The following is a 113295-nucleotide window of genomic DNA, read 5'->3' as shown; positions in this document are numbered from 1 at the left end:
CGTCAAGAGCCGTGAGGAGATCCCCGACTTTTCCGACCGCCAGGACGAGATCGGCAATCTGTCGATCGCCATACGCGACATGACCAACGCGCTCTACGCCCGGATCGAGGCGATCGAAAGCTTCGCGGCCGATGTCTCGCACGAGCTGAAAAACCCGCTGACGTCGCTGCGCAGCGCGGTGGAGACCTTGCCGCTGGCCAAGAACGACGATTCGCGCGGCCGGCTGATGGATATCATCCAGCACGATGTCAGGCGGCTGGACCGGCTCATCACCGATATTTCCGACGCATCGCGCCTGGACGCGGAACTCGCGCGTGAAGATGCGGGAACGGTCGATTTGAAGAAATTCATCACCGATCTGGTCGCCGTTTCGCGCGAAGCGACGCGCAACAAGAAGGCGGTCGAGATCGAGTTCAAGGCCGCCAAACTGCCGCAGGGCGTCAAAGGCTATGTCGTCGTCGGCCATGATCTGCGCATCGGCCAGGTCATCACCAATTTGATCGAGAACGCCCGTTCCTTCGTTCCCGAGGATCATGGCCACATCAGCCTGTCGCTGGCGCGTGCCGGCAAGTTCAACATCGTCACCGTCGACGACAATGGCCCCGGCATCCGCGCCGACAACATCGACCGCATCTTCGAACGCTTCTACACGGACCGGCCGGCCGGCGAGGCGTTCGGCCAGAATTCGGGCCTTGGCCTGTCGATATCCAGGCAGATCGTCGAGGCCCATGGCGGCACGCTCACCGCCGAGAACATCCCCGGCACCAAACCCGGCGAGATCAAGGGCGCGCGTTTTGTGGTGACGTTGCCGGCCGAAGGCTGAGAGCATGAATTCCAACCATGCCTGGTCCAGCCGTGCAGCCTGAAAACATTCACGCGACAATGGTTTTGATCGGCGAGCGCGGCATTCTCATCACCGGAGCCTCCGGCTCGGGCAAGACGGCGCTGGCGCTGGCGCTCATAGATCATTGTCGCCAGCGCGGATCGTTCGCGCGGCTCGTCGGTGACGATCAGCTCTTTGTCGAGGCGCATGCCGGGCGGCTTCTGTGCCGCGCTCCCGCCGCCATAGAAGGCCTCGTCGAGGTGCCTGGGCTCGGCCCCCGGCCTCTGCCATTCGAGCCGGCAGGCCTCGTCGACCTGCATGTCCACCTGGTGCCGGCCGATGAAGCGCCGCGCTTCCAGGAGGATGCCGCTAGCAGCATCGTGGGTTGTCTGGTGCCACAGGTCGATGTGGTCGAACGCAATATCCCGGCGGCCTTACCGGTCGTGATGGCGCGGCTGTCGATCGCGCCTTTTCTATGATCCGCTCCGGGTTTTTTGCTGCAATGCGTCAAAATGGCATGCGCCTGCGCAATTTTGGGCTTGTCAACGGGCCGCGCGTCGACAAGATAGCGCTCCCGCCGCCTGGATTGGCTGGCGAGCATAAAATGCGCCTGTGAAGCGGCGATGACGGGAGCCACCAAAGAATGATCGGACTCGTGCTTGTAACGCACGGTCAACTGGCCACCGAGTTCCGACATGCCGTCGAACATGTCGTCGGGCCACAAGACAATTTCGAAACCGTGGCGATCGGTGCCGACGACGATATGGAGCAGCGTCGGCGCGACATTGTCGACGCGGTTGCCCGTGTCGACACCGGGGCGGGCGTCATCGTGCTGACCGACATGTTCGGCGGCACGCCCTCCAATCTTGCCATCTCGGTGATGGAGTCCGGCCGCACCGAGGTGATCGCCGGCATGAATCTGCCGATGCTGATCAAGCTCTCCTCGATCCGCAAGGGCGACAACATGGCGGCCGCCCTTGATGAGGCCCAGGCCGCCGGTCGCAAATACATCAATGTTGCCAGCCAGCTCCTGAGCAGCAAATGACCGCGCTGTCCCCGGAAAAAGATCAGATAGTCCGGGATTTTCCCATCATCAACCAGCGCGGCCTTCATGCGCGCGCTTCGGCGAAGTTCGTCCAGCTGGCCAGCGGCTTCGATGCCTCGGTGCATGTCGAGAAGGATGGCGTCAAGGTTGGCGGCACCTCGATCATGGGCCTGATGATGCTGGCGGCAAGCCCCGGCTATTCGATCCGCGTCACCGCCAGCGGGCCGGAGGCCCAGCAGGTCATCGACGCCCTGGAGCAACTGGTGGCGTCCCGCTTCGGCGAGGAATGCTGATCTGGTAGAGCGCGATATGCGTCCGAGAGACATGCAGGGATAAAGATTTCTTTATATCCCATTGTCGTCCTTGCTCCGATCTGCTAGTCAGGCCGGCAATTCGCGCCCTTGGACGCGCCGACCGGCGCGGGCGTGTCCGCAACAAATTCGCAAGCACAACATTCGCATCGGAGTACTGCCATGACGGGTAGCAAGGACTATGTGGTCGCCGACATCTCGCTTGCCGGCTGGGGCCGCAAGGAACTCGAGATCGCCGAAACCGAAATGCCGGGCCTGATGGCCTGCCGTGAGGAATTCGGCCCCAAGCAGCCGCTCAAGGGTGCGCGCATCACCGGCTCGCTGCACATGACCATCCAGACGGCGGTGCTGATCGAGACGCTGAAGGCGCTTGGCGCCGATATCCGCTGGGCCTCCTGCAACATCTTCTCGACCCAGGACCATGCGGCCGCGGCCATCGCCGAGGCCGGCATCCCGGTGTTTGCCGTCAAGGGCGAGTCGCTGGAGGAGTATTGGGACTACACCGACAAGATCTTCCAGTGGGCCGATGGCGGCCTCTCCAACATGATCCTCGATGATGGCGGCGACGCCACCATGTACATCCTGATCGGCGCCCGCGCCGAGGCCGGCGAGGACGTGCTGTCCAACCCGCAGAGCGAGGAAGAGGAATATTTCTACGCCCAGGTCAAGAAGCGCCTGAAGGCTTCGCCCGGCTTCTTCACCAAGCAGAAGGCGGCGATCCGCGGCGTCACCGAAGAGACGACCACCGGCGTCAACCGCCTCTACCAGCTGCAGAAGAAGGGCCTGCTGCCCTTCCCCGCAATCAACGTCAACGACTCGGTCACCAAGTCGAAGTTCGACAACAAGTATGGCTGCAAGGAATCGCTGGTCGACGGCATCCGCCGCGGCACCGACACGATGATGGCCGGCAAGGTCGCTGTCGTGTGCGGTTATGGCGACGTCGGCAAGGGCTCGTCGGCCTCGCTCAAGGGCGCCGGTGCCCGCGTCAAGGTCACCGAGGTCGATCCGATCTGCGCCCTGCAGGCTGCGATGGACGGTTTTGAAGTCGTCACGCTGGAAGATGCAGCCCCCACCGCCGACATCGTCATCACCACCACCGGCAACAAGGATGTCGTCACCCTCGACCATATGCGCTCGATGAAGGACATGGTCATCGTCGGCAACATCGGCCACTTCGACAATGAGATCCAGGTCGCCGCGCTGCGCAATTTGAAATGGACCAACGTCAAGCCGCAGGTCGATATGATCACCTTCGCGGACGGCAAGCGGATGATCCTTTTGTCGGAAGGACGGCTGCTCAATCTCGGCAACGCCACCGGCCACCCGAGCTTCGTCATGTCGGCATCCTTCACCAACCAGGTGCTGGCGCAGATCGAGCTCTACACCAAGCCCGGCCAGTACGAGAACCAGGTCTATGTCCTGCCCAAGCATCTCGACGAAAAGGTCGCCCGCCTGCATCTCGACAAGCTCGGCGCCCGCCTGACCGAACTGTCGGGTGAACAGGCCGCCTATATCGGCGTCACGCCGCAGGGTCCGTTCAAGCCGGAACACTACCGCTATTAACCAAAGCTAAAATTACTACCAGATATTGAGGCCGGGCGATTGACTTTTCGCCCGGCCTTATTTTTGCGCGCCATCAGCCTTCACGCCGATTCGGCGAGGGGTTATTGTCAGGTGATTCGGCGATGCTTCCAGCCCGAGAGGGTCAAGAGAGGCACGCATCAGGGCGGTCTTGCATTCAGGCGGCGGAGAGGACCAAGACATGCCGGGGCAACACCCGCACAGAGCGGGACGGGCCGTTTCCGGCGGCCATGACGATTCGGGGATTGCTGGCTCCGCCCTGGAAGGGGGGAGCCTGTCCTGGCGCGCCCGCGCGTCGACATTCCTTGCCACCTCCGCGCTCGCGGGGCCCTTGGCCGGCGCCGCCGCGCATGCCGAGACCGCTGTTGCCAGCGTCGCCGGACTGTCGGTGAGTGCCATTGATGTCATGCAGCTTGCAGTGTTCGTCGGCGTGACGGGTGCCGCACTGATATCGGCCATCGTTCTCATCCGCGAAAGAGCCCGCACCTCGGCGGAGAATGTCGAACTCAGGAGCCGCCTCGCCGACATCAACGCGGCGCTCCGCCGTTCCGAGGCGCTGCTCAATCTGCGCGACCAGCGCGTCGTCGTCTGGGCTGCGGAAAACAAGAAGCCCGAGCTCATCGGCACATTGCCCGTCGAAAGCGGCGCTCCCGAGGATAGGGCCGCTTTTCTTGCTTTCGGCCGCTGGCTGATGCCGCGTTCGGCGGCGGCACTCGAACATGCCGTCGCGGGATTGCGCGAAAAGGCCAAACCCTTCGACCTGGTCATCGAATCGCAGGCCGGTGCGCCGCTCGAAGTGCATGGCCGCAAGAGTGCCGCGCATGTGCTCGTGCGTTTCCTCTCGCTCTCGGAGACGCAGCGCAGCCAGGCCAGACTGAAGATCGAGAACCAGCGGCTGGCCGCCGACCACGACACGATGATCGGCCTGCTCGACGCGCTGAACATGCCGGCGTGGCTCCGCGGCGAGGATGGCGGGCTGAAGTGGGTCAACCGCGCCTATGCCGATGCCGTCGAAGCCGAAAATGCCGAAGCCGCGGTTCGGGAGAAGAAAGAGTTCCTCGGCGGCCAGGCGCGCGATGCGATTGCCGCCCAGCACAGGACGCATCCGGTTTTCGAGCAGTCGCTGTCCACCGTGATCGAAGGCGACCGCCGTGTGTTCGCGGTCACCGATTTCGCCGGCAGCGATGGCTCGGCCGGCCTTGCCTGCGACACCAGTGCCATCGAAGCCGTTCGCGGCGAATACGAACGGACGGTGCGAAGCCACGCCGACACGCTCGACCAGCTCAACACGGCGGTCGCCATTTTCGACACCGACGAGAAGCTGCGGTTCTTCAACCAGGCCTTCCAGAAGCTTTGGGGCCTGGAGGCAGGCTTCCTGCACAGCGCTCCAGACAATGCCTTGCTGCTCGACCGGCTGCGCAGCGAAGGCAAGATCGCCGAACAGCCTGAATGGCGCCGCTGGAAGGAAGGCCTGCTCGGCGCCTATCGCGCTGTGGAATCCCAGGAACATTGGTGGCATCTGCCGGATGGCAAGACCATCCGCGTCGTCGCCAATCCGCAGCCCAAGGGCGGCGTCACCTGGGTGTTCGAGAACCTGACCGAGAAGATGGACCTCGAGAGCCGCTACCAGACAGCGGTGCGGGTCCAGGGCGAGACGCTCGACAATCTTGCCGAAGGCGTAGCGGTGTTCGGACCCGACGGCAGGCTCCGGCTGTCGAATCCTGCCTTTGCCACGCTCTGGGGATTGAGCGGCGAAGCGGCCAAGCCCAGCGTCCATGTTTCCACCATCCGCGACCTTTGCGACCGGCAGGCGGCGGACAGCCCCTGGCCCGGCTTTGTTGCCGCCGTCACCGGCTTCGACGACGAGCGCCGCGACCGCCACGGACAGACCGAGCTCAACAACGGCAACGTGTTGAGTTACGCCATGATCCCGCTGCCCAACGGGCAGGTGATGATGACCTTCGTCGACGTCACCGACAGCGTCCATGTCGAGCGGGCGCTGAAGGACAAGAACGAGGCGCTGCAAAAATCCGACCAGCTCAAGAACGAATTCGTCCAGCATGTTTCCTATGAACTGCGCTCGCCGCTGACCAACATCATCGGCTTCACCGAACTCCTGTCACAGCCCACGACCGGTCCGCTGACGCAGAAGCAGCGGGAATATGTCGAGCATGTCAGCTCCTCCTCCGCGGTCCTGCTCACCATCGTCAACGACATACTCGACCTGGCGACGGTGGACGCCGGCATCATGCAGCTCGATATTTCCGAGGTGCAGGTCGATCGCACCATCGCCGCTGCGGCCGAACTGGTGGCCGACCGGCTGGAAGAGCATTCGATCAGGCTCGAGGTTGAAGCAGCCTCGGCGCCGAAGACGTTTCACGGCGATGAGGTCCGCGTCCGCCAGATCCTCTACAATCTGCTCAGCAACGCCGCCAATTACGCCCCGGAAGCCAGCACCATCCGGCTCACTTGCCGCCATCTGGCGGACGGGGTGGAATTCTCGGTCCATGACGACGGTCCCGGTATGCCGCCCGATGTGCTCGATTCGGTGTTCCGCCGTTTCGAGCCGCGCGCCAATGGCGGCCGCCGGCGCGGCGCCGGCCTCGGCCTGTCGATCGTCAAGAGCTTCGTCGAGCTGCATGGCGGCAGCGTTCGCATCGAAACCGGCAAGGACAAGGGCACGACCGTCATCTGCACCTTTCCAGACATGCCGGGCATCCGTGCCGCGGCCGAGTAGCGCGTTCGATGACCGGACTGGTGCTGGAGCGATTACTCGCCGACGAGACCCAGACAGCGCGGCTGGGCGAAGATCTGGCGCTGTCGCTGCGCCCAGGCGACGTGCTTGCCCTGAAGGGCGATCTGGGCGCCGGCAAGTCGACGCTGGCGCGGGCCTTGATCAGGACCTTGGCCGACGATGCCGGCCTCGACGTTCCGAGCCCGACCTTCACGCTGGTGCAGAGCTACGACACCCGCATTCCGGTGCATCATTTCGATCTCTACCGCCTGTCCTCGGCCGACGAGATCGATGAGCTTGGTTTCGACGAAGCCTTGGCGCAAGGTGCTGCTTTGGTCGAATGGCCGGAGCGGGCGGAAGCCCATCTGCCGAAAACCACGGTCCTGATCGAGCTCGTCCAGCATGGGAACGGCCGGCTGGCACGATTGTCGGGGCAGGGACCTGCCTTCGATCGGGCCGCAAGGTCGCTGGCCATGCGCGACTTTCTCGTGAGCGCCGGCTGGGCGCAAGCGCAGCGCCGCCATTTCATTGGCGATGCTTCTGCCCGCTCTTACGAGATCGTTTCGCTGCCGGGCCAAAAGCCGCAAGTGCTGATGAACTCGCCACGGCTGGTGCTCGGCCCGCCGGTCCGCGACGGCAAGCCCTATGCCGAGATCGCCCACACCGCCCAGTCGGTTTCCGCTTTCGTCGCCATCGACCGCGCCTTAAGGGCAGGCGGCGTCAGCGTTCCGGAAATCCATGCCGAGGACCAGGAGCAGGGATTCCTGCTACTCGAGCATCTTGGCTCGGAAGGGTTCCTCGGCAGCGATGGCCAGCCGCTGCCCGAGCGCTGCGCGGCGGCGGCCGAGCTGCTGGCCATGATGCATGGCAGGACCTGGCCGCAGCGCCTGGAAACAGGGCATGGCGGCTTCCACGATGTCCCGCCTTTCGACCGCGAGGCCATGATGATCGAGGCCGATCTGCTGGTCGACTGGTACGTGCCGGCAATAACGGGCAGCCCGGCAAGCGGTGCCTTGCGCGCCGGCTACCACAAGCAATGGGGCGCGCTCCTCGACCGGCTGCACGGCCGCGAATATACGCTGATGCTGCGCGACTTCCATTCGCCCAACATCATCTGGCGCGGCGACCGTTCAGGGCATGATCGGCTGGGCATCGTCGATTTCCAGGATGCGCTGATCGGCCCGTCCGCCTATGACGTCGCCTCGCTGGCCATGGACGCGCGTGTTACGATGTCGCCCGAGATCGAGAGAAAGACGCTGGATGCCTATGTCGCGGCGCGCCACGCAGCCGGTGCTTTCGACGAGGCAAGCTTCCTGGAATCCTACGCCATCATGGCGGCGCAACGAAATTCCAAGATCCTCGGCATCTTCGTCCGCCTCGAAAAGCGCGACGGCAAGCCCTATTATCTAAAACACCTGCCGCGCATTCGCGATTATCTGCGCCGGGCCTTGTCTCATCCGGCGCTGGCAAGCCTGCGCGAGTTCTACGACGCCCACGGTTTGCTGGAGGAGCGAGCGCTGTGACAGCAGGACCGGACACCGCCATCGTACTTGCCGCCGGCCTTGGCAAACGCATGCGGCCGATTACCGACACCATTCCCAAGCCGCTGGTCAGGATTGCCGGCAAGACGTTGCTCGACTGGAGCCTCGACAGCCTGGCTGCCGCCGGTGTCGCGAAGGCCGTGGTCAACGTCCACTATTTTCCCGAACAGATCCTCGCCCATGTCGCCGCGCGCCGCGCGCCAAAAATCGTCATTTCCGATGAGAGCGAACAACTGCTCGATTCCGCCGGCGGCATCGTCAAGGCGCTGCCGGAACTGGGCGAGCGACCCTTCTACATCCTCAATGCCGACACCTTCTGGATCGATGACGGTCCTCTCAATCTCCAGCGCCTCGCCCTTGCATGGGACGCGGCGAAAATGGATATTCTGCTGATGCTGGCGGATCTCCAACAGGCGACCGGACACTGCGGCAGCACCGATTTCCTGGTGGCGCCGGATGGCGGCTTGCGGCGTTCAAAGGGGGATCCGGCGGGGCTGATCTATGCCGGCGCGGCGATCGTCGATCCGCGCCTGTTCAAGGGCGCACCGGCCGGGCCGCACTCGCTCAACGCCTATTTCGATTCCGCCATCGCCGCAGGGCGCCTGTTCGGCATGCCCATGCATGGCCACTGGATCACCGTCGGCACGCCCGATGCCGTACCGCTCGCGGAAGCGGCGGTCGCCGGTGCGCTCATCGAGTCGCAATGAGCGGCTCCAGCCGCGTTTTCTCGATCCCGCCCGGAGCGCCGTTTCTGCCGACGCTTGCCGAGGCGCTGCTTGCCGGCCGTCTTGTTCCGGGGTTTCGATTCGACGGCGACCCGCTCGCTTTGGCCGATGCCACCATCTATGTGCCGACACGCCGTGCCGCGCGTGCCTTGCGGGGTGTCTTCGTCGACAGCCTGGCGGCACGCGGCGGCGGCGGCTCGGCGATCCTGCCGGTCATCCGGCCACTCGGCGAATTCGACGAGGATGAGGCTGCGTTCGAGACCGAGGCAGCGGCGGCCATCGATCTGGCGCCGCCGATTTCGGCAACCGAACGCCTGTTGCTGCTGACGCCGCTGGTGCGCGCCTGGAAACGCCGGCTGCCGGCGCATGTCGCCGCCCTTTTCGCCGAGGAGATCGTCATCCCGGCTTCCACCGCCGACGCGATCTGGCTGGCGCGCGATCTCGCCCGGCTGATGGACGAGATCGAGACGGAAGGCACCGACTGGGCCAAGCTCACCGATCTGGTGACCGGCAATCTTGCCGGATGGTGGCAGGTGACGCTCGAATTCCTCGGCATCGTCACCGAAGCCTGGCCGAAATTCCTCGCGGAAAGCGACCGCTCCAATCCGGCCGCGCATCGCAGCGCGCTGATCCGCGCCGAGGCGGCGCGGCTGCAGCGCAATCCGCCCGCCGGCCCGGTCATCGCCGCAGGCTCGACCGGCTCGATACCAGCGACGGCCGAATTGCTTGCCGCGATCGCGCGCCTGCCCGGCGGCGCCATCGTGCTGCCGGGTCTCGACCGGACGCTGGACGAAGCGTCGTTCCAGGCGATTGCCGCGCCTGGCGCGCGTCCAGCCGTACTCGGCCACCCGCAATATGGCTTGGCCAGGCTGATCGGCAAGATCGGCGTATTGCGCGGCGACGTCGAGGAGATTGGCGTGGCCGAACCGCGACGTGCGCTTCGCGCTGCCCTTGTCGGCGAAGCGCTGCGGCCGGCCGAAACCACCGAACTCTGGGCCGAGACACGTGCCGGTTTCCCGGCGTCCGACATTGCCGGCGCCTTCGCCGAGGTGACCTTGCTCGAAGCCGCCAGCGAACGTGATGAGGCCGTCGCCATCGCCGTCGCGCTCAAGCGCGCGGTCGAACAGCCCGGCCAAAGGGCGGCTCTCGTCACCGGCGACCGCGCGCTGGCGCGGCGCGTCTCGATCGAGCTCCAGCGCTTCGGCGTCGTTGCCGACGATTCCGGTGGCACACCGCTCGCCAACACTCCGGCGGCCAGCCTGCTCAGGCTGGCGCTCGAGGCACTGTTCCGGCCAGGCGATCCGGTTGGCCTGCTGTCGCTGCTCAAGCATCCGCTGCTCGGCCTCGGCCTCGAACGGGCCGATGTGCGCCACGCGGCGGAGCTGATCGAACTGGTGGCGTTGCGCGGCGGCACAGGCCGCCCCGACATCGTTTCGCTACCGGAACTGTTCGAAGCCCGCCTCACCGGCTTGGGCGGCGGCAGCCGGCAGCCCTTCTGGTTTTCCCGGCTGACCGTGCGCTCTATCGAAACTGCGCGGAATTTGCTCGAACGTCTCAAGCAGGCGCTGGCGCCGCTCGCAGCCTTCCGAGGCCGGGATGACGCCGACCTTGCCGCGCTTGTCAGGGCCAGTGTCGTGACACTCGAAAATCTCGGCCGCATCGCCGACGGCGGCCTTGGCGAACTCTATGCCGGTGACGCCGGCGAGAAGCTTGCCGAACTGCTGCGCGGGCTGGTCGCGGCTTCGGCTTCGCTGTCCTTCGCGGCGACCGAGTGGCCCGACATCATGGCGGCGCTGATCGCGCCTGAAACGGTCAAGCCGGCACAAGGCACCGACCGGAACATCGCCATCTGGGGCGCGCTGGAAGCCCGGTTGCAGACGGTCGACACGCTGGTCATCGGCGGGCTCAACGAGGGCGTATGGCCGCGCAAGCCAGAGAGCGACCGCTTCATGTCGCGGCTGATGAAGACCGGCATCGACCTCGAACCGCCCGAGCGGCGTATCGGCCTTGCCGCGCATGATTTCCAGATGGCCATGGGCGCCGGGAAGGTGGTGCTGTCCCGCTCGGCACGTGCCGGCGATGCACCCGCCGTGCCGTCGCGCTGGCTTCAGCGGCTGCTGACCTTCATCGGCAGCGACCAGGCAGCGGAGCTGCGCCGGCGTGGCGACGAGCTGCTCGCCTGGGCGCGCGCGCTGGATGCCGGCCCAAGGCAGGATTTCGCGCCACGGCCGCAGCCGAAGCCGCCGCTGTCGGTGCGCCCGACGCATTTCTCGGTCACCGAGATCGAGACCCTGCGCCGTGACCCCTACGCCGTCTATGCAAGACGCATCCTCGGCCTGATGCCGCTCGATCCGGTTATTCGCGACCCTGGTGCGGCCGAGCGCGGCACGCTGTTTCACGCCATCCTGCACCTGTTCTCAGGCAGCGTCGCCGATCCGCGCGCTCCCGATGCGCTTGCCGGCCTCATCGCCGCCGGCCGCGCCTGCTTTGCCGAAGCCGCCCTTCCGGCCGACGTCGAGGCGGTGTGGTGGCCGCGCTTCGAGAAACTCGCCGCCAACATCATCGAGTGGGAGCGCACGCGCGCTGATGCTGTGACAAGGCGCCATGCCGAGGAGCGCGCCGGAAAGACCGTTGTCGGCCAGTCCGGCGTGACGCTGTCCGGCTACGCCGACCGCGTCGACCTTCTGGCCGGCGGCATGGCCGACATACTGGACTACAAGACCGGCTCCTCGCCGTCCAAGGCGCAGGCGCACACACTGCTTGCGCCGCAACTGGCGCTCGAGGGCGCGCTGCTCAGGCGCGGCGCCTTCAAGGATTTGGGCGTGCGTGAGCCCTCTCAACTGGCTTTCATCAGGCTGAAGCCGAATGGCGAGGTGTTCGAGGAATCCATCCTCGAACACAACCGCCAGCCGCGAACCGCGACCGATCTTGCCGAAGAGGCCTGGGCACGGCTGGAAAAGCTGCTGATCCACTATGCGGACCCTGCGACCGGGTATCTGTCGCGCGCGCTGCCGTTCCGCGAAGGCGAGACGGATGGCGACTACGACCATCTTGCCCGCGTGCTCGAATGGTCGGCAGGCGGCGATGCCGGCGACGAGGGAGGGGAGGCATGAAGAAGGCCTATCCCATTCCCAGCGACACCGCGACCAGCCAGGCCCGCGCCGCCGACCCCGGCAATTCCGCCTGGGTGTCGGCCAATGCCGGCTCCGGCAAGACCCATGTGCTGGCGCAGCGCGTCATCCGGCTGCTGCTGCGCGGCACCGATCCGTCGAAGATCCTGTGCCTGACCTATACGCGCGCCGCCGCCGCCAACATGTCGAACCGGGTCTTTTCGACACTGTCGGAGTGGACGACGCTTGGTGACGTGGATCTGGCGGCAAAGGTCGAGGCGCTGGAGGGGCGCCGGCCCGATCTCGAGACCATGCGCCGGGCGCGGCGCCTGTTCGCCGAGGCGCTGGAAACGCCCGGCGGGCTGAAGATCCAGACCATTCACGCCTTCTGCGAATCGGTGCTGCACCAGTTCCCGCTGGAGGCCAACATCCCGGCCCATTTCGAGATGCTCGACGGCCAGATGGAGGCATCGCTGTTTGCCGCGGCGCGCCGCGAGATGATTTCGGGCACGTCCGCCGGTGACAGGGATCTGGCCGAGGCTTTTGCCTCCATTCTCGATCGGGGCGGCGAAGCCGGGCTCGACGCCTTGCTGGGTGAGATTGTGCGCAAGCGCGACGGCTTGCGCCATTTCATCGACGCGGTCGGGCGCGATGGCACGCACTTCCAGGCCCTGTTCGACGAATTCCATTTCCATCCAGGCCAGACAGCCGAGGGCATAGCCGCTTCGGTATGGCCGTTGCCGGGCTTCCTGCCCGACTATTTTGCCGGCTTCGCCCACGCCGCCGAGGCCACCGACGCCAGATCGGTACTGAACAACATCCTGCCCTATGCGCGGCAGGCCTTTGCCGAGGGCGATCCCATTCGCCGCCTGCAACTGCTCGCGCGAGCCTTCCTCAAGACCGATGGCGACGCTTACGACCCGGCAAAGGCCTTCAAGAGGGCCCTGGTCGACCGGTTGCCGGATCTGGCGGAGCGTTATCTCTCGGCCGCCAACGCCATCGTCGAAACCACCGATCGGCTGGCCCTGTTCCGGATGCTTGAAGGTACGGCTGCCGCGCTGACCATCGCCGACTGGCTGATCGCCCGCTACGAAATGCTGAAGCGCAGCCGCGGCTTCCTCGATTTCAACGACCTGATCACCCGCACCGTCAACCTGCTGGCGCGGCCGGACGCCGGCCCCTGGGTGCAGTACAAGCTCGACCAGGGCATCGACCACATCCTGCTCGACGAGGCGCAGGACACCAGTCCGGACCAATGGGAAGTGGTGAAACGGCTGGCGGAGGAATTCTTTGCCGGCTTTGGCGCACGCGACAGGGTCCATCGCACGGTGTTCGCCGTCGGCGACGAGAAGCAGTCGATCTATTCATTCCAGGGTGCGGCCCCGGACTCCTTCGCCGACAGCCGGCTGTTGTTTGCCGGACGAGTGCGTGACGCCGAGGCGTCCTTCGCCGACCTCAAGCTGACCTGGTCGTTCCGCTCGACCGACGATGTTCTGACCGCGGTCGACCGCGTCTTCGCCGATCCAGCCGTGCGGCGCGGCATCAGTCATGATCCCGATCCGCTTCGCCACCAGGCGATCCGCACCGACGCGCCGGGCTATGTCGAGGTGTGGCCGTCGGTCGGCGCCGATGTTGTCGATGAGCCCGACGACTGGACGCAAGCCATCGACCATGCCCACGCGCCGGCGGTGCGCGTGGCCGAGAACGTCGCCGTCACCATCGCCGGCTGGATCGGCAGTGGCGAAATCATCGAAGGCCGCGGCAAGTGGCTGCGGCCGGGCGATGTGCTGGTGCTGGTGCGCAAGCGCGATCGCTTCGTCCATGCCCTGACCCGCGCACTCAAACGCCGCGACATTCCGGTTGCCGGCGCCGACCGGTTGAGCCTGCCCGGGCACATCGCGGTCAAGGATCTGATTGCGCTCGGTCACCTCCTCATCCAGCCGCAGGACGATTTGTCGCTTGCCGCCGTGTTGCGCAGCCCGATCTTCGATCTGCCGGAAGAGGCGCTGTTCATGCTCGCCGCGCAGAGGCCGGCTGGTCTGTCGTTGATCGCATCGCTGCGACAGCACGCCGGCGAAAGCGAGAGACTGGCGAAGATCGTCGCCCAGGTCGATATCTGGACGAACGAAGCCGCGTTTAAGCCGGTGTTCGAATTCTATGCCGCCCTGCTGGCGCGCGATGGCGTGCGCCGCAAGATGATCGCGCGGCTCGGGCCCGAAGCCGGCGATATTCTCGACGAGTTCCTGAGCTTCTGCCTCGCCGAGGAGCGAACCGGCCTGCCGGGGCTGGAAGCCTTCCTGTCGACGTTGGAAAACGCCGGTCCCGAGATCAAGCGCGAGATGGACCAGACCCGCGACGAGGTCCGGGTCATGACCGTGCACGCCGCCAAGGGCTTGGAAGCGCCCGTCGTGTTCCTGGTCGATGGCGGTTCCGCGCCGTTCAGCGACCAGCATTTGCCGCGCCTGATGCCCTTCGATAGCTCCGGCGCGAACTGGGATGGCAAGGGCTATCTCTGGCGCTCGGCCAGCGAGGTCGCCAACGGTTTTTCGAAAGCGGCGGCCTCAAGGGCACGGGAACTCGCCGACGACGAATACCGCCGGCTGCTTTATGTCGGCATGACCCGTGCCGAGGACCGGCTGATCGTCTGCGGCTATCATGGCAAGCGGGCGCCGAACGCCGGCACCTGGCACTCGATCGTCAGCCGCGCGCTGATCGGTGCGCCGGAGAGCGAGCAGCGTGCGCATCCCGCCGGCGGCGAGCCGGTGCACCGTTTCCATGTCACCAAGCTGCCCCCCGTCGCGCCAAGTTCCGCCGAGCAGGTACGGCAGGCCGACGCTTTTGGGCCTTTGCCGGCGACGCTGTTCCGGCCCTTGCTGCCCTTCGAGGATCTGCCGCGTCCGTTGTCGCCATCGGGCGCCTCGGCGCTGATCGACGAAGGCAAGCAAGCCGTTGTCGACAAGGCGTCGCCGGTGCTCGACGCCGATGCCGAGCCCGGCTTTGCCGTGCAGCGTGGGCTCGCCCTCCACAAACTGCTGCAGATGCTGCCCGGTATTGCCGAGCCCGAACGTGCGGGAGCGGCAGAACGCTATCTCTTGCGAACCGGTGCAGACTGGCCGCCATCAGAGCGTGAAAAGGCCCTGGCGTCGGTCACATCGATCCTTGCCGATCCCGGCTTCGGTCAGCTGTTTGCGCCATCGTCGCGTGCCGAGGTTGCGATCATGGGCAGCCTGGAGGTCAAGGGCAAGAAGCGCTCGATTTCCGGCAAGATCGACCGGCTGGCGGTAACGCCGGACACGGTATCGATTGTCGACTACAAGACCAACCGGCCGGCGCCCGCCACTCTGGCCGAGGTGCCGCCGGCTTATGTCCTGCAGTTGGCGCTCTACCGCGCGCTGTTGCAGCCGCTCTATCCCGGCCGCACGGTCAAGGCGGCCTTGCTGTTCACCGAGGCGCCGCGGCTGATCGAACTGCCTGCCAGCGCCATGGACGACGCCCTTGCTCGACTCACGGGAGCGTGACACAACACCTGCTTGAAGAAGGGCGCGATCACCACCACATTTGGTGGGACAAAAACTTTCAAAAGGATTTTTCCATATGGCAACCGTGAAGGTCGACAAGAGCAACTTCCAGGCTGACGTGCTTGACGCCAACGTACCGGTCGTCGTCGATTTCTGGGCGGAATGGTGCGGTCCCTGCAAGATGATTGCGCCGGCGCTCGAAGATATCGCCACCGAACTTGGCGCCAAGGTCAAGATCGCCAAGCTCAACATCGACGAGAATCCGGAGCTTGCCGCCCAGTTCGGCGTGCGCTCGATCCCGACGCTGATGATCTTCAAGGGCGGCGAAATGGCCGACATGAAGGTCGGTGCCGCGCCGAAGACCGCGCTGTCGCACTGGATCAATGGCAACCTCGCCTGACCCATCTGAAATTCCTGGTATCAAGCCCGGCCTCGCGCCGGGCTTTTTGTTGGCGTCATCGGTGCGTGGCTCTGGCTCTCGCATCCGGGCACTCCATGTCATCTGCTCGAGGCAGACAGGAGAACTCCATGACCGGATCCGCCAAGGCCACCGTCTTCATCGACAACGAGCGTGTCATCGTCACCGAATACCGCTTCGCGCCGGGCGAGAACACCGGCTGGCATCGCCACGGCCACGACTATGTCGTCGTGCCGCTGATGGACGGCAAGGTGAAGCTGTTGACCAAGGACGGCGAATCCTTTGCCGAGATGAAGAAGGGCGCGCCCTATTTCCGCAAGGAGGGCGTAGAGCACGACGTCATCAACGCCAATGAAGGCGAATACGCGTTTATCGAGATAGAGTTGAAGTAACGCCGCCTATCAATGCGCTGGAAATCCACCGCGTGATGGCACGCCATCAACTGCCACCTTGATGGCAGCGGTGGATCGGCCTATATCCGTTCTAAAAGGGAGTTCGAAATGGCCGAACCACAACTCTCAGTCCGAAGCGCAAAAGCACGCGACTTGGCTCATAGACTTGCTCGTCGTGAAAATCGTTCGATAGCCGATGTGGTCGAACGTGCGCTCGAATCCTACGAAATTCGTGAAGCTGGCCGTGAACCTGCTTCCACCTTCTATGCCAGCTTGACTGCAAACCATGGCGCCGACATCGATCTGGAAAAGATCATTCGCGAAGGCCGCCAGGTTCATTCGGGACTTGAGCTTTGATTTTCGTCGATACCAACGTGATTTCGGAGAGTCTGAAGAAGGCGCCGGACCAAGCTGTCCTGGCGTGGCTTGTCCGCAATGACGCTGAACTGGCCCTTCCCACAGTGACGATTGCTGAAATCGCCTTCGGCATCCAAAAAATACGGCCTGATGAGCGTGCCGATCGGCTGGAGCAGGGACTTTCCCGGTGGCGCCATCGATTTGCCGGCCGGATTTTTGGATTGACTGAAGATGCTGCCTTGGCTTACGGCGAGATCATGGGGGCCGCGACACGCCAAGGTCGCGGCATGTCAGCCCCCGATGGCATGATTGCGGCGATAGCGCGCGTGAACGGTGGCCGGCTGGCAACGCGCAATCTCAGCGACTTTGGCACCACCAGCCTTGATCTGATCTCACCGTGGGATTTCTGAAGGTCGAAAGCCAAGGTTCGGCCTCAGCCGCCGCAGCCACCCAAGGCATGAATAGTCGCCTGCTTCAGGTCGGCGGGGTGCCGTTCTCGGCCAGCACCGCTCCGGTCAGATACAACGAACCGCTGATCAGGATGCGTGGCGACGGGCCGTCCCAGGTGTCGCGCAGCAGCATCAGCGCGCTGGCGACGGAACTCACCGGCTCGGCGGTCAGCCCGGCTTCCGTTGCGCGGATCGCCAGTTCGTCGTTCGGCACGCCGGCCTCGCTGAGGCTCACCGGCACCGTGTAGACATGCCGGGCGAGGCCCTTGAAGGCACGGAAATAGCCGCTCTGGTCCTTGGTGTTGATCATGCCCGAGATGAGGAACAGCGGACGCGGGTTCTTCTCTTCCTGCTCGGCCAGCGCTTCGGCAACCACCACGCCGGCACCGGGATTGTGGCCGCCGTCGAGCCAGATATCGGCGCCCTTGGGTGCCAGTTCGGCCAGCCGGCCCTGCGCCAGCTTCTGCATGCGGCCGGGCCAGGCGACATTGACCATCGCCTTTTCGGCGGCGCGATGGCTGATCTCGAAACCGGCCGCTTTGACCGCGGCGATCGCCGCCGCCGCATTGGCGAACTGGTGGCGGCCGGGCAGCCTGGGCGGCGGCAGGTCCATCAAGCCGTCTTCGTCCTGGTAGACCATGCGGCCGTTTTCCTCGAAGGCAAGGAAGTCTTGGCCGTAGACGAAGGTGGGGCATTCAAGCCGCTCGGCGGTTTCGATCAGCACCTGCAGCGCCGTTTCGCTCTCCTGCGCGCCGATGACCACCGGACAGCCGGGCTTGATGATACCGGCCTTTTCGGCCGCGATCAGTTCGACCCGGTCGCCGAGATAGGCCTCGTGGTCGAGCGACACCGGCATGATCACCGACACGGCCGGCTCCTTGATGACATTGGTCGCGTCGAAGCGGCCGCCGAGCCCGACTTCGATGATCGCAGCGTCGGCCTGGTGTTCGGAAAACAACAGGAAGGTGACGGCGGTGAGGATCTCGAAGACGGTGATCTTCTCGCCTTCATTGGCCCTGGCCGCACGGGCAATGGCATCGGCGAAAACCCTGTCCTCGACCAGCCTGCCGCCGCCATCGGCGGCCAGCCGGTAGCGCTCATGCCAGTTGACCAGATGCGGCGAGGTGTGGACATGGACGCGGTAGTCCGCAGCCTCGAGCAGGGCGCGTGAAAAGGCTGCGCACGAACCTTTGCCGTTGGTGCCGGCGATGTGGATGACCGGGGGCAGCCGGTCCTGCGGATTGTCAAGCCGCTCCAGCAGCCGCGAAATGCGGTCGAGCGAAAGGTCGAAGCCTTTCGGATGAAGCGCCATCAGGGCTTCGATTTCGCGGTCGGCGGCAAGCGTCGTCATGGTGGAATCCTAGCGCATGAGCCTGAAAACCAGAATCGGTTTCGGATGGCCATGGCAATCAAAGGCTACAGCGCGCCGAAGCCCTCGTGCAATCGCGGTCGCGGCGCTTCGTGTCGCTTCAGGCTTGCGGCCGAGCTTCCGCGGCAACCACCGCCGGCGGCAGGATTTCCGGCTCCAGCGTTTTTTGCTCTTCCGGCAGCTTGAGCAGCATCTTGAGCAGGCGCGCGATCGTTTCACGCATTTCCAGCCTGGATACGACCATGTCGACCATGCCGTGCTCCATCAGATATTCGGAGCGCTGGAAGCCATCGGGCAGTTTCTCGCGGATCGTCTGTTCGATGACGCGCGGTCCGGCAAAGCCGATCAGCGCGCCGGGCTCGGCGATGTGCACGTCGCCCAGCATGGCGTAGGAGGCGGTCACGCCGCCCGTGGTCGGGTTGGTCAAAACGACAATGTAGGGCAGGCCGGCTTCCTTCAGCCGGTCGACACCGACCGTTGTCCGCGGCAATTGCATCAGGGACAAAATACCTTCCTGCATGCGGGCGCCGCCGGAAGCGGCAAACAGGATCAGCGGCCGCTTGCGCTGCAGGGCCACTTCGAAGCCGTGCACGATGGCGTCGCCAGCGGCCATGCCGAGCGAGCCGCCCATGAAGGCGAAGTCCTGCACCGTGACCACAACCGGCAGACCCTCGACGGTGCCCAGCGCATTGATGATCGCGTCCTCAAGGCCGGTCTTGGCCTTGGCGTCCTTCAACCGGTCGACATAGCGCTTCTCGTCGCGGAATTTCAGCGGATCCTGCATCACCTTCGGGTTGTCCAGGGTCTCGTATTTGCCGCCATCGAAGAAGAATTTCAGCCGCTCCTTGGCCGAGATCTTCATGTGATGACCGGACGAGGGAATGACGAACTGGTTCGATTCCAGGTCCTTGTGGAACACCATCTCGCCGGTCTCCGGATCCTTGATCCAGAGGTTCTCGGGCATGTCGGTGCGCCGGCCGAGCATCGAATTAATCTTCGGGCGAACGTAATTGGTGATCCAGTTCATCGCTTCGGCTCCTGTCCTGACGAAGAGTTGCTAATGCATGTCGCCCAAAAGTGGGACCGGTTCTGGGATAACGGCATGCACAAGACCTGACGTAGGGAAACTATTCGGCAGCAGCAAGGCGGGCCGAGCGCACGCCTTGCGCAAGCCCGCTGACCAGCGTGGCGACGGCCTCGGCCGGATCGGCGGTCTTCTCGCCCTTCGGCCCCAGCACATTGGCCACCGCATTGACGATCGCGGTGCCGACGACGACGCCGTCGGCATTGGCGCCGATCACCCGGGCCTGCTCGGCGGTCTTGACGCCGAAGCCGACGCAGACCGGCAGGTCGGTGTGGCCCTTGATGCGCTTGACCGCCGCCGCCACCTTGCCGGTGTCGGCCAGCGCCGAGCCGGTGATGCCGGTCATCGACACGTAATAGACGAAGCCCGACGTGTTCTGCAGCACCTTGGGCAGGCGTTTGTCGTCGGTGGTCGGCGTCGCCAGCCGGATGAAGTTGATGCCGGCTTTCAATGCCGGAATGCACAGTTCCTCATCCATCTCCGGGGGCAGGTCGACGACAATCAGCCCGTCGATGCCGCTGGCGATCGCGTCCTTGAGGAAGCGGTCGACGCCATAGATGTAGATCGGATTGTAGTAGCCCATCAGCACGATCGGCGTTTCATTGTCGCCGGCGCGGAAGTCGGCCGCCATCTTCAGCGTCTTGGCCAGCGTCTGGCCGCCTTTCAGCGCCCGCAAGCCCGCCGCCTGGATCGCCGGGCCGTCGGCCATCGGATCGGAAAACGGCATGCCGAGCTCGATAATATCGGAACCTGCGCCCGGCAACGCCTTCATGATCGACAAAGAGGTGTCGTAGTCGGGGTCGCCGCCCATGAAATAGGTGACGAGCGCCGGGCGGCCTTCGTTCCTGAGCTTCGCCATGCGGCGGTCGATGCGGGTGGCCATGATCAGATCTCCATGCCCAGCATCGAAGCCACCGTGTGCACGTCTTTGTCGCCACGGCCGGACAGGTTGACGATGACGATCTGATCCTTGTCCATGGCAGGCACGATCTTCACCGCATGCGCGATGGCATGCGCCGATTCCAGCGCCGGGATGATGCCTTCGACGCGCGTCGTCAGCTTGAAAGCCTCCAGCGCCTCGTCATCGAGGATCGGCACGTATTCGACCCGGCCTGAATCGCGCAGCCAGGAATGCTCCGGCCCGACGCCGGGATAGTCGAGGCCGGCCGAGATCGAATGGCCGTCCATGATCTGGCCGTCGGAATTCTGCAGGAGATAGGTGCGGTTGCCATGCAGCACGCCCGGCGCGCCGGCATTCATCGAGGCGCAATGCTCGATGCCGTCGAGACCGCGACCGCCGGCTTCGATGCCGATGATGCGGACCTCCTTGTCGTCGAGGAAGGGATGGAACAGGCCGATGGCGTTCGAACCACCGCCGACAGCGGCGATGATGGTGTCGGGCAGCCGGCCTTCCTGCTCGAGGATCTGTGCCCGCGCCTCGATGCCGATCACCGACTGGAAGTCGCGCACCAGCTCCGGATAGGGATGCGGGCCGGCGGCGGTGCCGATCAGGTAATAGGTGTCCTCGACATTGGTGACCCAGTCGCGCAACGCCTCGTTCATGGCGTCCTTCAGCGTGCCGTGGCCGGCGGTCACCGGGCGCACTTCGGCGCCGAGCAGCTTCATGCGGAAGACGTTCGGGCTTTGCCGGGCAACGTCTGTGGCGCCCATGTAGACGACGCAGGGAAAGCCGAAGCGGGCCGCAACCGTGGCCGAGGCCACGCCGTGCTGGCCGGCGCCGGTCTCGGCGATGATGCGCTTCTTGCCCATGCGCTTGGCCAGCAGGATCTGGCCGAGGCAGTTGTTGATCTTGTGCGAACCGGTGTGGTTCAAATCCTCCCGCTTGAAGTAGACCTTCGCGCCGCCCGCGAGGCCCCTGGCCGAGGAAACCTCACGAAGATGCTTCGTGAGGCCTTCGGCGAAATAAAGCTTCGACGGCCGTCCGGCATAGTGGGTCGACAGGTCAGTCAGCTCAGCCCTGAAATCCGCATCGTTCTTGACCTCGTTCCAGTGCCGCTCCAGATCGAGGATCAGCGGCATCAGCGTTTCGGCAACGAAACGACCGCCGAAAATGCCGAACATGCCCTGTTCGTCGGGCCCGGTGCGGAAGGAATTGGGTGTCGCCGGCTTGTTCATCGCCGATCTCCTGGCATCTTGACTATGAGGCATGTCCTTGTCGGAAAACCGGTTCCCACTTTTCCGGGACATGCTCTGGTTTGAGGCACCACTAGGCTGCGCGGGTGTTCCGCGCGGCCCTGACGGCCCGGAAAAACTGTTCGATCAGCGCCGGATCCTTGACGCCCGGCGCGCTTTCCACGCCTGAAGAAATGTCGATCCCAGGCGGGTTGGCAAGCCGAAGGGCATCGCCGATATTGGCGGCGTTGAGCCCACCGGAAAGCATGTAATCGACGCCGCCGTCAAGGCCGGCGAGAATGCGCCAGTCGAAGGCAACACCATTGCCGCCCGGCAGTTCGGAGCCTTTCGGCGGCTTGGCGTCGAACAGGAACCGGTCGGCTATGCCGATGAATGGCTTCATTCGTTCGAGATCGGCGGCCTCGCTGAGCGGCAGCGCCTTCATCACCGGCAGGCCATAGCGGGCTTTGAGCTCGGCGACGCGCTCGGGCGTTTCCGCGCCGTGCAGCTGCAGCATGTCGGGCTGCATTTTGGCAACGATTTCATCCAGGAAGGCGTCGCCGGCATCGACGGTGACGGCAACCGCCATCGCCTTGCCGCGCGCGGCCTCGTGCAGACGGCCAGCCTCGCCAGGTTCGACATAGCGCGGGCTTTTGGCGAAGAAGATAAACCCGACATGGCTGGCGCCGCCGGCCAGCGCCGCGGCCATTGCCGCGTCGGTCCTCAAGCCGCAGATTTTGATGTCGAGTGCCATGGCGCGGGAATTGGCATGAAAAGCGATAAGAGTCGAGAAAAAGCATGCTGTTTGCCGGCACGGCCAAAGGCGCTACCTATGGATGGACAGGACGCAAGGCGGGAGCACGATCATGGCCGACAGAACCGTAGCCGAACTCAGGCAGAAGATTGCGCAGGCGCGCGAGGTCATCGCGCACCTGATCGACAAGGCCGCCTTCAATGGCGCCGAGGCGCACCGCGCGCTCGACTATTTCGGCGGCGATGAGTTCGACGGCAATTTCCTGCCGTGGCCGCATCATGGCGATGAGGGGTTGCGGCCCGAAGACTTGAACGCCGCCAACGACGATTAGCGATCTACTCGAACATGATCGCCTGCAGCGCACCGCCATTGCGCTTCAGCCAGTCCTTGCAGCGATCGGTGTCGGGGCAGAGCTTTTCGCACAGTTTCCAGAATTTCGGGCCGTGGTTCATCTCCTTGAGATGCGCCACTTCATGCGCGACGAGATAGTTGATGACCGGCGACGGCGCCATCATGATGCGCCAGGAAAAGGACAGATTGCCTTCGGAGGTGCATGACCCCCAGCGGCTTGACGTGTCCTTGAAGCGGATCGCCTTGGCGCGCTTGCCAAGCGCCTCGGTGTGCTTGGCCACCAGCTTCTCGATTTCCTTCTTGGCCTCGCGCTTGAGGAAATCGGCGAGGCGGCGCGGCAGATGTATGCGGTCGCCATGCACGATCAAGAGCGGACCACGTTCGTCGCGCGACACGGTGACGGTGCCGCGCTTTGACGGTTCATGGACGATGCGGTGCGGCACGCCGCGCACCGGGATCCTGATGCCGGGCCGCACTTGCGGCCGCGTCGGCACCTTGGCCAGTCGCTGCTCCAGCCAGTCCTGGTGCCGCTCGAGGAACCTGTCCACTTCGCCGCGGCGCAGGCCTGGCGGCACGGTGATGCGCAGACCCTGGCCGCCTGAATCGATACGCAGCGTCATTCGGCGCGCCCTGGCGCTCTCGACGATCTTGAGCGGCAGCGTGCGACCGGCGACGCAATATTCGCGCTCCACGACAGGCGTGGGCTTGGGCTTTGTCAGATTGCGAAAGAAGCCGAGAGTCATGGCGGGACGATACGCGATTCGAGAAAAACGACTAGAACAAAAAAGAAACGGCGCCGCTCGCGCGACGCCGTTTTTTCACGATGTGACCAGTCGCCGGATCTCAGTCGTCAAGCAGGTTCGAACCCTTGCCACGCTTGGTGGTCGTCGTTCCAGTGCCCGGATCGGTCTTCGTCGGAGCCGTCGACTTGTTGCGGTTGGCCATGAACCGGTCGAACTCGTCCTGGTCCTTGGCGCGGCGCAATTCGCGGGCGTATTCGTCGAACTGGGTCAGCATCTCGTCGAGCTTGCGGCGCTCTTCGTTCAGCCGCTCAAGTTCCTTTTCGCGCCAGTCGTCGAAAGCGACGTTGCCGGTGCGGGCGGAACCATTGCCCCAGCGCGCGGCCTTGTCGGAACCGCGGCGGCAACCGGCGAAGATGCCGTCGGTCGCGCGGTTGACGTCACGCTTGAAGCCATCGAGGCGGTCGCCCCAGATGATGTAGGCGAGCATGGCGAAGCCGAGTGGCCAGAACACCATGAAACCCACAACCATCAACGCGATGGTTGCCGGCGTCCAGGCCGGACGGATCAATGCGGATGTGTTCATTTTCTCCCATTCCTTCGGTTGGAGACAGCCAAACCCGGCTGCGTGGAATCGAAATGGGAAGAGAAAAACGGCGATTCAAGACAATGTCCGCCAAATCCGGACAAGCATCTGAAATGTTTATCGCTTTTTGATCATATCGAGGAAAAGCACGACCAGCCCGGCAATCAGGCCCCAGAATGCGGCGCCAACGCCGAACAGCGTCAGACCCGACGCGGTGACGACAAAGGTGACGGTGGCGGCCATGCGATCCGCCTCTTCCTTCAGCGCGATAGAAAGCGCGTTGGCGAGCGACGCCATCAGCGCCAGGCCCGCCACCAGTACGATCAGGCTCTGTGGCAGCACCGCGAAGATCGCCACCAGCGAAGCGCCGAAAATCGCAAAGATGAGATAGGCGAGCGCATAGAACGGCCCGGTCTTCCAGCGCTCGGCGGGGTCGGGGTGGACGTCCGGCCCGGTGCAGATCGCCGCCGAGATCGCCGCCAGATTGGTGGTCGAGCCGCCGAACGGCGCCGACAGCAGCGAAAACAGGCCGGTGACGCCGATCAGCGGGCCGGGCTCCGGATGGTAGCCGGCGGCGCGCAGCACGGCGAGGCCGGACAGGTTCTGCGAAGCCATGGTGACGAGATAGAGCGGCAGTGCCAGCCCGATCACCGCCTTGGCGGTGAAATCAGGCGCAATCAGCGTCAGCGTCGACAGTTCCGGTGTCGGCAGGCCGCCGACACGGCCGGTGAGGAAAGCGGCAAGGCCACCGCCGATCAGCACCGCCAGCACCGACAGCGCCGGGTTGAACAGGCGGATGACGAAGAAGGCTGCAATCAGCGGCAGGATCAGCCACGGGTCGATGGGAATGGTCTTCACCGCATTGAGCGCGAAGGTGACGACGATACCGGCCAGCATGCCCGAGGCGACGGAAGGCGGTATTCTCGAGATCAGCTTCGTCAGGGGCCGAAACAGCCCGGTGGCGATCAGAAGGACGCCGGTGACGATGAAGGCGGCGACGGCCTCACCCATCGAAAAGCCGCTCGATGCCGCGATCAGCGCCAGGCCCGGCGTCGACCAGGCGGTGATGACTGGCATTTTCGTTCGCCATGACAGCCACAGGCTCTCGATCGCCATGGCCAGGCAGATCGTCGTCACCCAGCTTGCCGTCTCGATCTGCGTCGCGCCGACTGCGTTGGCGGCGGCGATGACGATGGCCAGCGTGCCGCCGAAGCCGACGATCGCCGCGACGAAGGCGGATATCGGAATGGAAAGGCGCATCAGTTTCCCCTCTGCGCCATCGCATCGACGGCCCGCACCAGCATGTCGAGATCCTGCGGTCGCGACAGGCGATGGTCGCCGTCAGGGATCAGCGACAGGGTCACGTCGTCGGCGGGCAGCAGGCTGACCAGCTTCAGTGCATGGCTTGCCGGCACATCCGCATCGGCCAGGCCCTGCAGGATATGCACCGGGCAATGGGTGTCGATCGGGCCTGTCATTGTCAGGTTGTCGCGCCCGTCCTCGATCAGGGCGCGGGTGTAGATGTAGGGTTCCGTGGAATAGTTCGACGGCTCTTCGAAGAAACCTTTTTTGGCGAGATCGCGCTTCTGCGCCTTGGTCAGCACCGGTTCGATCAGTTCAGCGGTAAAATCCGGTGCCGGCGCCAGCAGCACCAGGCCGGCGACGTTGCTGTCATCAGCCTTGCGCAATTCCTGCACCATGCGCAGCGCGATCCAGGCGCCCATCGAGGAGCCGACCAGGATCTGTTTGCCCTTGGTGAAATGCCGGAACACGGCAAGGCTTTGTGCAAGCCATGTCGAAATCGTGCCGTCGGCAAAGGCGCCGCCGGATTCGCCATGGCCGGAATAATCGTGGCGCAGAAAGGCGCGGCCTTCTTTTGCCGCCCAGTCCGACAGCGTCTGCGCCTTCGCGCCCAGCATGTCCGACTTGTAGCCGCCGAGCCAGACGATGCCGGGCGTAGAGCCAGCAGTATGGCGCACCGCGATGCGCGATCCATCGACATCCATAAAGACGGGGGGCGTTGCGGTCATGGCTTTTTCCTCAGGCCCTCTTCTGGCGCGGGATTCTTGTGGCACGGTCGGTGGCGTGGCGAAAAGTGCTCACTATGTTCTTTGTTTGGTGCAGGACAGCGATCAGGGTGATTTTCTGTCAATGCTGTGCTATTGACTCCGCCCGCGCGCTCACCACATTGGCGCGTCCATGCATCAACACTGACAAATCCTGAACGAAACGGCCAAGGAGACCACGACCATTCGCAGACCTTTCAAAGCAGCGGCGCCGACCAAGGATGGCCCGCGCTCCAACCGTGACATCCGGGTTCCCCGGGTCCAGCTTATCGACGCCGAAGGCCAGAACCGCGGCGATGTTTCCATCAACGACGCATTGCTGCTGGCCGAAGAGGCCGGGCTCGATCTCGTCGAGATATCGCCCAACGCGGTGCCCCCCGTCGTCAAGATCCTTGATCTCGGCAAGTTGAAATACGCCAACCAGAAGAAGGCGGCCGAGGCGCGCAAGAACCAGAAGGTCATCGAGATCAAGGAGATCAAGATGCGCCCGAACATCGACAGCCATGACTACGAGACCAAGATGAAGGCGGTTCGCCGCTTCTTCGAGGAAGGCGACAAGGTCAAGCTGACGCTGCGCTTCCGTGGCCGCGAGATGGCGCATATGGAACTCGGCATGCAGCTTCTGAACAAGGTCCGCGAGGAAGTGGCGACGATTGCCAAGGTCGAAGCGGAACCGAAGCTCGAAGGCCGCCAGATGATGATGGTGCTGTCGCCGCGCTAAGATCTGCATCGGCGCGTATCTAGGATCACGATGACGTCAGGCTTGGCCATCGCGCTTAAATCCGCCTGAATCACATCGCAAGGCGTCCCGGCGATCGGCGGGACGCCTTCTTCTTGTTCAGACGCTGCGATCGCCGGCAAAATTCCTGACGATCGGATTCACTATGGTCGATGAAGTCAAGGTTTCGGACGTGGACTTCAAACACGGGCTGGGCAATTACCAGCATATGCGCCGGATAGTGCTTGCCGTTCTCGTGGTCGTGCTGTTTGCAGCATTGCTATTTGGCCAATCGACGTTTCCGCCCGACACAGCCGTGCACGAGACGATCGAAATGTTCGGCGTGCTGCTGATTTTCCTCGGCATCGTGGGCCGCCTTTGGGCGACACTCTACATAGGCGGGCGCAAATCGTCCGAGGTGGTGACTGGCGGGCCTTACTCGATCACCCGCAACCCGCTCTATGTGTTCTCGACCGTAGCCGCAGCCGGTGTCGGCGCGCAGATCGGTTCGTTCTCCGGTATCATCCTCTTCGGGCTTTTGTGCGCGGGGGCGTTCCATATCGTCATCCTGCGCGAGGAGAAGTTCCTCAAGGAAGCGCTCGGCGCGCCGTATCAGGCCTATCTGGCGCGGGTGCCGCGCTTCTTCCCAAAACTGTCGCTCTACCAGGAGGGCGATACCGGAAACTTCAAGCCGCGCCTGCTGTTGACCACGCTGCTCGACGGCCTGGTGTTTCTGATCGCGCTGCCGGCCTTCGAATTGATCGACGGCGCCCAGCTGTCAGGCATGTTGCCGGTCTGGTTCACGCTGCCCTGACGAGGACACAGCGCCGCATCTCCACAGGTGTTGCGCGCGGGCCGTCTTTGACGTATAGCACCGCCGTTCAAGAAAACCGCCCGGCAGGGCATGCCGTGGCGGTTTCATTTGCTTTTCGGGCTTTGGTCGGCCTGAAGCGAACAAGAAGCGCGATAGTGCGCCAACAATACGGAGTAGCAAAATGCCCAAGATGAAGACCAAATCGGCCGCCAAGAAGCGGTTCAAGATCACAGGTACGGGTAAAGTCCTGTCGGCTGCGGCCGGCAAGCGTCACGGCATGATCAAGCGTTCCAACAAGTTCATTCGAAATGCCCGCGGCACGATGGTTCTGGCTGAACCGGATGGCAAGAAGGTCATCAAGAATTTTCTGCCGAATGGCCTCTAAGGCATTCGGTCCGGACACGCATTTGTTTTACGCAATTCCGAACGGAAAACCGCAAGGCACTTTTCCTGGAATTGCTTTTAAGGAGATCATGACATGGCACGCGTAAAAAGAGGCGTCACTTCGCACGCCAAGCACAAGAAGGTCCTGAAAGCCGCGAAAGGCTTCTACGGCCGCCGCAAGAACACCATCCGCATCGCCAAGCAGGCGGTGGAAAAGTCGCTGCAATACGCTTACCGCGACCGCAAGAACCGCAAGCGCTCCTTCCGCGCGCTGTGGATCCAGCGTATCAACGCCGCGACCCACGAGCATGGCCTGACCTATGGCCGCTTCATCGACGGCCTCAACAAGTCGGGCATCGAGATCGATCGCAAGATCCTGTCGGACATGGCCATCCACGAGCCGCAGGCTTTCGCGGCCCTGGTCGCCAAGGCCAAGGTGGCGCTCGAATATCTGAAGAACACCACGCCGAACGCTTTTGAAAGCGCTGTCGCCTAAGACCAGCGCTTCCCAAGCATTCGCAATTCTGATTTGGGGAACCCGCGCTGGCACGGCTGGCGCGGGTTTTTCTTTTGCCTGATCCTTGGAGTGATTTCACTTTAGGAGTGACTTTCACTTTGAGGCCGACCTCCCAACGCAGCGAGTTTGACCGTGAACGACGCAACCACTGGCCTGGATACGCTTGAAAACTCACTTCTGGCCGAGATCGCCTCGGCCGCCGATGAGCCGGCCATCGAGGCCGTGCGCATCGCTGCTTTCGGTAAGAAGGGCAGCGTGTCCGAGATGCTGAAGACACTTGGCGCCATGACCGCCGAGGAGCGCCAGATCAAAGGCCCGGCCATCAACGGCCTCAAGAACCGCGTCACCGACGCGCTGACTGCCCGCAAGGCTGAGCTCAAGGATGTGGCGATCACCGCCCGCCTCGCCGCCGAAAAGGTCGACGTGACGTTGCCGGTGCGGCAGTCGCCGGCCGAGCGCGGCCGTATCCATCCGATCAGCCAGGTCATCGACGAGATTGCCGCGATCTTCGGCGATCTCGGTTTCTCCATCGCGGAAGGTCCCGATATCGAGACCGACTATTACAATTTCACCGCGCTGAATTTTCCCGAAGGCCACCCGGCGCGCGAGATGCACGACACCTTCTTCTTCCAGCCGGACGAGAAGGGCGAGCGCAAGCTTTTGCGCACGCACACTTCGCCGGTGCAGATCCGCACCATGGAAACGAAGAAGCCGCCGATCCGCATCGTCATTCCTGGCAAGACGTACCGGCAGGATTCGGACGCCACCCACTCGCCGATGTTCCATCAGGTCGAGGGGCTGGTGATCGACAAGACAGCCAACGTCGCCAACATGAAGTGGGTGCTGGAGGAGTTCTGCAAGGCCTTCTTCGAGGTGCCGCAGGTTAAGATGCGCTTCCGGCCGTCCTTCTTCCCGTTCACCGAGCCAAGCCTCGAGGTGGACATCCAGTGCGATCGCTCGCGGCCCGGCGAGGTGCGCTTCGGCGAAGGCTCCGACTGGATGGAGATCCTCGGCTGCGGCATGGTGCATCCCAATGTGCTGCGCCATGGCGGTCTCGATCCGGACGAATATCAGGGCTTTGCCTGGGGCATGGGCATAGACCGCATCGCCATGCTGAAATACGGCATGCCGGACCTGCGCGCCTTCTTCGATGCAGACGTGCGCTGGCTGTCGCACTACGGCTTCCGGCCGCTCGACATGCCGACTTTGTTCGGAGGCCTGAGCGCATGACAGCGCCCTATGCCGGCGGCTGCCGCTGCGGCGCCGTGCGGTTCGAGGCCTCTGCCGAACCGCATCACGTCAGCTACTGCCATTGCGGCGATTGCCGGCGGGCCAGCGGCGCGCCGGTGTCGGCCTTTGTCGGCTTCCTGGTCGATCAGGTCGCGTTCACCGGCAAGGCGCTGAAGATGTATGAGAACGGCCCGGTGACGCGCTCTTTCTGCGGCACCTGCGGCTCACCCATCGCCTATGTCGACGAGCGGCTGGAAGAAGACATCTACTTCATGCTCGGCGCCATGGACATGCCGGCCGATTTCCAGCCGACGCTGCATGCCTATATCGGCGAGCAGCTTGCCTTCCTGCATATGTCCGACGACCTGCCGAGACATCTGAAATCAAGCGTCAAAAGACCAGACGGAACAGTCCCATGAAATTCACCCTCTCCTGGCTCAAGGACCACCTCGAGACCGACGCCACGCTCGACGAGATCGTCGAGCGGCTGACTTCGATCGGTCTCGAAGTCGAGCATGTCGACGACAAGTCGAGCCTGAAACCATTCGTCATCGCCAGGGTGCTGACGGCGGTTCAGCATCCCGATGCCGACCGGCTGCGCGTGCTGACCGTCGACACCGGCGACGGCAAGCCTCCGGTGCAGGTCGTTTGCGGCGCGCCAAACGCTCGCGCGGGCCTGATCGGCGCCTTTGCCGCGCCCGGCACCTATGTGCCCGGCATCGACGTAACGCTGACGGTCGGCAAGATCAGGGGCGTCGAAAGCCACGGCATGATGTGTTCCGAGCGCGAGCTGGAGCTGTCCGACGAACACAATGGCATCATCGACCTGCCTGAGGATGCGCCGGTCGGCACCAGCTTCGCCGCCTATGCGCACATCGACGATCCGGTCATCGAGATCAACTTGACGCCGAACCGGCCGGATGCCACCAGCGTCTACGGCATCGCCAGGGATCTGGCGGCGAGCGGGCTTGGCCGCCTCGTCGGCGGCGCCATCATGCCGCATGTCGGCAATGGCATGTGTCCGATCAAGGTGACGATCGAAGCGCCGGAGCTTTGCCCCGGCTTCGCGCTCAACTTGGTCAAGGGCGTCAAGAATGGACCCTCGCCAAAATGGCTGCAGCAGCGGCTGATCGCCATTGGGCTGAGACCCATCAGCGCACTGGTCGACATCACCAACTACGTCACCTTCGACCGCGGCCGCCCGCTGCATGTGTTCGACGCCAGCAAGGTTGCCGGCAATCTCGTCGTGCGCCGCGCGCGCGATGGTGAAAAGGTGCAGGCGCTCGACGGCCGCGAATACACGCTGACGCCGGAAATGTGCGTCATCGCAGATGACAACGGCGTCGAGTCGATCGCCGGCGTCATGGGCGGCGAGCATTCGGGCTGCGACGAGAACACCTCAGATGTGCTGATCGAATCCGCCCTTTGGGATCCGATCACCACGGCGCGCACCGGCCGCACGCTCGGCATCATTACCGACGCGCGCTACCGTTTCGAGCGCGGCGTCGACCCCGAATTCATGGTTCCGGGCGTCGAACTGGCGACGAAACTGGTGCTCGATTTCTGCGGCGGCACGCCGACCGAAATGGAGGTCGTCGGTTATGCCGGTCACACGCCGAAGATCGTTTCCTTCCCGCTTTCGGAAGTGAAGCGGCTGACCGGCATCGAGGTTCCCAGCGCGGAAAGCCTCGACATCCTGTCGCGCCTCGGCTTCAAGCCGGAGGGCTCGGGCGATGTCGTCGATGTCGCCGTGCCGTCCTGGCGCCCCGACGTCGATGGCAAGGCAGACCTGGTCGAGGAGGTCATGCGCATCCACGGTGTCGACAACATCGCGCCGCAGCCGCTCGGTGCGCATGACGCGGTCAATGCAAAGATCCTCACCACGCTGCAGGTCCGTACCCGCACGGCCAAGCGCGCGCTTGCCGTGCGCGGCATGATGGAAGCCGTTACCTGGTCGTTCATTCCGGCCAAGCATGCCGAGCTGTTCGGCGGCGGCCAGACCGCGCTGAAGCTTGCCAACCCGATCGCCGCCGATATGTCCGACATGCGGCCCTCGCTGCTGCCGGGGCTGATCGCGGCTGCCCAGCGCAACGCCGACAAGGGTATTGGCGACGTGGCGCTGTTCGAAGTGTCGGGCACTTATGAGGGCGACGGCGCCGACCAGCAGCGGCGCGTCGCCGCCGGCGTGCGTCGCGGCACCGCCAAGCTCGACGGTTCCGGCCGCAACTGGGCCGGCAATTCCGGTCCAGTCGGCGTGTTCGACGCCAAGGCCGATGCGATCGCCGCACTGGAAGCCTGCGGTGCGCCTGTCGACCGGCTGCAGATCGAGGCCGGCGGCCCGGCCTGGTATCATCCCGGCCGTTCCGGCACGATCAAGCTCGGCCCGAAAACCGTGCTCGGAACTTTCGGTGAATTCCATCCGAAGACGCTGGAAGGGCTCGATGTTTCCGGCCCGCTGTGCGGCTTCGAGGTCTTCGTCGATGCCGTGCCTGAACCGAAGGCCAAGCCGACGAAAACCAAGCCGAAACTGGAACTGTCGCCCTTCCAGGCGGTCAAGCGCGATTTCGCTTTCGTCGTCGACAAGTCGGTCGAGGCCGGCACGCTGGTGCGCGCAGCGCTCGCCGCCGACAAGAAGCTCATCACCGCCGTCTCGGTCTTCGATATTTTCGAAGGCGCTTCGCTGGGCGAGGGCAAAAAATCGATTGCCATCGAAGTGTCGATCCAGCCGGTCGAAAAGACGCTCACCGACGAGGATTTCGAGGCACTGGCCAAGCGCATCATCGAGAATGTCGGCAAGCAGACCGGGGGCGTTCTGCGGGGCTAAAAAACTTGCGAGCAGATGGCGAATCGCCCTCCAAAGGGCGATGGACCATCTGCGGTATTCCGGCCTTCCCCTTGAAGAACAGCGCGCGGCGTTTCTCGCCATCGTGTCTGCCGACCCGCTGTTATGTGACGCGGTGGCGCGGGCTCGCACGCTCGACCTGCCGGACTGGCTGGTGGTATCCGGCGCTCTCTACAACAGCATCTGGAACCACCTGACCGGCAAACCGTCGGGCTACGGCATCAAGGATGTTGATCTTTTCTACTTCGATGACAGCGACCTGTCCTATGAGGCCGAGGACGCGGTGATCCGCCGGGCGGAGAAGCATTTCGAGGGGCTAGCGTTGCCGGTCGAGGTGCGCAACCAGGCGCGGGTGCATCTGTGGTATCCGCAGAAGTTCGGACGGCCGTGCCCGCGCTATTTGAGCGCCAGCGAATCCGTTAGCCATTTTGCCTCGAAGACGCACGCCGTCGGGGTTCGATACGACGCTGACGGGCAGCTCGAGATCGTGGCACCGTTTGGTCTTGACGACATTTTCTCGTTTCGCATCACGCCGAACCGGGTGATGGACAATCAGCGCACGCATGAGGCGAAGGGTAAGCGTGCAAGGGAGAACTGGCCGGAGATTAGTGTCGAGCCTTGGTAAAAATGTCGGCAGGGCAGAGGGGGGCGCTTCACGTCAGCGTCCCCATCTTCTGCACCGCGCTGCGTACGAAAAAGGGGCGCGCGGCGCCCCTTCCGATTACTCACCAGTTTTCACCCATTCACCAGCGTCAGCTCCTTCTCCGCATAGCGCCTACCGACCACCTTGTCGGGCGACAGCGCGTCACCAATCGCCTGCACCTCGACCGCGCTCAGCGCGATCCCGGCAGCCGCCGCATTCTGCTCCAGATGGCGTATCCTTCTTGCGCCGGGGATCGGCACGATGAAATCGCCCTGGTGCAGCACCCAGGCCAGCGCCAGTTGGGCCGAAGTTACCCCCTTTTCAGCTGCCAGCTTTTCCAGCGTCGCGATGACAGCGGCGTTGGCTTCCATCGCCTCGGCCTGGAAGCGCGGCAAGGTCCGGCGCCAGTCGTCGTCGCTCAGCGCCTCGGGCTTGGCGATCATGCCGGTCAGCAGGCCACGGCCGAGCGGGCTGTAGGGAACAAAACCGATGCCGAGTTCGCGGCAGACGGCGAACACCTCGTCTTCCGGGTCGCGGCTCCAGAGCGAATATTCGCTCTGCACGGCGGCAATTGGATGCACGGCATGGGCCCGGCGGATGGTCGCCGCACTCGCCTCCGACAGGCCGAGCGCGCGCACCTTGCCCTCGCGCACCAACTCGGCCATGGCACCGACCGTGTCCTCGATCGGCACGTTGGGGTCGACACGGTGCTGGTAGTAGAGGTCGATCACATCCGTGCCCAGCCGCTTCAGCGACGCCTCGGCGACCGCCTTGACGTGCTCGGGGCGGCTGTCGACGCCGGCCATGCGGTCGAGGCCTGTACCTTCCTCCAAAATCCTGAAGCCGAATTTTGTCGCGATCGTCACCTTGTCACGCGCGGACTTCAGCGCTTTGCCGAGCAGGATCTCGTTCTCGAACGGGCCATAGACCTCCGCCGTGTCGAAGAAATTGACGCCGATATCGATGGCGCGGTGCAGCGTGGCGATTGCGTCGGCTTCCGCCTGGCCGCCATAGGCGAAGCTCATGCCCATGCAGCCGAGGCCGACGGGATAGACGTTCAATTCAGTTCCTAGTTTGCGGGTTTGCATAACGCGTCTCCTTGTTGCGATGCGGCAGAAATAGCGCCTTGCCTTGTGTTCGATAATCGGCTCTCATTTGCACGGGCTGTTCTAAAAGATAGATCAATGAATCGCGCGCATCTTTCCCAACTGGCCGTGCTGGCAACCGTTGCCCAATGCGGCAGCTTTCGCGGCGCGGCCAGGGAATTGGCCATCGCGCCTTCGGCGGTCAGCCATGCGGTGTCCAGCCTAGAGGCGCGGCTTGGCGTTCGGCTGCTGGCGCGCAGCACACGCAGCGTCGCGCCGACCGAAGAAGGTGCGCAGTTGCTGGAACGGCTGCGACCGGCGCTGTCGGAGATCGATCTGGCGCTGGAGACGGCAATCGAGACGCGCGACCGGCCGGCCGGCAATCTGCGCCTGACCGTGCCGCGCACCGCAGCCCATTTGGCGCTGACGCCACGGCTGGGCGCCTTTGCGTCGGCCTATCCCGATATCGTGCTGGAGATCGTCATCGAGGACCGTTTCACCGACGTGGTGGAAGGGGGCTTCGATGCTGGCGTCAGGCTAGGCGAGAGCCTGCAGCGCGACATGATCGCGGTGCGCATCGGGCCGGACCTTCGCGGCGCGGTGGTCGGCGCCCCGGTCTATTTCGAGGTCAACCCCAAGCCGCGTCACCCGCGCGACCTGGCTGACCACCGCTGCATCCGCTTCCGCTTCTCCAGCGGCATCCTCTACCGCTGGGAGTTCGAGAGAGGCCGCGAGGCGATCGAGATGGCGGTGGAGGGACCGCTGATCCTCGACGAGGACCATTTGATCGCCCAGGCGGCGGTCGACGGCGCTGGGCTCGCCTTCGTCTTTGAGGATTATGTCCGCGCGCCGCTCGCCGACGGCAGGCTGATCCGTGTGCTGGAGGACTGGTGCCCCTCCTTCGACGGCTTCTTCGTCTATTATCCGAGCCGCCGGCAGATGCGCCCGGCGCTCAGGGCGTTTGTCGATTTCTTCAAGGTGAGTGGATAGAGCGGGCTCGCCCCTCCCCTTGTGGCCCTCCGGAGGGAGAGGAAGGGAGCCAGGCTCGGCGAACTCGCGCCTTTCGTCTCCCTCCGGAGGGCCCTGATGGGAGTCCGAAGGACGGGCGAGATCGGCGGCTCGCCCCGGTAGGTCGGCTGAGGGACGGGGTGGGTAGCGCCCTACGAGACCCCCACCCCGCCTCGCAAAAGCCGCTTCGCGGCATTTGCTGCGCGCCCCTCCCCACAAGGGGGAGGGTGAAGCGCGCTGGAAGAAAGCCGAACCAACATTCGTTCACTCCCCATGCAAACATCGATCACCAACAGCGCCACCCGCTATGGCTGGGGCGCGATCCTTCTCCACTGGCTGATTGCGCTCATTTTCATCGGCCAGTTCGGGCTCGGCTTCGTCATGGTGCGGCTGACCAGCCAGCGCACCGCCTTCGAGCTGATCCAACTGCATAAATCTTTCGGCTTCCTGCTGCTCGGGCTTGTGTTGCTGCGCATCGCCTGGCGTCTTGGCAATGCAACGCCGGCGCTGCCGCGCTCGGTCGGAACCCTGGAGCGTCGGGCAGCACCGTTGGCCCATCTTGCGCTCTACGCGTTTCAGCTTGCCTTGCCCTTGTCCGGCTGGGCGCTGGTGTCGGTCTCGATGCTGGAGATCCCCAGCCTGCCATTCAACCTGTTCGTCATGCCGAACCTGCCGCTGGCCGAATCGGATGGTGCCGAGAGCTTCTGGGCGGCGGCACATTGGTATCTCGCCTATGCCGGCATGACGCTTGTGGCTCTCCACGTCGCGGCGGCGCTGCGGCATCATTTCCAGCTCAGGGATGGCGTGCTCACGCGCATGGTCACGCCTTCGTCAGATTCGGAATAGAGCGAGCGGTTCATTCGTTCATGGAGTGAGGGCGCAAGAAATGCGCTGCCTCCAACAAGGAACATCCCCATGTACACGCGCATCCTCGGATTTGCGGCGGTCGCCGCTTGCCTTGCCATGCCTGTTTCTGCGGCCGTCGCGCTGGGTGACGCCGCCGGCAGCTATTCGATCAGCCCGGCCAGCTCCAGCATCCGCTTCTCCATCGGCAAGGTCGGCGGCGGCGGCCTCAATGGCACCTTCGCCCGCTTCAAGGGCTCGATCCGCATCGACAACAGCGATGTCGGGCGCTCAGCTGTCAATTTCACCATTTTTCCCGAAAGCGTCGGCACCGGCCAGGGCCGTATCGATGCCTTCCTGCGCTCCGACGCGGTGTTTGATGCCGCCAACAGCCCGGAAATCCAGTTCCGCTCTACCAGCGTGACCCGAACCAGCGACACCACGGCTCTCGTCAGCGGCCGGCTGACGGCGCGCGGCAAGACGTTCCCGGAAAAATTCACGGCCGAGCTCGGCGGTCTCAAGGCCGGCATGATCAAATTCCATGTCACCGGCAAGGTGCTGAGGTCGCGCTACGGCATGGATGTCGGCACGCCGATCTATTCCAACATCGTCGACTTCGACATGACGCTGACCGGCAAAAGGGGCTGACCTCGTCATTGGCTTTTCCGGCGATTTCGGGCAAACCTCGTCGCCTGTAATCGTGATGGAGAAGCCTGATGTTCCGATGGGGTGTGTTGTCGACGGCCAAGATCGGCCGCGAGCATTTGTTGCCGGCGATGGTCGAGGCGGAGAATGGCGTGCTGTCGGCGATCGCCAGCCGCGACCTGTCGAAGGCCAAGGCGCTGGCCGACCGCTTCGGTGCACGCCATGCCTTCGGCTCCTATGAGGAACTGCTCGCCTCGAAAGAAGTAGACGGCGTCTACATCCCGCTGCCGACCTCGCAGCATGTCGAGTGGGCGGCCAAGGCCATCGAAGCCGGCAAGCATGTGCTGGTCGAAAAGCCGCTGGCGCTCGACGCCAAGGACATCCTGCCGCTGATCAAGCTGCGCGACCAGAAAAAGGTGCTGGTCTGCGAAGCCTTCATGGTCATCTACCACCCGCAATGGATCAAGGTGCGCGAGCTCATCGCCAGCGGCGCCATCGGCCGGCTGCGCCATGTGCAGGGCGCGTTCTCCTACTACAACGTCGACCCCAGCAACATGCGCAACCAGCTCGACCTCGGCGGCGGCGCGCTGCCCGACATCGGCGTTTACCCGACCGTGTCGACGCGCTTTTCCACCGGCAAGGAGCCGCTGCGCGTGCAGGCGACGATCGAGCGCGACAAGACATTCGGCACCGACATCTACTCCTCGATCCGTGCCGATTTCGGTGACTTCGAGCTGTCGTTCTATCTGTCGACGCAGATGGCGGCGCGCCAGGTGATGGTGTTCCACGGCGAGAAGGGTTTCATCGAGTTGTTCTCGCCTTTCAATGCCGGGCTCTACGACCACCACCGCGTCGAACTACACAACCAGAACCACACCGAGGCGCAGGTTTTCCGCTTTCCCGGCACGCAGCAGTACCGGCTGGAGGTCGAGACCTTCGCGCGCGCGGCACAGGGCGGCAAGGAGCGCGTCTTCACGCTGGAGGAATCGGTGCTCAACCAGAAAGTCATCGACGCCATCTTCCGCGCCGGCGGCAAAGAAGGCTGGGAGACCGTCTGAATTCCTTGCATTGAAATAGCCGGCTAATTCTGGGAGGAAAAATGGCTGACGATGCGGACGTGATCATTGTCGGCGCCGGCCTTGCAGGGCTGGTTGCCGCCGCCGAGCTTGCCGAGGCCGGCAAGAAAATCATCATCGTCGACCAGGAGCCGGAGCAGTCGCTCGGCGGCCAGGCATTCTGGTCGTTCGGCGGCCTTTTCCTCGTAGATTCGCCCGAGCAGCGGCGCATGCGCATCCGCGATTCGCATGACCTGGCGCTGGAAGACTGGCTGGGCACCGCGGCTTTCGATCGGCCCGAGGATTTCTGGCCGCGCAAATGGGCGGAAGCCTATGTCGGCTTTGCCGCCGGCGAAAAACGCTCCTGGCTGATACAGCGCGGCCTGAAATTCTTTCCCGTGGTCGGCTGGGCCGAGCGAGGCGGCGGCAATGCCATCGGCCACGGCAATTCGGTGCCGCGCTTCCACATCACCTGGGGCACGGGCCCCGGCGTTCTCGACCCCTTCGTACAGCGCGTGCGCGAGGCGCAGAAGCGCGGACTGATCAGTTTCAAATTCCGCCATCGGGTCGATGAATTGACCCGCACGGGTGCGACTGTCGACGGGGTGCGCGGCGACATCCTGCAACCGAGCACCGCCGAGCGCGGCCACAAGAGTTCGCGCGAAATATCAGGAGATTTCGAGCTTCGCGCGCAAGCCGTGATCGTCGCTTCCGGCGGCATCGGCGCCAACCATCAGCTTGTACGGGAAAACTGGCCGCAGCGGCTGGGCGCGGCGCCCAAGCGCATGATCACCGGCGTGCCCGACCATGTCGACGGCCGCATGCTGGCGATCACGGAACGGGCCGGCGGCTCGATCATCAACCGCGACCGCATGTGGCACTATGTCGAGGGCATCAAGAACTGGGCGCCGATCTGGACCGACCATGCGATACGCATCCTGCCCGGCCCATCATCGCTGTGGCTCGATGCGCGCGGCAAGCGCCTGCCGGTGCCGCTCTATCCCGGCTTCGACACTCTGGGCACGCTCTCCCACATCATGAGCACCGGCTTCGACTATTCCTGGTTCATCCTGACCAAGAAGATCATCCAGAAGGAGTTCGCGCTGTCGGGCTCCGAGCAGAACCCCGATCTGACCGGCAAGAGCTGGCGCCAGGTGCTCGGCCGCGCCACATCGGGCATTCCGGGCCCCGTCAAGGCGTTCATGGAAAAGGGCGAGGACTTCATCGTCGAGGCCGATTTGCCGGCGCTGGTCGCGCGCATGAACGCGCTGGCCGGCGGCGAGGCGCTGCTTGAGGTGGCTCAAGTCGAGCGCGAGATCCGCGCCCGCGATAGGCAGCTCGACAACCCGTTCTCCAAGGATATGCAGATCACCGCTCTGCGCGGCGCGCGCGCCTATCTCGGCGACCGGCTGATCCGCACGGCCAAGCCGCACAAGATGCTCGATCCGGCAAATGGCCCGCTGATCGCGGTGCGGCTTAACATCCTGACCCGCAAGACGCTGGGCGGCCTGCAGACCGATCTCGACAGCCGCGTGCTGGGGGCAGATGGGCAGCCGGTCGCCGGGCTCTATGCCGTCGGCGAAGCCGCCGGTTTCGGCGGCGGCGGCGTGCATGGCTATGCGGCGCTCGAAGGCACCTTCCTCGGCGGCTGCATCTTTTCCGGCCGCAGCGCCGGCCGGGCAGCGGCTGCCTCGGTGGCGTGAAGGGGCGCCACTTGGTCCTCAGAGTTTGGCCGCGATCACCAGCGCCAGCCGCCCCGTCCAAGCGCGGTCACCGCATCGACGATCCGGGTGAAGCTGGTGCGGGCGCGGCCAACCGTGTGCCGGGCTCTGAGATAGCCGTGAACCAATCCCGGCTCCTCGAACCACGTCGCGTGGCCACCTGCCGTGATGATCAGGTCGCGATAGGTCTCGCCATCCGATGACAGCGGGTCGCATTCGGCGGTGATCAGCACTGTCGGCGGCAAGTTGGAGAAATCGGTGTCGGCAAGCGGGGCCAGCGTCGCATCGCCGCTACGGTCTTGCCCTCCAGTGCGAATGTGCTTGTAGAATTCGAGATCGCGCACGGTCAGCATCGGCGCTTCGGCGTGCTTGACATAGGAGCCTTTCGAGCGGTCTCCGCCGAGGCCGGGATAGATCAGCACCTGGCCGACCGGCCTTTTCGAATGGCCGCGCGTGGCGTGACTGACGGCGGCGCAGAGATTGCCGCCGGCGCTGTCGCCGCAGAGCACGATAGGATGATCGCGATTGGCGGCGGCCCATTCGAAGGCGCTCATGGCATCGTCGAAGGCGGCTGGATGCAAATGTTCCGGCGCCAGCCGGTAATCTACGGAGACCACCTCATAGCCTGTGCGCGAGCACAGCTCCGCGCAAACATCGTCGTGGCTGTCCAGCCCACCAAGGATGAAGCCACCGCCATGGACATAGAGCACCGTCACGGCTGCCTGAAGTGTGCTTCGGTAGATGCGGATCGGGATGTCATGCGTCGGCGTTGCGATGGCGGAGGTTTCGACAGCGGCGCCCTCGGGATAGCCGGCAAAGAATTCCCGGCACATGCGGTCGTAAATCTCGCGCTGCTGCGCGATCGTGTAGTCGATCGTATCGGGCGGGTAATAGGAATTGGTGCGCTCGATGAAGGCCCAGGTCTCGGCGTCGATGAGCTTGATGTAGTCGGTCATGGGTGCTGGAGAGGCGGCCAAGGCTGAGCCTGGGCGCCCCCCTCTGTCCTGCCGGACATCTCCCCCTCAAGGGGGGAGATCGGATGTTGCGAAGGCTTTCGCCAACCTTCTGCGTCGCAAGAAGAGTGCAGAGATCGAAGCTGCCAATCTCCTCCCTTGAGGGGGAGATGTCCGGCAGGACAGAGGGGGGTAAGCGCCGTCATTTAGGCAACAATCCTTACTTCCCCTTCCACACCGGCTCACGCTTCTCCGCAAAAGCCCGAAAACCCTCCATATTGTCCTCGGAGCCATAGAGCGCATCGACCGTCGGCAATTGCCGGCGGGTCACCTTGTTCATGGCGTCCTGGAAGGTCAGCGCCTCGGCCACGCGCGCCGTCTCCTTGATCGCGGCAAACACCAGCGGTGGGCCGCCTGCGAGCAGCCGGGCGATCTCCCAGACGCGATCTTCCAGCTTTTCCTTGGGCAGCACTTCGTTGACCAAGCCCCAGCGATGCGCTTCAGCGACATCCATCCAGCGGCCGGTGAGCAGAAGGTCCATGGCGACATGGTAGGGGATGCGCTTCGGCAGCTTGATCGTCGCCGCGTCGGCCAGCGTGCCGGCTCGGATCTCGGGCAGCGCGAAGGAGGAATGATCGGAGGCGTAGATGAGGTCGCAGGACAGCGCCAGCTCGAAGCCGCCGCCGACCGCCATGCCGTTGACGCACGCGATGATCGGCTTGTTGAGGTCGCGCAGCTCCTGCAGGCCGGCAAAGCCGCCGACGCCATAGTCGCCGTCGACCGCATCGCCGCCGGCAGCTGCTTTGAGGTCCCAGCCCGCGCAGAAGAACTTGTCGCCAGCGGTCTTGACGATGGCGACGCGCAATTCCGGATCGTCTCGGAACGCCTTGAAGGTCTCGCCCATCAGCCGCGAGGTCTTCAGGTCGATGGCGTTGGCCTTGGGCCGGTCGAGGGTGACTTCGAGGATGGTGCCCTCGCGGCGGGTCGAAATGACGTCAGACATTCTTGTTCTCTCCCAGCACCAGCAGCGCGTCGGCGATCCAGGCGCCCTTGCCCTCTGCACAGACGATCAGCGGGTTGATGTCCAGTTCTTCGATCTCACCGGCATTCTGCTGCACGAAGGCGGCAATGCCAGAGATAGCATCGATGGCAGCCGCGACATCGGCCTTCGGCCGGCCGCGATAGCCTTCGAGTAGCGGGAACAGTTTCAGGCCGCGCAGCGCCGCCTCGATATCGTCGCGGGTCGCCGGCAGCATCAGCGTGACGCTGTCGCGCAACAGCTCGACCAGCACGCCACCAGTGCCGAGCGTCATCACCGCGCCGAACATCGGATCGCGGGTGAAGCCGACGATGAGTTCGGCAACACCGTCGCGCACCATGCGCTCGACATAGAGCCCGGTGCCGAGCGGCAACAGGTCATGCGCTGCGGTGCTGACAGATTCGGCATCCCTGAGATTGAGCCTGACAGCGCCAACTTCGGATTTGTGGGTGACGCCGAGCGCCTTCAACGCGACGGGAAAGCCGAGCGCCATGGACGAAATCACCGCTTCGACGGCATTGGCGGCGCGCTCGCCCTTCGGCACCGGCAGGCCGGCTTTGATCAGCCGTGACTTCGCCTCGGCTTCGTCGGGCGTGACGTGGTCCCCGCCAGAGGCGCCGGAGGCCGACGTGTCGATCGGCTGCGCCTGCGGTTCAGCCCAAGCCCAGCCGATGAAGGCTGCTGCGCCGGCTGCATCCATCGCTTCCGAAATGCCGAACAACGGCACCATGCCGCGCGCCATCAGTTCGGCAGTGTATTCCTCCGGCAGGTTCTCCGGCAGCGAGGAGACGATCGCACCATGCGCCTTGTTGGTCTTGAGCGCCGATTCGAAAGCGCGCAACGTCGCCCACCAGTCGGTGACCGAGCAGCGGTCGGGTCGCGGAAAATCGAGCACCAGCATGTTGAGGTCGAAACCGCCCGACACCATGGCGGTGAAGGTGGCGGTCATCGCCGGCTCGTTGTTCCAGATGAAGGTGTGATAGTCCAAGGGATTGGCGACCGCGACCAGCGGCCCGAGCGTCGATTTGACATGGGCGCGGTGGCTGTCGGTCAGCACAGGGAAATTGACCCAGCGGCCTTCGGCGCTGTCGGCCATGACGGAGGCCTCGCCGCCGGAGCAGCTCATCGACGACAGCCTATAGCCGGGCAAAGGTCCGGTGATGTGCAGCAGCTTCAGCGCCTCGATGAAGGCGGGGATTGAATCGACACGCGCAATGCCGAGCCGCCGCAGGAACGCACCCGAGGCCGCGTCCGAGCCGGCGAGCGACGCGGTATGCGAGACAGTCGCTTGCCTGGCCTGTTCGGAACGGCCGACCTTCATGGCGATGATCGGCTTCTTCAGCTCGCGGGCTCGTGCCGCCAGCCGTTCGAAGCCGGCTACCGAATCGAAGGCCTCGATGTGCAGGCCGAGCGACGTGACCCGCTCATCCTCGATCAGGCCGAGCGCCATTTCGGACAGGCCGGTCTGCGCCTGGTTGCCGGCGGTCATCAGGAAGGCGATCGGCAGGCCGCGCTTCTGCATGGTCATGTTGATGGCGATGTTGGAGGACTGGGTGATGATGGCGACGCCCTTGCCGCCCTCGGCCAGTCTTATGCCGCCATGCTGGTCGGGCCACAGCAGCGCGCCGTCGGCATAATTGATCAGGCCGTAGCAATTCGGCCCGATGATCGGCATCTGGCCGGCCGCCGCGACCAGCTCGGCCTGCAGCCGCTCGCCATCATCGTCATAGGCCTCGGTTTCGAGGAAGCCGGCGGCAAAGCAGACGGCGCCGCCGGCGCCGCGTTCGGCCAGCGCCTTGATCACCTCGATGGTCAAATGCCGGTTGACGCCGACAAAGGCAGCATCCGGCGCGCCGGGCAGGTCAGCCACCGAACGATAGGCCTTGCGACCGGCAACCTCGTCCTTGGTCGGATGCACCGGCCAGATCTCGCCGGCAAAACCCATCTTGATCGATTGCGCGACGACGGCTGCGGCCTGCGCGCCGCCGAAGACGGCGATCGATTTAGGCCGCAGGAGACGCTCCAGTTTATGCATATGTTATGCCCCGAACGGGCGCAGCAGCGCCCTTGAAATGATGTGGCGCTGGATCTCGGATGTGCCTTCCCAGATGCGCTCGACGCGCGCGTCGCGCCAGATGCGCTCCAGCGGCAGATCGTCCATCAGCCCCATGCCGCCATGGATCTGGATCGCTTCATCGGCGACGTATGCGAGCATTTCGGTGGCCTTCAGCTTGGCCATGGCCATGTCCTGGTCGGTGACGGTGCCCTGATCGTACTTCCAGCCGGCTTCAAACACCATCAAGTCGGCGGCCTTCAGTTCGGTCGCCATGTCGGCGAGTTTGAACGACACGCCCTGGAACTTGCCGATCTGCTGGCCGAACTGCTGGCGCTGCGCGGCGTATTCGACGGCATGGCCAAGCGCACGCTCGGCGCGGCCGAGGCAGGTGGCGCCGACCTGCAGCCGGGTGGCGCCGAGCCAGGAATTGGCGACATCGAACCCCTTGTGGACTTCGCCCAACACTTGGGCTCCGGGTAGCCGGCAATCGTCGAATTCGAGGATGGCGTTGGTGTAGCCGCGATGCGAGACGTTGCGGTAGCCGTCGCGCACCGTAAAGCCCTTGGTGCCCTTGTCGACGAAGAAGGCGGTGATCTTCTTGCGTTTTCCGCGCGGCGAATCCTCTTCGCCGGAAGCCATGAACACGATGGCGAAGTCGGCGAGGTCGGCGTGGGAGATAAAATGCTTGGTGCCGTTCAGCACCCAGTCGTCACCGTCCTGCACGGCGGTTGCCTTCATGCCACGCAAATCGGAGCCGGCGCCCGGCTCGGTCATCGCCAGGCAGTCCCATTTCTCGCCACGGATGCAGGGGAACAGATATTTCTCGCGCTGCTCGGGCGTGCCGGCCAGGAGGATGTTGGAGGGGCGCGCCACGCAGGTCCAGTGCAGCGCGTAATTGGCGCGGCCGAGTTCCTTCTCGTAGAGCAGCCAGGTCACCGTATCGAGGCCCGCTCCGCCGACATCTGCCGGCATGTTGGCGGCATAGAGCCCGGCCTCGATCGCCTTTACCTTGATCTCTTCGATCAGGTCGCGGCGCAGCACGCCGGTGCGCTCGACCTCGCGCTCATGCGGGTAAAGCTCGTTCTCGACGAACGCGCGCGTCGTCTCGACGATGAGCTTCTGTTCCTCCGACAGCCCGAAATCCATGCTCTCAGCCTTTCTTCTTGCCGGTCTTTTTCTTCGGCTTTTCGGCTTTCTTGACCGGGTTCAAGGCTTTGGCCTTCTCGGCCGCCTTGGAGGCCATGGGCTTCTTCGCCGCCAGCTTGGCCAGCTGCCTGGTATAGTCCTTATGCAGCGCGCCGGCGCCCCAGCCCTTGCCTTTGTTTTGTTTCGACAGCGCATCCATGATGGCGACCAGATTGTCGTCGCGGATCTTTTCCAGCTCGCGGATCGACAGCCCATGCGCCTGTTCGTCCGACTGCGTGGCGATCAGGTCGACCAGTTCGTCGTTGAACTCAGGCACGTCCATCAGCTTGGTCCATGGCCATTTCAGGCACGGCCCGAACTGCGCCATGAAATGGCGCATGCCGGCCTCGCCGCCGGCGACGCGATAGACCTGGAACATGCCCATCTGCGCCCAGCGTAGGCCGAAGCCGTAGCGCATGATGTCGTCGAGTTCCTCGACCGTGCAGATGCCGTCCTTGATCAGCCAAAGTGCCTCGCGCCATGCCGCTTCGAGCAGGCGGTCGCCGACGAAGGCCTCGATCTCCTTGCGGATGACGACAGGCTTCATGCCGATCGAGGCATACATCTCCTTGGCGACCTCGATCGCCTCGGGGAAGGTCTGCTCGCCACCGACGATCTCCACCAGCGGCAGGAGATAGACCGGATTGAACGGATGGCCGACGACCAGCCGCTCCGGATGCTTCTTCATCGCCACCTGCATGTCGGTCGGCTTGATGCCGGAAGTCGAGGAGCCGACAATCGCGTTGGCCGGCGCGTGAGCGTCGATCTCGGCCAGCACGCGGTGTTTCAGGTCGAGCCGCTCCGGCACGCTCTCCTGGATGAAATCGGCATCGGCGACCGCTTCGGCGATGGTCTTGGCGAACGTCAGCTTGCCCTCTTTCGGCAGGCCGCCGGGCACCATCTGCTTATAGGCGCGGCGCGCGCCCTTCATCACTTCGCCGACCTTGCGCGACGCCTCGGGATCGGGATCGAAGATCGACACGTCGATGCCGTTGAGCAGCAGGCGCGCCACCCAGCCGGCGCCGATGACGCCGCCGCCGATGGCGGCTGCCTTGTTGATGATGCTCATGCTGAAGCTCCGGTTCTTGTCGCGGCGGTTGCGGGATCGATGAGGGGTACGCGCTCGCCGGCTCGGATCACCGAGGGATCGTAGGCCTTGCGGGCAAAGACTTCGAGCACGAAGGGCCGGAAGAATTCCATCGACAGCGTGTCATAGTCGGGGTCGAAGCTGGACTGGTCCCAGCGTTCGCAAAACTGGTCGCAATCGTCGAAATAAGCATGGCCGGCAAAGCGGTCGCGGGCGTGGCGGTTGCCGCCGAGATGATGGGCATAATAGAGCCGCTGGAAGTCGCCATGCTTTTCCACCACCCAAGTGCACTGCTCGCGCACGAAAGGTTTCAGGATCGAAGCGGCATATTCGTCGTGATTGTAAGGCGCATAGATGTCGCCGATGTCGTGCAGCAGCGCGCAAGCGATCCAGTCGGTGTCTGCGCCGTCGCGCCAGGCACGTGTCGCTGCCTGCAGCGAATGGCCGAGCCGGGTGATCTTGTAGCCGGAAAGACCCGCGTCGAGCTGCACCAGCGCGTCGAGCAGCCGCTCGCCGGTCCTGGCCGCATAGTCGATTTCATGCGCGGTCAGGAATTCGTAGTCGTCCCGGTCGCCATCCTTCATCGCGGTGAATTTTACGGTAGTCATGCCGACCCTCCCGACGAATAATTTATGCCGCGATCGGCGCCCGCTTGGTGAGGTTGAGCTTCTGCCGTACCTCTTCCGGCCCAAGGATTCTGGCGCCGAGATTGGTGACGATGCTGGCGGCGCGCTCGACCAGCTGTGCGTTGGTGGCCAGCACGCCCTTGTCGAGCCACAGATTGTCCTCCAGCCCGACGCGGACATTGCCGCCGGCCAGCACCGCCGCCGCGGCATAAGCCATCTGGTTGCGGCCGATGGCGAAGGCCGACCAGTTCCAGGTCGACGGCACATTGTTGACCATGGCCATGAAGGTGTTGAGATCATCAGGCGCACCCCACGGCACGCCCATGCAAAGCTGCACCAGCGCATCCGGGTTGAGCACCTTTTCCTCGACCAGTTGCTTGGCGAACCACAGATGGCCGGTGTCGAAAGCCTCGATCTCCGGCTTGACGCCGAGCGCCGTCATCATGCCGCCCATGGCGCGCAGCATGCCGGGCGTGTTGGTCATGACATAGTCGGCCTCGGCGAAATTCATGGTGCCGCAGTCGAGCGTGCAGATTTCCGGCAGGCATTGGCGCACATGTTCCATGCGGTTGGTGGCACCGCCCATGTCGGTGCCTTTTTCGTTGAGCGGTAGCGGCGCTTCCGGCGATCCGAACACCATGTCGCCGCCCATGCCGGCGGTCAGGTTCAGGATGACGTCGACTTCTGCCGCGCGGATGCGCTCGGTCACTTCGCGATAGAGATGCACGTCGCGCCTCGGCCTGCCGGTCTCGGGATCGCGCACATGGCAATGCACGATGGCGGCGCCCGCCTTGGCCGCATCGATGGCGGAATCCGCGATCTGCTTGGGCGAGCGCGGCACATGCGGGCTGCGGTCCTGCGATCCGCCGGACCCGGTCACGGCACAGGTAATGAAGACCTCACGGTTCATCGCAAGCGGCATGGAACTCTCCTCCGAAAGAAATAGACCTCAACAATGCCCGACTTGCCGGAAACTGTTTTGCGTTTTACGAAGCTTCCATGACGAAAAGCGAAAAACCAACGATCTTTCGCGCCGAGCGCTCGCCGCTCAAGGTGACGCTGCTGGTATTTTCCGGTTCGTCGATCATGTGCGTCGCATCCGCCGTCGATCCACTGCGCGCGGCCAACCGCATCTCCGGCGAGACCCTGTTCGATTTCAAGCTGGTCTCGGTGACCGGCGAGGCTCCAGTCACCACTTGCGGCCTGCCGGTGGCGGTCGGCGGCCGCTTCGATGCGGGCGAGTCGACCGACGTTCTTGTCGTCGTCGCCGGCTTCGGCACCCAGAACTATGCGACATCGGCTCTGTTATCCGGCCTGCGCCGGGCCGCACGGACAGCACGCGCTTGCGGCGGCGTCGAAGCCGGCACCTGGCTGGTGGCGCGCGCCGGCCTGCTGGAAGGACGCAGCGCCACCACCCATTGGGAAGACATGGAGGATTTTTCCTCGGCCTTTCCCGGCGTCGACGTGCGTCCGGACCGTTATGTCATCGACGGGCCGGTGTTCACCTCGGGCGGCGCGTCGCCGACCTTCGACCTGATGCTGCATCTCATCCGCACGAGGCTCGGCATGGCCGTCGCGCTCGATGTCGCCAGCGTCTTCATCTACGACCAGGCGCGCGCCGCCACCGACGCACAGCCGCTGGTCTCGCTCGGCCGGCTCGATGGCTACGATCCGCGGCTGGCGCAAGCGATCCGGCTGATGGAAGCGCATGTCGACCAGCCGCTGACCATTGAAGCGGTGGCCAAGCGCGCCGGCGTGACGGCACGGACGCTGGAGAGCATCTTTCGCAAATCGATCGGCGAGACACCGGGCGCCTATTACCTCAGGCTGCGCCTGGGCGCCGCGCGCCGGCTGGTGGTCGATACAAGGATCGCCATGGCCGATATTGCCGGGCGGACCGGATTCTCATCCGCCGCGGCGTTTTCAAGAGCGTTTTCAAGGGCTTTCGGCGAAGCGCCGGTCAGGCTGCGCCGGGGCTGACTATGATAGAATCAGGCAGCGTTCTGACGGTCGCTGCCGCCGTCGATCTGCGAGCGCATTTGCTTGGCAAGATGGGTCTCGAAACGGCTGGCCACAGCGCGATCCCATTCGTTCGAGCGGCGCGTGCCGTCCTTCGGATGCGGCATTGCCATCAGCCGGTCGATGATCGATCCAGCCTCGCCAGGTGAGAGCAGGGCGTCGATTTCACGTTCGTTCTGCATATCGGTTCGCCTCCTTCTTCCTCTCCCGCCACGAGCCACTCTTATACGAGATTCGTGACGGCAGTTTGAAGGCAAGAGCGAGGTCATTGAAGGGCGTCGAAGGGCAAAACCATGTCGCTGGACCGGGCCATGCGCAAAGCTGTTCCTGCGCCCAGGCAGGTCAGGTCAACGAGAAATCTATTGTTGGATTGCGCAATTCCCAAGGCAAAGCGCTGTACGCTTTTCCCGGGGAAACCGGTACCCACTTTTCCTGGAATTGCTCAAAGCCGCTTTTCGAACAGCACCGTGGTGAAGCCACTGTCCCATTCGTCATCGGGATAGCGGCTTTTCTCGATATAGCCGACCGCTTTGTAGAGTGCTTGTGCGGGCAGGTTGAACGTGTCGGTCTCCAGCCGCGCCTGCGCCAATCCGGCCGCACTGACCGCCTGTTCGGCATGGGAAAGCAGCTTGCGGCCGACACCTTGGCCTTGACGGGATGCCATCACGTGCAGGGCCTCGATGAAATCCGCGCGCCAATGGATCAAGCCGGCGACCTCGCCATCGATCTCGGCAACGGCGAATTCAGGCCAGCTCTGGTCGACATAGCGCCCGCCAATATCCGTCTCGACATAGCGTTGCGCGGCTGCTTCGGTGATGTTCGGCAGCCAGGTGCCTTCGAAGGTTTCCTGCAGCACCTGCTTCAGCGCCGGAATATCGCTCGCCTGCGCCGGGCGCACAATGATTCGATCCTCTGCCATTTCCGTCTCCTGCCAATGCATGTCGCCCAAAGTGCACAGCGATTTGGGACGACGACATGCCGCCGCACGGGTCCTCTTTCGGTGACACGTGTAGCGTCCTGGTCTCACGCAGGCTGCCGAAGATCTGTGCGATCCTCGGCAGCTTGTCGCGAAGTGGGCTGACTAGCAGATGGCGATGGCGGCGGCTTTCAGCCAGTGGCGCCGGATGTCGGTCCAAAGATGAAGCGGCGCTCGCCCTACACGTAGCGGTTGACGATGTTTTCCAGCAGTTCCTGGCGGCCGGACCTCGGCTGCGGCTCGATCTTCTTCTTGACGACACGCTCGGCGATATCCTCAAGCGTGCGCTTGCCGGCAAGCATCGCCTTGCCCTCGGCCGTGTTCCAGCCGGCATAGCGTTCGGCCAGCGGCGCCGACAGTGCCTTGTCCTCGACCATGCGCGCCGCGGCTTTCAGGCCGCGAGCGCAAGAGTCCATGCCGCCGATATGGCCGATCAGCAGGTCCTGCGGATCGAGCGACTGGCGGCGCAGCTTGGCGTCGAAATTGGTGCCGCCGGTCTTGAAGCCGCCAGCCTGCAGGACTTGGTAGTAGGCCAGTGCCATTTCCGGCACGTTGTTGGGGAACTGGTCGGTGTCCCAGCCCGACTGGTAGTCGTTGCGATTCATATCGATCGAACCGAAAATGCCGAGCGCATTGGCCAGAGCCAGTTCGTGCTCGAAGGAATGGCCGGCCAGGATGGCGTGGCCCTGCTCGATATTGACCTTGACCTCCTTCTCCAGCCCGAAGCGCTTGAGGAAGCCGTAGACCGTGGCGACATCGTAATCGTACTGATGCTTGGTTGGCTCCTGCGGCTTCGGCTCGATCAGGATCGTGCCCTTGAAGCCGATCTTGTGCTTGTAGTCGACGACTATGCTGAGGAACCGGCCGGCCTGTTCCTGCTCGCGCGCAAGGTCGGTGTTGAGCAGGGTCTCATAGCCTTCGCGCCCGCCCCACAGCACGTAGTTTTCGCCCTTCAGCCGCTTGGTGACGTCGATACAGCTTTTCACCGTCGCCGCCGCGTAGGCAAAGACATCCGGATCGGGATTGGTGGCCGCGCCCGACATGAAGCGGCGGTTGGAGAACAGATTGGCGGTGCCCCAAAGCAGCTTGACGCCGGTCTGCTTCATCTTGCCCGCGAAGTAGTCGGCGATCTCATCGAGGCGCGCCGCACTCTCGGAAAAATCCTTGCCTTCCGGCCGTACATCGGCGTCGTGGAAGCAGAAGTAGGGCGCGCCGAGCAACGAGAACATCTCGAAGGCGACGTCTGCTTTCAGTTTTGCCAGCTCCATCGTGTCGACGCCGCCGGCCTTGGGAAACCACGGCCGGTCGAAAGTCTGGCCGCCGAACGGATCGCCACCCGGCCAGGCAAAGGAGTGCCAGTAGGCAACGGCGAAGCGCAGATGATCTTCCAGCCGCTTGCCGGCGACGACCTCATCGGGATTGTAGAACCTATAGGCCAGCGGATTGGTCGAATCCGGCCCTTCATATTTGATCTTCTGGATGTCGCCGAAAAATCCACTGCTCATGATTTCTGTCCTCTCACAAAGTTCTGACGCCATTACCTCAGGCGTAATTGGTTTCACGCCGGCGCTGGTTGAAAAGGGTCATGTCAAAGCCACCAAACGAAGGAGACAGACCATGACCGACCTCACCAAGATCGCTAAAAACTACATCACCGCCTGGAACGAAAGCGATGCCGGCCGCCGGGCCGAATTGCTCAAGGCGACCTTCACGGAAGACGTCAGCTACCGCGATCCGCTCATGCAGGGTGATGGCCATGAAGGCGTCGCGGCTCTGATCGACGGCGTGCAGCAGCGCTTTGCCGGTTTCCGGTTCTCGCTGAAGGGTACGCCGGACGGTTTTGCCGACAAGATCCGCTTCTCGTGGAATCTCGGACCTGAGGGGACGCCTTCGGTGATCGAAGGTACCGACATCGGAATCATCGAGAACGGCCGCCTCAAAAGCGTCACCGGTTTTCTCGACAAGGTGCCGGCGCAGTGAGCCGGACAGCCGCGGCGTGGGCGAAAGATCGCTCACGCCGTGGCGACCTTGATTGCCGGATAAAGCGCCCGGTAGCGCTGATAGGCATCGGCATAGGCGCCGCCGAGCGCCGCATCCGGTTCGATAGTTGCGTCCGTCCTCGGGGCCGTACAGATTTCGAGCGGATCGGCACCCGTCGCCGCGATCAGGCCGAGCCGCGCGGCACCAAAGGCGGCGCCGAAGTCGCCGTCGGCAGGAATGTCGACAGGCAGTTGAAGCGCGGTGGCAATCGCCTTCAACCAGTAGCGTGAGCGCGAACCGCCGCCGATCGCCGTCACCCGCGTCAAGGCTGTGCCGGCCGTGGCCAGCGCTTCGAGGCTGTCGCGGAAGGCAAAGGCTACACCCTCCAGCACGGCCTGGGTCAGCACGGCACGGCTCGATTGATGCGCCAGCCCGGTGAACGCGCCGCGAATGGCGGAATCATTGTAGGGCGTGCGCTCACCCGAGAGGTATGGCAGGAAGGACACGCCGCTCGGCGCCTTCAATGTGTCGCCGAGCTCAGTGGTCAACTCGCCGGCGCTCTTCCCGGTGATTTCCGACAGCCAGTTGAGCGAATCGGTTGCCGACAGGATGACCCCCATCTGGTGCCAGGTGTTCGGAAGCGCGTGGCAGAAGGTGTGAACCGCGCTAGCCGGGTTGGGCAGGTAGGAAGCGTTGGCGGCAAACAGCACACCCGACGTGCCGAGCGAAACAAAAGCGTGGCCGGCGCCAACCGTGCCCATGCCGCAGGCCGAGGCCGCGTTGTCGCCGGCGCCACCGGCGATCGGAATGCCGGCCTGGACGCCCCACTTCGATGCCAATTCGCTGCGCAATGCGCCTGCCTTCTGCGTACCCTCGACCAGCGACGGCATCTGCTTTTCATCGAGCGATGTCGCCGCGAGCAAATCCGCACTCCAGCGCCGCTTGCCGACATCGAGCCAGGACGTGCCGGCAGAATCCGACATTTCCGAAATGTGCTCGCCCGAAAGCCAGAGCCGCAGGAAATCCTTGGGCAGCAGCACTTTTGCGACCTTGGCGAAGACAGCGGGCTCGTTGTTCTTCACCCAGGCCAGTTTCGGCGCGGTGAACCCGGGAAAGACGATGTTGCCGGTCAAGGCGCGGAAACGCGGATCGGCATCGAGGACGGCGGCCTCGGCATGGCTGCGCGTGTCGTTCCACAGGATGCAGGGGCGCAGCACCTTGTCGGCGGCGTCAAGCAGCGTGGCGCCATGCATCTGGCCGGACAGGCCAATGCCCTTGACTGCCGCGAGTTCATGCGGATGGGAGGATTTGAGCTCGGCGATTGCGTCTTCGCAGGCCCGGATCCAGTGCTCGGGATTCTGTTCCGACCAGCCGGGGTGCGGCCGTGAAACATCAAGCGAACCATGGCCGGAACCGATGACGGTTTGCCCGGCATCGATCAGCAGCGCCTTGACGCCCGACGTCCCGAGATCGAGGCCCAGATACATGTCTTCCTCCCACGCCAGTTAATTTTTTCGGGTCTCGAAAAAATCTGGCTTGGCCAGTTTTTAAAACAAGATCCGCTTCGGGTCAATTCTCCGACAAATCGGCGGCGCGTCGCACAAACAGCGCTGACAGCGGACTGTCGGGCCGCGCCATCGAACGCTCCGCCGTGAGCGCCTTGGCCAGCGCACCCTCACCGGCGCGCAAGGCCGCCTCGATCAGCGTCAGGTCGATGACGTCGCGCTGGGCGTGGCTGCCACCGAAACGATGTGCGATCGCCCGGATCGGCCGGATCAGGCGCGCGGTCTCGGCGTAGCTGCCCTCACCGAATGCCTTGATGGCGAGCGTCAGCGGATGGCCGACATCCCGCGTGAAAGCCGCATTGTCGTCGCTGCCACGCATGGCCTCGCGCTGAGCCTCGAGCAAGGCGAGGGCCGGCGCATCTAACCCGGCACCCACGAAGGCCATCATCGCGTGGGCGTCGTTGAAGGCATAAAGACCCGCTCCCGCCTTGCCCCAGTTGGCGGCGAGTGCCGCCCAGCGGTCGCCGACATCGACGCCGCCGAGGTGGAGCCGCCACAGGATTGCCGAGGCATCGACCATGTTGAGCGCCATCGTCGATTGCACGCTGTAGATAGGGCCGTCATAGAGGGCCAGCACCGCGTCGGTCTCGCCGAGATCATAGTGGAACAGCGCCAGGTGCCACCAATTGTGGACCTGCAGGAAGCTCTCCCGTGTCCACGCTTCCGGATTGGCGCGCATCCAGGCAATACCATCCCTTTGCCGGCTTTGCATCTCCATGACATGGGCGACGGCGTGCTGCGCCCAGCCGTCGCGCGGCTCGATGTCGACTGCCTCGCGGCCAAGCTGCTCGGCCCTGACATAGTCACCCATTTCCTCCAGCCCGAAAGCCTGCATGCCGAGCATGGCGTGGTAGCCGGGCATGCCGCTTTGCCACGAAGGCAGGGCACGAGCGATGCGGTCGCGCAGCATGCGGGCATTGCCGGTGAAGAAATCGATCTGGTGGCCGACCTGCAGCGCCAGCCCGTCGCGCGGGGTCTCGATGGTGATGTCCTCGAGAACGCGGCTGGCCTCATGCCAGCGCCCGCTGGCGAGATGGCCAAGGGCCGAGACATGCGCCCGCTCGCGCGTGGTCGCGGCAAGCGGCAGCGAGGCATCATGGCAAGCCTTGGCCACGGCCGTCGCCTCCCGCTCGGTGGCGAGGCCGAAGAGATATCCCTTGAAGACATGGGCCATGACGAAGCCGGGATCTTCCGCGATGGCGCGGTCGACGGAGGCTACGGGATCGCCGATGAAGCACTGCAGTTCACGCACTGCCTGGCTGTAAGGCGTGAATCCCGCCTCCGTCGCGCCCGAAAGTGCCAGGCCGAATGCGTCCCTGGTTGCCATGCGATGTCCTTTTATCGACCCGTGACAGGCCCTTGATCCTTCGGCCCAAACCGATCCTAAAGCATAGGCCACGGACGCGCCAACCGTGCGCTACGCCAGACCTTTCAGTAGTCTTTGCAGTTTAGCAACCATGCGGGGCAGATTAGGCTTTGTAAAATTGAATGAATTGTGTCTTCATTGCGGCGGCTGGCGGGGGCTGGAAATCGCGAATCGAGAGGGGACGCGATGCGGCATGTGAAGAACTCGCTTCCGAACAGTCGTTCGGCGGATGCGCAGGTGACAATTGCTTCGCAACGGCGAAAGCCGCATCCGTTACATCCGTGGCTTATTAGCATCCTCTCAACTACAGCTTTTGCGTTGCTGCCCAACTCCGCCGCGTTTGCCGCATGCGTGCTGGCTCCATCCGCCGGAAACACCGTCTACACCTGTGACAGCGGCGACTCAGGCGGCAGCCTCACCGATCTCGACGGCGACAACACGCTGAATTTTCCCGCCGGCGGCACCGGGCAGATATCAGGTAATGTGACCTTTGGCGTCGGCACGGACCGCATCGACATGCAGTCAGGCACCATAACCGGCGCCGTCGATCAGGGTGGCGGCACGGATTTCTTCACCATTGGCGCGGGCACCGTCGCCGGCAATGTCCAGCAGGGCGCCGGCATCGACGACTTCAACATGAGCGGCGGCCAGATCGGCTCGCTCAACCAGGGCGACGGCCTCGACACCTTCACCATGACCGGCGGACGCATCGTCGATTTCTTCGACGATGGCGACCACGCCGTGATGACCGGTGGCCGCATCGGCCGGGTCAACATGAAGCTCGATCAGAACTATTTCAACATGTCAGGCGGCACCATCGACCGCAACCTCGTCACCGGCTTCGACAAGGACACGATCATCCTGTCGGGCGGCACCATCGGCGGCAACATCAGCGTCAGCGGCGGCAATGACAGCGTCACGGTCACCGGCGGCACGGTCGGTGGCGATATACTGATGAGCTTTGGCGCCGACAATTTCGTCTGGAACGGTGGCGGCATCATCTATGGTTCCGTCGATCTCGGCGGCGATAACGACACCGCCAGGCTCAGCAACCTCACCAATGCCAATCTCGGTGCCACGGATGCCATATCAGGTGGTGCCGGCACCGATGCGCTGACCCTGGACAACGTCAAACTGGATGGCGTCAGCCGGCTCCAGAACTGGGAAAGCATCGACGCCACCAATGACACCCAGCTGACGATGGACAGCAATCTGGTGCTCGGCGACAGCGGCACCGGCACGGGTTCGCTCAGTGTCGATGCCGCAAGCACGCTCTACGGCGGCGGCTTCAATGCGGCGATCCAGGCGTTTACGGCAGGCCAGCTGGCGCAGGTCACCAATGCCGGGCGCATCGACCTGACCAATGGCAGCACCGGCGCCACCGACAGCCTGACGATTTCGGGCAATTATGTCGGCCTGGGTGGCCTGCTGCTTATCCAGACCGAGCTCGGTGACGATTCCTCCGCATCCGACAAGTTGGTCCTGTCGAGCGGAACGGCTTCCGGTTCGACCGGCATCTCCGTGGTCAATCTCGGCGGCGCGGGGGCTGCGACCACGCAGGACGGCATCATGGTCGTCCAGGCAATCAACGGCGCCACCTCGGGCGCCACGACATTCGCGCTCGACGCCCCGGTCGCCGCCGGGGCCTTTGAATATTATCTGTTCAAGGGCGGCGTCAGCGCCGGCAGCGAGGAGAACTGGTACCTGCGCTCGACGCTGAACACGCCGGCCCCGCCGGCCGCAGCCCCGCCGGCGCTGGAGCCTGCTCCGCCGCCGGCACCTGAGCTGCCGGCGGCCGAACCGCCGCCGCCGCCGCCCATCGACCCTGCGCCGCCGCCTCCGCCGGAATCCACCCCCGGCGATCCCGATCCGGTTGATCCGGCGCCGCCGGTCGTGCCGACCGATCCGCCGCCCGCGACACCACCGGCACCACCACCGGCACCAGTGGCGGATCCGCCCCCGCCACCGCCGGTGGTGCCAACTGAGGTGCCCGACCTGCCGACACCGGCGGCGGGCGAGGAAATCCTGCTCTATCGCATCGAGGTTCCGGTCTATTCGGCCTTGCCGCCGGTCGCCGAACATCTGGCGATGACGACGCTCGGCACATTCCACGAACGGCGCGGCGAGCAGAGCCTGTTGTCGAACACCGAGCTGTCGCCGGTCTGGGGCCGCATCTTCGGTCAGGACAGCAAGATGGCCTATTCAGGAACGGTATCGCCGTCCTTTGACGGCACCCTGTTCGGCCTCCAGGCGGGCTTCGATCTGTTCGGCCGCGAAACCGCGTCGGGCCAGACCGATCGCGCCGGCCTGTTCGTCGCCTATGCCAGCATGAATGGCGACGTGCGCGGCCAGGCGCTGGGCAGGGACAATCTGTCCGTCGGCAGCATGGATATCAACGGCACCAGTATCGGCGGCTACTGGACCCGGATCGGTCAGGGTGGCTGGTACCTGGACGGCGTCCTCATGGCCACCTTCTTCGGCGGCAACGCAACATCGTCGCGCGACATTGGCATCGACGTCGGTGGGACCGGCGTCACCGCTTCGCTGGAAGGCGGCTATCCCATCGCGCTGGCGCAAGGCTGGACGCTTGAACCGCAGGCGCAACTGGTCTGGCAGCAATTGTCGCTCGACGATGCGTCGGACCGCTTTGCTTCGGTTTCCTTCGATACGGACGGCAGCGTGACCGGCCGGCTCGGCGCACGGCTGCAAGGCGAAACAGCGATCAATGGCATGGCGCTGCAGCCGTATCTCAAGGCCAACATCTGGCACGATTTCGGCGGCACCAGCCATGTCAATTTCGACACCACCGACATCTCGACCGAGGGCAGATCGACCTCGTTCGAGTTCGGCGGCGGCGTGATTGCCAAGGTGACGGACAAGGTCAGCATCTTCGCCACCGGCGACTACACCACCAATCTCGGTGGCGACAAGCGTCGGATCCTCGAAGGCAATCTGGGCTTCAGCGTCAAATGGTAAGGCCGGTCATGATCCCGAAAACCAGTTTCGGGATCATGATCAAAAAGACAGCTTAATTGCTGGAACGCATCGCCATCGTGGCGATGCCGGCGCCGACCAGCAGCGTGCCGCCGGTGCGGTTGAAGATGCGGATCGCCTTGGGATTGCGCACCACGTTGCGTGCGCGTGCCGCGATCAGCGCATAGCCGAAGGCATTGGCGAAGGCGAGCGCCAGGAAGGTCGTCTCGAAGATCAGCATCTGCGTCCAGAAATCGGCGTGCCGGTCGAGGAACTGCGGCAGGAAAGCAACGAAGAACGTGATGCTTTTCGGGTTGAGCGCGGTGACCAGCCAGGCGTGCGCCATCATCTTGGCCGAGGAGACCGCGTCGGTGCGCGGTTCGGCCTTCAACGCGCCGCCGGCGCGAAACAGTTTCACGCCAAGATAGATCAGATAACCGGCGCCGATCAGCTTCAGGATGGTGAAGACGGTCGCCGAGGCCGCCAGCAGCGCACCGATACCCAGCATCGACAACGTCATCGCAGTGAAATCCCCCAACGCCACGCCGACGGCCATCGGCAGAGCGGTACGCCAGCCCTGGCCCAGCGCATAGGACACGACCAGCAGGATGGTCGGACCTGGAATGATGAGAAGGATCGTCGATGCGGCAGCGAAGGCGGCCCAGTTTTCGAAGGACATGCTCGTCTCCTTTGAGCTTAAAGAAGAGGATAAATCCTTAGGCCCGGGAGAATGTAAAGAGGCGATTTCCCTAACTGCGCCAGCGGCAGATCGGTGTCAGTTCGCGCCGCTCAGCGTGCTCACTATATCGGCCAGGCTGACATTGGCACCGAGAACGGTTGCCGCCGCGACAATGGCAGCGGCAAAAAGCTTGATGTCGGTTTTTAAGGTCTTGCACATGGAGGCCCCTCGCTGATGGTTCGAGGAGTAGGAGACGCCGGCGCCGGGAATATGACTCGACCGAGGTCTTTTTGTGCAGCAGCCTTCGTTCAAGTTCAGGCAAGAACGTCGAACATCGCCAAGGCCATGCGCAAATGCAGGCTGTGCAAGGTCTTCACGCTTTATCAACCATGAATGAGGAAAATGCCTGCTATCCGGCCGGACCGTGCTTCCCGCCGACAGCGTAGGGTCTGGGTATATGCGTGAGTTGCCTCAAGGTCTGACGCCGCCGCGAAATGGCGACGCAATCGAAACCGATCATCATCTTTCCCGCCGCGCCATCCTGTCCGGGGCAGGGGCGCTTGCGCTGCTGAGCGCCGCCGGTTGCTCGACCTCGGGCGGCGGCCTGCCGGCGCTCGAGCTCGACGACGTCACCACGGGTTCCGTGCGGCCGATCCGGCCAAGCATCAGCGTCGACAAGAACGTCACCAGCCCCGGGGTCATGTATGCCGGGCTGACCGACGGCGGCTTCAACGTGCCGGAAGTGCCATATCTGAAGGTCAAGCCGGAATTCCGCCGCCAGATCGTCGTCGACACGACAGGCGAGGCGCCCGGCACCATCGTCGTCCATCTCAAGGAGCGCATGCTCTATTTCGTCCAGCCGGGCGGCGATGCCATCCGTTATGGCGTCGGCATCGGCAAGGACGGTTTCCGCTGGTCCGGCCGCGCCAACATCCAGTACGGCAGGGAATGGCCGACCTGGACGCCGCCGCCGGAGATGATCGCCCGCAAGCCTGAACTGGTGAAATGGCAGGCCGGACAGCCCGGCGGCCTCACCAATCCGCTCGGCGCGCGTGCCCTCTACATCTACCAGGACGGCAAGGACACCGGCTATCGCATCCACGGTTCGCCCGAATGGTGGAGCATCGGGCAAGCGATGTCGTCGGGCTGCGTGCGCCTGATCAACCAGGACATCATCGACCTCTACAGCCGCGTCTCCAAGAAAAATCCGGTCGTCGTCGTCTGACGCTTATGCGGCGTGTTGGCGCCGCTCGAAACTCCCGTTGCGCGATGCGACAAGACAGGCCAAGGTGCCTTGAAAACCATCGCGCCGGGAGAAATCAAGCATGGCTGGAACGTTTGTCATCGCGCAGGGCGGCGGCCCAACCGCCGTCATCAACCAGACGGTTGTCGGGGCGACGCTGGAGATCCGCAAGCGGCATCCCGGTGCCAAGGTGCTGGGCTCGATCCATGGCGTGCGCGGCATCCGTGACGGCAATTATGTCGACCTTTCCGCCATTCCGGAAGACCGCCTGCGGCTGATTGCCGGCACGCCGAGCGCCGCCCTCGGCTCGACGCGCGACAAGCCCGACGCCGCCTATTGCGATGTCATCCTCAACGGCCTGAAGAAGGCCGGCGCCGACGCCTTCATATATATCGGCGGCAACGACACGTCGGGTACCCAGCAGATCCTGACCGACGCTGCCGGCGGCTCAATTGCCTTTGTTCATGCGCCAAAAACCATCGACAATGATCTCGAGGAAAACGACCACACGCCGGGCTTTATTTCGGCGGCCGAGTTCGTCGCCGGCGCCTTCCTGTCCGTCGATCTCGATTTTCGCGCGCTGCCCGGCATCTATGTCGGCATCGTCATGGGCCGACATGCCGGCTTCCTGACCGCGGCCGCGGCTGCCTGGCAGCTCGACCCCGACAGCGGCCCTCATCTCGTCTACGTGCCCGAGCGCCCATTCTCGGCCGCTGGCTTCATCGACGACGTGCGTGCCACGCTCGATCGCCACAAGCGCTGCATCGTCGCCGTTTCGGAAGGCGTCAGCACCGCCGACGGCAAGGCATTGGTCGAAAGCCTGGTGCCGCCGGACAAGCTTGAGCGCGACGCGCATGGCAACGTCAAGCTGTCGGGCAGCGACCTGCCGGCCGCACTCGAGCGCGCGTTGGCGGAAGGCCTGCCCGGCAAGCGTGCCCGCGTCGACGCGCTCGGCTACATGCCGCGCGGCTATATCGGCGCCATCAGCGCGGTCGACGCGCAGGAGGCTTTCGATGCCGGCGCTTTCGCCGTCACCGTCGCCGAACAGGGCGGCGGCTCGGTGGCGCTGCAATATGACGGCACCAGAACGGTGCTGAAGAAAGTGCCGCTCAAGAACGTCGCCGGCAAGACCCGCCACATGCCTGACGATTTCATGAAGCCCGACGTCAATCAGCTGTCGGATGCCGGCATGGCCTATCTCAAGCGGCTGGTGCCGGAAAAGTACAAGGTCGGGAAGCCCTTCGTCTGATGCCCGGCTCACTTCGTATGCCGGACTCACACTTGATGCCGGGCTGGTTCAGCAGGAGCGTGGTCGACGGCAAGACGACGATGCTGACCGAGCCCTTCGTGCATGCCTATGTTCGGGCCAATATCTGGCATCTGCGCGGTCGCGATGCCGACCTGCTCGTCGACACCGGTATGGGCATCTGTCCGCTGGCGCCGCAGATCGAGACGCCGCAGGGCAAGCCGTTGCTGGTCGTTGCCACCCACATCCATCTCGACCACGTCGGCTCGCTGCATGAATTCCCGTTGCGGGCCGGGCCAAGAATGAGCGCGGCTCGGTTCGAGACCATGGATGAGGCCGCGACTTACGCCTACATGTTCCACGACCTCGAGGGTGCCGTCTCGAAACTGCCGGCGCCCGGATGGAAGTCGGCCGACTACAGGATCCCGCCCGCGCCGTTGACGCGAACCCTGGACGAGGGCGATGTCGTCGATCTTGGCGACCGGCAATTTCGCGTGCTGCATTTGCCGGGCCATTCACCGGATTCGATCGCGCTGTTCGACGAGGCCGACGGACTGTTCTTCAGCGGCGATGCCATCTACGACGCCATGCTGATAGACGACCTGCCGGATTCCGACCGGGCCGCCTATATCAGTACGATGCGGCGCCTGCTCGACCTGCCGATCCGTATCGGTCATGGAGGACACGGACCGAGCTTCGACGGCAAGCGCATGCGCGAGATTGCTACGGCCTATCTCGGACGAACCGCCGGTGGCTGAGGCTCCAGCGAGGCAGCAAGGCGTGACCCGACGACTTTGTGACCCTGCCGCCGTGCGGATATTAAATCTTCGTAAGGTCGCCCGAAAACCCTAAATCGGGCCAATCCGCGCCCTAGATGCAAGGCCGTCGATCCGGTTGGCTGCCATGTAGGCGAGACGGGCAATTGCAACCTCGACACGCCGATGACCGATTTCCCGCATGGGAGGCCACGGCGCTGGATCAACTCTCGCCCGGACAAACGACCATGTCAGATATCCTTCGTAGGCATCGCGTCGCGGCCTTGCTGGGCGCTGCGCTGATCATATCCCCCTTCGTCATGTCTTTCGCCCAAAGCGCGGGCAACACCGTTCCGACGACCCAGACACCTGTCGCCGGCATCACAGCGCCCAATGGCTCGTTCGCACCCATCGTGGCCGCCGACAAGCCGGCGGTGGTGACGGTCACCACCGTCATGAAGGCACAGCCTGAAACGATGAGCGATGCCTCTCCTTTCGACGGCGGCTCGCCTTTCGACGACTATTTCCGCCAGTTCTTCGGTGACCAGGGCATGCCGACGCCCAAGACGCCGCCGCAACAGCAACCGCAGCGCGCCGAGGCGCTGGGTTCCGGCTTCATCGTCGCCTCCGACGGCACCATCGTCACCAACAATCACGTCATCGATGGGGCCTCTTCGATCAAGGTGACGCTCGACGACGGCACCGAACTTCCGGCCAAGCTTGTCGGGCGCGATGCCAAGAACGATCTCGCCGTGCTGAAGATCAAGTCGGACAAACCCCTGCCGACCGTCAAATGGGGCGATTCCGACAAGCTTATGCCAGGCGACCAGGTGCTGGCCTTCGGCAACCCGTTCGGCATCGGCACCACCGTCACGGCAGGCATCGTCTCGGCGCGCGGCCGTGACCTGCATAGCGGCCCGTTCGACGATTTCATCCAGATCGACGCGCCGATCAACCACGGCAATTCCGGCGGTCCGCTGGTGGATGTCGCGGGCAATGTCGTCGGCATCAACACGGCGATCTATTCGCCCAATGGCGGCAGCGTCGGCGTCGGCTTTGCCATTCCGTCGGACCAGGCCCAGAAGGTGGTGGCCAAGCTGATGAAGGGCGGCTCCATCCAGTACGGCTATCTCGGCGTTCAGATCCAGGAGGTGACACCGGATGTCGCGAGCGCCATCGGGCTCGACCATCCCGGCGGCGCGTTGGTTTCAGAGGTCAATGACGGCTCGCCGGCGGCCAAGGCCGGCATCGAGACGGGCGACGTCATCACCAGCTTTGCCGGGCAGGACGTGAAGGACCCCAAGGACCTGTCGCGGGCGGTCGCCGATGTCGCGCCGGGCGCCACGGAAACGGTCGACGTCTGGCGCAAAGGCAAGCCGATGCGGATTTCCGTCGATGTCGGCCAGAACAGCGCCGATGCGAAGACCGCGTCGCTGGATGACGGGTCCGACACGCCCAGCGCCGGGCGCGCTCCGGCGATAGGGCTCGGCTTGATGGACATAACGCCCGACATTCGCCAGCAGATGAACCTAGCCGGCAAGCAGCACGGCGCGGTGGTTGCCAGCGTCAATCCCGACAAAGCTGCCGCCGCTTCCGGAATACAGGCCGGCGACATCATCGTTGCCGTCAATCAGGTGCCGGTTAAGAACGCCAGGCAGGTAACCCAGGCAATCGCGCAAGCCGGCAAGTCTGGCCGCAAGTCGGTGCTGTTGCTGGTCGAGCGTGGCGACGCTCAGATCTACATCGCGGTGCCTTTTGCCAATGGCTGAGAAATGACGTTGACGTGAACGGGACCGGCAGGGTTCGTCGGCGACGATCCCCTCCGGCCTCTGCCCGTCAAGATTTTGGTTGCCCGCCACGACATCTTCGAGAACATTGCATCAGGCTGATGTCGGCCCGATGCAGGGAGATTGCCGCGATGGTCACCCGAGGTTTCTCTTCAGGACGGCGCCCGCCAACCGATGACGATGCCCGCATCCCGCCCGGCCAATATCTGGAACAGGGTTTTCCGGTGCTGTCGGCCGGTCCGACGCCGCGCGTGCGCACCGAGGATTGGTCTTTCACGCTGAAACATGGGCCACGGCCGATCAAGAAATGGAATTGGGCCGAGTTCAACGCGCTGCCGTTGACCAAGATGACGCGCGATATCCATTGCGTGACCGCATGGACCAAGTTCGACACGCCGTGGCAGGGCGTGCTGGTCGACGATATCCTTGCCGACGCGGGTGTGGAGCCGCCGACCGGCTTCACGCTGGCGCACGCGTTCGACGGTTACACCACCAATGTGCCGGTCAAGGATCTCACCGCCGGCAAGGCCATGGTCGCGCTGCTCTACGAAGGCAAGCCGATCACGCCGGATCATGGCGGCCCGGCAAGGCTGCTGGTGCCGCATCTCTATTTCTGGAAGTCGGCCAAATGGCTGAACGGCCTGCAATTCACCTCGCGCGACGAGCCCGGTTTCTGGGAATTGCGCGGCTACCATATCTATGGCGACCCATGGCGCGAGCAACGCTACACGAACGATCCATGAGCGATACGGCGGCAGTGCAGTCGCCCTGGCAAACAGCCGGCATCGTCCGCATCGAAAAGCGCACGCCGCGTGTCACCAGCTTCTTTTTTCAGCCGTCTCGGCCCTTCGCCTATCGCGCCGGGCAGCATGTCGACGTCAGGCTTACGGCGCCGGACGGCTATCAGGCGCGCCGCTCCTATTCCATCGCCTCCGCGCCCGAAACGAATGGCGCAATCGAACTGGCGATCGAAAAACTCGACGATGGCGAGGTTTCGCCCTTCTTCCACGAGGTCGCGGCAATTGGCGACGAAATCGAACTGCGCGGGCCGCTTGGCGGGCATTTCGTCTGGCCGAAGGATGAGAGTGGGCCGCTTGTGATGGTCGGCGGCGGTTCAGGCGTCGTGCCCTTGATGTCGATGATCCGCCACCGCGCCGCACGGAATTCAGCGGTGCCCGTCGTCCTGGTCTTTTCGGTCCGGGTCTGGGACGAAGTGATCTTTCGTGACGAGCTGATCGCCCTCGACGAGCGTCAGGACGGCTTCGAGCTGGTGCTGACACTGACCCGCGAAGCCGCACGCCGCCCGGCCGACTATGCGCGGCGGGTGGACGTCGCGATGATGGCGCAAGCCATGGCGCGGCTGCCCGAGCCGCCCGGTCTCGCCTTCGTCTGCGGCTCCAATGCCTTCGTTTCCGCGGCAGCCCAGGCGCTGATCGATGCCGGCGTTGCAGCCGAAATCATCCGCACCGAACGCTACGGAGTTTGAGCGGACGCCGCCTTGCGAGAAAGGTTCGTCGGATTCGCCTTCAGCCGATCGGCAAGAAACCCGCCGACAGCAACTGGAAAGGCAAGGCGCCATAGGCGGCCACCGTGGCCGCGTCGTTCCACTCGCGAAACTGTCGCGATGGTCGCGCCTCGAGCGTCAAGGCAACTCGCGCGCCGTCGAGCGTCACCTTGCCGCGAAAATGCAGCACGCGTTCCCTGCCGGATCGGCTGATAGCCACGGCACGCAGGCGAGCGATATGCTCGCCACCGTCATTGATCTCCATTTCGATGCGGCGCCGGACCGGCGGAACGCCGATCCTGACGGTGATGTCGAGCATCATGTCGCCGGTCGTTTGCGGACAGGCGATGAGCTGCGAAAACACCAGAGGCTCCGATGCGGCTTGCGGCTTGCCCGCGGCCGGTCTCCCGCGCCAGGGTTTGGCGGGCGGCTCCTGCTGCAACCGGCCCTTCTTCCGCTTCAGGCGCAACTGCTTGGCAAGGCCGCGCGACAGCCAGACCAGGCCGCCGAAATCCGTGCGCGGCTTGGCTTGCAGAACCGACGACCAACGCGACAGGCCAGCCCGGTCGGCCATCTCGAAGATTCTGGCCATTGTCCGTTCCGGCACCGGAATGCCAATCTCGAACGCCAGATAGGATAACGCCACCGCCGCTGGAACCGCCAGGCCGCGTCTTCCGACGATGTCGAGGAACATCCCCCAATCGACGTCTTCGGCATGGATGGCGACCGCGCAGTCGACAAGCCAGTCGCTGTGGGTGTGGGCGTCGAGGCCGCCATGGGCGATGGCCAGTGCCATGCGATCGGCCGGCGATGGCACGAAGACCGCGACGCCGCTGAATTGTGCCGGGACCGCCCGTTGCCAGATCGCCAGGTCGTCTTCCGCGCTCGTCTGCGACCCATCATAGCCGAGCTGGTGCAGGTCGATGTCGCCGAAACGGCCCTTGAAGAAGTTCATCGACCGCAGCGACGCCAACCGGGTTCGCAGATATTGCGCGCTGACGCCCGAGGCGATCTGCCAGTCGCGGTCGCGCAAGATGTCGAAGACGGCAGCCATGTCGCGCGGGCGCACCAGTATGTCGATGTCATGCGCCACCCGACCACGCTGCGCCGACGCGTTCAAGGCAATGCGGCTGGCGCCCTTGATCAGCATGATGTCGGCGCCGCCGTCGGCCATCGCCTTCAGCGCCGGCTCGGCCTCGCGCATCGCCATGCGCGACTTCGTCCACAGCATCTTCTGCAGGCCGACGAGGCGCGGGTGCGCGGTATGCCCGGCCAGTTTTCTGCCGAACCTGTCGGAGATGGCGGCGAGCAGACGATGTTCTCGAAACGAGACGAGGTCGATGTCGTTCTCGTCGAGCCAGCGCGCGGCGCAGGCAGCGGCTGCGTCCTCATCGGAGAGCAGCGCCGCCTTCAGCAACAGGTCCAACTGGCCAGTGGGCCACGACCAGCCATAGTCCGGGAAGCGGCGGCTGATGCGGCGAACAGGCCTGGCGTTCAACTGGAGCCCGCCTTGTTCTGGGCCCGCCGCTGCATGGCGAGCCTTGCGACCTGGATATAGCCCCGGTCGCGTGCCGGATCGCGGCCGTAGGAAAGGCTGCCCGGACGGATGCGGCGCAATGCAAGCACGTCGTCGAGCATGGCAAGTACAAAGCCTGCCTCACGAACCCGGGCGATCCAGTCGATCATCTCGCCGCGACCGCCTGGTGGGTCGATGATGGGACCGACGCTCTGCACCACCTCCTGGCGGATCATCATCGTCGTGCGCGACCAGCCCGCTCCACTGGCCGCATCGGGCAAATCGGGGCTGTCGCCGCGAAACGTCCGCCAATGCGTAAAGACGCCCGCTGTCCCGGGATGACGGTCGAGATAGGCCAGCTGCTTTTCGATCTTGTCCGCCAACCACAAATCGTCGGCATCGAGCGTCGCGATGAGCGGCGTCGAGAGTGCCGCAATGCCACGGGTCGTTGCGCTGCCGGGTCCGGTATTGTCCTGTCGCAGCACCGTCACCGGCAAGTTCATCGCATCGATCACCGCGGCCGTATCATCGGTCGAACCGTCATCGACCACGACGATGGCCTCCGCTTTTGCCGTCTGGGCCAGAACGGAGTTCAGGGCAGCGCCTATGGTGGCGGCCGCGTTGAAAGCCGGAATGACGACGCCGTAGCCTGCCATCAAAGGAACCGCCACTGCGCGAGATCCTTGAAGTCGAAAATCCCCTCCACCCGGCGCAAGCTGGGGTCGGCCCGGCGACGCTTCATCGACTTGTGAATGGCGCGCATGAACTCGCGAAAGGGCACATCGGCTTCCTTGGTCATGTTGCCGGGATGACGCCTGTAATAGAGAGCCACCGTATCGGGCATAACGTATTTTGCCTGGCTCTCAAAGATACGCAACAGATAGTCGGTGTCCTCGGCCTGTTTGAAATCCTCGTCGAAACCACCGGTGCGCTCGATGAGGTCTCGCGCGAAGATCCCGGCGGACAGGTGGATTCCTCGCACGGTGATGGAGTGGCTGTCGGCGGCCGGTTCCAGTGTCTCGCCATCTATCTTGTCTATCAGCGTCATGCGCGAATAGGTCAGATCGAGGCCAGGATCCTCTTCGAAGCAGGCGAGATCCGCCTTGAAGCGGCCTATCGGGGAGATGTCGTCCGAATCGAGAAACGACACCAGACGCGTCTGCGGCAGCAACTGCTTCAGCCCGGCATTGCGCGCCTTGGTGACCCCGCCATTGATCTGCTGGAAAAGACGAATGCATGGGGCCTCGTCGATTAACGACCGTACGACGGCTGCCGAGCCATCGGTCGACCCGTCGTCGATGACGATGATGTCGAGATCGATGTCTTCGCGCTGCCTGAGCAACGAGCGCAGCGCCAGGCCAACGAATTGTTCGCGATTGTAGACCGGCATGATGACGCTCAGCCTCATCGGCGTCTCCAGCAGCGTTGCGGGCTTGGCTGATCCGAGCCGATTGTGTCGAGCATCATGGCATCCGCCAATCGGCGGGACTCTTCAATTCGAAGATGCCCTGGACCTCTCGCCGTGACGGATCGGCCTTGCGCCGCCGCATCGACTTGTGGATTGCACGCAAGTGGTTGCGGACCCTGCCGCTATGTTCCTTGGTGACATTTCCGGCGTGGCGTCGGTAGTAGATCGCGACGGTGTTCGGCAATTCGTAGCGCGGACCGGTTTCGAAGACTCGCAACAGATAATCCGTGTCCTCGGACTGCTCAAAGTCCTCGTCGAAATGGCCGATGCGATCGACAAGCGTTCGACTGAAGAGAGCGGTGCTCAGCGAAATTCCGCGAAGCGTCATGGTACAGCAGTCCGCCTCCGGCTCGAGCTTCTCGTCGTCGATCCGGTCGACCAGCGTCATCAGCGAATAGGTTAGCTCAAGCCCGGAGGTAGCCTCGAAGCGGGCGAGATCGGCCTTGAACCGTCCGGCCAGCGAGATGTCGTCAGAATCCAGGAATGACACGAACTCCGCATCCGGCGGCAGTTGCCGCAGCCCGGCGTTGCGCGCCCTGGCCACGCCCATGTTCGATTGCTGGAAGAGTCGGATGCAGGGGTTTTCGCGCATCATCGAGCGTACGGCCTCAGCAGAGCCGTCGGTCGAGCCATCGTCGATGACGATGATGTCGAGATCGGCGGCGTCCCGCTGCCGCACCAGCGAGCGCAATGCCGAAACGACATAGCGCTCACGGTTGTAGACGGGCATTATCACGCTCAGTTTCACGAAGCGCCCCGCACAAGAAAGTCCGCAATCGTGCCGGCTATCTCCTGTGGCTGCGTCCCCAGCGACAGACGATAGCACGGCAGCAGGCGGGTCAGGTCGCTGAAGAAGCGAAAGCCGCTCTCCCGCTCGCCCGGCATCTGCGCTATGCCGGACGGCGCCAAGGCAATCATGGCATCCCTGCGCGACACCGGCACGATCGAACTTGCCCCGCCTCCGCCGATATGTGGCACCAGCAGCGCAACGATGTCCAGAGTTTCGGGCACCGGCCGTGGCGCAATGTCGACAATGTGAAAAGCATGCTTGCCTTGCCAGTTGAGCGGACCGTGCGCCTTCAGCCGGTGCTTCAGCCCAAGTCGCGCGAATCCCTGGGGATCCTGCTTGAGTGTTGAAAACAACGGGCGGGCAGTCACGCCGTTGGAGAGGTCGACCAGCACATAATCGTCGCCGACGCTGTCCAGTCCGTGGAGGAGGCCGGCGGCGACGGTCCCGGATTTCCCGGCGCCGCCCGCGCCGGCCAGCAGTACGCCCCTGCCTTTGGTGCCGAGCGTCCCCGCATGGGCCAGCCGCATGCCACGTGCCGCATATTCCCAATGGAAGAAGGGGCGCAGCGGCGCTCCCGGCTCCCAGGGTGGAAAGGCATCGGCCGAGGCCATCAATTGCACGCCAACGCGACGTTGCGGATCATAGAACTGCCAGAAATCCAGGTCGTGGAAATGGTTGCCGCGCAATCCGGCTTCCGCCAGCCTGGTGGCGAAGCCATGCTGCGTGAAGGGTCCTTGGCCCCATCTGGCCGGTGCCGCGATGCCGTCAATGCCGGGATGTGCGACGAAGATGCGGCAGATGTCGGCAGGCGCTCGGTTGTCCGGAGCCGTGACAAAGCCATGAGCGAGGGCATCCGCCAACGCGCCGGCACTCACATGAGTGGTCAACTCCAGATGCGGCAAGCCCACCTTGCAGGTCAGTGGATAATGCGCGGCGCTGCTCTGCGCTTGCGCCAGGACATGACGTGCGTAGTCAGTCAGGTTTTCGAGAGTGACGTTTGGCATGGTCTGCCTGTTCCGGAGCTGTCCGGCAACGAGAGCCTGGCGGGCGCCTCAGTTGGCCTGCTTCACTGCGGGCCAGCCGAGGGGCTCCTCGACCTCGTGGATGGGATCGACGACAATGAGGTCGGCAAGGTCGTCATGGATGTCGACCTTGAGGGGCTCGCCGGCAGCGGCGAGCTGAGCCAGCAATTCGCTGGGAACCGGTCTTGCCACGCCATCGGTTGCGGCCGCCAGCAAACCGAATTCGAGCAATTGTGAAACAAAGCCGTCAATCGCGGCGGCATCGAGGGCGCCAATTCCGGTCGCGGCGCCGACCAGTTCGGAGGCAGGCACGCCGGACGACAGTGCATCCCAAAGCCTGCTGCCTGAATCAGAGAAGCCGAAATATTTACCGGTGGTCAGGTCGAGAACGACGGCTTCGCCATCGAAGGATTCAAAGACGATATCCTTGCTGGCAATGGCATATACGCCGGATTGTCGCATGTTTGCTCCCCGCCGAAGCAGGCCGCGGAGATGATCTTCGGGCCCTACGGTCAACCCCACCGTTGCAGGCGTCTAACCATTTGCAGGGTTTTTGGCAAGATGGCGTAGGCCCGGGCGAGCGCAGCTGCAGGCCGCGCGGGCATGGACAGTCTCTGACCGTGCCTGCCGGTCACGCCTCGATTTCAAGCGCCGAAAGCGGCTTCGAGCAACAGGCGAGGATAAAGCCGTCCTCGATTTCGTGATCGAGGATGCCGCCATTGTGGCTCATCTCCACGTCGCCCGCGACCTTCCTCACCTTGCAGGTGCCGCACAGGCCGAACTCGCAGGCGGCGGGAATCCGCACCCCCGAGGCGCGTGCCGTCTGCAGCACGGTCTGGCCGGCGACGCATTCGGCATCGACATCGGAATGCGAGAACCGGATCGGTGTCACGGCCTCCACGGTGGCAGCGGCGCCGTCTTCCGCCGGCGGCGAGAACGGCGCCGGGATCTCCTCCACGGCAGGCGCGGCAAAGCTTTCCTGATGGTATTTCGCCATGTCGAAGCCGGCGGCGTCCAGCATGCCGCGCACGGCGCGCATGAAAGGATCGGGGCCGCAGCAGAAAATCTCGCGCTCACGGAAATCGGGCGCCAGCAATGGCAGCCGGATCGCGTCGATGCGGCCCATATGGCCGAACCAGCCCTCGCGGCTCGACCGCTCCTCGATCATGAAGCCGAGCGACAGCCCAGGCATGCGGCTGCCGAGCAGTTCGAGCTCCTTGCGGAAAATGATCTCTTCCGGGCGGCGCGCGCAGTTGACGAAGCCGACATCGGTCCATGGCGCGCAGTCGTTCAGCCAGCGCAGCATCGACATCATCGGCGTCACGCCGGAACCGGCCGAAATGAACAGGTATTTGGCGGCCGGGTGGCTGTGCAGCGAGAAGTCGCCGGTCGGCCCATAGGCCTTGACGTGCGAACCGGGCGTCAGATGGTCGAACATCCAGCGCGTACCGGTGCTGCCCGCCTGCGCCTTGACCGTCACCGCGATCGAGAACGGCCGTGACGGCGAGGACGACAGCGTGTAGGTGCGCATCAGCGGCCCGTCCGATGTCGGCAGTTCCAGAGTCACGAACTGCCCCGGTTTGTAGCGGAACCAGGTCTGGTTGTCGGAGCGGAAGGTGAAGGTCTTCACGTCAGGCGCTTCGTCGCTGACGCCGATCACTTCCAGCACCTGCAGCCTGTCGTTCCAGGGCGTCATCTGGTCGAGATGGCGATAGAGGCCAAGGTCCGTCATCGCATTCATCCTCTTATCCCCTGGGCTAGGCGACGCTGCGCAGGGCCGGCCGGCCGCCTTCGGCAAGGCGCGGCCCGATGAACGACGCGTACCACTCGACGAACTGGATCACGCCGCCCTCATGCAGCTCCGAATAGGGGCCTGGTTCATAGGCCGGCGACAGGATGCCGAAGGCGTTTTCCTCGACGATGCGGCGGTCCTGGTCGTTGGTCTCGGTCCAGACATGGGTGAGCTCAGCGAGGTCGTAGTCGACGCCTTCGACCGCATCCTTGTGGACGAGCCATTTCGTTGTCACCGCGGTTTCCGTGGCACTGATCGGCAGCACGCGGAAGGTAACGGCGTGGTCGCCGAGGATATGGTTCCAGGTCGTCGGATAGTGATAGAGCAGCAAGGAGCCGATGCGGTCGGTTGAAACGCTGTCGGACAGGTTCTTCTGGACCGCCCGTTTTCCCGTCATGGTGTAGCTGACGGCATCGCGCAGCAAGGGCGCGCGGGTGGCGCGGTACTGCCCTGCCGGATCGATGCGGAATTTGCTCGGCAAGCCTGATGCCTCGCATCTGGCCCAGTGCGCGACCATTTCAGGGTCGCTGTCGGCGCCATGGACGCCGGTTACGGTTGGAGCCTCGGGGAAGGTCTTGCACAACTCGGGATGATTGGCGGCGCAGTGGTAGCACTCGCGGTTGTTTTCCCAGACCAGCTTCCAGTTGCCCTTCTCGACGATCGTGCTCTCGAAGGCGATCTTTGCTTCACGCAGCCGGTGCGGCAAAAGATAGGGTTCGATCATCGCCCGCATCGGCGCGAAATCTGCCGGTTCCTTGGCCAGGCAGATGAAGATGTAGCCGCCGACGCTCTCGCAGGCGACCGGCTTCAGGCCGAAATCACTCTTGTCGAAACCGTCGGCCATCTGGCGGGCAAACAGCAGGCGGCCGTCCAGCTCGTAGGTCCACTGATGATACGGGCAGACGAGCTTTGCCGCGGTACCCTTCTCCGTGTTGCACACGCGGCTGCCGCGATGGCGGCAGGAATTGTGGAAGGCGTTGATCTTGCCGTGCTGGTCGCGGACAAGGACGACCGGATAATCGCCGACCTGCACGGTGATGTAGCTGCCCGGCTTCGGCAGTTCGCAATCATGGCCGATGAACAGCCAGTCGCGATACCAGATCAGCTCCATGTCGAGCTTGAAGTAGTCCGGATCGGTGTAGAAGGGCTGCTCCAGCGAAAAGCCTTGCCGGCGCCCCTTCAGGAGCCTCAGCATGTCGTTGCGGATATCCATGTCCTGTCCTCGTTCCTAAGGACTGAACTGGTGGTGACGGAGGAAGGATTGAAACACAGGCCGGCTGTGTGCCGGACGTGCGCTATCCACCTCTTGACCGCCCACCGCGATCAGTCGAGTCTAAAAATCTCGGGCTGGTTTCCGGGCTCTGGAGTTGTCCTTGCGGACCATCGCGACACCTTCCCAGGCGGTTGCCCAGTGGTCTCCCGTTGCGACTTGAACTCCACCACCGTTGCGGGGGCAGCGCCGGATTCTGACCGGCTTCCCAATTCTCCGCCTCGTCGTCACGAAGCGGCACCTGAGATGGTATGATCTAACCACGATCGCGGGCGCGCCGTCGGCATGAAAACGACATCGTATCCATGCGGCGCGACACGGCATGCGAAACGCTACTGCAGATCGTCGCGGGCCAAGATCCCACCTCCCGGGCGGCCATTTGCCGGCTGCGATCTTCCCGAATCCGACCCTTCGCGGGGGTCAAAAAAGGTTAACGGTTTCGAAAAGTGACTATTACCTTGCTCTAAAATCGAACCGAACGGTTCGTTTCTGTTGACGGTGCGTGCAGGACGGTGTGAACGCTGGGCCTCTGAAACAGTCAGTGATCCATCAGGTGGCTACACCTAACCCACTGATATGAAGAAGAAAAATGCATCCTTAGATTCCATTGGCACAATTTCAAGGCGTGGATTCATGGTCCACACGGAACAACTTCGTGATTGGAAAAGACGACCTTGCCCTCCCACATCGGGGCTGTCCGAACGACGCGAATTTCATTTCCAAGACACGCCGCTAGACGGACGGAAAAAAGACGATACTGGAGTACCAAAAATGAAAAAGATCATTCTCACTGCCGCAGCCCTTCTGGCCATTTCCGGCAGCGCCTTCGCTGGTAGCGACCACTACGGTTCCAACGCCGCGGCAGCCACTGCTGTCGACAGCTCGTACACCGCTTCGACCAAGAAGTCGGAACCGGCTGCTCAGGCGCCTGCCCAGGGTGCTGACCGCAACCTCTTCGGCAACAACTAACAGCCGATTCCCAGTTTCCCGGTCGACGGCGGGCTTGTCCGCCGCCCTGGCGAAATTCAGACATTCAGGAGTATTCAAGATGAACAAGATCCTCATTGCTGCCGCCGCCGTTCTGGCCATCACCGGCAGCGCTTTCGCGGGCAGCGACAACTACGGTTCGAACGGCCCCAACCAGCCTGCCGCCGCTGTGGACCAGTCGTACACGGCTTCCACCAAGACCTCGGAACCGGCTGCCCAGACGCCCGCTCAGGGCAGCGACCGTAACCTCTTCGGTCGCTAACAACCAATTTCGCAACCGACGGCAGCTGTGTCTGCCGTCCTGGCGAAATCCAGAATTCAGGAGACTAAAATGAACAAGATCCTTATTGCTGCCGCCGCCGTTCTGGCCATCACCGGCAGTGCCTTCGCCGGCAGCGACAACTTTGGCTCCAATGGTGCCAATCAGCCTGCCGCCACGACTTCGGTCGACAGCACGCGCACCTCTTCGGTACGCAACACCGGTTCGCCGGTTTACAAGCTGCTGAACTCGTCGGGTGACACCACCCAGAAGTCTGCTCCGCAAGGTGCCGACCGCAACCTCTTCGGCAACAACTAACAACCGAAGTCGATCTCCAAGTCAAAGAGCGGCGGGCCCGGCCCGCCGCTCTTTTTTGTGCCTGACACGGTAATTGCGGTTAAGCCGCCTTTGCTTCCACTTCATGCAACGCGAAAGAACGTCCATCCGCGTCGAAGATATGCAGGTCCTCGCCATTGGCGCTCAGCCGCAATGTCGAGCCGCGCTTGACCTCGACATTGCCGGGCAGCTTGGTCACCAGCGGCAGATCGGCGCGGCCGATGTCGACATAGACAAGCTGCACCTCGCCGAGTTGCTCGACATAGTCGACCGTCCCCTCGAACAGATAGTCCGCGCCGCTGGCGATGATCAGGTCCTCCGGCCGCACGCCAAAGCTCACCGCAGCGCCCTTTGCCGAAGCCGGCGTCGCAATCGGCACGGTCGCCTTGCGTCCGCCGACATGGCTGACGACGGTCGGGTTTCCGGTCTTTTCGATGGTCGCCGGCAGGATGTTCATGGCCGGCGAGCCGATGAACTGGGCAACGAACAGATTGCCGGGCTTCTTGTAGAGGTCCATCGGCGTGCCGACCTGCTCGATATGGCCGTCCTTGAGCACCACGATGCGGTCGGCCAGCGTCATCGCCTCGACCTGGTCGTGGGTAACGTAGATCATGGTCGTGTTGGGCATCGATTCCTTGAGCTTGGCGATCTCAATGCGGGTGGCGACGCGCAGCGCGGCGTCGAGGTTCGAAAGCGGCTCGTCGAACAGGAACACCTTCGGATTGCGCACGATGGCGCGGCCGATGGCGACGCGCTGGCGCTGGCCACCCGACATCGCCTTGGGCAGCCGGTCGAGATATTTGGTCAGCTGCAGGATCTCGGCGGCCTGGCGCACGCGGCGGTCGATCTCGGCCTTGTTCTCTTTGCCGATCTTCATCGAGAACGCCATGTTGTCGTAGACGGTCATGTGCGGGTACAGCGCGTAGGACTGGAACACCATGGCGATGCCCCGCTTCGACGGCGGCACGTCGTTCACCACTTCGCCGGCTATTCTGAGTTCGCCGGAGGTGATTTCCTCGAGCCCGGCGATCGACCTCAGCAATGTCGACTTGCCGCAGCCCGACGGGCCGACGAAGACGATGAACTCGCCCGACTTAATATCGAGGTCGATGCCGTGGAGAATGTTCAGATTGCCGTAGGACTTCTTCACTTGTCTTAGCGTGACATCGGCCATTGGTTTCCTCCAGTGATTGGAAATTCAGTCGAGACGCCCGAACCAGGCGCCGTAGCCACCAAGCTCGATGGAACCGCTGCTCGCCTGCCCCGAAAATCCGTGCCCGGGCAGAGGTTGCAGCGATCGGCCGCCAAGGTCAACCTTGGCCCGCCCGGCTCCCAGATTGAAGACGCAGACGATCTGCTCGTTGCCTGCGCGGCGCGTGAAGGCCACGGTATCTCCCTCACTTTCGATGAAGGTGATGTCGCCCTTGGCCAGCGCCGGATGGGCACGCCGGAAGCTGAGAAAGCGCCGGTAGTGCTCGAGCAGCGAAGCCTCGTCGCCCTGCTGGACATTGACCGCTTGCGCCAAATGCTTGGCCGGCACCGGCAGCCAGGGTTTTGCCTGGGAGAAGCCGCCATTCTTGGCGCCGCCGTCCCACACCATCGGTGTGCGGCAGCCGTCGCGGCCCTTGAATTCAGGCCAGAAGCGGATGCCGTAGGGATCCTGCAAATCCTCGAACCGAAGGTCGGCCTCGCCGAGCCCAAGTTCCTCACCCTGATAGATGCAGACCGAACCGCGCAAGGACATCAGCAGCGCCGAGATGACCTTGAGGTAGGCGGTCGGGTCGGGCTCATTGGCGGCCCAGCGCGAGGCCGGGCGCATTACATCGTGGTTGGAGAAGGCCCAGCACGACCAGCCATCGCTGGCGACCTTGCCGAAGGATTCCAGCACCGAGCGGACCTTGCCCGCGCTGATCTTTTCCGGCGCCAGGAAATCGAAGGAGTAGCACATGTGCACGCGCTTGCCGCCGGCGGTGTAGGCGGCCACCACTTCAAGCCCACGCTGCGAATCGCCGACCTCGCCGACCGCTGCGGTTGCCGGATATTCATCGAGCAGGGCACGGAACCGTTCGAGGAAGCCGAGATTCTCGGGCCGGCTCTTGTCGTAGAGATGGTCCTGGTAGTTGTAGGGGTTGACCGCCGGCGCGGTCTGGTCGTTGCGCTCTTCCGGCGGCAGCGGCGGGTTGTTTTCCAAGCCCTGGCTGTGGAAGTAGAAATTGATGGTGTCGAGCCGGAAACCATCGACGCCGCGCTCCAGCCAGAAGCGGGTGACGTCGAGCAACGCGTCCTGAACCTTGTGGTTGTGGAAGTTGAGGTCGGGCTGCTCGGCCAGAAAATTGTGCATGTAATATTGCTGGCGGCTGGTGTCCCATTGCCAGGCCGAGCCGCCGAAGATCGACAGCCAGTTGTTGGGCGGCGTGCCGTCCGGCCTGGCGTCTGCCCAGACGTACCAGTCGGCCTTCGGGTTGCTGCGGCTCGACCGGCTTTCCTTGAACCACGGGTGGTTGTCGGCGGTGTGCGACAGCACCTCGTCGATCATCACCTTCAAGCCCAGCCTGTGTGCCTCGGCGGTCAGCGCGTCGAAGTCGGCCAGCGTGCGGAACATCGGATCGACGTCGCAGTAATCCGACACGTCATAGCCGAAATCCTTCATCGGCGACTTGAAGAATGGCGAAATCCAGATGGCGTCCGCACCGAGTGCCGCGATGTAGGGTAGCCGCCCGATCATGCCCTTAAGGTCACCGATGCCGTCGCCGTTCGAGTCCTGGTAGCTGCGCGGATAAATCTGGTAGATCACCGCGCCCCGCCACCAGTCGCGATCGATGGCGAGGTCAGGCTTCGAGCTGGCCTTCAAAGCGGATTGCATCGTCTCAGCCTCCTTTCACCGAGCCGGCAAGCAGCCCGCGGACAAAATAGCGCTGCAGCGAGAAGAACACGATCAGCGGCACGATGATGGTCACGAAAGCCGATGTCGTCAGAATCTCCCAGTCGCCGCCGCGTGAGCCCAACAGCGCGTTGAGCTTGGCGGTCAGCACGATCTGGTCTGCCTCTGTGCCGAGGAAAACCATCGCCACCAGCAGATCGTTCCATACCCACAGGAACTGGAAGATGGCAAACGAAGCCAGCACCGGAAACGACAGCGGCAAGACGATCTTGACGAAGATCTCGAAATCGCTGGCGCCGTCGATGCGCGCCGATTCCATGATTTCGCGCGGCAGGCCGGCAATGTAGCTGCGCAGCAGGTAGATGGCGAAGGGCAGGCCGAAGCCGGTATGCGCCAGCCAGATGCCGAGATAGGTCTTCGACGGCATGCCGAAGAAAGCGCCGACGCCGTTGTAGAGTTTCAACAGCGGGATCAGCGACATCTGCAACGGCACCACCAACAAGCCGATGATGACCGCGATCAGCAGCGCCCGGCCGGGAAACCGCATCCAGGCCAGCGCATAAGCGGCAAAGGCGGCGATCAGGATCGGGATGACGGTCGCCGGAATGGTGACGGTCAGGGAATTCATGAATGACCGTCCGATGCCTTCGGAGAACAGCACGGTTCTGTAGTTGTCGGTGGTGAATTTCGGCGGCGCCGACGAAGCATAGTAGATGCGCTGGCCGCGATCGCCTTCGAACGCTTTCGGGGACTGCATTACGAAGCTGCCGTCGGCATTGAGCTGCAAGGTCACGCCGTCGCCGAGATCGGCTGTGGTGCCGGCGAGATACTGCGTCGGTGCCGCCGATTTGACCCCGAAGGCGCTGATGTCGCGCTTGGCGCCGTCGCCGAAGATATTGCCCTCGAGCACGAACTTGCCGTCCTTCTCGACTTGCGCCGAGGCGGGCGGCAGCCGGCCGGCTTCGGTCTGGGTGGAACTGGCGAACGAGTTCCACCAGCCCGAGGCGATGATCTGGTTCTTGTCGCGCAGCGATGAAACCAGGATGCCGAGGGTCGGTATGGTCCAGATCGCGACGAAGATGAGCACGGCGATGTGGACGCCAAAGCGGCTGGCGAAGGAATTTCCGGTCGCGACTGCCATCTCAATGTCCTCCCGTCTCTTTGTTCGCCTGTCGGATGTTCCAGACCATGATCGGAATGACCGCAATCATGATGATGATGGCGATGGTGGCGCCGCGGCCGAAATCGCCGCCGCCGCGGAACATCCAGTCGAACATCAGATTGGCCAGCACCTGGCTGTTCCACTGGCCGTTGGTCATGGTCAGCACGATGTCGAATACTTTGAGCACCAGAATGGTGATCGTGGTCCAGACCACGGCGATGGTGCCCCAGATCTGCGGCACCATGATCTTCCAGAAGATCTGGAACGGATTGGCGCCGTCGATGACGGCGGCTTCCAGCGTTTCCTCGGGGATGCCGCGCAGGGCGGAAGACAGGATGACCATGGCAAAGCCGGTCTGGATCCAGATCAGGATGATCATCAGGAAGAAATTGTTCCAGAACGGCAGCGATATCCAGACCTGCGGCTGGCCGCCGAAATGCTGGATGATGGCGTTGAGGATGCCGATCTGCGTCTGGCCCTCGCCCCGATATTCGTAGATGAATTTCCAGATCACGCTGGCGCCGACGAAGGAGATCGCCAATGGCAGGAAGATCAGGCTCTTGGCGATCGTGCCCCACCAGATCTTGTCCGTAAGCACGGCGATGATCAGCCCGAGGAAGGTGCAGGCGGCCGGCACCACCGCCAGCCAGATGATGTTGTTGAGGATCGAGTTGCGGAACTCGCGGTCGCCGAACGCCCATTCATAGTTCGCCAGGCCGACGAAATTGATGCCGCCGCGATCGAGGAACGACAGCCGCAGCGTCTCGACCACCGGATAGATCAGGTAAATGGTGAGGATGATCATCGCCGGGCCGACGAACAGCCATGGGCGGACCAACCCTTGCCGGCGTAGATTGTCGATGGCCGCGGCACCGGCGACGCCGCGTGACGGGAATATCAGGTCGACCAGTTTGTTGGCGCCCCAGAAATAGGCGACGCAACCGCCGACGCCGACGATGATGACGAATATGGCCGAGAAAATCTGAGCCGCCATGGGTCCCTCTCCCCCTGCGCATGACCCGACAAGGAATGACCTTGGTGACGGGGACCAGGCGCCGATTCAGTTGTTTGGAGCGCGTCATCGGCGGCTTGCGCACATTGCCGATCGCGCTTCATGTCAATGCGCTCATGACGAAAGGCTGCGGCACGGGCCGCCGTCGGATCCGGGCCGGTACGGTCCGGATCCAGTGCGAGAATGGTTGGTCGTCTACGTGCCAGCCGTCTACTTGATGGCGTCCCAGCTCTTCTGGATGTCGGTGGCGACGTCCTGTGCCGACTTGCCGCCGACCAGGTCGATCATGCCGGTCCAGAAGGCGCCGGCGCCGATCTTGCCCGGCATCAGGTCGGAACCGTCGAAGCGGAAAGTCGAGGCATTGGCGAGGATTTCGCCCTGCTTCTTCAGCGCGTCGCTGGCATAGGCATCCTTGTTGACCGACTTGAGCGGCGTCACGAAGCCGCCCTCGGCCATCCAGATCTCGTGGGCGAGCGGCATCTTCAGGAATTCGATGAACGCGCGCGCACTCTTGCTGTCCTTGGTGATCATCGCCAGCGTACCGGCGCCGAGCACGGGCGTGCCCAGTTCAGGCTTGGCGGCATAGGGCGGGAAGTAGAAGAAGTCCGCGTCCTGGCCGACCTTGGTGCCTTCCGGGAAGAAGGTCGGAATGAACGATGCCTGGTGGTGCAGGTAGCATTTCGGCGGCACCGAAAAGAGGCCCTTCGGGCTGTCGCGGAAGTCGGTCGCCGCAACCGCCTTGGCGCCGCCGTCGACCATCTTGTCGTCGGTCGCGATCTTGCCGAAAATGTCGATGGCGTTGACCACCGCCGGATCGTTGAACGGGATCTCGTTCTTCACCCATTTGTCGTAGACCTCCGGAGGCTGGGTGCGCAGCATCAGGTCTTCGACCCAGTCGGTTGCCGGCCAGCCGGTGGCACCGCCGGAGCCGAGGCCGATGCACCACGGCTTGCCGCCATCGGCGATGATCTTCTTTTCGAGATCGGCGAGTTCTTCCTGGGTCTTCGGCACCTTGTAGCCGGCTTCCTCGAAATTATCCGGCGAGTACCAGACCAGCGACTTCACGTCGGCCTTGTAAGGGAAGGCGAAGAAGCCCGGCTTGCCGTCCTTGTCCTTGAAGGTGCCGAGATCGACCCATGACTGGCCGGCGCCGTAATTGTCCTTGACCCATTTGGCGGTGTCGTCACCGAGCGGCGTCAAAAGGCCCTTCGACGCCAGGTCCTGGATGAGGCCCGGCTGCGGCAGCACGGCGATGTTGGGCGGGCTGCCGGCCTGCGTGTCGATGACGATCTGCTGCTCGTAATTCTCCGAGGAGGAGTATTTGATCTCGACGCCGGTGGCTTCCGAGAAATAGTCGAGAACGCCGCGCACCAGGCCTTCGTCCTCGCCGCGCCACGGTCCGAAGATCGACAGCGTCTCACCCTTGAGGTCGACTTTCTTGAGCTCTTCGTAGTTCGCCCAGTTGAAGCGCTTGTCTTCGCCGGGCTTGAACTTCAGTTCGGCCTGCGCGGGCGCGTTCAGGGCGAACGTGGCAAACGCAGCACCCAGCAAAAGCATTTTCTTCATCGGTATTCCTCCCAGTGGGTCTCACACACCGGACGGAACCTCCATTCCGCCCGCCGACGCCGCAGGACTGTGACTCAGTCGGAAAGGAACCGCAACCTTTCGAAGAGTCTTCCAAAGCGCTTTGGCTTTTTCGATCACGCCATTGAATCGCGGGGAAGTCAAGAGGCTGGCGAATCAATCGATTTAGGTTCGCGCATTTGCGCCCTAAAAGTGCGTCGCAGCATGCTATTATGGCAGTGCAGCAGCAATTTTTGTTTCAAACATGCCCAAACCGCGTCTATGGTTGGGCTTCGTATGGCTCGGCCCCGGTGGCACTTGGGTCGATTCAATTTAAAAGCGCTTTGAGGGAATGGAGACTTTCGTGAACCTCAAGCAGCTCGCCCACATGCTGGCACTTTCGCAAACCACGGTAAGCCGCGCGCTGAACGGCTATCCCGAGGTCAACGAGGAGACGCGCAGGCGTGTCATGGATGCCGCCAAGCGCCATGGCTATCGGCCCAACCCGAGCGCGCGCCGGCTGGCGACCGGCAAGACCGGCATGATCGGCTATGTCCTGCCGACCGGTGCGTCCGTCGACATCGATCCGCATTTCGTCGAGTTCCTGTCCGGCCTTGGCGACTATGCCCGCTCGCACGAGCTCGACCTTGTGCTGTCGCCGGCCGACGCCGACGACCAGGAGACGACCTACCGGCGCATCGTCGCCAACCGGCAGGTCGACGCTGTTTATATCTCCTCTCCAAGGCCCGCTGACCGGCGCGTGGCGCTGGTCAACACGCTCGGCATTCCCTTCATCGTCCATGGCCGCAGTGAGGGCTTCGATTTCGACTACGCCTTCACCGACATCGACAATGAGGGCGCCTTCCACGAAGCGGCCAGGCTGCTGATCCAGCTCGGTCATCGGCGGCTGGCGCTGATCAACGGTGACGGCCGCGAGACCTTCGCCATCCATCGCGAACGCGGCGTGCGCCGGGCACTCGCCGCGAGCGGACTGACATTGATCGAACGCCATGTCTGCTCGGTCGATATGACCGAGGAGAACGGCTATCGCGCCACCAGGCGTTTGCTGGAAGGGGACGACGCGCCGACGGCGATCGCCTGCTCCAGCCTGATCATGGCGCTGGGCGTCGTGCGTGCGGTGCGCGACCTCGGCTTGAGCATCCCGGGCGACGTCTCGCTGATCGCCCATGACGATGTCTTCCCCTGGCTGAGGCCGGAGAATTTCTCGGTGCCGCTGTCGACGACGCGTTCATCGATCCGTCTCGCCGGCGCCCGTGTCGCCGAGCGGCTGGCGGCACGGATTTCAGGATTGGAGGAGGGCGCGCGAGGCGAGGTCTGGCCGGTCGACCTGGTGGTGAGAGGGTCAGTCGCCGGTGCGCCGGCGTAGCTGGAGATCAAAGCCATGTGCTCTGCGGGATCGAGTTGAGACGCGACACTCACGCCGCATCAATCTCGCCCGACGCCGGCAGAAGCGAGACCACCGCAAGGGGGCCGGATTCCGACATCTCACGCCGCGGATTTGAGGTGGTCGATGAAGGCGCGCAGCTTCGGCAGGACTTGGCGCTTGCCGGGATGATACAGGAAGACGCCGGGCGTCGTGGCGGCAATGCCGTCCAGCACCGGTTCCAGTTTACCTTCGGCTATCGGAGCTTCAGCGATTGGTCGAGGCGTCTGCGCCAGCCCGACGCCCCGCATCGCGGCCCCGAGCAATGTCGGATAATCGTGCGCTATCAGCGGGCCTGAGAGCATCGCCTCGATCGTCTCGTTGCCGTCGACGAAAGCCCAGGGCGCTATGGCGCCATTCGAACGGCGCAAGCGCAGGCAGGCGTGGTTGCGCAGATCATCGACGCGTTCGGGGCGGCCGTGGCGTTTGAGATAGTCAGGGCTGCCGACGACCACGAACGAAAACGATGGGGTTAGCCGCACCGCGACCATGTCGACCGCGATGAACTGGCCGAGACGGATGCCGGCATCGAACCCGCCGGCCGCGAGATCGACCATCTCGTCGCTCGCGGCGATCTCCAGCTCGATCTCGGGGTAAGCCCGGCAGAACGACGCGATCATCGGCTCCAGGATCAACGGCACGACAGCGCGGGGCACGGACAGGCGCAGCAGACCGGTCGGCCGTTGGCCGATGTCACGCACGGCCTCGCCGGCCGCGACGAGTTCTTCGAAAGCAGGGCCGGCACGATCGAGGAACCGCTGGCCAGGCTCGGTCAAGCCGACGCTCCGTGTCGTGCGGACGAACAGCGCCGCACCCATGCGTGCCTCCAGCGCGCGCACCGCCTGGCTCACGGCGGACGGTGTCACGCCGAGTTGCGCTGCGGCGCGGCGGAAGTTGCGGTGCCTAGCGACAGCCAGGAACGCCTCGATGCCCTCCAGCGCACCATGTCGGACTGTGTAGTTCTGCTTCATAGGTTGTTGTTATTACGCCGGGTAGTCGAATTATGGAAGTGGGCCTAGGTATGAGCTGAACCTAGGAGACATCATGCGATGACCGATGAACTTGAAGGGGTACGCGACCATTATCGCGCGACGGGCCTGACCGAGCGGCTGAAGACGGTGTTGGCTGCCCTCGGCCCGGAGGACCAGCTCCTCACGCCCCAACAATTGGGCGTTCTCGACCAGTTTCACACCCGTGGGCTAGCTGCCACCGGCGAGCTTGCCCAATTGGCGGGGATCGCTGCCGGCATGTCGATACTGGACGTCGGCTCGGGCGTCGGTGGGCCGGCGCGCTTTCTGGCTGCGACCTATGGCTGCCGGGTTACTGGCGTGGATCTCAGCGAGCCTTTCGTGGATGCCGCGCGCTATCTGACCGAGCGCACGGGACAGAGCGGGCAGCTGTCGTTCCAGACCGCCAGCGCATTGGAGCTCCCATTCGACGATGGCCGTTTCGACGCGGTGCTGTTGCAGCACGTGGCGATGAACATCTCTGACCGGACGCTGCTCTACAGCGAGATTCGGCGCGTGCTGAAGCCAGGCGGCAGGTTTGCCACATACGACGTCGTGTTGTCTGGAGGCGAGCCGCACTATCCGCTTCCCTGGGCGAGAACGCCGGCGACGAGCTTTCTCCTAACAGCCGGTGCGACGCGCGAGGCGATCGAACCGGCCAGCTTCCGCATGCTGGCATGGCAAGACGACACCGACGCCGCCAAGGCGTGGTTCGCACAGTTGCGCGCGTCGGGGCCGCCGCCTTCGCCCAATCTCGGCGTGGTGATGGGACCGGACTTCGCTGAGCTTGCGGCCAACCTCGGACGAAATCTTATGCAAGGTCGGCTCGGTATCCTGACCGCAGTGTTCGAGGCCGCATGAACCAGTTGCCGAGGGAGGCCAGATGTCCACCGAAGTCCTATTCCAAATCCATCTTGTTCTGGGCTATGTCGCGTGGCTGCTTTGCTTCGCTACATACGGTTTGCCGTGGCTCAGGTCGATGGACCGGGTCGCGGCGCAGCGCGCTGTTGCCGCTCTGCACAGCTTCCGCTTCTTCGGGCTGGTCTTCCTCGTTCCGGGTGTCGTCAGCCCCGATTTGCCTGCCGGCTTTGCCGTGTTTGCTGCCTACGGCGACCTTGCAACAGGAGTGCTGGCCATGCTGGCGCTGCTCACGGTGAGGATACCTCAGCTCTTCTGGGCGCTCGTCGTCGCCTTCAATCTGGTCGGGACGGTCGACCTCATCGTGGACTATTACCACGCCATCCAGGTCGGCCTCCCCCAGCGTGCGGGCGAACTGGGCGCCACCTACGCGATCCCGATCATCTACGTGCCGCTGCTGATGATCACGCACATCGTCGCGTTCTATTTTCTGGTGCGTCCTCCGCAAGCCGCGGCTTGGACTGTCGCAGACTAGTCCTTTGCCGCCGCCGCCTTGATGTCCAGCAGGCCGTAGCCGAAATCATTGTCGCGTCCCTTGGGGCCGAGATCCCTGGCCGTTGCCGCGAGCGCCTTTTCGATGTCGTCGGCCGAGCGATCGGGCGCGGCATGGATGAGATTGGCGATGGCGCCGCTCACGATCGCCGCGGCAAACGAGGTGCCTGTGACCACATCCGAGCCGGCGCCGCTCGGCGCCACCATCTCGACGCCGGGTGCCGAGATGAAGACATAGGCGCCGCGATTGGCCTGCGGCATCAGCCCGTCCTTGGCATCGGTGGCGGTCACCGCGATGACACTATCGAAGGCGGCCGGATAGCCATAGGGCGCCTTCGGCCCGTTGTTACCGGCTGCGGCGACCAGCACCATGCCGAGCGCGCGGGCATTGCGGCAGGCGACGCCGAGCAAATCGTTCTTCGGCCCGACAAAGCTCATATTGATGATGCGCACGTCCTGTTCCGCCGCCCAGTCGAGCGCCGACAGGATGACGTCCATGGTCGACTTGCCGCCCTCGAAGGCGCGGGCGTGATAGATTTTTGCGCCCGGTGCCATGCCTTCCAGCGCGCCGACGCCGGCGATCAGCCCGTCGATCGACGTGCCGTGATCGCGCTTTTCGATCGGCACGTCGGGCATGGCGTCGAACTGCCCGGCAATGACGCCCGAGAGCGCCGGGTTGGTGTCGTCGATGCCGGTGTCGATCACCGCGATGCGGACGTTTTCTCCGCTGGCCTGCTTGGAATCGAGTGCAATGCGGTCGAACGCATAGTTGACGATGCCGGCGGCCTGCTGCAGCGAATAGACGTGATTGGGCTCGCGCCGCTGGGTGCGGCCGTCGGCGGCCAGTTGCGCCAGCACGACGCCGACGGGCCGGCCGTCGGGAATGCCGAAGCGCACCAGTGTGGTGCCAAGCAGCCGCGACTGGCGCTGCGAGCGCACCTGCAGGCCGAAGGAGGCGGCGATCTGCTGGACAGCGCCGGCATCGCCGTCGACGGTCACCAGCACCTCGTCGGGCACGAAATCGCCAACCACCGCGCGCCGCGGCTGAACGGCAATGAGATCGGTCGGCGAGACGATCGGGCCACCGGGCGGGGGGCCGGCTTGAGTATCGGCCGGCGGCGTCGCCGGTTCGGGCCGTGGCGTCGGCACAGGGGTCGGGGGCGCCGCCGGGTTGGGAAACAGGTCGACGATCAGGGCCGGCAGGAACACCGCGCCGGATTGCGCCGCATCCGATCCGCCCTCTGTGTCGCTGCCATCCTTGGCGCAGTCGGCGCCTGCCGCATTGGACCCGTCGCGGCAGTCGATTTTCGTCTGGTCGGGATTGGGATCTTTGGTCTGCGCCGACGCGGGCACGGCGACGATTGTCATCGCCGCCGCAAGCATTGCCGCAAATCGAATGACCGCCTCAGCCGCCATCAAGCGGTTTCCTTCCCTCGATCACAGTCTCCGTGAAAGCCTGGGCGGCAACAAGGCCGATTTGCCTGGTGTAGTCGGCTGCGTTGGCAGCAGGGATGCCGAGCCGGAACACGCCGTCGGCGGTCGGTCCGCCGACGATCTTCAGCCCGTTGCTGCCGAGGAAGGCGGAAATGTCCGACATCTTCGCATCCGGCTTGAACTTGACCAGGGCGTACGGCATTTTCGCCAGATCGTCTTGCGCGCCGGCAATCTCGAAATCATTGCCCTTTCCGCCGGGTTCGACAAACGACTGCACCATGACCAGCGCCAGCAGAACCGCGGCTGCCGCCCAGGCGACGCCGACCGGCACCGCCATGAAGCGGCCCCAGGCCTGCGCCAGCCAGGACGATCCTGCCGGCTTGCGCGCAGGCCCGGCCTCGGCGTCGAGTGCCTTGGCAAAGCGGCTGAGCGCATCGGCCGGCGGCCGGATTGCTTCGTTGGCGGCCGTGGCGCCGGAGAATTCGGCTTCAGCTTCGCCAAGGGCGGCAAGTGCGGCCGGATCGCTGGCCAGCCATTCCTCGACCGCTTCCAGGTCGGAACCTTCCAGCGAGCCGTTCAGGTAGAACGGCAGCAGCGTTTCCATTTCGTCGCGGCGCGACATCTTTTCAGCGGCGCTCATGGCCACCCCCTATCGTAACCGGCGGCCTTGAGAGCCTCGCCGAGTTTCTTGCGGGCGTAGAACATCCGGGTCTTGACGGTGGCGACCGGAATGTCGAGCACCTCGCTGATCTCGCTCACCGACTGCCCGTGATAATAGGCAAGATCGATGACGGCGCGATGCTCTTCCGGCAAGGCGTCGACGAAGCGCCGCAGGGCGGCCGCCTTGTCTTCCTTCATGGTGACGACTTCCGGTGTGTCGGCGCCGTCGGGCACTGCGGCGGCGGCCTCGTCGTCGATCCAGTCTTCCTTTTTCTTGCGCAGAAAGGACAGCGCCTTGAAACGGGCAATGCCGAGCAGCCATGTCGAGACTTCGGAACGCCCTTCGAAGCCGGGCGCCTGACGCCACAGCTCGAGGAAGACTTCGTTGGCGATATCGTCGGCCATCATTTCCGATCCCGTCTGGCGCGCCACGAAGCGGTAGACCCGCGCGTGGTGACGCATGAACAGGAGCCGCACGGCGGCTCGGTCGCCCTTCGCGACCCGGTCGACAAGCGCGCGATCGGTCTCCGTCGCTGCCGTCATGGCCGGTCGAGCCGCCTGGCTCCTGTCTGCTCTGTCGCTGATCGGCCCAAAAAGGTTCATCCTCCGCCAAGGAATTTTGCGGAGGCTAACCGAAGAGCACGGAGGTTGCCAGAGGTGCGCCTCTTCCTTCTCCCACAAGGGCAGAAGGGAAGAGCTTCGCGGACCGCTTCTCACTCCAAGAAAGACTTCGCCTTCATCGTTGCGGGCACGGGAACGCCCAGTCGGCTCAGCACCGTCGGCGCCAGCTGCAGCTGGTCGAGTAGTGTGTCCGTATCCGGCCCTTTGCCTAGTCCAAAATAATACAGCGCGAAATCCTGCATCTCGTCGTCATGGCCGCCGTGATGGCCACGATCGGTCTGGCCGTGATCGGCGGTGACGATCACCTCATAGCCGGCTTCGATCCAGCGCGGCAGGAAGGCGGCCAGCATGCCGTCCATCGCATAGACGGCATGGTCCATCTCGTGGCAGTCGTGGCCGAAGCGGTGTCCCATCGAATCCAGCGTGCAGGTGTGCAGGATGCCGTAGTCGATGCCATGGCGTTTCGTCAGCATGGTCAGCGTCGCGAACAGGTCGACATCGCTCGGCGTCATCTGGTTGCGGAGATTGTAACCGGTCATGGTGTGGAAGCGGCCATGCGTGATCGGCCCGCCTGGCTCGTCGAATTCCATGCCCTCCACCAGGTTGAACGGGTAGGCGCGGAAGAATTCCGACCAGTAGGAATGGGTCACCGCCCCCGTCTTGCCGCCTGCCTTGCTGACCTCGGAGAAGATATCGGGCTGCTCGACGCGGAAACGGTTCTCATTGGAGAGAATCCCGTGCACCTGCGGCGAAACCCCGGTGTGGATCGAGGCATAGCAGCAGGCCGAGGTCGACGGCAGCACCGAGCGCATCTTCCAGACGCGCGCCTCGCCCGATTGCACCCAGCCTTCGAGATTGCCCATCAGCCGGCGCCAGTTCCGGTAAGGCACGCCATCGAGGATGATCAGCAGAAGCTTGGATTTGAGCGCCACGGGCTGCTCCATGCGGTTGGCGGTTGAAACGGGAACGCCGTGTGCCGTCCCGGGCACACGGCGTTCTGATAGATGAAATCGGCCGATCAGGGTCCGCTCAAGCGTTGAGCCAGCACTCGGCAAGCGCGTAGCCGTCCATCATTTCGCCGATAGGGCTCTTGGCATAGCCGCCGATCTTGTTGGTGGCGGCCGCGTCGATGAACTGGTTGAAGAAGGGCACGATCAGCCCGCCTTCGTCACGCATCATCACTGCCATATCGTGGTAGATCGCCTGGCGCTTGGCCTGGTCGAGCTCGCCGCGCGCGGTAAACAGCATCTTGTCGAATTCCGGCCGCTTGAAGCGCGTGTCGTTCCAGTCGGCTGTCGAGACATAGCCGGTGGAATACATCTGGTCCTGCGTGGCGCGTCCGCCCCAGTAGGAGAGCGAGAAGGGCTGCTTGTTCCAGACTTCCGACCAGTAGCCGTCGCCGGGTTCGCGCTTGATCTCGATCTTGATGCCGGCTTTGGCGCAGGACTGCTGATAGAGCTGTGCGGCATCGACGGCGCCCGGGAAGGCGACGTCCGAGGTGCGCAGCACGATCGAGCCGCTGTGGCCTGATTTCTTGTAGGCTGCCGCCGCCTTGTCCGGATCGAACTTGCGCTGTTCGATATCGGCGGAAAACAGCGGATAGGCCTCGTTGATCGGGAAGTCGTTACCCACCGAGCCATAGCCGCGCAGGATCTTTTCCAGCATCTCGTCGCGGTCCATGGCTAGCTTCAGCGCCATGCGCAGATCATTGCTGTCGAAAGGTGCGGTGTCGCAGAACATGTTGAACGGATAGTAGCCCTTGCCCGAGACGTTCTCGATGGAAACGCCCGCGATGCGCTTGACCAGATCGACGACCTTGGGTTCGACGCGGTTGATCATTTGCACCTGGCCGCCTTGCAAGGCTGCAAGCCGTGCGGTCGCATCATTGATGACGATGATCTCGACCTGGTCGGCATGGCCGGCCTTGTCGCCAAGCCAGTAATTGGCGAAACGCTCGCCGCCATGGCGCACGCCTGGCTGGTTGACGCTAACCTTGTAGGGTCCGGCGCTGATGCCGGCATTCGGATCGTCCTTGCCGCCATTCGGCTGGATGACGAGATGGTAGTCGGCCATCAGATAAGGGAAGTCGGCATCGGCGTCGCCGAGCGTGACGATGACTTCCTTGCCGCTCGCCTTGACGCCCTTGATGTTCTTGAGGATGCCGAGTGCTCCGGACTTGGACTTCTCGTCCGCATGGCGCTCGATGGTGGCGGCAACGTCCTCCGCGCCGACCGTCTTGCCATTGTGGAACTCGATGCCATCGCGGATCTTGATCGTCCATGTCTTGGCGTCGGCTGAGGCGCCAATCTCTTCGGCAATCAGGTTGACCAGCTTGTTGTCCGGTGTGAGGCGCACAAGATACTCGCCCCAAAGCTTGCCGAAGCTGAAGGTTACCTGGCTGAGATTCAGCGCCGGATCGAGGCTGTTGGTGGATTCCCCGCCCTGCAGGCCAGCCTTGATGATACCGCCCTTCACCGCCGTCTGGGCAAATGCCTTGCCGGCCAGCGCCGGCATCATGGCCGCCGATACGCCGAGCGCGGCGGCGCGCCCAAGAAAGGCACGGCGCGATATCCGGCCGTGACCGGCGAGTTCGGCGAGATAATCGAGTTCAGTTTTCATGTCCTACCCCTGTTTAAAAGTCGTGCGAGCGGCGCTCGTCCCGAAGGACGTGTGGCGCTCTAGTGTTGCATCCGGATGACGGTCGCTGACGCCCCTATGTGGCAGCTTGGTCTGACACAATTTCCAGGGGAAGCGCCTGTCTTTTTCTTCCGGCAGTATTGGTTCCCAGTTTTCCCGGAATTGCTTTAGTTCCCCGCGCTGGCCATGCGCCGTCCCTTGATTGCCTTTTCCAGCCAGCCGATTTCCATCTCTGGAACCGAGGAGAGCAGCAGGTCGGTGTAGGCGTCGAAGGGCGGGCTCAGCACCTTGCCCTTGGGGCCGTAACGCACCACCTCGCCGCGATACATAACCGCGATTGAATCGGCGATCGACTTCACCGTGGCAAGGTCATGCGTGATGAACAGATAGGCGACGTTCTCTTCCTTCTGCAACTCCAGCAGCAGCTCGAGGATGCCGTGTGCCACCAGCGGATCGAGCGCCGAGGTCACCTCGTCGCAGATGATCAGCTTCGGCTTGGCGGCAAGCGACCGGGCGATGCAGACACGCTGTTTCTGGCCGCCGGAAAGCTCGGCCGGGTAGCGGTCGGAAAATCCCTTGCCCATCTCGATCTTGTCGAGCAGTTCGGCAACGCGTCTGTCGCGCTCACGGCCGCGCATGCCGAAATAAAACTCCAGCGGCCGGCCGATGATGGTGCCGACGGTCTGACGCGGGTTCATCGCCACATCGGCCATCTGGTAGATCATCTGCAACTGGCGCAGATCCTCCTTCGGCCGGTCGGCCAGCCTGTTGGCCAGCGCGCGTCCGTCGAAGGTGACGGTACCCTGTTCGGGTGGCAAAAGTCCCGTGATGGCGCGCGCCAGCGTCGACTTGCCGGAGCCGGACTCGCCGACCACGGCCAGCGTCTGGCCCGGATAGATGTCGACGGATACGTCCTTCAGCACCTTGATATGGCTGCGGCCATAGGCGGCGGTGACGTTCTTCACCGACAGGAACGGCGACGTGCCGGGCTTCTGCTCCTGGTGTTCGATCTCATGCACCGAGACCAGCGCGTTGGTGTATTCCTGGCGCGGCTCCTTGATGATCTGCCTTGTGCCGCCCCATTCGACCAGCCTTCCATGGCGCAGCACCATGATCTCGTCGGAGACCTGGGCGACGACGGCAAGGTCGTGCGTGATGTAGAGCGCAGCGACATGGGTGTCGCGGATGGCGTCCTTGATCGCCGCCAGCACGTCGATCTGCGTCGTCACGTCGAGCGCCGTGGTCGGCTCGTCGAAGACGATCAGGTCCGGCTCGGAGCACAGGGCCATCGCCGTCATCACACGCTGCAACTGGCCGCCCGAAACCTGGTGCGGAAAACGCTCGCCGATGGTTTCAGGGTTCGGCAGGCTGAGCTTCTTGAACAGCGCAACCGCGCGCTTCTCGGCCTCGGCGCGTGTCGCGGTGCCGTGCAGCAGGGTGGCTTCCACCACCTGGTCCATCAGTCTGTGCGCCGGGTTGAAGGCCGCTGCCGCCGACTGCGCGACATAGCAGACCTCGCGGCCGCGTAATTTGCGGAAGCCGTCCTTGCCGCCCTTGAGGATGTCGCGGCCGTTCAGGATCACCTCGCCGCCTGTGATGCGCACGCCGCCGCGGCCGTAGCCCATAGACGACAGGCCGATAGTCGACTTGCCGGCGCCGGATTCGCCGATCAGGCCGAGCACCTTGCCCTTCTCGAGCGTCAGTGAGACATCGTGCACCAGCACGATGTCCTTCGGCGGTTCGCCGGGCGGGAAGACGGTAGCCTCGATGCGCAGATTGCGGATGTCGAGCAGCAGGCCTGACTTCGGTTGCCCGAGCTTCGCTTTGGTGTCGGCCATCACCCGCGTCCTCCCTTGAGGCTTGTCGTCCGGTTGAGCACCCAGTCGGCAACCAGGTTGACGGAAATCGCCAGCAGCGCGATCGCCCCCGCTGGGATGAGTGCGGCCGCGATGCCGAACACGATGCCGTCTTTGTTTTCCTTAACCATGCCGCCCCAGTCGGCGTCCGGTGGCTGCACGCCAAGGCCGAGGAACGACAGCGTCGACAGGAACAGCACCGCGTAGATGAAGCGCAGACCGAGTTCGGAAACCAGCGGCGACAATGCGTTGGGGAGGATCTCGCGGAAGATGATCCAGCCGCTGCCTTCACCGCGCAGTTTCGCCGCTTCGACATAGTCCATGACGTTGATGTCGACGGCGACCGCGCGCGACAGGCGATAGACGCGGGTCGAATCCAGAATGCCCATCACCAGGATCAGCGTCACCAGATTGGTCGGCAGCACCGACAGCACGACGAGACCCATGATCAGTGTCGGGATCGACATCAAGAGATCGACGAGGCGCGACAGCAGCGTGTCGAACCAGCCGCCGAAGACGGCCGCCGAGAAGCCGAGAATGGCGCCGAGCGAGAACGACAGCGCGGTGGCCAGCACCGCGATGAACAAAGTGATGCGGGCGCCGTAGATCATGCGCGAAAGCAGGTCTCGGCCGAGATTGTCGGTGCCCAGCAAATGGGCAGCCGACATCGGTTCCCAGACGTCGCCGACGATTTCGCCATTGCCGTGCGGCGCGATCCAGGGGGCGAAGACCGCCGCAAGCACGAACAATGCCGTCAGCACGATGCCGATCAGCGCGGGGATGGGGATGCGTTTGATATCGAGCATATCCGCCCCCTATTTCGGATGTCTGAGACGCGGATTGGCGACGATCGCCGCTATGTCCGCAATGATGTTCAGGCTGATATAGACGGCGGCGAAGATCAGGCCGACCGCCTGCACCACCGGCACGTCTCGCTTGGTGACGTGGTCGACCAGATACTGTCCCATGCCCGGATAGACGAAGATCACCTCGACCACGACGACGCCGACGATCAAGTAGGCGAGGTTGAGCATGACGACATTGATGATCGGCGCGATGGCATTGGGGAAGGCGTGCTTGCGGATGACGTTGAAGGCCGACAGGCCCTTCAGTTCCGCCGTCTCGACATAGGCCGACTGCATGACATTGAGGATCGCCGCGCGTGTCATGCGCATCATGTGGGCGAGCACGACCAGCGTCAGCGCCGTCGCCGGCAAGGCGATCGCCTGCATCCGTTCGCCAAAAGGCATGCCGTCATAGACGGTCGAAATGCCGGGGAATATCTGCCATTTCACGGCGAAGAAATAGACCAGCACATAGCCGATGAAGAATTCGGGAAACGAGGTCGAGGCCAGCGCCAGCCCGGAGATCAGCTTGTCGACCCAGCCATTGCGGTAGCGCACCGCGATCAGGCCGAGGATGATCGCCAGCGGCACGGCGACGATCGCCGCCCAGAAGGCGAGGAACAGCGTGTTCCACAGCCGTCCCTTGATCGACGTGGCGATGTCCTGCCCGCTCGACATGGCCGTGCCGAGATCGCCGGTCAGCACGCCGCCCAGCCAATGAAAATACCTGAGATAGGCTGGCTGGTTGAGTCCGAGCTGCTCGCGCAGATTGGCAAGCGACTCCGGCGTCGCCGACTGTCCGAGAATGGCTTGCGCGACGTCGCCGGGCAGGATCTGGGTGCCGGCGAAGATCAGGACCGAAACGGCCAACAAGAGCAGAATGCCCAGCGCAACGCGCTGGGCCACCAGTTTCAAGATGGGTGAGGACATATCCGCAAGGCCAAGCTCAGGCTTCGAGCCAGCACTTCGCCAGCGCGTACCCGTTCATCAGCTCCTGATGCGGATCGTCGACCCAGCCGCCGACCTTGGCGCCGGTAGCGTCGATGAACTGGTTGAACATCGGCAGGATCAGGCCGCCCTCGTCTCGTACCAGGACAGCCATGTCATGATACATCTGCTTGCGCTTGGTCTCGTCGAGCTCGGCGCGCGCCGCCAGCACCATCTTGTCGAAGTCAGGACGCTTGAAACGCGTGTCGTTCCAGTCGGCGGTCGACAGATAAGCGGTGGAGTACATCTGGTCCTGGGTCGAGCGGCCGCCCCAGTAGGACGCGCAGAAGGGCTGCTTGTTCCAGACCTCGTTCCAATAGCCGTCGCCGGGCTCACGCTTCAGCTCGATCTGAATGCCGGCCTTGGCCGCGCTCTGCTGGAACAACTGCGATGCATCGACGGCGCCCGGGAAAGCGACGTCCGAGGTCCGCAGCAGGACCGCGCCGTCGTGGCCGGACTTCTTGAAGTGGAACTTGGCCTTGTCGGGATCGTACTTGCGCTGCTCGATCTCGGTAAACAGCGGATAGGACGCATTGATCGGGAAGTCGTTGCCGAGCGAACCGTAGCCGCGCAGGATCTTGTCCAGCATTTCCTCGCGGTCGATGGCCAGCTTCAGTGCCATGCGCAAATCGGCGTTGTCGAACGGCGCCGTGTTGCAATGCATGATGAACACGTAGTGGCCAGGACCCGCGTGGTTGCGGATGGTGACGCCCGGCAGGCGCTTGATCAGGTCGACGATCTTCGGCTCGACGCGGTTGATCACGTTGACCTGGCCGCCCTGCAGGGCGGCCGTGCGCGCCGTCGCATCGTTGATGACGATGATCTCGATCTGGTCGGCATGGCCCATCTTGTCGCCCTGCCAGTAATTGGCGAAACGCTCGCCGCCATGGCGCACACCGGGCTCATTGGTCGTCACCTTGTAAGGACCGGCCGAGATGCCTGCGTCAGCCTTGTCCTTGCCGCCATTTGGTTGGACGATCAGGTGATAGTCGCTGAGCAAATAGGGCAGATCGGCATTGGCCTCCTTCAGCGTCAGCACGACTTCCTTGCCGCTGGCCTTGATGGTCTCGATACCTTTCATGTAGCCGAGCGCGCCGGATTTCGACTTCTCGTCGGAATGGCGCTCAAGTGTGGCGGCCACGTCCTCGGCGGTCACTGTCTTGCCGTTGTGGAATTCGACGCCGTCGCGGATCTTCAGCGTCCACACCTTGGCGTCGTCCGACGAGCCGATCTCCTCGGCGATGCGGTTCTCGAGCTTGCCTTCCGGCGAAAGCTCGACAATCAATTCGCCCCACATCTTGCCGAAGGCGAACGGCACCTGAGTCATGAACAGTGCCGGATCAAGGCTGTTGGTGGATTCGCCGCCGACAAGTCCGGCCTTCAGTGTGCCGCCCTTGACCGGGCCTGCCGCGCGTGCAGCGCTTGAAAGCAGCGAGTTGGCGAAGGGCGCGGAGATACCGAGCGCCGCCGCCCGGCCGAGAAAATCACGACGGCTCAGTTTGCCCGACGCGACACGCCGGCTAAGAAATTCCAGTTCGTTCGACATTTTGAGTTCCTCACTCTGTTGGTTCGACTCTGCGGTCGTTTTTCTTGTTTCTTGTGAGGAGAATAATGACCGCAAGGGAAAGCGGTAAGCAAGACCGAATGCGACATGCCGTGGCGTAAATCGTACGTCGCAATTGGACCAATGAAATCGGCATTCAAAGAAGCGCGCGCGGCACCTTCTCCTCGAAATTGCGCTCGAAGACGAGGTTTTCGTCCTCATAGGCCTCGATTCTGGCGCTGACGATGAAGTTTTGCCCGTCCGATCGCATTTCGGCTGTCGTTTCGGTGCGTACTGCCCATCCGTTTCGCGACAGGGTCTGCGTCCAGTGCGTCTTCCCCGAGGCCGACAGCGGATCGTCGGGATGGATGGTCCAGGTCTCGCGGGCGATGCTGCCATTGGCGAGGCCATGGGCGAGATCACGCACCTCGCCGAAATCGTCAACAATGGAAAGCGTCACCATTCCGGTCTTCTCATCACGATCGACATGGCGCTCTGAATTGGCGGCGCGGATCGTCTCTGTTGCCCAGGGGGTGGCACCTTCCGGCTCGGCGAACGTTACTTCGTCGCCTGTCGCCAGCGGCCGCAGCGGCAAATTGAGCGTCGCCGTCGACAAGGTGAGCTGGACCGGCTCCGGCGACGGCCAGATGGCAGGCCAATAGGCGTTCGAAACGGCAACACGCAGCCGGTGGCCGGCCGGCACACGATAGGCGCATTGATCGAGCACGACGCGCACCGAGACGGTTTCGCCCGGCACCAGCGCCTCGGGGAATTCGTGCGAATTGCGGTGCGTCAGATTGAGCACGCCATAGGAGATCAACTCCGAGGCGCCGTCGGGATGCACATCGCAAAGCCGGACCGCGATGTTGGCCTGCGGACGATCAGAGGACAGCCGCAGCTCGACCTCCGGCGCTCCGACGATGTCGATCGGCTCGCTGAGTTCCGGCTGGTCGAAACACACCGACAGCGCATCGTCGGGGCGCTGGTCGCCGGGCAGTTCGGGACCGAAGGTGAAGGGAAAATACTCGCCGCCGGCCAGGCCGCAGCTTTGCGGAGAGGCGATGATGGCGGGTTTTTCCGTTGAGGAGATCAGATCGAGCGTTTGCATCTTGATGGTTGGCGAGGGCCATTCCTGCTCCGCCACCCAACGGCCGGGACGCTCGGGGTGCCAGCGCGCCGGACGCACGCTGTCCATGACATAGGCGCGGTAGGCCGGGTCGGCCTCGACGCCGGTGTCGACACCCTTCAGCCAGCGGTCCCACCAGCGCAAGGCCTCCTGCAGGAAGCCGATGGCAGGCTTGGGCCCGGCGTAGTGCGGGTATTTGTGGATCCATGGCCCGACGATGCCCTTGACCGGGGCTTGGATGTTGGTCGCCAGATGCGAGACGGTGTTGCGGTAGCCGTCATGCCAGCCGCCGATCGACAGCACGGCGGCTTTGACGGCGGAAAAATCCTCGCAGATCGAGCCGCGCTTCCAGTAGGCATCACGGTGCTGGTGTTTCAGCCACAGCGGCGCCAGGAAGGATTGGTTCTCCAGCCGGGTCAGCCACAGATCGCGCCACCGGTTGTCGCCGGCCAAAAGCGGATCCGGCGGCCGCGACGAGTAGGACAGCATGGTCGAGGCCCAGCCGAAATTCTCGATCAGCAGGCAGCCGCCCTTGTAGTGGATGTCGTCGGCATAGCGGTCGACGGTCGAGCACAGGCTGATCACCGCTTTCAGCGCCGGCGGCCGCTTGGCCGCCACCTGCAGGCAGTTGAAGCCGCCCCAGGAAATGCCCATCATGCCGACATTGCCGTTGCACCAGGGCTGGCTTGCCGCCCAGGCGATGACGTCGCAGGCGTCCTGCAATTCCTGCTCGGAATATTCGTCGTCCATCAGCCCTTCGGAATCGCCATTGCCGCGCATGTCGACGCGGATCGAGGCATAGCCGTGGCCGGCGAAATAAGGATGCGTCAGCTGATCGCGAAAGATGGTGCCGTCGCGCTTGCGGTAGGGCAGATGCTCTAGGATGACAGGCACCGGATCGTCGCCCGCATCCTCCGGCATCCACACCCGCGCCGACAGGCGGCAGCCATCCGGCATGACGATGCCCATGTCCGGGAATTCGACGATTTTGCGGGCAAATTCGGTGACGGTTTTCATGGCATGCTCCAGGATCGCCAGATGATGGAGCCTGCCGTGCCGCGTCGTGGGCCAGCCAACGAATTCGGCTGGTCAATCCGCGTCAGTTCAGCGGGATATCGTTATCGTCCTTGTTCGCCTGATAGATGTTGGACAATTCATCGTAGCGCGCCGAAATCGCGCCGATACGGGTCTCCAGCCGTCGCCGCTCTGCCTCGGGCAACGCTCGCACCAGCCTGCGGATAGAAAAGCTCTTCCAGTAGGCATTCTCGGCATTGTAGCCGCCGGGATCGAGGGTGAAGACCTCTTTCAGGATCTTCAGGTCGTGCGGGATGGCGAAGCTGTCGCGCGAATCCTCGTGGCTGAACAGATAGTAGAAATTATCGAAGCCGGTCCAGGTGATCGCCGACAGGCACAGCGAGCAGGGTTCGTGCGTGGCGATGAAGATGGCGTCTTTCGTATCGACGCGCTCAGCCCTGGGCATTTCGTAGAAACGCTTCAGGCAGTGGACCTCGCCATGCCAGAGCGGGTTTTCCATCTCGTTGTTGGTTTCAGCCAGCACCAGCGAACGGTCGTCCTTGCGCAGGATCGCCGCGCCGAACAGCTTGTTGCCATAGGTAACGCCGTCGGCCGTCTTCGGCACGATGTCGTGCTCGATCACATCGAGCAGGCGGTCGATCAGTGAAATATCGGTCACAGGAGGCTCTCGTTGGGCAAGTGGATCTCGTAGGCGTGCGAGAAATGGAACTCTTCGAGATTGGAGCCATCGCCGCCACGGTCGACGATCAGGAAGTCCTGAGCCTCGCCGAGCGGCGTCAGCACGCCATGCCAGAGATTGCGCCGGTAATTGATGCCTTGTCCGGGTGCGGTGATGAAGGCATGCGGCTCGCCCGGCCCCTGCTCCCCGTCATGGCAGACGACGACCAGGAAGGGGCGCGGCGAGAGCGGGATGAAGGCCTGGCTGCCGAAGGGATGGCGCTCGACCATGCTCAATTTCAGGGGCAATTCGTAGGGCGTGCCGCGCACCATCGAGATCAGCACTCGGGCGTTCGGACCGGTTGCTTCGGCGGTAGCCAGATCATGATAGCGCTCGGCCCTGCCGCCATTGATCGGGTAGTGGTTGTCGCCGCCCATGTCGATGACATCGCCGAAGGGGGCAAAGCCCTCGCGGGTCAGCGGCCGCGCGACGATACGGGTCACAGCGCGCGCCTTGCGATGCCGGCGCCGCCGAGCTTGGCGTGCCGGTTGACATCCTTGTAGAGCAGATAGCGGAATTTACCCGGGCCACCGGCATAGCAGGCCTGCGGGCAGAAGGCGCGCAGCCACATATAGTCGCCGGCCTCGACCTCGACCCAGTCCTGGTTGAGGCGGTAGACGGCCTTACCCTCCAGCACATAGAGACCGTGCTCCATGACATGGGTCTCGGCGAAGGGAATGACCGCGCCGGGTTCCAGCGTGACAATGGTCATGTGCATGTCGTGGCGCAAATCTGCCGGATCGACGAACCGCGTCGTCGCCCAGCGGCCTTCGGTGCCGGGCATCGGCGTTGGCGCGATCTCCTGCTCATTGGTGAAGAAGGCTTCCGGCACATCGAGACCGTCGACCACCTCGTAAGCCTTGCGAATCCAGTGGAAGCGCACGGCGGCCCTGCTTTCGTTGCGAACCGTCCAGCCGCTGGCCGGCGGCAGGAAGGCAAAGCCGCCGGGCCGCAACACATGCGTCTTGCCGGCAAGCAGAACCGTCAGTTCGCCTTCGACCACGAACAGAGCGCCTTCGGCGTCGGCATCGGGTTCCGGCCGATCGCTGCCGCCGCCGGGCGCGACCTCGACAATGTATTGCGAGAACGTCTCGGCAAAACCCGATAGCGGTCGCGACAAGATCCAGACGCGGGTTTCGTCCCAGAACGGCAACGCACTGGTGACGATGTCCTGCATCACACCCCGGGGAATGACGGCATAGGCCTCGGTGAAGACGGCGCGGCCGGTCAGAAGCTCGTTCTGGCCGGAATGACCGCCATGTGGCGCGTAATAGGTTCGCTCGGGCATCCTGATCGTATCCATGGTTTCAAACCTATTGCGGAAGCATGTCCTTGAGGCGGAGCAGCGCGATGCGCTCGACCTGTTTGCAGGCGGTCTCGAATTCGACGCCGCGGCTGTTGCCGATGCGCGCCTCGAACTCCGCCAGGATTTCCTGCTTCGTCTTGCCCTTCACCGCGATGATGAAAGGGAAGCCGAAGGTGGTGACGTAGGCGGCGTTGAGCTTGGAAAACAGTTCGCGCTCCTTGTCGGTCAGCGCGTCGAGGCCGGCCGAGGCCTGTTCCCTGGTCGATTCCGCCGTCAGCCGTTTGGCCTTGGCCAGCTTGCCGGCAAGGTCGGGATGGGCGTTGAGCACCGAAAGCCGCTCGGTTTCGCTGGCGGAGCGGAAGATACGGCAAAGCGCATTGTGCAGGCCGCCCGAAGTGTCATGCGCCGGGCCTAGTTCCAGTTCGTAGGCGCGTTCGGCGATCCAGGGCGAATGCTCGAACACGCCGCCGAAAGTGTGGACGAAGGTCTCGAATTCCATCTTCGATGGACGGAGTGCCGCCGGTTGATAAGGATTGACCTCTTGCCAGTGCTTGGCGATGTCGATGCGCCTCGCCAGCCAGACCTTGTCGTGCGACTTCACATAGTCGACGAAGCGCTTCAGCGCCGCCACCCGGCCCGGCCGCCCGACGAGGCGGCAGTGCAGGCCAATGTTCATCATGCGTGGCCGGCCGGCCTTGCCCTCGGCATAGAGCGTATCGAAGCTGTCCTTCAAATAGGCAAAGAACTGGTCGCCCGAGTTAAAACCTTGCGGCGTGGCGAACCGCATGTCGTTGGCGTCGAGCGTATAGGGGATGATGAGCTGCGCGCCGCCCTCATGCTCGAACCAGTACGGCAGCTCGTCGTCATAGGTGTCCGACACATAGTCGAAGCCGCCTTCTTCCGCCACAATCCGCACCGTGTTGATCGATGTGCGACCCGTATACCAGCCGGTCGGGCGCGCGCCGGTCACTTCGTAGTGCAGCTTGATCGCCGCCTCGAGGTCGCGGCGCTCATCCTCGGCGCTGTGGTCGCGGTAGTCGATCCATCTTAAGCCGTGCGAAGCGATCTCCCAGCCGGCGTCCTGCATGGCCGCTACCTGATCCGGCGAACGGGCGAGCGCTGTGGCGACGCCGTAGCAGGTGATCGGCACTTGCGACTCGGTGAACAGCCGGAGCAGCCGCCAGAAGCCGGCGCGGGCGCCGTATTCGTAGATGGATTCCATGTTCCAGTGGCGTTGACCCACCCAGGGTGCCGCGCCGACGATTTCCGACAGGAAGGCTTCGGACGCCTTGTCGCCATGCAACACGCAGTTTTCGCCACCTTCCTCGTAATTGACGACGAACTGCACGGCGACATGTGCACCGCCAGGCCATTTCGGGTCCGGCGGATTGGCTCCGTAGCCACGCATGTCTCTGCTGTAACGCATCGTCCCTCCCGCCGGGCACGGCCCGAAGTATGATCAGAATATCGAAAGGGTGCTTCTCGCATTCCCCCGAAAATTTTTGAAAGTGTTTTTGTCGCACTCCGCTCGACCGGGACTTATGCATCGCCTTTAATTGGCGCACAATTCACTGTTGATACTTGACCGTACCGGGCCAATTCGCTCGTACCGGAAATGGGAGGCGGCCAATGGCAGAAACGTCGAAAGCCGACGGCGGGCGTCTGACGACCCATGTCCTCGACACGGCGACCGGCAAGCCGGCGGCGGGACTGTCGATCGCGCTCTATCACCTCGAGGGCAAGGCGCGGACACATCTGAAGACCGTTCTCACCAATGCCGACGGCCGTTGCGACAAGCCGCTGCTCGCCGGCGCGGAATTCCGCACCGGCGAATACGAACTGGTCTTCGCCGCCGGCGACTATTTGCGCCAGCAGGGGTTGAGCCTGCCGAAACCCGCCTTTCTCGATGTGATACCGATCCGCTTCGGCATGGCCGAGCCGGTGCATTATCATGTGCCACTGCTGGTCTCGCCCTACGGTTACTCGACCTACAGGGGGAGCTGAGGCATGACCAAAATTAGCATCCGCAACGAAATCCGCTTCATTCTCAATGGCAGGGATGTGGCGCTTTCGTCGGTGGCACCCGACGCGACCTTGCTCGACTGGCTGCGGCTCGACCGTTCGCTGCGCGGCACCAAGGAAGGGTGTGCCGAGGGAGACTGCGGTGCCTGCACCGTGCTGGTCGGCAAGCTGTCGGAGGGCGGCTTGGTCTATGAAAGCGTCAATGCCTGCATCCGCTTCCTCGGCTCGCTCGACGGCACCCATGTCGTGACGGTCGAGCATCTGCGCGGTTCACCCGGCCAGTTGCATCCGGTGCAGCAGGCGATGGTCGATTTCCACGGCTCGCAATGCGGCTTCTGCACGCCCGGCTTCGTCATGTCGCTCTATGGCTTGTGGATGAAGTCGCCTGATCCCTCGAACGCGGATGTCGAAAAGGCTTTGCAAGGCAATCTCTGCCGCTGCACCGGCTACGAGGCCATCATGCGCGCCGCGCATGCCATCTCCAGCTACGGCAAGGCCGCAAAGGACCCGCTGGCCACGGAACGCAAGGCGATCACCGCAAGGCTCGAGGCCATGCGTGACGGCGCCCGGGTCGAGATCGGAACCGGCAAGGCGCGGCTGGTCGTGCCGGCCGATGTCGACGATTTCGCCGCCGTGCTGGACAAGGAACCCGGCGCTACCATCGTGGCCGGCTCGACCGATGTCGGCCTGTGGGTGACCAAGCACATGCGCGATATTTCACCGGCCATTTTCATCGGCGATCTCGACGGGCTTTGCACCATCTCGGAAGACAAGGGCGTCATTTCGATCGGCGCCGGCGTCACCTACACTGACGCCTTCGCGACATTGGCGAAGCGCATCCCGGCGTTGGGGCCATTGTTCGATCGCATCGGCGGCGAACAGGTGCGCAACATGGGCACCATCGGCGGTAACATCGCCAACGGCTCGCCGATCGGAGATACGCCACCGCCTTTGATCGCGCTTGGCGCAAGTCTCACCTTGCGCAAGGGCAAGAAGCAGCGGACGATCCCGTTGGAAACCTTCTTCATCGCCTACGGCAAACAGGATCGGCAGCCGGGTGAATTCGTCGAGGCCGTGCATGTGCCGGTGCCGGCCAAGGAAACGAAGTTTGCCGTCTACAAGATCACCAAGCGTCGCGACGAGGACATTACCGCGGCCCTTGGCGCGTTTTTCCTGGATCTGGCCAAGGACGGAACGGTGGCCGACATTTGCATCGCCTATGGCGGCATGGCAGCGACACCTAAACGGGCCCTCGGTGTCGAGCAGGCCCTGCTCGGCAAACCCTGGACGGAGGCCACGGTCGAGGCGGCCATGGCCGAATACGCCAATGATTTCACGCCGCTGACCGATATGCGGGCAAGCGCCGAATATCGGGCGCTGGCGGCAAAGAACCTGCTGCTGCGCTTTTTTGCCGAGAGCAGCGGCACCAGAGAGCCGGTCCAGGTTTCAAGGCACGAGGCGGCATGATGAACAAGCACGCTGCCCCCAACCTCAAGGCTGAAAAGATCGCTGGCGGCGTCGCCACCGATCAGCGCCACGATTCCGCGCACAAACATGTCAGCGGCGCCGCCGTCTACATCGACGACATGCCGGAACCATCAGGCACGCTGCATGGCTGCCTAGGGCTTTCCGGTGCCACGCATGCCACCATCACCAGCATGGATCTCTCGGCGGTGCGTACAGCGCCCGGCGTTGTCGACGTGCTGACGGCCAGTGACGTGCCGGGCGAAAACGACATTTCGCCGACCGGTCGCCACGACGAGCCGGTGCTTGCCGACGGCAAGGTGCAATTCTACGGCCAGGCTATCTTCTGCGTTATTGCGCAAACTCGCGAGCAGGCGCGCCGCGCCACAAGATTGGCAAAGGTCGAATACAAGGAATTGCCTTTCGTCACCGACATCGGCGCGCTCGATCCGAAGAAGGACAAGCTCGTCACGCCGCCTCTCACCCTGAAGCGCGGCGATGCCGCTACGGCGATCCGTCAGGCGCCGCGCCGGCTAAAGGGAAAAATGCGCATCGGCGGCCAGGAACACTTCTACCTCGAAGGCCATATCGCCATGGCCGTTCCTGGCGAGGATCAGGACGTCACCATCTATTCCTCGACCCAGCATCCAAGCGAAGTCCAGCACATGGTCAGCCACGTACTCGGCGTGCCGAGCAATGCCGTCACGGTGGAAATCCGCCGCATGGGAGGCGGCTTCGGCGGCAAGGAAACGCAGGGAAATCAGTTTGCCGCATTGGCCGCGATCGCCGCGAAGAAGCACCACCGCGCCGTGAAGATCCGGCCCGACCGCGACGACGACATGATCGCCACCGGAAAGCGTCATGATTTCCTCGTCGATTACGAGGTCGGCTTCGATGACGAGGGCAACATCCTCGGCGTCGATTTCATGTTCGCGGCGCGCTGCGGTTTTTCGTCGGATCTGTCCGGCCCGGTAACCGATCGCGCGCTGTTCCACTGCGACAACACTTATTTCTGGCCGGCGGTGCATGCGCAGTCGGCGCCGCTCTACACCAACACCGTGTCGAACACCGCCTTTCGGGGGTTCGGCGGCCCGCAAGGCATGGTCGGCGCCGAGCGCGTCATCGACGAGGTGGCCTTTGCCGTCGGCAAGGATCCGCTCGAAATCCGCAAGAAGAATTTCTACGGCACCAGTAGCGAGGGGGGCCGCAACATCACGCCCTACCACCAGACGGTCGAGGATAACATCATCCAGCGCATCGTCGCCGAGCTGGAGCAAAGCGCGAGCTATGCGCGGCGGCGGCGTGAAATATCGGCCTTCAATGCCAACAGCCGTTTCATCAAGCGGGGCCTCGCTCTGACGCCGGTCAAGTTCGGCATCTCGTTCACCGCCACGCATTACAATCAAGCCGGCGCGCTGGTGCATGTCTACACCGACGGTTCGGTGCATCTGAACCATGGCGGAACCGAGATGGGGCAGGGCCTCTACGTCAAGGTGGCGCAGGTGGTGGCGGAAGAGTTCCAGATCGATCTCGACCAGGTGAAGATCACCGCGACAACGACCGGCAAGGTGCCGAACACTTCGGCTACGGCAGCGTCGTCCGGCTCCGACCTCAACGGCATGGCGGCGCAGAATGGCGCGCGCCAGATCAAGGATCGGCTGACCGATTTCGCCGCCGAAAAATATCAGGTGCCGCGTGATCAGGTGCTGTTCCTGCCCAACCGTGTGCGTATCGGCAACCAGGAAATCGCCTTCGCCGACCTCGTCAAGCAGGCCTATATGGCCCGCATCCAGCTGTCGGCGGCTGGTTTCTACAAGACGCCGAAAATCCACTGGAACCGCGACAAGGGCGAGGGCCGCCCCTTCTATTATTTCGCCTATGGCGCCTCGTGCTCGGAAGTCTCGGTCGACACGCTGACCGGCGAATACATGGTCGAGCGTACCGATATTCTCCATGACTGTGGCCGCTCGCTGAACCGGGCGATCGATATCGGCCAGATCGAGGGCGGCTTCATCCAGGGCATGGGCTGGCTGACGACGGAAGAACTGTGGTGGGACGCCAAGGGCCGGCTGCGCACGCATGCGCCGTCGACCTACAAGATCCCGCTCGCCTCCGACCGGCCGAAGATCTTCAACGTCACCTTGGCCGACTGGCCGGAAGCCGGCGAGCCAACCATCCACCGCTCCAAGGCGGTCGGCGAGCCGCCGTTCCCGCTCGGCATGTCGGTGCTGCATGCGCTATCGGACGCGGTGGCCAGTGTCGCCGACAACAGGATCTGCCCGCGCCTCGATGCTCCGGCGACCCCGGAGCGGGTTCTGATGGCGATCGAGCGGCTGAAGAAGGAGGCTGGCGCCTGAATCCGGCCCCAGGGTCGGCAATGCGTGCAATCCGGGCCGAAAAAACCTATATTTCCCATTCGGGAACGTGAACCATGAACTCGAAAGTGCAAAGCCTGAAAGCCTTTCTCGCCAGCGCCGGTCGGGTTGCCCTGGTCGAAGTGGCCGGAACAAAAGGCTCGACGCCACGCGAGAAGGGCGCCTTCATGCTCGTCTCGCAGACGGCGATCTTTGGCACCATCGGCGGCGGTCAGCTCGAATATATAGCGATCGACAAGGCCAGGCAGATGTTGGGCAAAGAAGTCCGCATCGAGGTTGACGAAGTCTGCGCTATCCTAGACGTCCCGCTGGGTCCCGAGATCGGCCAATGCTGCGGCGGGCGCGTCGAAGTCTTGATCCGGCTCGTCGATGCTGCGCTTGCCGGCGACCTGGTTGCGGCCGCGGAAGCCGAGGAGGCGCACCTGCCGTACGTCTACATCTTCGGTGGCGGCCATGTCGGCCAGGCGCTGGCATCGGCGATCGCACTTCTTCCCGTGCACGGCGTCGTCATCGAGACGCGGGCCGAAGCACTGGAAGGCATGCCCGAAACCATCGAGACACGGCTGACATCTATGCCGGAAGCGGTGGTGCGGAATGCCCCCGCCGGCGCAGCCTTCGCCATCCTGACCCACGATCATGCGCTGGATTTCCTGATCGTCGCGGAAGCGCTGAAACGCGGTGACACCGCCTATGTCGGCATGATCGGCTCGAAGACCAAGAAAGCGACGTTCAGGACCTGGTTCCTGAAATCGGCGGACGGCAGCCAGGCCGAGTTTGCCCGTCTCGTCTCGCCAATTGGCGGCGACACCGTCAAGGACAAGCGCCCTCAGGTCATCGCGGCGCTGGCTGCGGCCGAGATCATGACGGCGCTGGTCAATCACAACGCAGCCTTAAATGCCGACCATCAAATTCCGCATGGCAGGGTGATGGCAGGCTAAGCTGCGCCGCAGCTAAACCGGCCGTTTCAAACCCAGATGGTCGCGCAGCGTGCGGCCCTGGTATTCCGTCCGGAACAGGCCGCGCCGCTGCAACTCCGGCACGACGAGCGTGGCAAAGGCATCGAGTTCCCCGGGGAAATATGAGGGCATGACGTTGAAACCGTCGGCCGCGCCACCCTCGAACCGCGCCTGCAGTTCGTCGGCGACTTGGGCCGCTGTGCCGACGATGCGCCAATGGCCCCGCGCGCCGGCAAAATGCCGGGCGAGCTGGCGGATGGAGAGGCCGTCGCGGCGCGATTGCTCGATGACCAGCGCTTGCCTGCTCTTCATCCCCTCGCTCTCCGGCAGTTCCGGCAGTGGCCCATCGATCGGATAGCGCCACAGATCGGAGATGCTGAGATAGCTGGACAGCAGCGCCACGCCGACATCGTCGGGGATCAGCTCCTGCAATTCCTCGTATTTTTCACGGGCCTCCGCTTCGGTCTCCGCCACCACCGGTGCGACGCCCGGCATGATCTTGATGTCGTCCGGCTCGCGCCCGTAGGCCGGCAGACGTCCTTTGAGATCGTCATAGAAGGCCTTGGCTTCCTCGAAGGTCTGCGCCGCCGTGAACACCACATCGGCGGTGCGGGCGGCAAGGTCGCGGCCGACATCCGAGGCGCCGGCCTGAACCATCACCGGCGCGCCCTGCGGCGAGCGCGGCAGGTCGAGCGGATCGCGAACCGAAAAGCTCTGGCCGTTATGGCCGGAAGCCTTGCCGTGCCACAAGCCGGTCACCACCCCGGCAAACTCGCGCGCCCGTTCGTAGCGGTCGGCATGGGGCTTGAGGCCCGTCGCGCCGAAATTGGCTGCTTCGATGGGGCTGGCCGAGGTGACCAGATTCCAGCCGGCCCGGCCGCCGCTCAGATGGTCGAGCGACAGGAAGGTTCGTGCCAGCCCATAAGGCTCGTTGTAGCTTGTCGACGCTGTCGAGACGAGGCCGATGCGGCTGGTCTGGACGGCGAGCGCCGAGAGCAGGCTGATCGGCTCGAAACCGATCGAGCGCGACGTCTGGCTGGCAATGCCGATATTGGCTTCACGCAGGCCGGCGGCGTCCTCGCAGAACACCATGTCGAACTTCGCCGCCTCCGCCGTGCGCGCCAGCTGGATGTAATGATCGATGTCTATGCCGGCGGTGACGTGCGCCTTGGGGTGGCGCCAGGCGGCGATGTGATGACCTGTCGCCCACAGAAAGGCGCCGAGCTTCATCTGGCGAGCGGTCATCGGTCACCTCCGCCGGCAAGCCCGAGATGCGAGCGCAACGTTTTTCCGCGATAGCTTTCTCGAACCAGGCCACGCCGCCGTAGTTCCGGCAGAACCAAGCCGACGAAATCGTCGAGCGCAGAAAGCTGTTCCGGCATCAGGATGTTGAACCCGTCGCAGCCTCTCGCCCGGAATTCCTTTTCCAGCCTCTCGGCGACGGCAGCCGGCTTACTATCGGCGATAAGCGCGACGTTCGTCAGCACTTTCACAGCATCCGGATCGCGTCCGCACGCCGTGACACGGCGCCTGATATCGTCATAGCGTTCGGTCGCGCCCTCCACCAGTCCGCCGTCCAGCAGGATGACATCGGCGGTGCTAGTGGCAATATCGAAGTCGGATTCCTGCAGGCCCGACAAGACGAGCACTGGCGTATCCTGCGGCGACCGGGCGACGTTCAGCGGTCCGCGCACGGAAAAGAATTCGCCCTTGTGCTCCAGCAGGTGCATCTTTTCGGGGTCGTGGAAGCGGCCGCCGCTCTGGTCGAACAGCAGGGCGTCCGCATCCCAGCCCTGCCACAGACCTTGCACGATGCCGATATATTCCTCACTGCGACGGCGGAAATCGTTAGGCGAAAATCCTTCGGGCCGGCTGAAATTGGCTGCTTCCCGTGGCGCTTGCGTCATGGTTGCGTTCCAGCCACTGCGGCCGTGGCTGATAACGTCGAGCGAAGCGAAACGGCGTGCCAGATTGTAGGGTTGGTGGGCACTTGTCGAGGCAGCGGCAACCAAGCCGATCCTGCTTGTGACAGTCGCCAGAGCGGCCAGCAAGGTCGTCGCTTCGAAGGGCATCCGTTTGTTCGCGGCTTCGCTTTCGGACGCTGGCGCGGCATCGGCAAGCAGCACCATGTCCAGCCCGGCTGCTTCAGCCTTTTGCACGAAACCAGCCAGGCGGCTGAATTCCAACCCAGTCTCGAGGGATGGATCGGCGAGCGAAACGGCAAGATGCATTGTGGCGCCGTTGTCCATCGAGGGTTCCCTATGAGATGAAATGCCACCCGAACTATGTTCGCCACATCCTGGGATGGCAACCGCCGGCGCTGGGCCAAACCGCCGCTCACCTACCGGCCAGTCCCTATTTGCCGGCCAGCCTTTATTTGCCAGCAAGCAGATCGTTGATCAGCCGCTGGCAGCGCTCGGCCATGAAGTCGAGCAGCAGCCGCACTTTTGGGTCCTGCAGCTTCTTGTGCGGATAGACGGCGGCGAACTGCACCGGTGTCGGTGGCGTGCTGGGCAGGATCACCTTCAGCCGCCGATCGCGGATGAATGGCTCGACCTCGAAGCGCGGCTTGTTGATGATGCCGCGGCCTGAAAGCGCCCAGCCGGTCAGCACGTCGCCATCGTCGGTGTCGTAGGGCCCGTGTACCTCGAATTTCTGCGGGCCGGTGGGGGTCTGCAGCGTCCACACATATTCGCGCGCGCCGGAATAACGCAGCATCAGGCAGTCGTGCTTCTTGCCGATCAGCTCCTGCGGCTCCAACGGTTCGCCGCGCGCTTCGAGATATTTCGGCGCCGCCACCAGCACGCGCTCGCATTCCATGATGCCGCGCATCCTGAGGCTGGAATCCTCGATGATGCCGAGCCGGAAGGCGACGTCGATGCCTTCCTTCATGATGTCGACATTGTGGTCCGAGAGCCTGAGCCGCACCTCGATATCAGGGTATTTGTCGTGGAAATCGGGGATGCCCGAAGCGACCAGCCGGCGGCCGAGGCCGAGCGGTGCCGTGACGCGGATGGTGCCGCGCGGCTGGCCGGAAAGGGCAGAGACCGCCGCTTCCGCCTCGGTGATTGCCTCCAGCACCTGCTTGGCGCCCCCGTAAAAAACCGTGCCATGCTCGGTCGGCATCAATTGCCGCGTGGTGCGGTTGAACAGCCGCACGCCAAGGTGCTTCTCCAGTTCCTTGATGCGGTTGGAAGCGACCGCCGGCGAAATGCGCATGTCGCGCCCGGCCGCCGACAGATTGCCGAGTTCAACGACGCGAACGAAGACGGCGATGTTGTCGAGATAGGCCATGCGGAGCACCTTCGCCGGTTTGCAGGATCAACCTAGTATTTTCCATTTTTTTTTGAAAGTCCTCGTGCGCCTCGCCTCTTTCCGTTTGCGCTCCAGCCCGTAAAGTCACCCAATCGGCAGGGACGATTTCAATGATGGATTTCGCGATTTTCTGGGATTGGCTGAGTTTTGCCGTGCGCTGGCTGCATGTCGTCACCGGCATCGCCTGGATCGGCTCGTCGTTCTATTTCGTCGCGCTTGATCTCGGCCTGCGCCAGCGTCCCGGCATGCCCGTCGGCGCCTTCGGCGAGGAATGGCAGGTGCATGGCGGCGGCTTTTATCACATCCAGAAATATCTGGTGGCGCCGGCCGAAATGCCGGAACACCTGACCTGGTTCAAATGGGAATCCTACGCCACCTGGCTTTCCGGCTTCGCCATGCTGTGCGTCGTCTATTATGCCGGAGCCGATCTGTTCCTGATCGATCCGAACGTGCTGCCGATGTCGGTGCCGGTCGGTATCCTGCTGTCGCTGGCAACGATCGGCGTAGGCTGGGTGGTCTACGATCTGCTGTGCCGCTCGCCGCTCGGAAAAAGCGACACCGGCCTGATGCTGGTGCTCTATTGCGTGCTGGTGTTCATCGCCTGGGGACTGACCCACCTGTTCACCGGCCGTGCCGCCTTCCTGCATCTGGGCGCCATCACCGCCACGATCATGTCGGCCAATGTCTTCATGGTCATCATCCCCAACCAGAAGATCGTCGTCGCCGACCTCATCGCCGGCCGCAAGCCCGACCCGAAATACGGCAAGATCGCCAAGCAGCGCTCTCTCCATAACAATTACCTGACGCTGCCGGTGCTGTTCCTGATGCTGTCGAACCACTATCCGCTGGCGTTCGGCACTGAGTTCAACTGGGTCATCGCCTCGCTGGTGTTCATCATCGGCGTGCTGATCCGGCACTTTTTCAACTCGGTCCATGCGCGCAAGGGCAATCCGACCTGGACCTGGATGGCGGCACTCGTCCTGTTCATCGTCATCATTTGGCTGTCGACCGCGCCGAAAGTGCTGACCGGCGAACCCAAGGAATCCGCGTCGGCGCAAGTCTATGTCGCTTCAGCGCATTTCCCGGCGGTGCGCGACACCGTGCTCGGCCGCTGTTCGATGTGCCACGCGGCGGAGCCGGTCTATGAGGGCATCTATCATGCGCCCAAGGGCGTGATGCTCGACACCGATGCGGATATCGCCAACCACGCCCGCGAAATCTATCTGCAGGCCGGCCGCAGCCACGCCATGCCGCCCGCCAACGTCTCTCAGATCACCGACAAGGAACGGGCGCTGCTGGTGGCCTGGTTCGAAGGCGCAGGGAAATAGCATGAATTCGACACTTCTGCGCGGCCGCACGCTGTCCTTTGTGCGCTGGCCGCAAACTCTCGAAGACCATTCCGCCTGGCGCTACGAGGAGGATGGCGGACTGCTGATCCGTGACGGCAGGATCGTCGCCGCGGGTACTTATGCCGATGTTGAAAAGCAAGCCGACGAGACGGTGAAAAGGATCGACCACCGGCCGCATCTGCTGCTGCCCGGCTTCATAGATGCCCATGCGCATTTTCCGCAGATGCAGATCATCGCCTCCTATGGCGCCGAACTGCTCGACTGGCTCAACACCTACACTTTTCCGGAAGAAACGAAGTTCGCCAACGCCCAGCACGGCCGCCGCATCGCGCGGCTGTTCCTCGACGAAATGGTGCGCCACGGCACCACGACGGTCGCCGCCTACTGCTCGGTGCACAAGGCCTCGGCCGAAGCCTTCTTCGCAGAATCGCATGACCGCAACATGCTCAACATCGCCGGCAAGGTGATGATGGATCGCAATGCGCCCGACGGCGTGCTCGACACCCCGCAATCCGGCTATGACGACACAAAGGCGCTGATCAAGGAGTGGCACGGCAAGGGCCGCCAGCACTACGCCATCACGCCGCGCTTCGCCATCACCTCGTCGCCGGAGCAGATGGAGATGGCGGGCGTGTTGTGCCGCGAACATCCCGGCCTGCACATGCAGACGCATCTGTCGGAAAACCACGCCGAGATCGCTTTCACGCAGGAACTCTACCCGTGGGCGCGCGACTACACCGACGTCTACGAGCATTACGGGCTGTTAGGCAAAAAGAGCCTGTTCGGCCACTGCATCCATTTGTCGGAGCGCGAAGCGGATGCGCTTTCGGACTCGGGCTCGGTGGCGGTGTTCTGCCCGACCTCGAACCTTTTCCTCGGCTCCGGCCTCTTCGATTATCAGCGCTTTCGCCGACGCGACAAGCCGATCCGCATCGCCGCCGCCACCGATGTCGGCGGCGGCACCAACTACTCCATGCTGCGCACCATGGACGAAGGCTACAAGGTGATCGCGCTGAATGGCGAAAAGCTCAACCCGTTCCAGTCCTTCTGGCAGACGACGCGCGGCAATGCCGAGGCGCTGTCGGTGGTGGAAAAGATAGGCACGTTGGACGCGGGCACCGACGCCGACATCGTCGTGCTGGACGCCAGGGCAACGCCGGGAATGCGACTCAGGATGGAGACGGTCGAGACGCTGGCGCAGGAACTCTTTCTCCTGCAGACGCTGGGCGACGACCGCTCCGTCCGCGAAGTTTATGTGGCGGGGCGGCCAGCCAAGGCTGACATGAGCGCGGGGTAAGACCCCCTCACCCGGATTGCCAACCGAATTGCGAAGGCAATTCGGGGCAATCCGGCCTCTCCCCGAGGGGAGAGGAGGAAGCCGAGGCCCGTGCTCGTCTCTTCTCCCCTCGGGAGAAGGTGGCCACGCCACGGAAGCTTGACCGAGCGGAGCTTGTCGTACACACGACGTGTGACGATTTCGGAGAAAGAAAATGGCCGTTGCTGACGACATCGCTCTGATCAAGAGACAGGAAGAGACCCTTGTCTTCGCGACCTTCGACGAGGCCGTCGCTTTCAAAATCGGCTCCGCCATTCGCGATCGTGCAATCGCCGAAGATCTACCCATCATAGTCGACATCAGGCTGTGGGACCGGCCGCTGTTCTACGCCGCGCTGCCGGGCTCGAACGCTTCCAATCCCGACTGGGCGCGGCGCAAGATCAATGTGGTCAAACGGTTCCTGAGAAGCACCTATCGCATGGTGTTGGAACAGCAGCGCCCCGACCGCACCTTCAAGATTGGTGAAGGGCTGGATATTGCCGACTACGTGCTGGCCGGCGGTGGCTTTCCGGTGACCGCCAAGGGCACCGGCGTCATTGGCGTCATCGCCGTTTCCGGACTGCCGGAGCGCGAGGATCACGGCGTCGTCGTCGATGCGCTGTGCGATCATTTGGGCGTCGACAAGCGCGGCTTGGCATTGCCTCGGGAAGGCGAATGACCGTGCTCGACCCCAAATTGTTCCTCGTCTCCATCTTCAACGCCGCCGTCGCCGCCGCCGATCCGGAACGAACCATCAGGGATCATCTGCCGGCCAAGCCCAAGGGCCGTACCATCGTCATCGGCGCGGGCAAAGGCTCGGCGCAAATGGCGGCAGCCTTCGAGAAAGTGTGGGACGCCCCCATCGAAGGGCTGGTCGTCACCCGCTATGGCTATGGCGCGACCTGCGAGCGCATCGAGATCATCGAGGCGGCGCACCCGGTGCCGGACGCTGCCGGCCTTGAAGCCTCGCGCCGGCTGCTGGCGAAGGTGCAAGGGCTGACGGCGGACGATCTGGTGGTGGCGCTGATTTCCGGCGGCGGCTCGGCGCTGTTGCCGTCGCCGGCCGGCAGCTTGACGCTGGCCGACGAGATCGCCGTCAATGAGGCGCTGCTCGCCTCGGGTGCGCCGATCGCGGCGATGAACACTATCCGCAAGCACCTTTCCACCATCAAGGGCGGCAG

Annotated in this window: 106 protein-coding genes and 1 riboswitch (2 of these 107 cut by a window edge); of the genes, 51 read left to right on the top strand and 55 right to left on the bottom strand. The window is 63.6% G+C overall.

What is annotated here, in order from left to right; genetic code table 11:
• The 14 genes from MESCI_RS02330 to MESCI_RS02265 form a co-directional block, all read left to right on the top strand.
• On the top strand, positions 1-823 hold the 3' end of the coding sequence (locus MESCI_RS02330) for a sensor histidine kinase (RefSeq protein ID WP_013528336.1). 962 nt of this gene lie to the left of the window's left edge; 823 of the gene's 1785 nt are visible here — the last part of the coding sequence; the start codon falls outside the window, past its left edge; its stop codon occupies positions 821-823.
• Positions 824-840: 17 nt separating this feature from the next.
• A complete protein-coding gene (locus tag MESCI_RS02325; RefSeq protein ID WP_013528335.1) occupies positions 841-1302 on the top strand; it encodes an HPr kinase/phosphorylase in 462 nt (153 codons plus the stop codon).
• A 164-nt stretch (positions 1303-1466) separates the two neighbouring features.
• The gene (locus MESCI_RS02320; protein WP_010912939.1) at positions 1467-1868 is read left to right on the top strand and encodes a PTS sugar transporter subunit IIA; all 402 of its coding nucleotides are present in this window, start codon (positions 1467-1469) and stop codon (positions 1866-1868) included.
• Complete coding sequence (locus MESCI_RS02315; protein WP_013528333.1) at positions 1865-2161, top strand: HPr family phosphocarrier protein; 297 nt, start codon at positions 1865-1867, stop codon at positions 2159-2161. Before MESCI_RS02320 ends, MESCI_RS02315 begins: the two co-directional genes overlap by 4 nt.
• Before the next feature lie 180 nt (positions 2162-2341).
• Positions 2342-3742: an adenosylhomocysteinase gene (ahcY, locus tag MESCI_RS02310; protein WP_013528332.1), complete on the top strand. Its 1401-nt coding sequence runs from the start codon at positions 2342-2344 to the stop codon at positions 3740-3742.
• 199 nt (positions 3743-3941) lie between these two features.
• Positions 3942-6497: a sensor histidine kinase gene (locus MESCI_RS02305; RefSeq protein ID WP_013528331.1), complete on the top strand. Its 2556-nt coding sequence runs from the start codon at positions 3942-3944 to the stop codon at positions 6495-6497.
• 8 nt (positions 6498-6505) lie between these two features.
• Complete coding sequence (locus tag MESCI_RS02300) at positions 6506-8017, top strand: bifunctional tRNA (adenosine(37)-N6)-threonylcarbamoyltransferase complex ATPase subunit type 1 TsaE/phosphotransferase (protein WP_013528330.1); 1512 nt, start codon at positions 6506-6508, stop codon at positions 8015-8017.
• On the top strand, positions 8014-8742 hold the full coding sequence (locus MESCI_RS02295; protein ID WP_013528329.1) for a nucleotidyltransferase family protein: 729 nt from the start codon (positions 8014-8016) through the stop codon (positions 8740-8742). The genes MESCI_RS02300 and MESCI_RS02295 overlap by 4 nt, the downstream gene beginning before the upstream one ends.
• On the top strand, positions 8739-11873 hold the full coding sequence (gene addB / locus MESCI_RS02290) for a double-strand break repair protein AddB (protein WP_013528328.1): 3135 nt from the start codon (positions 8739-8741) through the stop codon (positions 11871-11873). The genes MESCI_RS02295 and addB overlap by 4 nt, the downstream gene beginning before the upstream one ends.
• The gene (addA, locus tag MESCI_RS02285) at positions 11870-15388 is read left to right on the top strand and encodes a double-strand break repair helicase AddA (RefSeq protein WP_013528327.1); all 3519 of its coding nucleotides are present in this window, start codon (positions 11870-11872) and stop codon (positions 15386-15388) included. The genes addB and addA overlap by 4 nt, the downstream gene beginning before the upstream one ends.
• A 76-nt stretch (positions 15389-15464) precedes the next feature.
• Positions 15465-15788, top strand: coding sequence for a thioredoxin (gene trxA, locus MESCI_RS02280; protein WP_013528326.1), 324 nt, complete (start codon positions 15465-15467; stop codon positions 15786-15788).
• Positions 15789-15916: 128 nt separating this feature from the next.
• Positions 15917-16198 (top strand): cupin domain-containing protein, encoded by a 282-nt coding sequence (locus MESCI_RS02275; protein ID WP_013528325.1) that lies wholly within the window; start codon positions 15917-15919, stop codon positions 16196-16198.
• Positions 16199-16306: 108 nt separating this feature from the next.
• Positions 16307-16555: a type II toxin-antitoxin system VapB family antitoxin gene (locus tag MESCI_RS02270; protein WP_013528324.1), complete on the top strand. Its 249-nt coding sequence runs from the start codon at positions 16307-16309 to the stop codon at positions 16553-16555.
• Positions 16552-16965, top strand: coding sequence for a type II toxin-antitoxin system VapC family toxin (locus MESCI_RS02265; RefSeq protein ID WP_013528323.1), 414 nt, complete (start codon positions 16552-16554; stop codon positions 16963-16965). The genes MESCI_RS02270 and MESCI_RS02265 overlap by 4 nt, the downstream gene beginning before the upstream one ends.
• A gap of 64 nt (positions 16966-17029) precedes the next feature.
• On the opposite strand, the gene MESCI_RS02260 is transcribed toward MESCI_RS02265, so the two are convergent.
• From MESCI_RS02260 to MESCI_RS02240, 5 genes are all read right to left on the bottom strand, one after another.
• Positions 17030-18355, bottom strand: coding sequence for a bifunctional folylpolyglutamate synthase/dihydrofolate synthase (locus MESCI_RS02260; RefSeq protein ID WP_013528322.1), 1326 nt, complete (start codon positions 18353-18355; stop codon positions 17030-17032).
• 118 nt (positions 18356-18473) lie between these two features.
• Positions 18474-19400: an acetyl-CoA carboxylase, carboxyltransferase subunit beta gene (accD, locus tag MESCI_RS02255; protein ID WP_013528321.1), complete on the bottom strand. Its 927-nt coding sequence runs from the start codon at positions 19398-19400 to the stop codon at positions 18474-18476.
• A gap of 100 nt (positions 19401-19500) precedes the next feature.
• Positions 19501-20340, bottom strand: a complete 840-nt coding sequence (gene trpA / locus MESCI_RS02250; RefSeq protein ID WP_013528320.1) for a tryptophan synthase subunit alpha — start codon at positions 20338-20340, stop codon at positions 19501-19503.
• Between the two features lie 2 nt (positions 20341-20342).
• A complete protein-coding gene (gene trpB, locus MESCI_RS02245) occupies positions 20343-21593 on the bottom strand; it encodes a tryptophan synthase subunit beta (RefSeq protein WP_013528319.1) in 1251 nt (416 codons plus the stop codon).
• Between the two features lie 91 nt (positions 21594-21684).
• Complete coding sequence (locus MESCI_RS02240; protein WP_013528318.1) at positions 21685-22344, bottom strand: phosphoribosylanthranilate isomerase; 660 nt, start codon at positions 22342-22344, stop codon at positions 21685-21687.
• 112 nt (positions 22345-22456) lie between these two features.
• Here MESCI_RS02240 and MESCI_RS02235 point away from each other — a divergent pair, with 112 nt between their 5' ends.
• The gene (locus MESCI_RS02235; RefSeq protein ID WP_013528317.1) at positions 22457-22675 is read left to right on the top strand and encodes a hypothetical protein; all 219 of its coding nucleotides are present in this window, start codon (positions 22457-22459) and stop codon (positions 22673-22675) included.
• 4 nt (positions 22676-22679) lie between these two features.
• Here MESCI_RS02235 and MESCI_RS02230 read toward each other — a convergent pair whose 3' ends face one another.
• The 4 genes from MESCI_RS02230 to MESCI_RS02215 all read right to left on the bottom strand — a co-directional run bounded on the left by MESCI_RS02230 (position 22680) and on the right by MESCI_RS02215 (position 26051).
• Positions 22680-23438 carry a M48 family metallopeptidase gene (locus tag MESCI_RS02230; protein WP_013528316.1) on the bottom strand — a complete coding sequence of 253 codons (759 nt, stop codon included), beginning with the start codon at positions 23436-23438 and terminating at the stop codon, positions 22680-22682.
• Between the two features lie 100 nt (positions 23439-23538).
• Complete coding sequence (locus MESCI_RS02225) at positions 23539-24021, bottom strand: DUF2852 domain-containing protein (RefSeq protein ID WP_013528315.1); 483 nt, start codon at positions 24019-24021, stop codon at positions 23539-23541.
• 117 nt (positions 24022-24138) lie between these two features.
• Positions 24139-25281: a benzoate/H(+) symporter BenE family transporter gene (locus MESCI_RS02220; protein WP_013528314.1), complete on the bottom strand. Its 1143-nt coding sequence runs from the start codon at positions 25279-25281 to the stop codon at positions 24139-24141.
• The gene (locus MESCI_RS02215) at positions 25281-26051 is read right to left on the bottom strand and encodes an alpha/beta hydrolase (RefSeq protein WP_013528313.1); all 771 of its coding nucleotides are present in this window, start codon (positions 26049-26051) and stop codon (positions 25281-25283) included. Before MESCI_RS02215 ends, MESCI_RS02220 begins: the two co-directional genes overlap by 1 nt.
• A 220-nt stretch (positions 26052-26271) precedes the next feature.
• On the opposite strand from MESCI_RS02215, the gene infC reads away from it, so the two are divergent.
• The 8 genes from infC (at position 26272) to MESCI_RS02175 (ending at position 33217) form a co-directional block, all read left to right on the top strand.
• The gene (gene infC / locus MESCI_RS02210; RefSeq protein WP_013528312.1) at positions 26272-26808 is read left to right on the top strand and encodes a translation initiation factor IF-3; all 537 of its coding nucleotides are present in this window, start codon (positions 26272-26274) and stop codon (positions 26806-26808) included.
• A 163-nt stretch (positions 26809-26971) separates the two neighbouring features.
• Positions 26972-27619 carry a methyltransferase family protein gene (locus tag MESCI_RS02205; RefSeq protein ID WP_013528311.1) on the top strand — a complete coding sequence of 216 codons (648 nt, stop codon included), beginning with the start codon at positions 26972-26974 and terminating at the stop codon, positions 27617-27619.
• Positions 27620-27800: 181 nt separating this feature from the next.
• On the top strand, positions 27801-28004 hold the full coding sequence (rpmI, locus tag MESCI_RS02200; protein WP_006201248.1) for a 50S ribosomal protein L35: 204 nt from the start codon (positions 27801-27803) through the stop codon (positions 28002-28004).
• Between the two features lie 93 nt (positions 28005-28097).
• Positions 28098-28499, top strand: a complete 402-nt coding sequence (gene rplT / locus MESCI_RS02195) for a 50S ribosomal protein L20 (protein ID WP_013528310.1) — start codon at positions 28098-28100, stop codon at positions 28497-28499.
• Between the two features lie 153 nt (positions 28500-28652).
• The gene (gene pheS / locus MESCI_RS02190; RefSeq protein WP_013528309.1) at positions 28653-29750 is read left to right on the top strand and encodes a phenylalanine--tRNA ligase subunit alpha; all 1098 of its coding nucleotides are present in this window, start codon (positions 28653-28655) and stop codon (positions 29748-29750) included.
• Positions 29747-30169 (top strand): GFA family protein, encoded by a 423-nt coding sequence (locus MESCI_RS02185; protein WP_013528308.1) that lies wholly within the window; start codon positions 29747-29749, stop codon positions 30167-30169. Before pheS ends, MESCI_RS02185 begins: the two co-directional genes overlap by 4 nt.
• Positions 30166-32574: a phenylalanine--tRNA ligase subunit beta gene (gene pheT / locus MESCI_RS02180; protein WP_013528307.1), complete on the top strand. Its 2409-nt coding sequence runs from the start codon at positions 30166-30168 to the stop codon at positions 32572-32574. Before MESCI_RS02185 ends, pheT begins: the two co-directional genes overlap by 4 nt.
• Positions 32575-32614: 40 nt before the next feature.
• Positions 32615-33217: a nucleotidyltransferase family protein gene (locus MESCI_RS02175; RefSeq protein ID WP_013528306.1), complete on the top strand. Its 603-nt coding sequence runs from the start codon at positions 32615-32617 to the stop codon at positions 33215-33217.
• A 110-nt stretch (positions 33218-33327) separates the two neighbouring features.
• Here the strand turns inward: MESCI_RS02175 and MESCI_RS02170 are convergent, their stop codons facing one another.
• The gene (locus MESCI_RS02170) at positions 33328-34323 is read right to left on the bottom strand and encodes an aldo/keto reductase (protein WP_013528305.1); all 996 of its coding nucleotides are present in this window, start codon (positions 34321-34323) and stop codon (positions 33328-33330) included.
• 96 nt (positions 34324-34419) lie between these two features.
• On the opposite strand from MESCI_RS02170, the gene MESCI_RS02165 reads away from it, so the two are divergent.
• The 5 genes from MESCI_RS02165 (at position 34420) to MESCI_RS02145 (ending at position 39574) form a co-directional block, all read left to right on the top strand.
• Complete coding sequence (locus tag MESCI_RS02165; RefSeq protein WP_013528304.1) at positions 34420-35310, top strand: LysR family transcriptional regulator; 891 nt, start codon at positions 34420-34422, stop codon at positions 35308-35310.
• A 291-nt stretch (positions 35311-35601) separates the two neighbouring features.
• Entirely contained in the window at positions 35602-36174 is a 573-nt protein-coding gene (locus MESCI_RS02160; protein WP_013528303.1) for a cytochrome b, read from the top strand.
• Between the two features lie 69 nt (positions 36175-36243).
• Entirely contained in the window at positions 36244-36819 is a 576-nt protein-coding gene (locus tag MESCI_RS02155) for a YceI family protein (RefSeq protein ID WP_013528302.1), read from the top strand.
• 68 nt (positions 36820-36887) lie between these two features.
• A complete protein-coding gene (locus MESCI_RS02150; RefSeq protein WP_013528301.1) occupies positions 36888-37874 on the top strand; it encodes a Gfo/Idh/MocA family protein in 987 nt (328 codons plus the stop codon).
• A gap of 41 nt (positions 37875-37915) precedes the next feature.
• A complete protein-coding gene (locus MESCI_RS02145; protein ID WP_013528300.1) occupies positions 37916-39574 on the top strand; it encodes an FAD-binding dehydrogenase in 1659 nt (552 codons plus the stop codon).
• 35 nt (positions 39575-39609) lie between these two features.
• On the opposite strand, the gene MESCI_RS02140 is transcribed toward MESCI_RS02145, so the two are convergent.
• From MESCI_RS02140 to bcoG, 7 genes are all read right to left on the bottom strand, one after another.
• A complete protein-coding gene (locus MESCI_RS02140; RefSeq protein WP_013528299.1) occupies positions 39610-40548 on the bottom strand; it encodes an alpha/beta hydrolase in 939 nt (312 codons plus the stop codon).
• 217 nt (positions 40549-40765) lie between these two features.
• Positions 40766-41548: a carnitinyl-CoA dehydratase gene (locus MESCI_RS02135; protein WP_013528298.1), complete on the bottom strand. Its 783-nt coding sequence runs from the start codon at positions 41546-41548 to the stop codon at positions 40766-40768.
• The gene (locus tag MESCI_RS02130) at positions 41541-43619 is read right to left on the bottom strand and encodes an acetate--CoA ligase family protein (RefSeq protein ID WP_013528297.1); all 2079 of its coding nucleotides are present in this window, start codon (positions 43617-43619) and stop codon (positions 41541-41543) included. The genes MESCI_RS02135 and MESCI_RS02130 overlap by 8 nt, the downstream gene beginning before the upstream one ends.
• A gap of 3 nt (positions 43620-43622) precedes the next feature.
• The gene (locus tag MESCI_RS02125; RefSeq protein ID WP_013528296.1) at positions 43623-44786 is read right to left on the bottom strand and encodes an acyl-CoA dehydrogenase family protein; all 1164 of its coding nucleotides are present in this window, start codon (positions 44784-44786) and stop codon (positions 43623-43625) included.
• A 4-nt stretch (positions 44787-44790) separates the two neighbouring features.
• Positions 44791-45894: a carnitine 3-dehydrogenase gene (locus MESCI_RS02120; RefSeq protein ID WP_013528295.1), complete on the bottom strand. Its 1104-nt coding sequence runs from the start codon at positions 45892-45894 to the stop codon at positions 44791-44793.
• The gene (locus MESCI_RS02115) at positions 45891-46520 is read right to left on the bottom strand and encodes an HD domain-containing protein (RefSeq protein WP_013528294.1); all 630 of its coding nucleotides are present in this window, start codon (positions 46518-46520) and stop codon (positions 45891-45893) included. The genes MESCI_RS02120 and MESCI_RS02115 overlap by 4 nt, the downstream gene beginning before the upstream one ends.
• 22 nt (positions 46521-46542) lie before the next feature.
• Complete coding sequence (gene bcoG / locus MESCI_RS02110; RefSeq protein ID WP_013528293.1) at positions 46543-47460, bottom strand: 3-dehydrocarnitine:acetyl-CoA trimethylamine transferase BcoG; 918 nt, start codon at positions 47458-47460, stop codon at positions 46543-46545.
• A 77-nt stretch (positions 47461-47537) separates the two neighbouring features.
• On the opposite strand from bcoG, the gene MESCI_RS02105 reads away from it, so the two are divergent.
• A complete protein-coding gene (locus MESCI_RS02105) occupies positions 47538-48518 on the top strand; it encodes a GlxA family transcriptional regulator (protein WP_013528292.1) in 981 nt (326 codons plus the stop codon).
• An 11-nt stretch (positions 48519-48529) separates the two neighbouring features.
• Here MESCI_RS02105 and MESCI_RS02100 read toward each other — a convergent pair whose 3' ends face one another.
• From MESCI_RS02100 to xylA, 3 genes are all read right to left on the bottom strand, one after another.
• Complete coding sequence (locus tag MESCI_RS02100; RefSeq protein WP_013528291.1) at positions 48530-48739, bottom strand: hypothetical protein; 210 nt, start codon at positions 48737-48739, stop codon at positions 48530-48532.
• Between the two features lie 260 nt (positions 48740-48999).
• Positions 49000-49476: a GNAT family N-acetyltransferase gene (locus MESCI_RS02095; protein ID WP_013528290.1), complete on the bottom strand. Its 477-nt coding sequence runs from the start codon at positions 49474-49476 to the stop codon at positions 49000-49002.
• A gap of 236 nt (positions 49477-49712) precedes the next feature.
• Positions 49713-51038, bottom strand: coding sequence for a xylose isomerase (gene xylA / locus MESCI_RS02090; protein ID WP_013528289.1), 1326 nt, complete (start codon positions 51036-51038; stop codon positions 49713-49715).
• Positions 51039-51150: 112 nt separating this feature from the next.
• On the opposite strand from xylA, the gene MESCI_RS02085 reads away from it, so the two are divergent.
• Positions 51151-51513 carry a nuclear transport factor 2 family protein gene (locus MESCI_RS02085; protein WP_013528288.1) on the top strand — a complete coding sequence of 121 codons (363 nt, stop codon included), beginning with the start codon at positions 51151-51153 and terminating at the stop codon, positions 51511-51513.
• A gap of 32 nt (positions 51514-51545) precedes the next feature.
• Here the strand turns inward: MESCI_RS02085 and xylB are convergent, their stop codons facing one another.
• Both xylB and MESCI_RS02075 read right to left on the bottom strand, forming a co-directional pair.
• Positions 51546-53000: a xylulokinase gene (xylB, locus tag MESCI_RS02080; RefSeq protein WP_013528287.1), complete on the bottom strand. Its 1455-nt coding sequence runs from the start codon at positions 52998-53000 to the stop codon at positions 51546-51548.
• Positions 53001-53082: 82 nt separating this feature from the next.
• Positions 53083-54405, bottom strand: coding sequence for a tetratricopeptide repeat protein (locus MESCI_RS02075; protein WP_013528286.1), 1323 nt, complete (start codon positions 54403-54405; stop codon positions 53083-53085).
• Between the two features lie 225 nt (positions 54406-54630).
• On the opposite strand from MESCI_RS02075, the gene MESCI_RS02070 reads away from it, so the two are divergent.
• Positions 54631-57420: an autotransporter family protein gene (locus tag MESCI_RS02070; protein WP_013528285.1), complete on the top strand. Its 2790-nt coding sequence runs from the start codon at positions 54631-54633 to the stop codon at positions 57418-57420.
• A gap of 52 nt (positions 57421-57472) precedes the next feature.
• On the opposite strand, the gene MESCI_RS02065 is transcribed toward MESCI_RS02070, so the two are convergent.
• A complete protein-coding gene (locus tag MESCI_RS02065) occupies positions 57473-58096 on the bottom strand; it encodes a LysE family translocator (RefSeq protein ID WP_013528284.1) in 624 nt (207 codons plus the stop codon).
• Between the two features lie 96 nt (positions 58097-58192).
• Complete coding sequence (locus tag MESCI_RS33015; RefSeq protein WP_013528283.1) at positions 58193-58315, bottom strand: hypothetical protein; 123 nt, start codon at positions 58313-58315, stop codon at positions 58193-58195.
• A 238-nt stretch (positions 58316-58553) separates the two neighbouring features.
• On the opposite strand from MESCI_RS33015, the gene MESCI_RS02060 reads away from it, so the two are divergent.
• From MESCI_RS02060 to MESCI_RS02035, 6 genes are all read left to right on the top strand, one after another.
• The gene (locus MESCI_RS02060) at positions 58554-59321 is read left to right on the top strand and encodes a L,D-transpeptidase (RefSeq protein WP_013528282.1); all 768 of its coding nucleotides are present in this window, start codon (positions 58554-58556) and stop codon (positions 59319-59321) included.
• A 100-nt stretch (positions 59322-59421) separates the two neighbouring features.
• Positions 59422-60588: a diphosphate--fructose-6-phosphate 1-phosphotransferase gene (locus tag MESCI_RS02055; RefSeq protein ID WP_013528281.1), complete on the top strand. Its 1167-nt coding sequence runs from the start codon at positions 59422-59424 to the stop codon at positions 60586-60588.
• Between the two features lie 35 nt (positions 60589-60623).
• Positions 60624-61343: an MBL fold metallo-hydrolase gene (locus tag MESCI_RS02050; protein ID WP_013528280.1), complete on the top strand. Its 720-nt coding sequence runs from the start codon at positions 60624-60626 to the stop codon at positions 61341-61343.
• 245 nt (positions 61344-61588) lie between these two features.
• A complete protein-coding gene (locus tag MESCI_RS02045) occupies positions 61589-63109 on the top strand; it encodes a DegQ family serine endoprotease (RefSeq protein WP_013528279.1) in 1521 nt (506 codons plus the stop codon).
• Between the two features lie 149 nt (positions 63110-63258).
• Positions 63259-63870 (top strand): sulfite oxidase-like oxidoreductase, encoded by a 612-nt coding sequence (locus MESCI_RS02040; protein WP_013528278.1) that lies wholly within the window; start codon positions 63259-63261, stop codon positions 63868-63870.
• On the top strand, positions 63867-64613 hold the full coding sequence (locus MESCI_RS02035; RefSeq protein ID WP_013528277.1) for an FAD-binding oxidoreductase: 747 nt from the start codon (positions 63867-63869) through the stop codon (positions 64611-64613). Before MESCI_RS02040 ends, MESCI_RS02035 begins: the two co-directional genes overlap by 4 nt.
• A gap of 40 nt (positions 64614-64653) precedes the next feature.
• Here the strand turns inward: MESCI_RS02035 and MESCI_RS02030 are convergent, their stop codons facing one another.
• From MESCI_RS02030 to MESCI_RS01995, 8 genes are all read right to left on the bottom strand, one after another.
• Positions 64654-66129: a nucleotidyltransferase family protein gene (locus tag MESCI_RS02030; RefSeq protein WP_013528276.1), complete on the bottom strand. Its 1476-nt coding sequence runs from the start codon at positions 66127-66129 to the stop codon at positions 64654-64656.
• Entirely contained in the window at positions 66126-66803 is a 678-nt protein-coding gene (locus tag MESCI_RS02025; protein ID WP_013528275.1) for a glycosyltransferase family 2 protein, read from the bottom strand. Before MESCI_RS02025 ends, MESCI_RS02030 begins: the two co-directional genes overlap by 4 nt.
• The gene (locus tag MESCI_RS02020; protein ID WP_013528274.1) at positions 66803-67555 is read right to left on the bottom strand and encodes a glycosyltransferase family 2 protein; all 753 of its coding nucleotides are present in this window, start codon (positions 67553-67555) and stop codon (positions 66803-66805) included. Before MESCI_RS02020 ends, MESCI_RS02025 begins: the two co-directional genes overlap by 1 nt.
• Before the next feature lie 55 nt (positions 67556-67610).
• On the bottom strand, positions 67611-68363 hold the full coding sequence (locus tag MESCI_RS02015; protein WP_027160995.1) for a glycosyltransferase family 2 protein: 753 nt from the start codon (positions 68361-68363) through the stop codon (positions 67611-67613).
• Positions 68360-69409, bottom strand: a complete 1050-nt coding sequence (locus MESCI_RS02010; RefSeq protein WP_013528272.1) for a hypothetical protein — start codon at positions 69407-69409, stop codon at positions 68360-68362. Before MESCI_RS02010 ends, MESCI_RS02015 begins: the two co-directional genes overlap by 4 nt.
• A gap of 48 nt (positions 69410-69457) precedes the next feature.
• Positions 69458-69889 (bottom strand): PqqD family protein, encoded by a 432-nt coding sequence (locus MESCI_RS02005; RefSeq protein WP_013528271.1) that lies wholly within the window; start codon positions 69887-69889, stop codon positions 69458-69460.
• A gap of 169 nt (positions 69890-70058) precedes the next feature.
• Entirely contained in the window at positions 70059-71159 is a 1101-nt protein-coding gene (locus tag MESCI_RS02000; protein WP_013528270.1) for an FAD-binding oxidoreductase, read from the bottom strand.
• A 25-nt stretch (positions 71160-71184) separates the two neighbouring features.
• A complete protein-coding gene (locus MESCI_RS01995) occupies positions 71185-72432 on the bottom strand; it encodes an aromatic ring-hydroxylating oxygenase subunit alpha (RefSeq protein ID WP_013528269.1) in 1248 nt (415 codons plus the stop codon).
• Positions 72433-72547: 115 nt separating this feature from the next.
• A riboswitch (cobalamin riboswitch) is annotated at positions 72548-72749 on the bottom strand.
• 511 nt (positions 72750-73260) lie between these two features.
• Here MESCI_RS01995 and MESCI_RS01990 point away from each other — a divergent pair.
• The 3 genes from MESCI_RS01990 to MESCI_RS01980 all read left to right on the top strand — a co-directional run bounded on the left by MESCI_RS01990 (position 73261) and on the right by MESCI_RS01980 (position 74053).
• Positions 73261-73458, top strand: a complete 198-nt coding sequence (locus MESCI_RS01990) for a DUF680 domain-containing protein (protein WP_013528268.1) — start codon at positions 73261-73263, stop codon at positions 73456-73458.
• 79 nt (positions 73459-73537) lie between these two features.
• Positions 73538-73738 carry a DUF680 domain-containing protein gene (locus tag MESCI_RS01985; protein ID WP_013528267.1) on the top strand — a complete coding sequence of 67 codons (201 nt, stop codon included), beginning with the start codon at positions 73538-73540 and terminating at the stop codon, positions 73736-73738.
• 69 nt (positions 73739-73807) lie between these two features.
• Positions 73808-74053: a DUF680 domain-containing protein gene (locus MESCI_RS01980; RefSeq protein WP_013528266.1), complete on the top strand. Its 246-nt coding sequence runs from the start codon at positions 73808-73810 to the stop codon at positions 74051-74053.
• A gap of 79 nt (positions 74054-74132) precedes the next feature.
• Here the strand turns inward: MESCI_RS01980 and MESCI_RS01975 are convergent, their stop codons facing one another.
• The 5 genes from MESCI_RS01975 to MESCI_RS01955 all read right to left on the bottom strand — a co-directional run bounded on the left by MESCI_RS01975 (position 74133) and on the right by MESCI_RS01955 (position 80692).
• The gene (locus MESCI_RS01975) at positions 74133-75245 is read right to left on the bottom strand and encodes an ABC transporter ATP-binding protein (protein WP_013528265.1); all 1113 of its coding nucleotides are present in this window, start codon (positions 75243-75245) and stop codon (positions 74133-74135) included.
• Between the two features lie 24 nt (positions 75246-75269).
• A complete protein-coding gene (gene bglA / locus MESCI_RS01970; RefSeq protein ID WP_013528264.1) occupies positions 75270-76934 on the bottom strand; it encodes a beta-galactosidase BglA in 1665 nt (554 codons plus the stop codon).
• A gap of 4 nt (positions 76935-76938) precedes the next feature.
• On the bottom strand, positions 76939-78093 hold the full coding sequence (locus MESCI_RS01965; RefSeq protein ID WP_013528263.1) for a carbohydrate ABC transporter permease: 1155 nt from the start codon (positions 78091-78093) through the stop codon (positions 76939-76941).
• 1 nt (position 78094) lies between these two features.
• Positions 78095-79108, bottom strand: a complete 1014-nt coding sequence (locus tag MESCI_RS01960; RefSeq protein ID WP_013528262.1) for a carbohydrate ABC transporter permease — start codon at positions 79106-79108, stop codon at positions 78095-78097.
• A gap of 228 nt (positions 79109-79336) precedes the next feature.
• The gene (locus tag MESCI_RS01955) at positions 79337-80692 is read right to left on the bottom strand and encodes an ABC transporter substrate-binding protein (protein WP_013528261.1); all 1356 of its coding nucleotides are present in this window, start codon (positions 80690-80692) and stop codon (positions 79337-79339) included.
• Positions 80693-81053: 361 nt separating this feature from the next.
• On the opposite strand from MESCI_RS01955, the gene MESCI_RS01950 reads away from it, so the two are divergent.
• Positions 81054-82076, top strand: coding sequence for a LacI family DNA-binding transcriptional regulator (locus tag MESCI_RS01950; RefSeq protein ID WP_013528260.1), 1023 nt, complete (start codon positions 81054-81056; stop codon positions 82074-82076).
• Between the two features lie 119 nt (positions 82077-82195).
• Here the strand turns inward: MESCI_RS01950 and MESCI_RS01945 are convergent, their stop codons facing one another.
• Positions 82196-83104 carry a LysR family transcriptional regulator gene (locus tag MESCI_RS01945; RefSeq protein ID WP_013528259.1) on the bottom strand — a complete coding sequence of 303 codons (909 nt, stop codon included), beginning with the start codon at positions 83102-83104 and terminating at the stop codon, positions 82196-82198.
• Positions 83105-83182: 78 nt separating this feature from the next.
• Here MESCI_RS01945 and MESCI_RS01940 point away from each other — a divergent pair, with 78 nt between their 5' ends.
• Together MESCI_RS01940 and MESCI_RS01935 are read left to right on the top strand one after the other, a co-directional pair.
• Positions 83183-84001: a class I SAM-dependent methyltransferase gene (locus MESCI_RS01940; RefSeq protein ID WP_013528258.1), complete on the top strand. Its 819-nt coding sequence runs from the start codon at positions 83183-83185 to the stop codon at positions 83999-84001.
• Positions 84002-84023: 22 nt separating this feature from the next.
• Entirely contained in the window at positions 84024-84533 is a 510-nt protein-coding gene (locus MESCI_RS01935) for a hypothetical protein (protein ID WP_013528257.1), read from the top strand.
• Here MESCI_RS01935 and MESCI_RS01930 read toward each other — a convergent pair.
• The 14 genes from MESCI_RS01930 to puuE form a co-directional block, all read right to left on the bottom strand.
• Positions 84530-85966, bottom strand: coding sequence for a S8 family serine peptidase (locus tag MESCI_RS01930; protein WP_013528256.1), 1437 nt, complete (start codon positions 85964-85966; stop codon positions 84530-84532). The genes MESCI_RS01935 and MESCI_RS01930 overlap by 4 nt on opposite strands.
• Positions 85956-86624: a hypothetical protein gene (locus MESCI_RS01925; RefSeq protein WP_013528255.1), complete on the bottom strand. Its 669-nt coding sequence runs from the start codon at positions 86622-86624 to the stop codon at positions 85956-85958. Before MESCI_RS01925 ends, MESCI_RS01930 begins: the two co-directional genes overlap by 11 nt.
• A complete protein-coding gene (locus MESCI_RS01920) occupies positions 86621-87187 on the bottom strand; it encodes a sigma-70 family RNA polymerase sigma factor (protein ID WP_013528254.1) in 567 nt (188 codons plus the stop codon). The genes MESCI_RS01925 and MESCI_RS01920 overlap by 4 nt, the downstream gene beginning before the upstream one ends.
• Positions 87188-87357: 170 nt before the next feature.
• Complete coding sequence (locus tag MESCI_RS01915) at positions 87358-88197, bottom strand: alkaline phosphatase family protein (protein ID WP_013528253.1); 840 nt, start codon at positions 88195-88197, stop codon at positions 87358-87360.
• Between the two features lie 97 nt (positions 88198-88294).
• Positions 88295-89884, bottom strand: a complete 1590-nt coding sequence (locus MESCI_RS01910) for an ABC transporter substrate-binding protein (RefSeq protein WP_013528252.1) — start codon at positions 89882-89884, stop codon at positions 88295-88297.
• Between the two features lie 185 nt (positions 89885-90069).
• Entirely contained in the window at positions 90070-91740 is a 1671-nt protein-coding gene (locus tag MESCI_RS01905) for an ABC transporter ATP-binding protein (protein WP_013528251.1), read from the bottom strand.
• On the bottom strand, positions 91740-92564 hold the full coding sequence (locus MESCI_RS01900; RefSeq protein ID WP_013528250.1) for an ABC transporter permease: 825 nt from the start codon (positions 92562-92564) through the stop codon (positions 91740-91742). The genes MESCI_RS01905 and MESCI_RS01900 overlap by 1 nt, the downstream gene beginning before the upstream one ends.
• 9 nt (positions 92565-92573) lie before the next feature.
• The gene (locus MESCI_RS01895) at positions 92574-93533 is read right to left on the bottom strand and encodes an ABC transporter permease (protein WP_013528249.1); all 960 of its coding nucleotides are present in this window, start codon (positions 93531-93533) and stop codon (positions 92574-92576) included.
• Between the two features lie 16 nt (positions 93534-93549).
• Positions 93550-95136: an ABC transporter substrate-binding protein gene (locus tag MESCI_RS01890; protein ID WP_013528248.1), complete on the bottom strand. Its 1587-nt coding sequence runs from the start codon at positions 95134-95136 to the stop codon at positions 93550-93552.
• Positions 95137-95290: 154 nt separating this feature from the next.
• The gene (locus MESCI_RS01885; RefSeq protein ID WP_013528247.1) at positions 95291-97276 is read right to left on the bottom strand and encodes a CocE/NonD family hydrolase; all 1986 of its coding nucleotides are present in this window, start codon (positions 97274-97276) and stop codon (positions 95291-95293) included.
• An 82-nt stretch (positions 97277-97358) separates the two neighbouring features.
• Complete coding sequence (locus tag MESCI_RS01880) at positions 97359-97952, bottom strand: nucleoside deaminase (RefSeq protein ID WP_013528246.1); 594 nt, start codon at positions 97950-97952, stop codon at positions 97359-97361.
• Positions 97949-98455, bottom strand: a complete 507-nt coding sequence (locus MESCI_RS01875) for an ureidoglycolate lyase (protein ID WP_013528245.1) — start codon at positions 98453-98455, stop codon at positions 97949-97951. The genes MESCI_RS01880 and MESCI_RS01875 overlap by 4 nt, the downstream gene beginning before the upstream one ends.
• Positions 98452-99315 carry a bifunctional allantoicase/(S)-ureidoglycine aminohydrolase gene (locus tag MESCI_RS01870; RefSeq protein WP_013528244.1) on the bottom strand — a complete coding sequence of 288 codons (864 nt, stop codon included), beginning with the start codon at positions 99313-99315 and terminating at the stop codon, positions 98452-98454. Before MESCI_RS01870 ends, MESCI_RS01875 begins: the two co-directional genes overlap by 4 nt.
• A 10-nt stretch (positions 99316-99325) precedes the next feature.
• On the bottom strand, positions 99326-100744 hold the full coding sequence (gene puuE, locus MESCI_RS01865; RefSeq protein WP_013528243.1) for an allantoinase PuuE: 1419 nt from the start codon (positions 100742-100744) through the stop codon (positions 99326-99328).
• A gap of 203 nt (positions 100745-100947) precedes the next feature.
• On the opposite strand from puuE, the gene uraH reads away from it, so the two are divergent.
• The 4 genes from uraH (at position 100948) to xdhC (ending at position 106117) form a co-directional block, all read left to right on the top strand.
• Positions 100948-101322, top strand: a complete 375-nt coding sequence (uraH, locus tag MESCI_RS01860; RefSeq protein WP_013528242.1) for a hydroxyisourate hydrolase — start codon at positions 100948-100950, stop codon at positions 101320-101322.
• Between the two features lie 3 nt (positions 101323-101325).
• A complete protein-coding gene (gene xdhA, locus MESCI_RS01855; RefSeq protein WP_013528241.1) occupies positions 101326-102807 on the top strand; it encodes a xanthine dehydrogenase small subunit in 1482 nt (493 codons plus the stop codon).
• Positions 102807-105161: a xanthine dehydrogenase molybdopterin binding subunit gene (gene xdhB / locus MESCI_RS01850; RefSeq protein WP_013528240.1), complete on the top strand. Its 2355-nt coding sequence runs from the start codon at positions 102807-102809 to the stop codon at positions 105159-105161. Before xdhA ends, xdhB begins: the two co-directional genes overlap by 1 nt.
• Positions 105162-105235: 74 nt before the next feature.
• Complete coding sequence (gene xdhC / locus MESCI_RS01845; protein WP_013528239.1) at positions 105236-106117, top strand: xanthine dehydrogenase accessory protein XdhC; 882 nt, start codon at positions 105236-105238, stop codon at positions 106115-106117.
• Positions 106118-106129: 12 nt separating this feature from the next.
• Here the strand turns inward: xdhC and MESCI_RS01840 are convergent, their stop codons facing one another.
• From MESCI_RS01840 to MESCI_RS01830, 3 genes are all read right to left on the bottom strand, one after another.
• Positions 106130-107380 carry an LLM class flavin-dependent oxidoreductase gene (locus MESCI_RS01840; RefSeq protein ID WP_013528238.1) on the bottom strand — a complete coding sequence of 417 codons (1251 nt, stop codon included), beginning with the start codon at positions 107378-107380 and terminating at the stop codon, positions 106130-106132.
• A complete protein-coding gene (locus MESCI_RS01835; protein WP_013528237.1) occupies positions 107377-108384 on the bottom strand; it encodes an LLM class flavin-dependent oxidoreductase in 1008 nt (335 codons plus the stop codon). Before MESCI_RS01835 ends, MESCI_RS01840 begins: the two co-directional genes overlap by 4 nt.
• 124 nt (positions 108385-108508) lie before the next feature.
• Entirely contained in the window at positions 108509-109429 is a 921-nt protein-coding gene (locus MESCI_RS01830; protein WP_013528236.1) for a LysR family transcriptional regulator, read from the bottom strand.
• A gap of 131 nt (positions 109430-109560) precedes the next feature.
• Between MESCI_RS01830 and MESCI_RS01825 the strand changes: the two genes are divergently transcribed.
• The 4 genes from MESCI_RS01825 to MESCI_RS01810 form a co-directional block, all read left to right on the top strand.
• Positions 109561-110778, top strand: coding sequence for a urate hydroxylase PuuD (locus MESCI_RS01825; protein ID WP_013528235.1), 1218 nt, complete (start codon positions 109561-109563; stop codon positions 110776-110778).
• A 1-nt stretch (position 110779) separates the two neighbouring features.
• Positions 110780-112096, top strand: coding sequence for a guanine deaminase (gene guaD / locus MESCI_RS01820; protein WP_013528234.1), 1317 nt, complete (start codon positions 110780-110782; stop codon positions 112094-112096).
• Between the two features lie 193 nt (positions 112097-112289).
• Positions 112290-112793 (top strand): heme-degrading domain-containing protein, encoded by a 504-nt coding sequence (locus MESCI_RS01815; protein ID WP_013528233.1) that lies wholly within the window; start codon positions 112290-112292, stop codon positions 112791-112793.
• On the top strand, positions 112790-113295 hold the beginning of the coding sequence (locus tag MESCI_RS01810) for a glycerate kinase type-2 family protein (RefSeq protein ID WP_013528232.1). 760 nt of this gene lie beyond the right edge of the window; only the first 506 of its 1266 coding nucleotides appear in the window; its start codon is at positions 112790-112792; its stop codon lies off the right edge, out of view. The genes MESCI_RS01815 and MESCI_RS01810 overlap by 4 nt, the downstream gene beginning before the upstream one ends.

This window comes from Mesorhizobium ciceri biovar biserrulae WSM1271, from assembly GCF_000185905.1.
Taxonomy (GTDB): Bacteria; Pseudomonadota; Alphaproteobacteria; order Rhizobiales; family Rhizobiaceae; genus Mesorhizobium; species Mesorhizobium ciceri.
The sequence above is the reverse complement of the archived record's forward strand: the minus strand, read 5'-3'. Positions and strand labels throughout refer to the sequence as shown.

Bases quoted from the DNA above. Each gene is read 5' to 3' on its own strand.
- MESCI_RS02325 (WP_013528335.1), top strand. From the start codon at position 841: ATGCCTGGTCCAGCCGTGCAGCCTGAAAACATTCACGCGACAATGGTT.
- MESCI_RS02320 (WP_010912939.1), top strand. From the start codon at position 1,467: ATGATCGGACTCGTGCTTGTAACGCACGGTCAACTGGCCACCGAGTTC.
- MESCI_RS02315 (WP_013528333.1), top strand. From the start codon at position 1,865: ATGACCGCGCTGTCCCCGGAAAAAGATCAGATAGTCCGGGATTTTCCC.
- ahcY (WP_013528332.1), top strand. From the start codon at position 2,342: ATGACGGGTAGCAAGGACTATGTGGTCGCCGACATCTCGCTTGCCGGC.
- MESCI_RS02305 (WP_013528331.1), top strand. From the start codon at position 3,942: ATGCCGGGGCAACACCCGCACAGAGCGGGACGGGCCGTTTCCGGCGGC.
- MESCI_RS02300 (WP_013528330.1), top strand. From the start codon at position 6,506: ATGACCGGACTGGTGCTGGAGCGATTACTCGCCGACGAGACCCAGACA.
- addB (WP_013528328.1), top strand. From the start codon at position 8,739: ATGAGCGGCTCCAGCCGCGTTTTCTCGATCCCGCCCGGAGCGCCGTTT.
- addA (WP_013528327.1), top strand. From the start codon at position 11,870: ATGAAGAAGGCCTATCCCATTCCCAGCGACACCGCGACCAGCCAGGCC.
- trxA (WP_013528326.1), top strand. From the start codon at position 15,465: ATGGCAACCGTGAAGGTCGACAAGAGCAACTTCCAGGCTGACGTGCTT.
- MESCI_RS02275 (WP_013528325.1), top strand. From the start codon at position 15,917: ATGACCGGATCCGCCAAGGCCACCGTCTTCATCGACAACGAGCGTGTC.
- MESCI_RS02270 (WP_013528324.1), top strand. From the start codon at position 16,307: ATGGCCGAACCACAACTCTCAGTCCGAAGCGCAAAAGCACGCGACTTG.
- MESCI_RS02260 (WP_013528322.1), bottom strand. From the start codon at position 18,355: ATGACGACGCTTGCCGCCGACCGCGAAATCGAAGCCCTGATGGCGCTT.
- accD (WP_013528321.1), bottom strand. From the start codon at position 19,400: ATGAACTGGATCACCAATTACGTTCGCCCGAAGATTAATTCGATGCTC.
- trpA (WP_013528320.1), bottom strand. From the start codon at position 20,340: ATGGCCACCCGCATCGACCGCCGCATGGCGAAGCTCAGGAACGAAGGC.
- trpB (WP_013528319.1), bottom strand. From the start codon at position 21,593: ATGAACAAGCCGGCGACACCCAATTCCTTCCGCACCGGGCCCGACGAA.
- MESCI_RS02240 (WP_013528318.1), bottom strand. From the start codon at position 22,344: ATGGCACTCGACATCAAAATCTGCGGCTTGAGGACCGACGCGGCAATG.
- MESCI_RS02235 (WP_013528317.1), top strand. From the start codon at position 22,457: ATGGCCGACAGAACCGTAGCCGAACTCAGGCAGAAGATTGCGCAGGCG.
- MESCI_RS02230 (WP_013528316.1), bottom strand. From the start codon at position 23,438: ATGACTCTCGGCTTCTTTCGCAATCTGACAAAGCCCAAGCCCACGCCT.
- MESCI_RS02225 (WP_013528315.1), bottom strand. From the start codon at position 24,021: ATGAACACATCCGCATTGATCCGTCCGGCCTGGACGCCGGCAACCATC.
- MESCI_RS02220 (WP_013528314.1), bottom strand. From the start codon at position 25,281: ATGCGCCTTTCCATTCCGATATCCGCCTTCGTCGCGGCGATCGTCGGC.
- MESCI_RS02215 (WP_013528313.1), bottom strand. From the start codon at position 26,051: ATGACCGCAACGCCCCCCGTCTTTATGGATGTCGATGGATCGCGCATC.
- MESCI_RS02205 (WP_013528311.1), top strand. From the start codon at position 26,972: ATGGTCGATGAAGTCAAGGTTTCGGACGTGGACTTCAAACACGGGCTG.
- rpmI (WP_006201248.1), top strand. From the start codon at position 27,801: ATGCCCAAGATGAAGACCAAATCGGCCGCCAAGAAGCGGTTCAAGATC.
- rplT (WP_013528310.1), top strand. From the start codon at position 28,098: ATGGCACGCGTAAAAAGAGGCGTCACTTCGCACGCCAAGCACAAGAAG.
- MESCI_RS02185 (WP_013528308.1), top strand. From the start codon at position 29,747: ATGACAGCGCCCTATGCCGGCGGCTGCCGCTGCGGCGCCGTGCGGTTC.
- pheT (WP_013528307.1), top strand. From the start codon at position 30,166: ATGAAATTCACCCTCTCCTGGCTCAAGGACCACCTCGAGACCGACGCC.
- MESCI_RS02175 (WP_013528306.1), top strand. From the start codon at position 32,615: ATGGACCATCTGCGGTATTCCGGCCTTCCCCTTGAAGAACAGCGCGCG.
- MESCI_RS02170 (WP_013528305.1), bottom strand. From the start codon at position 34,323: ATGCAAACCCGCAAACTAGGAACTGAATTGAACGTCTATCCCGTCGGC.
- MESCI_RS02165 (WP_013528304.1), top strand. From the start codon at position 34,420: ATGAATCGCGCGCATCTTTCCCAACTGGCCGTGCTGGCAACCGTTGCC.
- MESCI_RS02160 (WP_013528303.1), top strand. From the start codon at position 35,602: ATGCAAACATCGATCACCAACAGCGCCACCCGCTATGGCTGGGGCGCG.
- MESCI_RS02155 (WP_013528302.1), top strand. From the start codon at position 36,244: ATGTACACGCGCATCCTCGGATTTGCGGCGGTCGCCGCTTGCCTTGCC.
- MESCI_RS02150 (WP_013528301.1), top strand. From the start codon at position 36,888: ATGTTCCGATGGGGTGTGTTGTCGACGGCCAAGATCGGCCGCGAGCAT.
- MESCI_RS02145 (WP_013528300.1), top strand. From the start codon at position 37,916: ATGGCTGACGATGCGGACGTGATCATTGTCGGCGCCGGCCTTGCAGGG.
- MESCI_RS02140 (WP_013528299.1), bottom strand. From the start codon at position 40,548: ATGACCGACTACATCAAGCTCATCGACGCCGAGACCTGGGCCTTCATC.
- MESCI_RS02135 (WP_013528298.1), bottom strand. From the start codon at position 41,548: ATGTCTGACGTCATTTCGACCCGCCGCGAGGGCACCATCCTCGAAGTC.
- MESCI_RS02130 (WP_013528297.1), bottom strand. From the start codon at position 43,619: ATGCATAAACTGGAGCGTCTCCTGCGGCCTAAATCGATCGCCGTCTTC.
- MESCI_RS02125 (WP_013528296.1), bottom strand. From the start codon at position 44,786: ATGGATTTCGGGCTGTCGGAGGAACAGAAGCTCATCGTCGAGACGACG.
- MESCI_RS02120 (WP_013528295.1), bottom strand. From the start codon at position 45,894: ATGAGCATCATCAACAAGGCAGCCGCCATCGGCGGCGGCGTCATCGGC.
- MESCI_RS02115 (WP_013528294.1), bottom strand. From the start codon at position 46,520: ATGACTACCGTAAAATTCACCGCGATGAAGGATGGCGACCGGGACGAC.
- bcoG (WP_013528293.1), bottom strand. From the start codon at position 47,460: ATGCCGCTTGCGATGAACCGTGAGGTCTTCATTACCTGTGCCGTGACC.
- MESCI_RS02105 (WP_013528292.1), top strand. From the start codon at position 47,538: ATGACGAAAAGCGAAAAACCAACGATCTTTCGCGCCGAGCGCTCGCCG.
- MESCI_RS02100 (WP_013528291.1), bottom strand. From the start codon at position 48,739: ATGCAGAACGAACGTGAAATCGACGCCCTGCTCTCACCTGGCGAGGCT.
- MESCI_RS02095 (WP_013528290.1), bottom strand. From the start codon at position 49,476: ATGGCAGAGGATCGAATCATTGTGCGCCCGGCGCAGGCGAGCGATATT.
- xylA (WP_013528289.1), bottom strand. From the start codon at position 51,038: ATGAGCAGTGGATTTTTCGGCGACATCCAGAAGATCAAATATGAAGGG.
- MESCI_RS02085 (WP_013528288.1), top strand. From the start codon at position 51,151: ATGACCGACCTCACCAAGATCGCTAAAAACTACATCACCGCCTGGAAC.
- xylB (WP_013528287.1), bottom strand. From the start codon at position 53,000: ATGTATCTGGGCCTCGATCTCGGGACGTCGGGCGTCAAGGCGCTGCTG.
- MESCI_RS02075 (WP_013528286.1), bottom strand. From the start codon at position 54,405: ATGGCAACCAGGGACGCATTCGGCCTGGCACTTTCGGGCGCGACGGAG.
- MESCI_RS02070 (WP_013528285.1), top strand. From the start codon at position 54,631: ATGCGGCATGTGAAGAACTCGCTTCCGAACAGTCGTTCGGCGGATGCG.
- MESCI_RS02065 (WP_013528284.1), bottom strand. From the start codon at position 58,096: ATGTCCTTCGAAAACTGGGCCGCCTTCGCTGCCGCATCGACGATCCTT.
- MESCI_RS33015 (WP_013528283.1), bottom strand. From the start codon at position 58,315: ATGTGCAAGACCTTAAAAACCGACATCAAGCTTTTTGCCGCTGCCATT.
- MESCI_RS02060 (WP_013528282.1), top strand. From the start codon at position 58,554: ATGCGTGAGTTGCCTCAAGGTCTGACGCCGCCGCGAAATGGCGACGCA.
- MESCI_RS02055 (WP_013528281.1), top strand. From the start codon at position 59,422: ATGGCTGGAACGTTTGTCATCGCGCAGGGCGGCGGCCCAACCGCCGTC.
- MESCI_RS02050 (WP_013528280.1), top strand. From the start codon at position 60,624: ATGCCGGGCTGGTTCAGCAGGAGCGTGGTCGACGGCAAGACGACGATG.
- MESCI_RS02045 (WP_013528279.1), top strand. From the start codon at position 61,589: ATGTCAGATATCCTTCGTAGGCATCGCGTCGCGGCCTTGCTGGGCGCT.
- MESCI_RS02040 (WP_013528278.1), top strand. From the start codon at position 63,259: ATGGTCACCCGAGGTTTCTCTTCAGGACGGCGCCCGCCAACCGATGAC.
- MESCI_RS02035 (WP_013528277.1), top strand. From the start codon at position 63,867: ATGAGCGATACGGCGGCAGTGCAGTCGCCCTGGCAAACAGCCGGCATC.
- MESCI_RS02025 (WP_013528275.1), bottom strand. From the start codon at position 66,803: ATGGCAGGCTACGGCGTCGTCATTCCGGCTTTCAACGCGGCCGCCACC.
- MESCI_RS02020 (WP_013528274.1), bottom strand. From the start codon at position 67,555: ATGAGGCTGAGCGTCATCATGCCGGTCTACAATCGCGAACAATTCGTT.
- MESCI_RS02010 (WP_013528272.1), bottom strand. From the start codon at position 69,409: ATGCCAAACGTCACTCTCGAAAACCTGACTGACTACGCACGTCATGTC.
- MESCI_RS02005 (WP_013528271.1), bottom strand. From the start codon at position 69,889: ATGCGACAATCCGGCGTATATGCCATTGCCAGCAAGGATATCGTCTTT.
- MESCI_RS02000 (WP_013528270.1), bottom strand. From the start codon at position 71,159: ATGACGGACCTTGGCCTCTATCGCCATCTCGACCAGATGACGCCCTGG.
- MESCI_RS01995 (WP_013528269.1), bottom strand. From the start codon at position 72,432: ATGGATATCCGCAACGACATGCTGAGGCTCCTGAAGGGGCGCCGGCAA.
- MESCI_RS01990 (WP_013528268.1), top strand. From the start codon at position 73,261: ATGAAAAAGATCATTCTCACTGCCGCAGCCCTTCTGGCCATTTCCGGC.
- MESCI_RS01985 (WP_013528267.1), top strand. From the start codon at position 73,538: ATGAACAAGATCCTCATTGCTGCCGCCGCCGTTCTGGCCATCACCGGC.
- MESCI_RS01980 (WP_013528266.1), top strand. From the start codon at position 73,808: ATGAACAAGATCCTTATTGCTGCCGCCGCCGTTCTGGCCATCACCGGC.
- MESCI_RS01975 (WP_013528265.1), bottom strand. From the start codon at position 75,245: ATGGCCGATGTCACGCTAAGACAAGTGAAGAAGTCCTACGGCAATCTG.
- bglA (WP_013528264.1), bottom strand. From the start codon at position 76,934: ATGCAATCCGCTTTGAAGGCCAGCTCGAAGCCTGACCTCGCCATCGAT.
- MESCI_RS01965 (WP_013528263.1), bottom strand. From the start codon at position 78,093: ATGGCAGTCGCGACCGGAAATTCCTTCGCCAGCCGCTTTGGCGTCCAC.
- MESCI_RS01960 (WP_013528262.1), bottom strand. From the start codon at position 79,108: ATGGCGGCTCAGATTTTCTCGGCCATATTCGTCATCATCGTCGGCGTC.
- MESCI_RS01955 (WP_013528261.1), bottom strand. From the start codon at position 80,692: ATGAAGAAAATGCTTTTGCTGGGTGCTGCGTTTGCCACGTTCGCCCTG.
- MESCI_RS01945 (WP_013528259.1), bottom strand. From the start codon at position 83,104: ATGAAGCAGAACTACACAGTCCGACATGGTGCGCTGGAGGGCATCGAG.
- MESCI_RS01940 (WP_013528258.1), top strand. From the start codon at position 83,183: ATGACCGATGAACTTGAAGGGGTACGCGACCATTATCGCGCGACGGGC.
- MESCI_RS01935 (WP_013528257.1), top strand. From the start codon at position 84,024: ATGTCCACCGAAGTCCTATTCCAAATCCATCTTGTTCTGGGCTATGTC.
- MESCI_RS01930 (WP_013528256.1), bottom strand. From the start codon at position 85,966: ATGGCGGCTGAGGCGGTCATTCGATTTGCGGCAATGCTTGCGGCGGCG.
- MESCI_RS01925 (WP_013528255.1), bottom strand. From the start codon at position 86,624: ATGAGCGCCGCTGAAAAGATGTCGCGCCGCGACGAAATGGAAACGCTG.
- MESCI_RS01920 (WP_013528254.1), bottom strand. From the start codon at position 87,187: ATGACGGCAGCGACGGAGACCGATCGCGCGCTTGTCGACCGGGTCGCG.
- MESCI_RS01910 (WP_013528252.1), bottom strand. From the start codon at position 89,884: ATGAAAACTGAACTCGATTATCTCGCCGAACTCGCCGGTCACGGCCGG.
- MESCI_RS01905 (WP_013528251.1), bottom strand. From the start codon at position 91,740: ATGGCCGACACCAAAGCGAAGCTCGGGCAACCGAAGTCAGGCCTGCTG.
- MESCI_RS01900 (WP_013528250.1), bottom strand. From the start codon at position 92,564: ATGCTCGATATCAAACGCATCCCCATCCCCGCGCTGATCGGCATCGTG.
- MESCI_RS01895 (WP_013528249.1), bottom strand. From the start codon at position 93,533: ATGTCCTCACCCATCTTGAAACTGGTGGCCCAGCGCGTTGCGCTGGGC.
- MESCI_RS01890 (WP_013528248.1), bottom strand. From the start codon at position 95,136: ATGTCGAACGAACTGGAATTTCTTAGCCGGCGTGTCGCGTCGGGCAAA.
- MESCI_RS01885 (WP_013528247.1), bottom strand. From the start codon at position 97,276: ATGAAAACCGTCACCGAATTTGCCCGCAAAATCGTCGAATTCCCGGAC.
- MESCI_RS01870 (WP_013528244.1), bottom strand. From the start codon at position 99,315: ATGGATACGATCAGGATGCCCGAGCGAACCTATTACGCGCCACATGGC.
- puuE (WP_013528243.1), bottom strand. From the start codon at position 100,744: ATGCGTTACAGCAGAGACATGCGTGGCTACGGAGCCAATCCGCCGGAC.
- uraH (WP_013528242.1), top strand. From the start codon at position 100,948: ATGGCAGAAACGTCGAAAGCCGACGGCGGGCGTCTGACGACCCATGTC.
- xdhA (WP_013528241.1), top strand. From the start codon at position 101,326: ATGACCAAAATTAGCATCCGCAACGAAATCCGCTTCATTCTCAATGGC.
- xdhB (WP_013528240.1), top strand. From the start codon at position 102,807: ATGAACAAGCACGCTGCCCCCAACCTCAAGGCTGAAAAGATCGCTGGC.
- xdhC (WP_013528239.1), top strand. From the start codon at position 105,236: ATGAACTCGAAAGTGCAAAGCCTGAAAGCCTTTCTCGCCAGCGCCGGT.
- MESCI_RS01840 (WP_013528238.1), bottom strand. From the start codon at position 107,380: ATGACCGCTCGCCAGATGAAGCTCGGCGCCTTTCTGTGGGCGACAGGT.
- MESCI_RS01835 (WP_013528237.1), bottom strand. From the start codon at position 108,384: ATGGACAACGGCGCCACAATGCATCTTGCCGTTTCGCTCGCCGATCCA.
- MESCI_RS01830 (WP_013528236.1), bottom strand. From the start codon at position 109,429: ATGGCCTATCTCGACAACATCGCCGTCTTCGTTCGCGTCGTTGAACTC.
- MESCI_RS01825 (WP_013528235.1), top strand. From the start codon at position 109,561: ATGATGGATTTCGCGATTTTCTGGGATTGGCTGAGTTTTGCCGTGCGC.
- guaD (WP_013528234.1), top strand. From the start codon at position 110,780: ATGAATTCGACACTTCTGCGCGGCCGCACGCTGTCCTTTGTGCGCTGG.
- MESCI_RS01815 (WP_013528233.1), top strand. From the start codon at position 112,290: ATGGCCGTTGCTGACGACATCGCTCTGATCAAGAGACAGGAAGAGACC.